The sequence below is a fragment of the Chryseobacterium sp. genome, assembly GCF_008831505.1.
Lineage (GTDB): Bacteria > Bacteroidota > Bacteroidia > Flavobacteriales > Weeksellaceae > Marnyiella.
Window position 1 is genome coordinate 2075211 of sequence record NZ_CP044507.1, and the last position, 114052, is coordinate 2189262.

General features: G+C 43.7%; 123 protein-coding genes and 3 tRNA genes (1 of these 126 running past the window's edge). 53 read left to right on the forward strand and 73 right to left on the reverse strand.

What is annotated here, in order from left to right; all coding sequences use genetic code 11:
* Positions 1-26: 26 nt before the first annotated feature.
* The 14 genes from F7R58_RS09705 to F7R58_RS09770 all read right to left on the reverse strand — a co-directional run bounded on the left by F7R58_RS09705 (position 27) and on the right by F7R58_RS09770 (position 16294).
* A complete protein-coding gene (locus tag F7R58_RS09705) occupies positions 27-1364 on the reverse strand; it encodes a trigger factor (RefSeq protein WP_158064725.1) in 1338 nt (445 codons plus the stop codon).
* Positions 1365-1449: 85 nt separating this feature from the next.
* The gene (locus tag F7R58_RS09710; protein WP_158064726.1) at positions 1450-1995 is read right to left on the reverse strand and encodes a hypothetical protein; all 546 of its coding nucleotides are present in this window, start codon (positions 1993-1995) and stop codon (positions 1450-1452) included.
* An 11-nt stretch (positions 1996-2006) separates the two neighbouring features.
* Positions 2007-4394: a TonB-dependent receptor gene (locus F7R58_RS09715; protein ID WP_158064727.1), complete on the reverse strand. Its 2388-nt coding sequence runs from the start codon at positions 4392-4394 to the stop codon at positions 2007-2009.
* Between the two features lie 76 nt (positions 4395-4470).
* The gene (locus F7R58_RS09720) at positions 4471-4827 is read right to left on the reverse strand and encodes a hypothetical protein (RefSeq protein WP_158064728.1); all 357 of its coding nucleotides are present in this window, start codon (positions 4825-4827) and stop codon (positions 4471-4473) included.
* A gap of 18 nt (positions 4828-4845) precedes the next feature.
* Positions 4846-6783 (reverse strand): ABC-F family ATP-binding cassette domain-containing protein, encoded by a 1938-nt coding sequence (locus F7R58_RS09725; protein WP_158064729.1) that lies wholly within the window; start codon positions 6781-6783, stop codon positions 4846-4848.
* Positions 6784-7482: 699 nt separating this feature from the next.
* Positions 7483-9363 carry a T9SS type A sorting domain-containing protein gene (locus tag F7R58_RS09730; protein ID WP_158064730.1) on the reverse strand — a complete coding sequence of 627 codons (1881 nt, stop codon included), beginning with the start codon at positions 9361-9363 and terminating at the stop codon, positions 7483-7485.
* Between the two features lie 91 nt (positions 9364-9454).
* Positions 9455-9901, reverse strand: coding sequence for a T9SS type A sorting domain-containing protein (locus F7R58_RS09735; protein ID WP_158064731.1), 447 nt, complete (start codon positions 9899-9901; stop codon positions 9455-9457).
* A 150-nt stretch (positions 9902-10051) separates the two neighbouring features.
* A complete protein-coding gene (locus F7R58_RS09740; RefSeq protein ID WP_158064732.1) occupies positions 10052-11335 on the reverse strand; it encodes a PQQ-binding-like beta-propeller repeat protein in 1284 nt (427 codons plus the stop codon).
* Between the two features lie 441 nt (positions 11336-11776).
* Positions 11777-12511: a DUF4230 domain-containing protein gene (locus F7R58_RS09745; protein ID WP_158064733.1), complete on the reverse strand. Its 735-nt coding sequence runs from the start codon at positions 12509-12511 to the stop codon at positions 11777-11779.
* An 80-nt stretch (positions 12512-12591) separates the two neighbouring features.
* On the reverse strand, positions 12592-13131 hold the full coding sequence (locus F7R58_RS09750) for a hypothetical protein (RefSeq protein ID WP_187695229.1): 540 nt from the start codon (positions 13129-13131) through the stop codon (positions 12592-12594).
* 14 nt (positions 13132-13145) lie between these two features.
* Positions 13146-14189 carry an acyl transferase gene (locus F7R58_RS09755; RefSeq protein ID WP_158064735.1) on the reverse strand — a complete coding sequence of 348 codons (1044 nt, stop codon included), beginning with the start codon at positions 14187-14189 and terminating at the stop codon, positions 13146-13148.
* A 364-nt stretch (positions 14190-14553) separates the two neighbouring features.
* Positions 14554-14934: a GxxExxY protein gene (locus tag F7R58_RS09760; RefSeq protein ID WP_158064736.1), complete on the reverse strand. Its 381-nt coding sequence runs from the start codon at positions 14932-14934 to the stop codon at positions 14554-14556.
* A 19-nt stretch (positions 14935-14953) separates the two neighbouring features.
* Positions 14954-15745 (reverse strand): UDP-2,3-diacylglucosamine diphosphatase, encoded by a 792-nt coding sequence (locus F7R58_RS09765; RefSeq protein WP_158064737.1) that lies wholly within the window; start codon positions 15743-15745, stop codon positions 14954-14956.
* Between the two features lie 102 nt (positions 15746-15847).
* Positions 15848-16294, reverse strand: coding sequence for a 6-pyruvoyl trahydropterin synthase family protein (locus F7R58_RS09770; protein WP_158064738.1), 447 nt, complete (start codon positions 16292-16294; stop codon positions 15848-15850).
* 100 nt (positions 16295-16394) lie between these two features.
* Here F7R58_RS09770 and F7R58_RS09775 point away from each other — a divergent pair, with 100 nt between their 5' ends.
* The gene (locus F7R58_RS09775; protein WP_158064739.1) at positions 16395-17048 is read left to right on the forward strand and encodes a ComF family protein; all 654 of its coding nucleotides are present in this window, start codon (positions 16395-16397) and stop codon (positions 17046-17048) included.
* Between the two features lie 16 nt (positions 17049-17064).
* Here the strand turns inward: F7R58_RS09775 and upp are convergent, their stop codons facing one another.
* The 3 genes from upp to der form a co-directional block, all read right to left on the reverse strand.
* Positions 17065-17715, reverse strand: coding sequence for a uracil phosphoribosyltransferase (gene upp / locus F7R58_RS09780; RefSeq protein ID WP_158064740.1), 651 nt, complete (start codon positions 17713-17715; stop codon positions 17065-17067).
* A 67-nt stretch (positions 17716-17782) separates the two neighbouring features.
* Complete coding sequence (locus F7R58_RS09785) at positions 17783-18130, reverse strand: four helix bundle protein (RefSeq protein WP_158064741.1); 348 nt, start codon at positions 18128-18130, stop codon at positions 17783-17785.
* A gap of 53 nt (positions 18131-18183) precedes the next feature.
* Positions 18184-19494: a ribosome biogenesis GTPase Der gene (der, locus tag F7R58_RS09790; protein WP_158064742.1), complete on the reverse strand. Its 1311-nt coding sequence runs from the start codon at positions 19492-19494 to the stop codon at positions 18184-18186.
* A 138-nt stretch (positions 19495-19632) separates the two neighbouring features.
* On the opposite strand from der, the gene F7R58_RS09795 reads away from it, so the two are divergent.
* Genes F7R58_RS09795 through F7R58_RS09830 form a run of 8 tightly spaced genes read left to right on the forward strand, consistent with a single transcriptional unit; the run spans position 19633 to position 25887 of the window.
* Positions 19633-20112, forward strand: coding sequence for a heme-binding domain-containing protein (locus tag F7R58_RS09795; protein ID WP_158064743.1), 480 nt, complete (start codon positions 19633-19635; stop codon positions 20110-20112).
* 3 nt (positions 20113-20115) lie between these two features.
* Positions 20116-20526: a thiol-disulfide oxidoreductase DCC family protein gene (locus F7R58_RS09800; RefSeq protein WP_158064744.1), complete on the forward strand. Its 411-nt coding sequence runs from the start codon at positions 20116-20118 to the stop codon at positions 20524-20526.
* Positions 20527-20573: 47 nt separating this feature from the next.
* Positions 20574-21224, forward strand: coding sequence for a DUF4290 domain-containing protein (locus tag F7R58_RS09805; RefSeq protein ID WP_158064745.1), 651 nt, complete (start codon positions 20574-20576; stop codon positions 21222-21224).
* On the forward strand, positions 21224-22531 hold the full coding sequence (gene murA, locus F7R58_RS09810; RefSeq protein WP_158064746.1) for a UDP-N-acetylglucosamine 1-carboxyvinyltransferase: 1308 nt from the start codon (positions 21224-21226) through the stop codon (positions 22529-22531). The genes F7R58_RS09805 and murA overlap by 1 nt, the downstream gene beginning before the upstream one ends.
* Before the next feature lie 35 nt (positions 22532-22566).
* Positions 22567-23568, forward strand: coding sequence for a hypothetical protein (locus F7R58_RS09815; RefSeq protein WP_158064747.1), 1002 nt, complete (start codon positions 22567-22569; stop codon positions 23566-23568).
* A 20-nt stretch (positions 23569-23588) separates the two neighbouring features.
* Complete coding sequence (locus tag F7R58_RS09820) at positions 23589-24662, forward strand: NTP transferase domain-containing protein (protein ID WP_158064748.1); 1074 nt, start codon at positions 23589-23591, stop codon at positions 24660-24662.
* Between the two features lie 15 nt (positions 24663-24677).
* Positions 24678-25499 (forward strand): formate dehydrogenase accessory sulfurtransferase FdhD, encoded by an 822-nt coding sequence (fdhD, locus tag F7R58_RS09825; RefSeq protein WP_158064749.1) that lies wholly within the window; start codon positions 24678-24680, stop codon positions 25497-25499.
* A gap of 16 nt (positions 25500-25515) precedes the next feature.
* Positions 25516-25887 (forward strand): DUF7009 family protein, encoded by a 372-nt coding sequence (locus F7R58_RS09830; RefSeq protein ID WP_158064750.1) that lies wholly within the window; start codon positions 25516-25518, stop codon positions 25885-25887.
* Between the two features lie 4 nt (positions 25888-25891).
* Here the strand turns inward: F7R58_RS09830 and F7R58_RS09835 are convergent, their stop codons facing one another.
* The 12 genes from F7R58_RS09835 to F7R58_RS09890 form a co-directional block, all read right to left on the reverse strand.
* Entirely contained in the window at positions 25892-26347 is a 456-nt protein-coding gene (locus F7R58_RS09835) for a DUF1801 domain-containing protein (protein ID WP_158064751.1), read from the reverse strand.
* A gap of 120 nt (positions 26348-26467) precedes the next feature.
* Positions 26468-26809 (reverse strand): YkvA family protein, encoded by a 342-nt coding sequence (locus tag F7R58_RS09840; RefSeq protein ID WP_158064752.1) that lies wholly within the window; start codon positions 26807-26809, stop codon positions 26468-26470.
* Positions 26810-26892: 83 nt separating this feature from the next.
* On the reverse strand, positions 26893-27453 hold the full coding sequence (locus F7R58_RS09845) for a TlpA family protein disulfide reductase (RefSeq protein WP_158064753.1): 561 nt from the start codon (positions 27451-27453) through the stop codon (positions 26893-26895).
* 2 nt (positions 27454-27455) lie between these two features.
* On the reverse strand, positions 27456-28016 hold the full coding sequence (locus tag F7R58_RS09850) for a thioredoxin family protein (RefSeq protein ID WP_187695230.1): 561 nt from the start codon (positions 28014-28016) through the stop codon (positions 27456-27458).
* Between the two features lie 32 nt (positions 28017-28048).
* Positions 28049-29110, reverse strand: coding sequence for a chorismate synthase (gene aroC, locus F7R58_RS09855; RefSeq protein WP_158064755.1), 1062 nt, complete (start codon positions 29108-29110; stop codon positions 28049-28051).
* 111 nt (positions 29111-29221) lie between these two features.
* A complete protein-coding gene (locus F7R58_RS09860; RefSeq protein ID WP_158064756.1) occupies positions 29222-29761 on the reverse strand; it encodes a glycine zipper domain-containing protein in 540 nt (179 codons plus the stop codon).
* A gap of 136 nt (positions 29762-29897) precedes the next feature.
* Positions 29898-29968, reverse strand: a tRNA-Cys gene (locus F7R58_RS09865).
* Positions 29969-30074: 106 nt separating this feature from the next.
* Positions 30075-30437: a dihydroneopterin aldolase gene (gene folB, locus F7R58_RS09870; protein ID WP_158064757.1), complete on the reverse strand. Its 363-nt coding sequence runs from the start codon at positions 30435-30437 to the stop codon at positions 30075-30077.
* A gap of 108 nt (positions 30438-30545) precedes the next feature.
* Positions 30546-31565, reverse strand: a complete 1020-nt coding sequence (nadA, locus tag F7R58_RS09875; protein ID WP_158064758.1) for a quinolinate synthase NadA — start codon at positions 31563-31565, stop codon at positions 30546-30548.
* 1 nt (position 31566) lies between these two features.
* A complete protein-coding gene (locus F7R58_RS09880; protein WP_158064759.1) occupies positions 31567-32298 on the reverse strand; it encodes a hypothetical protein in 732 nt (243 codons plus the stop codon).
* Positions 32295-32858, reverse strand: a complete 564-nt coding sequence (gene gmk / locus F7R58_RS09885; protein WP_158064760.1) for a guanylate kinase — start codon at positions 32856-32858, stop codon at positions 32295-32297. The genes F7R58_RS09880 and gmk overlap by 4 nt, the downstream gene beginning before the upstream one ends.
* An 18-nt stretch (positions 32859-32876) precedes the next feature.
* Positions 32877-33734, reverse strand: coding sequence for a YicC/YloC family endoribonuclease (locus F7R58_RS09890; RefSeq protein WP_158064761.1), 858 nt, complete (start codon positions 33732-33734; stop codon positions 32877-32879).
* A 107-nt stretch (positions 33735-33841) separates the two neighbouring features.
* Between F7R58_RS09890 and miaA the strand changes: the two genes are divergently transcribed.
* Both miaA and F7R58_RS09900 read left to right on the forward strand, forming a co-directional pair.
* Positions 33842-34756 (forward strand): tRNA (adenosine(37)-N6)-dimethylallyltransferase MiaA, encoded by a 915-nt coding sequence (miaA, locus tag F7R58_RS09895; RefSeq protein ID WP_158064762.1) that lies wholly within the window; start codon positions 33842-33844, stop codon positions 34754-34756.
* Between the two features lie 5 nt (positions 34757-34761).
* Positions 34762-35319 carry a thioredoxin family protein gene (locus F7R58_RS09900; protein ID WP_158064763.1) on the forward strand — a complete coding sequence of 186 codons (558 nt, stop codon included), beginning with the start codon at positions 34762-34764 and terminating at the stop codon, positions 35317-35319.
* Between the two features lie 31 nt (positions 35320-35350).
* Here the strand turns inward: F7R58_RS09900 and F7R58_RS09905 are convergent, their stop codons facing one another.
* The gene (locus tag F7R58_RS09905; RefSeq protein WP_158064764.1) at positions 35351-35989 is read right to left on the reverse strand and encodes an MBL fold metallo-hydrolase; all 639 of its coding nucleotides are present in this window, start codon (positions 35987-35989) and stop codon (positions 35351-35353) included.
* Between the two features lie 93 nt (positions 35990-36082).
* On the opposite strand from F7R58_RS09905, the gene F7R58_RS09910 reads away from it, so the two are divergent.
* Positions 36083-37288, forward strand: coding sequence for a type IX secretion system plug protein domain-containing protein (locus F7R58_RS09910; protein ID WP_158064765.1), 1206 nt, complete (start codon positions 36083-36085; stop codon positions 37286-37288).
* Between the two features lies 1 nt (position 37289).
* Here the strand turns inward: F7R58_RS09910 and hemH are convergent, their stop codons facing one another.
* Together hemH and F7R58_RS09920 are read right to left on the reverse strand one after the other, a co-directional pair.
* The gene (gene hemH / locus F7R58_RS09915; RefSeq protein ID WP_158065463.1) at positions 37290-38321 is read right to left on the reverse strand and encodes a ferrochelatase; all 1032 of its coding nucleotides are present in this window, start codon (positions 38319-38321) and stop codon (positions 37290-37292) included.
* A 127-nt stretch (positions 38322-38448) separates the two neighbouring features.
* Positions 38449-39327 carry a NifU family protein gene (locus F7R58_RS09920; protein WP_158064766.1) on the reverse strand — a complete coding sequence of 293 codons (879 nt, stop codon included), beginning with the start codon at positions 39325-39327 and terminating at the stop codon, positions 38449-38451.
* Positions 39328-39441: 114 nt separating this feature from the next.
* Here F7R58_RS09920 and F7R58_RS09925 point away from each other — a divergent pair, with 114 nt between their 5' ends.
* The 3 genes from F7R58_RS09925 to F7R58_RS09935 are packed head-to-tail and all read left to right on the forward strand — an operon-like array spanning position 39442 to position 41595.
* Positions 39442-39966: a gamma carbonic anhydrase family protein gene (locus tag F7R58_RS09925; protein WP_158064767.1), complete on the forward strand. Its 525-nt coding sequence runs from the start codon at positions 39442-39444 to the stop codon at positions 39964-39966.
* A gap of 42 nt (positions 39967-40008) precedes the next feature.
* Positions 40009-40566 (forward strand): GNAT family N-acetyltransferase, encoded by a 558-nt coding sequence (locus tag F7R58_RS09930; RefSeq protein ID WP_158064768.1) that lies wholly within the window; start codon positions 40009-40011, stop codon positions 40564-40566.
* 54 nt (positions 40567-40620) lie between these two features.
* A complete protein-coding gene (locus F7R58_RS09935) occupies positions 40621-41595 on the forward strand; it encodes a YihY/virulence factor BrkB family protein (protein ID WP_158064769.1) in 975 nt (324 codons plus the stop codon).
* Here F7R58_RS09935 and F7R58_RS09940 read toward each other — a convergent pair.
* A complete protein-coding gene (locus F7R58_RS09940) occupies positions 41592-42068 on the reverse strand; it encodes a hypothetical protein (protein WP_158064770.1) in 477 nt (158 codons plus the stop codon). The genes F7R58_RS09935 and F7R58_RS09940 overlap by 4 nt on opposite strands.
* A gap of 96 nt (positions 42069-42164) precedes the next feature.
* Here F7R58_RS09940 and F7R58_RS09945 point away from each other — a divergent pair, with 96 nt between their 5' ends.
* A complete protein-coding gene (locus F7R58_RS09945) occupies positions 42165-44300 on the forward strand; it encodes a helix-turn-helix domain-containing protein (RefSeq protein ID WP_158064771.1) in 2136 nt (711 codons plus the stop codon).
* Positions 44301-44323: 23 nt separating this feature from the next.
* On the opposite strand, the gene F7R58_RS09950 is transcribed toward F7R58_RS09945, so the two are convergent.
* Positions 44324-44878, reverse strand: a complete 555-nt coding sequence (locus tag F7R58_RS09950; RefSeq protein ID WP_158064772.1) for a hypothetical protein — start codon at positions 44876-44878, stop codon at positions 44324-44326.
* 71 nt (positions 44879-44949) lie between these two features.
* Positions 44950-45282: a zinc ribbon domain-containing protein YjdM gene (locus F7R58_RS09955; protein WP_158064773.1), complete on the reverse strand. Its 333-nt coding sequence runs from the start codon at positions 45280-45282 to the stop codon at positions 44950-44952.
* A 130-nt stretch (positions 45283-45412) separates the two neighbouring features.
* Between F7R58_RS09955 and lnt the strand changes: the two genes are divergently transcribed.
* The 6 genes from lnt to F7R58_RS09985 all read left to right on the forward strand — a co-directional run bounded on the left by lnt (position 45413) and on the right by F7R58_RS09985 (position 49256).
* The gene (gene lnt, locus F7R58_RS09960) at positions 45413-47062 is read left to right on the forward strand and encodes an apolipoprotein N-acyltransferase (protein ID WP_158065465.1); all 1650 of its coding nucleotides are present in this window, start codon (positions 45413-45415) and stop codon (positions 47060-47062) included.
* A 95-nt stretch (positions 47063-47157) separates the two neighbouring features.
* Entirely contained in the window at positions 47158-47394 is a 237-nt protein-coding gene (gene rpmB / locus F7R58_RS09965; protein WP_158064774.1) for a 50S ribosomal protein L28, read from the forward strand.
* Between the two features lie 9 nt (positions 47395-47403).
* The gene (rpmG, locus tag F7R58_RS09970; protein ID WP_039341297.1) at positions 47404-47586 is read left to right on the forward strand and encodes a 50S ribosomal protein L33; all 183 of its coding nucleotides are present in this window, start codon (positions 47404-47406) and stop codon (positions 47584-47586) included.
* Between the two features lie 21 nt (positions 47587-47607).
* Complete coding sequence (locus F7R58_RS09975; protein WP_158064775.1) at positions 47608-47760, forward strand: DUF4295 domain-containing protein; 153 nt, start codon at positions 47608-47610, stop codon at positions 47758-47760.
* A gap of 161 nt (positions 47761-47921) precedes the next feature.
* Positions 47922-48875, forward strand: a complete 954-nt coding sequence (ftsY, locus tag F7R58_RS09980) for a signal recognition particle-docking protein FtsY (RefSeq protein ID WP_158064776.1) — start codon at positions 47922-47924, stop codon at positions 48873-48875.
* Positions 48876-49001: 126 nt separating this feature from the next.
* On the forward strand, positions 49002-49256 hold the full coding sequence (locus tag F7R58_RS09985) for a GlsB/YeaQ/YmgE family stress response membrane protein (protein ID WP_158064777.1): 255 nt from the start codon (positions 49002-49004) through the stop codon (positions 49254-49256).
* Between the two features lie 70 nt (positions 49257-49326).
* Here F7R58_RS09985 and sppA read toward each other — a convergent pair whose 3' ends face one another.
* Positions 49327-51084 carry a signal peptide peptidase SppA gene (gene sppA, locus F7R58_RS09990; RefSeq protein ID WP_158064778.1) on the reverse strand — a complete coding sequence of 586 codons (1758 nt, stop codon included), beginning with the start codon at positions 51082-51084 and terminating at the stop codon, positions 49327-49329.
* Between the two features lie 22 nt (positions 51085-51106).
* Between sppA and folK the strand changes: the two genes are divergently transcribed.
* The 4 genes from folK (at position 51107) to fmt (ending at position 56029) form a co-directional block, all read left to right on the forward strand.
* Positions 51107-51550, forward strand: a complete 444-nt coding sequence (folK, locus tag F7R58_RS09995; RefSeq protein WP_158064779.1) for a 2-amino-4-hydroxy-6-hydroxymethyldihydropteridine diphosphokinase — start codon at positions 51107-51109, stop codon at positions 51548-51550.
* 86 nt (positions 51551-51636) lie between these two features.
* Positions 51637-53067 carry an OmpA family protein gene (locus F7R58_RS10000; protein ID WP_158064780.1) on the forward strand — a complete coding sequence of 477 codons (1431 nt, stop codon included), beginning with the start codon at positions 51637-51639 and terminating at the stop codon, positions 53065-53067.
* An 80-nt stretch (positions 53068-53147) separates the two neighbouring features.
* Positions 53148-55052: an ATP-dependent DNA helicase RecQ gene (locus F7R58_RS10005; protein ID WP_158064781.1), complete on the forward strand. Its 1905-nt coding sequence runs from the start codon at positions 53148-53150 to the stop codon at positions 55050-55052.
* A 26-nt stretch (positions 55053-55078) separates the two neighbouring features.
* Positions 55079-56029: a methionyl-tRNA formyltransferase gene (gene fmt / locus F7R58_RS10010; RefSeq protein WP_158064782.1), complete on the forward strand. Its 951-nt coding sequence runs from the start codon at positions 55079-55081 to the stop codon at positions 56027-56029.
* A gap of 53 nt (positions 56030-56082) precedes the next feature.
* Here the strand turns inward: fmt and F7R58_RS10015 are convergent, their stop codons facing one another.
* The 3 genes from F7R58_RS10015 to ruvX all read right to left on the reverse strand — a co-directional run bounded on the left by F7R58_RS10015 (position 56083) and on the right by ruvX (position 57705).
* The gene (locus F7R58_RS10015) at positions 56083-56643 is read right to left on the reverse strand and encodes a DUF5606 domain-containing protein (RefSeq protein ID WP_158064783.1); all 561 of its coding nucleotides are present in this window, start codon (positions 56641-56643) and stop codon (positions 56083-56085) included.
* A gap of 76 nt (positions 56644-56719) precedes the next feature.
* Entirely contained in the window at positions 56720-57292 is a 573-nt protein-coding gene (gene def, locus F7R58_RS10020; RefSeq protein ID WP_158064784.1) for a peptide deformylase, read from the reverse strand.
* Positions 57289-57705, reverse strand: coding sequence for a Holliday junction resolvase RuvX (gene ruvX / locus F7R58_RS10025; protein ID WP_158064785.1), 417 nt, complete (start codon positions 57703-57705; stop codon positions 57289-57291). Before ruvX ends, def begins: the two co-directional genes overlap by 4 nt.
* A gap of 108 nt (positions 57706-57813) precedes the next feature.
* Between ruvX and F7R58_RS10030 the strand changes: the two genes are divergently transcribed.
* Entirely contained in the window at positions 57814-58290 is a 477-nt protein-coding gene (locus tag F7R58_RS10030) for a SixA phosphatase family protein (RefSeq protein WP_158064786.1), read from the forward strand.
* On the opposite strand, the gene rsmD is transcribed toward F7R58_RS10030, so the two are convergent.
* Positions 58269-58853 carry a 16S rRNA (guanine(966)-N(2))-methyltransferase RsmD gene (rsmD, locus tag F7R58_RS10035; RefSeq protein WP_158064787.1) on the reverse strand — a complete coding sequence of 195 codons (585 nt, stop codon included), beginning with the start codon at positions 58851-58853 and terminating at the stop codon, positions 58269-58271. The genes F7R58_RS10030 and rsmD overlap by 22 nt on opposite strands.
* 27 nt (positions 58854-58880) lie before the next feature.
* Positions 58881-59597 (reverse strand): DUF3822 family protein, encoded by a 717-nt coding sequence (locus tag F7R58_RS10040; RefSeq protein ID WP_158064788.1) that lies wholly within the window; start codon positions 59595-59597, stop codon positions 58881-58883.
* Positions 59598-59701: 104 nt separating this feature from the next.
* On the opposite strand from F7R58_RS10040, the gene F7R58_RS10045 reads away from it, so the two are divergent.
* The gene (locus tag F7R58_RS10045) at positions 59702-60013 is read left to right on the forward strand and encodes a DUF6370 family protein (RefSeq protein WP_158064789.1); all 312 of its coding nucleotides are present in this window, start codon (positions 59702-59704) and stop codon (positions 60011-60013) included.
* A gap of 1 nt (position 60014) precedes the next feature.
* On the opposite strand, the gene F7R58_RS10050 is transcribed toward F7R58_RS10045, so the two are convergent.
* Together F7R58_RS10050 and F7R58_RS10055 are read right to left on the reverse strand one after the other, a co-directional pair.
* Positions 60015-60509, reverse strand: a complete 495-nt coding sequence (locus F7R58_RS10050; protein WP_158064790.1) for a Smr/MutS family protein — start codon at positions 60507-60509, stop codon at positions 60015-60017.
* Positions 60506-61000, reverse strand: a complete 495-nt coding sequence (locus F7R58_RS10055) for a metallophosphoesterase family protein (protein ID WP_158064791.1) — start codon at positions 60998-61000, stop codon at positions 60506-60508. The genes F7R58_RS10050 and F7R58_RS10055 overlap by 4 nt, the downstream gene beginning before the upstream one ends.
* Before the next feature lie 113 nt (positions 61001-61113).
* Between F7R58_RS10055 and F7R58_RS10060 the strand changes: the two genes are divergently transcribed.
* The 15 genes from F7R58_RS10060 (at position 61114) to F7R58_RS10130 (ending at position 78720) form a co-directional block, all read left to right on the forward strand.
* Positions 61114-62319 (forward strand): pyridoxal phosphate-dependent aminotransferase, encoded by a 1206-nt coding sequence (locus F7R58_RS10060; protein WP_158064792.1) that lies wholly within the window; start codon positions 61114-61116, stop codon positions 62317-62319.
* Positions 62320-62345: 26 nt separating this feature from the next.
* On the forward strand, positions 62346-63365 hold the full coding sequence (murB, locus tag F7R58_RS10065; protein ID WP_158064793.1) for a UDP-N-acetylmuramate dehydrogenase: 1020 nt from the start codon (positions 62346-62348) through the stop codon (positions 63363-63365).
* Between the two features lie 200 nt (positions 63366-63565).
* Positions 63566-64771 (forward strand): RsmB/NOP family class I SAM-dependent RNA methyltransferase, encoded by a 1206-nt coding sequence (locus F7R58_RS10070; protein WP_158064794.1) that lies wholly within the window; start codon positions 63566-63568, stop codon positions 64769-64771.
* Positions 64772-64988: 217 nt separating this feature from the next.
* Positions 64989-66656, forward strand: coding sequence for an asparagine synthase B (gene asnB / locus F7R58_RS10075; protein WP_158064795.1), 1668 nt, complete (start codon positions 64989-64991; stop codon positions 66654-66656).
* A 172-nt stretch (positions 66657-66828) separates the two neighbouring features.
* Positions 66829-67644 carry a hypothetical protein gene (locus F7R58_RS10080; protein WP_158064796.1) on the forward strand — a complete coding sequence of 272 codons (816 nt, stop codon included), beginning with the start codon at positions 66829-66831 and terminating at the stop codon, positions 67642-67644.
* A gap of 100 nt (positions 67645-67744) precedes the next feature.
* Positions 67745-69151 carry an MFS transporter gene (locus tag F7R58_RS10085; RefSeq protein WP_158064797.1) on the forward strand — a complete coding sequence of 469 codons (1407 nt, stop codon included), beginning with the start codon at positions 67745-67747 and terminating at the stop codon, positions 69149-69151.
* A gap of 103 nt (positions 69152-69254) precedes the next feature.
* Complete coding sequence (locus F7R58_RS10090; RefSeq protein WP_158064798.1) at positions 69255-70304, forward strand: LLM class flavin-dependent oxidoreductase; 1050 nt, start codon at positions 69255-69257, stop codon at positions 70302-70304.
* A gap of 85 nt (positions 70305-70389) precedes the next feature.
* The gene (locus tag F7R58_RS10095) at positions 70390-71298 is read left to right on the forward strand and encodes a pirin family protein (protein ID WP_158064799.1); all 909 of its coding nucleotides are present in this window, start codon (positions 70390-70392) and stop codon (positions 71296-71298) included.
* Positions 71299-71335: 37 nt separating this feature from the next.
* The gene (locus F7R58_RS10100) at positions 71336-71620 is read left to right on the forward strand and encodes a GNAT family N-acetyltransferase (protein ID WP_158064800.1); all 285 of its coding nucleotides are present in this window, start codon (positions 71336-71338) and stop codon (positions 71618-71620) included.
* 245 nt (positions 71621-71865) lie between these two features.
* Positions 71866-73449, forward strand: a complete 1584-nt coding sequence (locus F7R58_RS10105) for a sodium:solute symporter (RefSeq protein ID WP_158064801.1) — start codon at positions 71866-71868, stop codon at positions 73447-73449.
* 90 nt (positions 73450-73539) lie between these two features.
* On the forward strand, positions 73540-74391 hold the full coding sequence (locus tag F7R58_RS10110; RefSeq protein WP_158064802.1) for a transketolase: 852 nt from the start codon (positions 73540-73542) through the stop codon (positions 74389-74391).
* 108 nt (positions 74392-74499) lie between these two features.
* A complete protein-coding gene (locus tag F7R58_RS10115; protein ID WP_158064803.1) occupies positions 74500-75447 on the forward strand; it encodes a transketolase family protein in 948 nt (315 codons plus the stop codon).
* 539 nt (positions 75448-75986) lie between these two features.
* A complete protein-coding gene (locus F7R58_RS10120; RefSeq protein ID WP_158064804.1) occupies positions 75987-76208 on the forward strand; it encodes a hypothetical protein in 222 nt (73 codons plus the stop codon).
* A 107-nt stretch (positions 76209-76315) separates the two neighbouring features.
* Positions 76316-76582, forward strand: coding sequence for a hypothetical protein (locus F7R58_RS10125; RefSeq protein WP_158064805.1), 267 nt, complete (start codon positions 76316-76318; stop codon positions 76580-76582).
* Between the two features lie 869 nt (positions 76583-77451).
* Positions 77452-78720 (forward strand): chloride channel protein, encoded by a 1269-nt coding sequence (locus tag F7R58_RS10130; protein ID WP_158064806.1) that lies wholly within the window; start codon positions 77452-77454, stop codon positions 78718-78720.
* A 101-nt stretch (positions 78721-78821) separates the two neighbouring features.
* Here the strand turns inward: F7R58_RS10130 and ric are convergent, their stop codons facing one another.
* From ric to F7R58_RS10155, 5 genes are all read right to left on the reverse strand, one after another.
* Positions 78822-79535 carry an iron-sulfur cluster repair di-iron protein gene (gene ric / locus F7R58_RS10135; protein ID WP_158064807.1) on the reverse strand — a complete coding sequence of 238 codons (714 nt, stop codon included), beginning with the start codon at positions 79533-79535 and terminating at the stop codon, positions 78822-78824.
* Positions 79536-79618: 83 nt separating this feature from the next.
* A complete protein-coding gene (locus tag F7R58_RS10140; RefSeq protein ID WP_158064808.1) occupies positions 79619-80050 on the reverse strand; it encodes an RrF2 family transcriptional regulator in 432 nt (143 codons plus the stop codon).
* Between the two features lie 8 nt (positions 80051-80058).
* The gene (locus F7R58_RS10145; RefSeq protein ID WP_158064809.1) at positions 80059-80436 is read right to left on the reverse strand and encodes a hypothetical protein; all 378 of its coding nucleotides are present in this window, start codon (positions 80434-80436) and stop codon (positions 80059-80061) included.
* A gap of 61 nt (positions 80437-80497) precedes the next feature.
* The gene (locus F7R58_RS10150; RefSeq protein ID WP_158064810.1) at positions 80498-80968 is read right to left on the reverse strand and encodes an Lrp/AsnC family transcriptional regulator; all 471 of its coding nucleotides are present in this window, start codon (positions 80966-80968) and stop codon (positions 80498-80500) included.
* 127 nt (positions 80969-81095) lie between these two features.
* Positions 81096-85850, reverse strand: a complete 4755-nt coding sequence (locus F7R58_RS10155) for a translocation/assembly module TamB domain-containing protein (RefSeq protein ID WP_158064811.1) — start codon at positions 85848-85850, stop codon at positions 81096-81098.
* A gap of 4 nt (positions 85851-85854) precedes the next feature.
* On the opposite strand from F7R58_RS10155, the gene tsaD reads away from it, so the two are divergent.
* Both tsaD and F7R58_RS10165 read left to right on the forward strand, forming a co-directional pair.
* Positions 85855-86895: a tRNA (adenosine(37)-N6)-threonylcarbamoyltransferase complex transferase subunit TsaD gene (gene tsaD, locus F7R58_RS10160; protein ID WP_158064812.1), complete on the forward strand. Its 1041-nt coding sequence runs from the start codon at positions 85855-85857 to the stop codon at positions 86893-86895.
* An 11-nt stretch (positions 86896-86906) separates the two neighbouring features.
* Positions 86907-87608, forward strand: a complete 702-nt coding sequence (locus F7R58_RS10165) for an RsmE family RNA methyltransferase (RefSeq protein WP_158064813.1) — start codon at positions 86907-86909, stop codon at positions 87606-87608.
* Between the two features lie 201 nt (positions 87609-87809).
* On the opposite strand, the gene F7R58_RS13155 is transcribed toward F7R58_RS10165, so the two are convergent.
* The 22 genes from F7R58_RS13155 to F7R58_RS10275 all read right to left on the reverse strand — a co-directional run bounded on the left by F7R58_RS13155 (position 87810) and on the right by F7R58_RS10275 (position 104606).
* Positions 87810-88040, reverse strand: coding sequence for a GIY-YIG nuclease family protein (locus tag F7R58_RS13155; protein ID WP_158064814.1), 231 nt, complete (start codon positions 88038-88040; stop codon positions 87810-87812).
* Positions 88041-88194: 154 nt separating this feature from the next.
* The gene (locus F7R58_RS13160; protein WP_158064815.1) at positions 88195-88434 is read right to left on the reverse strand and encodes a GIY-YIG nuclease family protein; all 240 of its coding nucleotides are present in this window, start codon (positions 88432-88434) and stop codon (positions 88195-88197) included.
* A 151-nt stretch (positions 88435-88585) separates the two neighbouring features.
* Positions 88586-88816: a GIY-YIG nuclease family protein gene (locus F7R58_RS13165; RefSeq protein WP_158064816.1), complete on the reverse strand. Its 231-nt coding sequence runs from the start codon at positions 88814-88816 to the stop codon at positions 88586-88588.
* Between the two features lie 154 nt (positions 88817-88970).
* Positions 88971-89210, reverse strand: coding sequence for a GIY-YIG nuclease family protein (locus F7R58_RS13170; RefSeq protein WP_158064815.1), 240 nt, complete (start codon positions 89208-89210; stop codon positions 88971-88973).
* A 92-nt stretch (positions 89211-89302) separates the two neighbouring features.
* Positions 89303-89376: transfer RNA gene (locus F7R58_RS10190), tRNA-Asp, on the reverse strand.
* A gap of 96 nt (positions 89377-89472) precedes the next feature.
* A tRNA-Asp gene (locus F7R58_RS10195) sits at positions 89473-89546 on the reverse strand.
* A 327-nt stretch (positions 89547-89873) separates the two neighbouring features.
* Entirely contained in the window at positions 89874-90191 is a 318-nt protein-coding gene (trxA, locus tag F7R58_RS10200) for a thioredoxin (protein ID WP_158064817.1), read from the reverse strand.
* Positions 90192-90274: 83 nt separating this feature from the next.
* On the reverse strand, positions 90275-91435 hold the full coding sequence (locus F7R58_RS10205; protein WP_158064818.1) for a cysteine desulfurase family protein: 1161 nt from the start codon (positions 91433-91435) through the stop codon (positions 90275-90277).
* Between the two features lie 27 nt (positions 91436-91462).
* Positions 91463-92050 carry an HAD family hydrolase gene (locus tag F7R58_RS10210; protein ID WP_158064819.1) on the reverse strand — a complete coding sequence of 196 codons (588 nt, stop codon included), beginning with the start codon at positions 92048-92050 and terminating at the stop codon, positions 91463-91465.
* 10 nt (positions 92051-92060) lie between these two features.
* Positions 92061-92786, reverse strand: a complete 726-nt coding sequence (locus tag F7R58_RS10215) for an SDR family NAD(P)-dependent oxidoreductase (protein WP_158064820.1) — start codon at positions 92784-92786, stop codon at positions 92061-92063.
* Positions 92783-94147, reverse strand: a complete 1365-nt coding sequence (locus tag F7R58_RS10220) for an FAD-dependent oxidoreductase (protein ID WP_158064821.1) — start codon at positions 94145-94147, stop codon at positions 92783-92785. The genes F7R58_RS10215 and F7R58_RS10220 overlap by 4 nt, the downstream gene beginning before the upstream one ends.
* Before the next feature lie 5 nt (positions 94148-94152).
* On the reverse strand, positions 94153-95043 hold the full coding sequence (locus F7R58_RS10225) for a decaprenyl-phosphate phosphoribosyltransferase (protein WP_158064822.1): 891 nt from the start codon (positions 95041-95043) through the stop codon (positions 94153-94155).
* 116 nt (positions 95044-95159) lie between these two features.
* Entirely contained in the window at positions 95160-95843 is a 684-nt protein-coding gene (locus tag F7R58_RS10230; RefSeq protein WP_158064823.1) for an OmpA family protein, read from the reverse strand.
* A gap of 18 nt (positions 95844-95861) precedes the next feature.
* Entirely contained in the window at positions 95862-96338 is a 477-nt protein-coding gene (locus tag F7R58_RS10235) for a lipocalin family protein (RefSeq protein WP_158064824.1), read from the reverse strand.
* Positions 96339-96457: 119 nt separating this feature from the next.
* A complete protein-coding gene (locus tag F7R58_RS10240) occupies positions 96458-98164 on the reverse strand; it encodes a S8 family serine peptidase (protein WP_158064825.1) in 1707 nt (568 codons plus the stop codon).
* 4 nt (positions 98165-98168) lie between these two features.
* Entirely contained in the window at positions 98169-98786 is a 618-nt protein-coding gene (locus tag F7R58_RS10245; protein WP_158064826.1) for a WbqC family protein, read from the reverse strand.
* A gap of 56 nt (positions 98787-98842) precedes the next feature.
* Positions 98843-100513: a signal peptidase I gene (gene lepB, locus F7R58_RS10250; protein WP_158064827.1), complete on the reverse strand. Its 1671-nt coding sequence runs from the start codon at positions 100511-100513 to the stop codon at positions 98843-98845.
* 67 nt (positions 100514-100580) lie between these two features.
* The gene (dapB, locus tag F7R58_RS10255; RefSeq protein ID WP_158064828.1) at positions 100581-101282 is read right to left on the reverse strand and encodes a 4-hydroxy-tetrahydrodipicolinate reductase; all 702 of its coding nucleotides are present in this window, start codon (positions 101280-101282) and stop codon (positions 100581-100583) included.
* An 11-nt stretch (positions 101283-101293) separates the two neighbouring features.
* Positions 101294-101926, reverse strand: a complete 633-nt coding sequence (locus F7R58_RS10260) for a DUF5683 domain-containing protein (RefSeq protein ID WP_158064829.1) — start codon at positions 101924-101926, stop codon at positions 101294-101296.
* Positions 101923-102816: a ParB/RepB/Spo0J family partition protein gene (locus tag F7R58_RS10265; protein ID WP_158064830.1), complete on the reverse strand. Its 894-nt coding sequence runs from the start codon at positions 102814-102816 to the stop codon at positions 101923-101925. The genes F7R58_RS10260 and F7R58_RS10265 overlap by 4 nt, the downstream gene beginning before the upstream one ends.
* 35 nt (positions 102817-102851) lie before the next feature.
* Positions 102852-103625, reverse strand: coding sequence for a ParA family protein (locus tag F7R58_RS10270; RefSeq protein ID WP_158064831.1), 774 nt, complete (start codon positions 103623-103625; stop codon positions 102852-102854).
* A 159-nt stretch (positions 103626-103784) separates the two neighbouring features.
* Positions 103785-104606: an energy transducer TonB gene (locus F7R58_RS10275; protein WP_158064832.1), complete on the reverse strand. Its 822-nt coding sequence runs from the start codon at positions 104604-104606 to the stop codon at positions 103785-103787.
* 315 nt (positions 104607-104921) lie between these two features.
* Between F7R58_RS10275 and F7R58_RS10280 the strand changes: the two genes are divergently transcribed.
* A complete protein-coding gene (locus F7R58_RS10280; protein WP_158064833.1) occupies positions 104922-105314 on the forward strand; it encodes a hypothetical protein in 393 nt (130 codons plus the stop codon).
* Positions 105315-105441: 127 nt separating this feature from the next.
* On the opposite strand, the gene F7R58_RS10285 is transcribed toward F7R58_RS10280, so the two are convergent.
* A complete protein-coding gene (locus F7R58_RS10285) occupies positions 105442-106728 on the reverse strand; it encodes an adenylosuccinate synthase (RefSeq protein WP_158064834.1) in 1287 nt (428 codons plus the stop codon).
* A 159-nt stretch (positions 106729-106887) separates the two neighbouring features.
* Between F7R58_RS10285 and F7R58_RS10290 the strand changes: the two genes are divergently transcribed.
* The 4 genes from F7R58_RS10290 to F7R58_RS10305 all read left to right on the forward strand — a co-directional run bounded on the left by F7R58_RS10290 (position 106888) and on the right by F7R58_RS10305 (position 109936).
* Positions 106888-107442, forward strand: a complete 555-nt coding sequence (locus F7R58_RS10290; RefSeq protein WP_158064835.1) for a phosphoribosyltransferase — start codon at positions 106888-106890, stop codon at positions 107440-107442.
* A 42-nt stretch (positions 107443-107484) separates the two neighbouring features.
* Positions 107485-108063, forward strand: a complete 579-nt coding sequence (locus F7R58_RS10295) for an adenylate kinase (protein WP_158064836.1) — start codon at positions 107485-107487, stop codon at positions 108061-108063.
* 93 nt (positions 108064-108156) lie between these two features.
* Complete coding sequence (gene obgE, locus F7R58_RS10300; RefSeq protein ID WP_158064837.1) at positions 108157-109140, forward strand: GTPase ObgE; 984 nt, start codon at positions 108157-108159, stop codon at positions 109138-109140.
* A gap of 214 nt (positions 109141-109354) precedes the next feature.
* Entirely contained in the window at positions 109355-109936 is a 582-nt protein-coding gene (locus F7R58_RS10305; protein ID WP_158064838.1) for a hypothetical protein, read from the forward strand.
* A 48-nt stretch (positions 109937-109984) separates the two neighbouring features.
* Here the strand turns inward: F7R58_RS10305 and F7R58_RS10310 are convergent, their stop codons facing one another.
* A complete protein-coding gene (locus F7R58_RS10310) occupies positions 109985-110242 on the reverse strand; it encodes a hypothetical protein (protein ID WP_158064839.1) in 258 nt (85 codons plus the stop codon).
* 298 nt (positions 110243-110540) lie between these two features.
* Here F7R58_RS10310 and F7R58_RS10315 point away from each other — a divergent pair, with 298 nt between their 5' ends.
* The 3 genes from F7R58_RS10315 (at position 110541) to F7R58_RS10325 (ending at position 113870) form a co-directional block, all read left to right on the forward strand.
* The gene (locus F7R58_RS10315) at positions 110541-111821 is read left to right on the forward strand and encodes a DUF389 domain-containing protein (protein ID WP_158064840.1); all 1281 of its coding nucleotides are present in this window, start codon (positions 110541-110543) and stop codon (positions 111819-111821) included.
* A 137-nt stretch (positions 111822-111958) separates the two neighbouring features.
* Complete coding sequence (locus F7R58_RS10320; protein WP_158064841.1) at positions 111959-112447, forward strand: DUF6438 domain-containing protein; 489 nt, start codon at positions 111959-111961, stop codon at positions 112445-112447.
* Between the two features lie 169 nt (positions 112448-112616).
* Positions 112617-113870, forward strand: a complete 1254-nt coding sequence (locus F7R58_RS10325; RefSeq protein WP_158065467.1) for a DEAD/DEAH box helicase — start codon at positions 112617-112619, stop codon at positions 113868-113870.
* 68 nt (positions 113871-113938) lie between these two features.
* On the opposite strand, the gene F7R58_RS10330 is transcribed toward F7R58_RS10325, so the two are convergent.
* Positions 113939-114052: the 3' portion of a TatD family hydrolase gene (locus F7R58_RS10330; RefSeq protein WP_158064842.1), read on the reverse strand. It continues 654 nt past the right edge of the window; the window shows 114 of its 768 coding nt (coding positions 655-768); its start codon lies off the right edge, out of view; it ends in the stop codon at positions 113939-113941.

Genomic DNA, 114052 nt, shown 5'->3' on the forward strand with positions numbered 1-114052 from the left:
ATTTTTATCTTAAGCTCAGAAGGATATTATCCCTGCTTTACCAATTCCATAAACTCGTCATGAGAAATAGGCGTTTCAGTCTTAGTCGCTTTTTCAAGGATTACATCCTTAAGTTTTGCCATGGCAACTTCTGAAGAGATCTGTCTTACCTGCTCCTGGTCTTTCAGCATTTCTACAGCATATTTCTGTACCTCTTCATCCGGAAGGTGGTGAATTCCGTAGATGGCCAACTGGTTTCTTACCAACTGTTCAGCCTGAGCCAACACATCTTCGTAATCCAGTTTAATTTCGTTGTCATTCATCAGTTTACCTTCGATGATCTGGTGCTTGATTGCAGCTCTTTCATTTTCCAGTACTCCTTTTGCCTGCTCTTCAGTCTTGATGTTCTCATTGCTGAATACCAACCACTTGGCAAGGAAAGCTTCAGGTAGCTGAACCTCTTCTTTCTCTGTGATCTGCTCCAGGATATTGTTTACGAAATGGATATCCGCGTTCTGCTGGAAATACTCGTCAAGTTCAGACTTTACTTTTTCCTTAAGTTCTTCTTCAGACTTAATGTTTCCCTCGCCATACACTTTATCAAAAAGCTCCTGGTTCAGTTCGTGATTGTTCAGTCCGTAAAAATCTTTCACTTTCACTTCTACCTCATCGTGGTGCAAATGCTCGATTTCAGCTTTGCTGAAGCCCAACTGCTTGGCCAGTTCTTCCTTTTCAGTAAGATCAGCTTTAGATACCTTTACAGAACCATCCATTTTAAGGGATTTAACCAGTTCAAATGCCTCCTTGCTTTCCGCATTGATGGTAACATTCTTTGGTGGGTGATTATGCGCACCTTCAGCATCTTCTTCAACTACCTGGGTGATTTCAAGTGCGATAAAGCTGTCTTCAGTGATATCATCCTGAGGAACCTGCTCGGCGAAACGCTTCTGCATGTTTTCGATGGACTTAGTAATTTCCTTGTCAGACGCCTCTACTTTGTAGTGAGGGGCTTCATATTTGGAAAGGTCAATGGTCATTTCCGGCTCGTAACCTACTTCAAAGGCAACTGAAAGCTGCTCCGCAGTATGGTCAAAATCATTTACCGGAAGCGGAACCGGCTGGCCCACCATTTTTAAATTATTTTCGTTGATGTAATTGTTCAGACTGTCGTTAACCAACTTATTGATCTCTTCAAAGGCGATAGGAGCTTCATATTGTCTCTTCACCAGGCTCATAGGCACCTTACCTTTTCTGAAACCGGGTACCTGTGCATTTTTCGCGTAGTTGTGAAGTTGTTTTTCTACCTTGTCTTTATAATCTGCTCTGTCTACCGTTACGGTAAGTAAAGCACTAACCTCATCGTGGTTTTTTGCTGTTACATTCATTGTTATATCGAAATTTTTAGAGTTGCAAAAGTATGAATTTTATTTGATAAAGATTTGGCATTTCCATGCTAAAAAATGCTAAAAATCAGTCGGTAATACCAAAAATGGTGAGGGCATCTGTCTCGCCTCCCGTTACGCTGCCCCAGGCAGTGCCGTTCTGAGCTTCAGAAACTTCCGCAGCATCATGTATCAATGCCAGATTCAGTTTGGGGTTACCGCCGTTCACCGCGCTGTTCACCAGCCATCTGCTCTTTACACCTAGCCTCTTACCGTCTGTCCTCAAATCATCATCCAACCTTGTAAGTGTGATATCTGTATCAGTAAATCCAAAGATCAGGAAATGCTCATCCCTTTCGTCTATGATTTCATCAGTAATGTCTTCGGCTCCGTTCCGGAAGGCCACAGAAACCAGGTAGCTTCTGCCATCCTGCAGTAAGATTTCAGGCTGGAAGGCAGAGTTGGCGATATAAGTGTAAGTACTGGAAGCCCCACTCAGTTCATCCACTACCGTAAGCTCAATGGCCGAGATTTCCTCCTGCGTGAAGACGTCATCATTCTCATCAGCCCGGCTGCACGACTGTAAAAACAAAAATAAAACAACAGGTAAAATATATTTGAGTAAACTTTTCATTGGTACAGTTTTTAAAAATTAAGTTTAAGATTAAGGATGATGTTGCGGCCCATTTCCGGCGAAAAATATCGCATACGGTTAAGGTAATCCCTGTACGTCACATCAAATAGATTGGTAACCGAAAGACCTGCCGAAAGATTTTTGTGCAGGCTGATGCCCGCCTGCATACCCCAGAGCGAATATGCCGGCGGCGCTGTGGAAAGGTCCAGTTCGCGTGTGACTTCAATACCGTTTTCCTGAAGGGTGATTTCGGGGTTGTATAAAGGGAATCTTTTCTGCTCCAGAACCGTCTGGTTGGATACGCTGAGGTAAAAGTTCTGCCATTCCTTTTTCCGGAATTCCAGACTGTTTGAAAAGTTGGCGGGCTGCATCAGGATCAGCGGCTGAGCATTGCTTTTATCATCACCATATACATAGGCAAAACTTCCTCTGTACAGAAGATCTTTGGTAATACCCAACTCCACGTCCAGGTCTAAACCATACATTACGGCTTTTATCTGTTCATAGGTCCAAACCGGGAAAATACCGCGGATGGTATTCTGCAGTCCTGTGGGAACCTGATTGATGAAGTTGTTAGAGGTGAACAAATAAGGATTGACAGAAAACTTCAGACCATTTAAAAGATCAAGTTCCGAACTGATATTCAGATTCACCTGATGGCCGGTCTCATTTTCGAGACTCATGTCGCCTACTTCAATTACCGCGGCTGAATGGTGCAGTCCGCTGGAAAAAAGTTCCGCAATATTTGGAGTACGGGCTACTTTAGCATAATTCAGTTTAATATTCAGCATTTTGCTTTTGCCATATTCAAAACCGGCGTTGTAAGAGAAGTTTTGGAAATCCAAAACCGGTATCGTGAACACCCGTCCGCTTTCACTTTCATACTGAAAAAAGTGGGGATAAAGATCTTCAAAACGGTCCTCCCACTCGTGATGGTCGTACCACATCTTCACTTTATAGCGGTTATAATCGTAACGCAAACCGGCTTCAAGCCTCAGTGTGGGCGCCGCTTTATACTTCATTACGGAATAGACCCCGGCTGAGTATCGGTGGTAATTAGGCACCAGTCTTTTTGCCATGGTCTCCGCACTGGAATAATTGTACTGGTACATGATATCAATTCCGTTTTCCAGGCTCCACTTTTCCCTCTCCAGCAACTGATTAAGATTGAACTGGTTGGTAAAAAGTTCCAGGTCCAGCGAAGGCAGATCCGAAAAAGCTTCACGGCGGATGTCAAATTCCTTTCTTCGGTTATACTGAAAACTGTAATCTGCGGAAAGTTTACCTAAATGTTCAAACCTTTTGTAAGCTGACAGTTTAGCCAGATGGTGCTGGATTTCCTGTTTGGGATGGTCTATATCATAACTGAAATCACGCTGATAAATGGGTGTCCCGGTACTGACTGCACGATAAAAGTCTTCAAGATTACCGATATGAGACCCCCTGTAAATACCTACTTCCTGATCGGTAAGAACATAGTTGAGACTGAAGCCCTTCATAAATTCTTCCTTTCCTGCCCGGAAATTAAAAGAGCTCGCGGCTATACCGGTATTCCATAACGGATACTCCGGACTTTCCAGGTCGCCCAACTTTTTATAACCGCCATTGGCCGCAGCAAACCAACCGTTTTCCCACGTCTTTACAAGCGCAGCATCAAACGCAGCACCGCGCCCGTTTGAGATACCGGAGATGTTCAGATGTCCGCGGAGTGTGTCAGCCGGCTTAAAGTTTTCGGGTTGAAGTACGATGACTCCGCCAATGGCATCGCTCCCATATTTAAGTGCCGATGCTCCTTTCACCACATCAATATGATCAAAACCGTTAATGTCCACATTAGGTGCATGCTCTACGCCCCACTCCTGCTCGGCCATCTTCACGCCATTGTTCAGGATGGAAATGCGGCTGCCGTAAAGTCCGTGAATGATGGGTTTACTTACGTTGTTTCCCGTCTTCAGTGCACCCACGCCGGAGATGCGGCTCAACACATTGCCCAGATTTTCACTGGAATTGCGGGTAATATCCTCTTTTTCCAGGGTGCGCACGATAAGTGAACCTGTGGAACGGTGCCCGCCCTGAAGAACAATCTCTTCAATGACTTCGGCGTGATGCTCCAGACTGATGGTCAGGTCCAGGTCTTTGTTTACCGTAATCTGCTCCGAAAAGGGGTTACATTCAGGATGTGAAACATTGAGGCTGTAGGCTCCGCCCGGAACCGATTCAAATATAAATTTGCCCTGAACATCAGTTTGCGCTGTCTGTTTGCCCAAGGTTATTTTTGCGTTTGCCAGTGGAGTTTTGTCATGGAAATCAAACACAGTTCCCTGTACACGGAAACCTGTCTGTGCGGTATAGAGTGTTAATCCAAAGAAGATTAACAACAGATTGATTGTCGTTTTCATTGTAAGATTTTAAAGTAAGTGAAGGATAGGTGCATGCCCAGATTCCCATGGGAATCCGGTCATACTTTTACTTTGGCTAAATGAAAACAGACGGTGGACCACGCAGCGTAATCACTGCAGCGCTTCGGGTAGGAATTATGTAAACAGCCTGCCGGGAAAGCTCCTGAAAGGCTTCAATACTGTAAAAAGTGTATTGGAACTCCTGCGGCACCAGGTTACTGCCGTCATGCAGAAGATGGCAGGCCAGGCAGTCCGCGTATTCCAGCGGTGTATGAGCATCCGAGACGGAGTCCTGCGCCTTCTGAAACTTAAACGCCCGGAACTCCAGACCACTTTTATGGCGGTGCATATGAACCGCGAAAAAGGCCACAAAAACATAGACACTTACGAGAAGTGCAGCCAGAATACGTTTTTTGTTGCCTGATACGTTCACACGGTAAAAATAATCAATTTATTGCTCAATCTGAAGTGCCAGCTCCCCCCAAAGGTCCAGATTCTCCTGAAGCTCTGCCTTCAGGGCTTCATACTTGGCAAGTTCCTGTTCATTGGGATTGCTTTTGCCGAAGATCTCCTCCAGCATTTTTATTTCCTTTTCGTAATCGGCTATTTTTTCCTCGGTCTTTTTAAGCTTGTTCTGAAGCTGCTTCTGCTCCTTACTAACAAACAAGTTAGAAGGCTGCGGAACAGCCACTGCTTCAGGTTCTGCGGATGGTTTGGACTTCATTTCCTGATTCTTCACCTCCAGCTTGGCTTTCTCCATGGAAATCTCGCGCAGGCTTTCCTTCTCGCGATAGCTCAGGTACTCATCCACAGAACCCAAAAACTCCTTCATGCGGCCGTCGCGGAATTCAAAAATCTTATCGGCCAGACCCTGCAGGAACTCACGGTCGTGGGAAATAACGATCAGCGTACCTTCAAACTTCTGCAAAGCAATCTTGATAATCTCTTTGGACTGGATATCCAGGTGGTTGGTAGGCTCATCCATAATGAGTGTGTTGAAGGGCTTCAGCAGAAGTTTACACAGTGCAAGACGGTTACGCTCGCCACCGGACAGCACCTGCGTTTTCTTGTCAACATCTTCGCCGGAAAAAAGGAAACTTCCCAATAGGTCACGAACCCGTGGCCGGGTTTCTTCGGTGGCCGCATCTTCAGCTTCCTGAAGTACGGTTTTATTGGGCGTAAGAACCTCTTCCTGATTCTGGGCAAAGTAGCCTATGTTCACATTATGACCCAGTTTCCAGGAGCCGGTATAATCTTTAATATCGCCGGAAAGTATTTTGGCAAGCGTGGTTTTACCCTGTCCGTTCTGTCCGAGCAGCGCTATACGGTCGCCACGTTCCACAAAGAAATCAACCTTATCAAAAATCTGCTTCTGGCCATAGGCTTTTCCCAGATTTTCTGCCTCAAAAACCACTTTTCCCGGAATGACAGACTGCACAAAACGAATATTGAATTTGGAAACATCTTCATTATCCAGCTCAATTCGCTCAATTTTATCGAGTTTCTTGATGAGTGACTGGGCAAATGATGCTTTGGTAGCAGAAGCACGGAATTTGTTGATGTTGTCTTCCATCTGTTTAATCTCGGCATCCTGATTTTTCTTGGCCTGCTCCAGCTTTTCACGTCTTTCCTTACGGAGTTCCAGATACTTGGAATAATTGGCTTTATAATCATCCACTTTTCTGTTGTTCACATCGAAGGTACGGTTACACACGGACGTCATGAACTGCTTGTCATGACTCACCAGCACAATGGCGCCGCTGTAATCTTTCAGGAAGTTCTCCAGCCAGATTATGGATTCCATATCCAGGTGGTTGGTAGGCTCATCCAGCAGCAGCAGGTCGTTGTTCTGCAGCAGCAGTTTGGCCAGTTCAATCCTCATTCGCCAGCCGCCGGAAAAATGATCGGTCAGGCGGTGAAAATCATCAGCGCGGAAACCTAATCCCAAAAGGACCTTTTCCATATCACCCTCCAGGTTATAGGCATCATGATGGTGCAGGATATCGTTAAGGTCGGTCATACGGTTAATCAGGTCATGGTAAGCATCGCTTTCATAGTCAGTACGTGTGGCCAACTGATCGTTCACCTCCTCCAGCTCATTTTTCCATTTATTAATCTGCTCGAAAGCCTGTTTGGTCTCTTCCCAAACGGTTCGGCCCTTTACAAATTCCAGGTCCTGCTTCAGGAAGCCCATGGTAATATTGCCATCGGGTACCACATTACCTTCAAAGAAATTAATCTCGCCCGAAAGGATTTTCAGCAGCGTCGATTTACCGGCGCCGTTCTTTCCTACAAGCCCAATTTTATCGGCTTTCTTAATGGTAAAGTTAACGTCGCGGAAGAGATAATTTCCTGAATGGTGAAGGCCAAGGCCCTGAACTGACAGCATAACTGATGGTGGATTTTAGGGTGATGTTTACAGGCTGCAAAAGTAGTGATTTTGAAGCAGTTTTCGGGCAAAATAAAAGCCACCCGCATTTGGGTGGCTTTCATACCTGTTTATTTTTTAATGTTTATTTGAGTGAGCAATGATGGCCAAGCGGGTTAACCTTCATTACCTGTGTACAAATTTAGAAGGTTTATGCAATGTTCACTTTATAGATTTCACTGCAAAAATTATAAGAATTACATCTACCAAAATCCTGACGCTCCGGCGGCCGCTTTGGCCGCCATGTGCAAGGCCGTTATGAAGAAACTTTATTTTTTAATCACGCATCATATTTATCCGGTTGCTGCGTTTGCCAGAAGGGCAGCCAGTGAAAATTAAATTGTTGCATCTCCTATCAACAAACTAATTCCCCAAAATGACCTAGGAGATTTTTGCGTTAAGAAAAAATAACGGAGTGCCGTTAAGAAAATTCTTCTGTTCGAAGCGCGACTACAGCCGAACTTATTCACCTTATGGTGGATTCGCGCAAGTTTACGAAACCCGCCTCCGGCGAGGTTAGCCGAATCCATTAAAAATAAATTATTGAGGCAATTTTTAGGCACGTAGTTACTTTTTTAGCAAAAAGGTCCAAGTCTTGATTTTTTTGGTTACTTTTTCATCAAGGAAAAAAGTGACGAAACAATTTAATATATAAAAACATTATTTTTTAATCACTTTGCCGGTGGTGGCAAAGCCTTCGCCCTGTACTTTCACATAGTACACTCCCGTGGTCATACCGGTCATATCAACGGTGTAGGTGCGGGCAAATTTACCCTGGGTAATCAGTCTGCCATCTGCGGTAATGACTTCATAAGAAAGGAGTTTTTCTTTAGTTTTAATATTTAAAACATCCTGCACAGGGTTTGGGTAGAAAGCTACATCCGTTTGCTGTACCGGAGTTTCGGCGGTAGCCATAGCGCTGCAGGCCGATTTTGCCAGCTTGCTCACAAAGAACTGTGATTTGCCGCTGCCCGTAAGCCCGTTCATGCTGGGAATCCCGTCATTGGGATCCTCGAAAAGAATACCGTGCATGAATCCTCCTAAAATATAATTACCGTCATTATCTACCGCTACTGAGGTAAACTCATCTTTAGAACCGTACGAACTTAAGATTTCATGTGCTCCAATTACGGCACCCGTTTCCTTATTTAGGCGTACCAACAGAGGATCGGCATCATCATTCGCGGGACGGTTCATGGTGTAGGTTCCCCACTGATCTCCCTGCGAGCCCTTTACAAAAGCAACTTCGTTACCGTTTAATACTAAAGGTCCTTTGCTGTAATTATAGCCATCATCAACCACCGTATTAGCATAGCCGTCCACGGTTTTACTCCAAAGAACATTACCGTTGGGCTGAAGTTTCATGACAAAAGGTGTGAGTCCGTTGGAGCTTGGGAAAGTGTAGTTGCCAAAGGTCGCATTTACTGTATTAATTGGATTGAACACAAAATAGCTTCCGGTGATGTAAATATCCGAATTAGCATCTTTAACCATCCCGAAAATTTGATCATAAGGTTGTGCCTGTTGAGTATTGATTTCTTTTCTCCACACCTCAGCTCCGGTGGTGCCGTTAAAGGCCAGCAGATAGCCATCTTCTGTAAAAGGAGTGCCTCCGTAGGAGAAATCGGAATAAGTGAAATTTCCATACTGCATTCTTTTGCCGGCCAGATAGTACTGGTTTACTCCTGCCGTTCCGTCATATAATAGACTTACTTTTCCTTCGCTGTACCCCTGAACTATAAAACCGGTAATTGGCAACAGTAAAGGATTTGGGTCAGGGGTCATATTGCCGTTGTTATAACTGAATTTTATCAGATAGTATTGATAACTGCCTGTAAAACTTGCCGGGACCGTTATAGCTCCGTTAAGATGGGTACCGGCAGCAAATCCAACAATAGCGTGGATGTTTTTGGACGAATCCATATAAAATATTCCACAGTCTGAAGAGCGTAAGGCGGAGGTAACATTACCCTGTAACGGTTTTTGCCACTCCAGATTCCCGTTAGCCGTACTGTATTTTAACAGGTATGCGGTCTTCAGGCCGGGGTCGGGAGTCGCGGTATCAGTTTGAGCGATTTGTATTACCGGTATGTGATTAGTAGTATCGAAGTGTAAAGGCACATAGGTAGGGGAGCTTGCATAGGCTCTGTTTTGAAATGTTCCCATTATGTAAAGCCCGCCATTATTATCCAGTTCGATATTCCAGCTTTGCTGCACGGCCGTTGTACCACCAATATTCCGTGTCCAGCGAACATTCCCCTGGCAATCAGTAGAAAACAGAAACAGATCCTGCCGGTCATAGTTATTTACCGCAGTTCCGTTCAAGGTAGGATTTGTTGGGTTCATCGTAGCCAGGTAGTAATAGTTGTTCTGGTTGTCCACCGCGATATCCCGTATGCTTTCGTCTTGAGTATAATTAAATCCCAAACTAGGTGAGCCGGTGTTTCCACCGCCGTATTTGGCCCACTGCCAACTGTAGGTTTGGGCAGAAGCAAGGGTGGCTAGGGAACCCAGGAGTAATAAGTAAAGTTGTTTTTTCATATTGTTAATTTTTTTTTAATGCATTCTTCAATATCTCCCCGCAGTCCGGCGGCCGCTTTGGCCGCCATGTGCAAGGCCTTATGAAGAAACTTTATTTTTTAATTATTTTTCCGGTAGTGGCAAAAGCCTCGCCCTGTACTTTCACATAGTACACTCCCGTGGTCAGACCGGTCATATCAATGGTGTAGGTGCGGGCAAATTTACCCTGGGTAATCAGCCTGCCGTCAGCAGTGATGACTTCATAAGAAAGGAGTTTTTCTTTGGTTTTAATATTTAAAACATCCTGCACCGGGTTCGGGTAGAAGCTTACATCTGTTTGCTGTAGCGGTGTTTCGGTGGTAGCCATAGCGCTGCAGGCCGATTTTGCCAGCTTGGCTACGTAAAACTGTGACTTTCCGTTTGCGTTATAGGAGATCGTGGGAATATTATCATTTGGATCCGTAAAGATCTCCGAATGAAAATAACCACCTACAACATAGTTTCCGTCATTATCCACCGCCACGGAGGTAAGTTCATCAGCGGTACCGTAAGCACTCAATATCGGATGTAGGCCTATGGCGTTACCCGTGTCTTTGTTCAGTCTTACCAGCAGTGAGTTTGGTTGGTCGTTTTGCGGACTCGTTACTGAAAAACTGTCCCAAATTTCGTTTAGGGTGGTACCTTTTACAAATGCAATTTCATTACCGTTTCAGGCAAGGCGTGCTCTCATGGATCGCGTAAAACTAGAGTCCATATTGTTACTTGCAGGTATTTTAGTCCACAGTATGTTTCCGGATGGATCCATTTTCATTACAAAATTCTGTTGACCGGGTTGTACATAGGGAAGAGGGGCGTTTCCAAATGTCGCGGCTGGTGTACCAATATGAAAATATCGGCCAGACAGATAGATGTTGGAATTACTGTCCTTTATAAGCGAATAAATTTTTTCGTCTGGAGACGTGTTTACGCTTCCGTTTGCCGATGTGGTAAATTCCTTTCGCCAAACTTCAGTACCTGTGGCACCATCAATTGCCAGCACATAACCGTCATTGGAAACAGGTGTGCCATTATAACTTAGAGGAAGATAATCCTGAAAGGATACGCTGGTACTACCTGCCAGATAGTAGCGGTCTAAACTTTCGTCATAAAGAAACTGAACCTTACCACCACCCCACCCGGCGCCCAAATTTCCCTGTATGGGGAGGAGCAGTGGGTTGGGCTGAGCCACCATATCACCCGTAGCATTGTTATAATTAAATTTGACCAAATAATACTGGTAAGAAGTAGTGAAACTAGCCGGCACTGTAATAAGTCCGTTTAAATGAGAACCGGCCTCAAAACCTAAGACAGCATGTATATTCTTGTTGCTGTCCATCGTCCACACACCATTATCCCCATCTCTGGTAACCCGGTTTACAGCACCCTGTAGAGGTTTTGCCCAGTCCAAATTACCGTTACTGGTATTGTATTTAAGCATAAAAATCCTGTTTAGTCCCGGATCAGTAGTAGCATTATCAGAGAAATCTACTGTCGTAACAGGCATTGTATCGGAATCACCCCAACGGATGGGTAATCGCGTGGGCGATAATACGTGGGCTGAATTAAATACATTAACCATCATATACAAGCCCCCGTTATCATCCACCTTTAAGTTCCAAGCGAACTCACCGTCATTATATCCCCCTATGGTTCGGCTCCACCTCAGATTGCCCTGGCAGTCCAGAGAAAAAAGTAGTAAATCACTGTCCTGATAGGACGTGACCGGCGTGCCGTTTACATTAGGGTTCTGAGGGTAAATCTTGGTCAGATAATAGGAGTTGTTGTTATTATCCACCACCACATCACGGATCATTTCATCAGCTGTTTCGTAAAACCCGGCGCCACCTCCAGATCCCGTATCGCCGCCTCCGGCTTTGGCCCACTGCCAACTGTAGGTTTGGGCAGTGACTGAAATCGCGGAAATTAGAGTAATTAATAAGTAAAGTTTTTTCATATCGTTTAGTTCTAATTGGCTATTGTCAAAATACTTGCATTACTATAATTCGCTGATTATTTGCGTAGAATTGTCTTTTAAATATTTCTTAAAACTAATAACTTTTGCATTACCCACCAAATCACTTCCTCACAATAAACTCTGTTTTTATAAAAATTATCGGTAAAATCATAAATATTTTCAATAAATCATTAAAACAACACCTCCCTTCACAAAAGGAAATAAGTTAAAGAATTACCGCATATCCTGCAGTTAAAATTGGTTCGTGATCCGTCGGGGCTTTGGCCGGTACGTCCGCCTCGCAAGGACAGCAAAGTCCTGGAAAAGCGCGTCCCGGCACTGTTCGGATTACTATTTTACGGGGAAAAAATAAGGGTACAAGTATTCAGTAACGGATCTGGCAGGCCTTTTACTATATGAGTTTAAATTAAGAGATCTTAATTAAGCCCGTCCGACACCCGACCCGTCTTTTAATGCCAACTGGTCCTTCTTTTCGGTAATGCTGCCGGGATTCTCCAGCAGGAAATTTTTGGAGCTTAAAAGTTCGGTCATCAGCGTGCGCATTTGTTCCGCAGCCACTTGCGGCAGGTGCGATTTTTTTGCAGCCTCTATGACCTGCTGCTTGCTGTTCTGCTGAATTTTCGCCAAATCTTCCTTGCTGAAGAGGTTGAAAAACTGCTCCTCCATATTATAATACTTATAGTCGGTTTCGGTAGAAAGGATTTCAGGTGCGGGAAAATCAACCAGCCTGACCTTACGGGTACCCTCATCAACTTCCCACTTCAGCTTTTCAAAATCATACCCAACCAGAATCTTTGCCTGAACAATCACCAGCGCCTTCTTTTTGGAAGGGATGAAATTGAGCAGCTTGGTGGTTTCTTCATAATTGTAGATTTCCTGAAACTGACCCTCCGCAGATACAATCTTAAAGACCTTGCGCATACTTTCGGCAATGGTGTGCGAACTTTCCGTAATTACGGGTGGCTGGGAAGTCAGTTTTTTTGAAGCCAGAAAAGCGATGGCTCCGCCCAGAATGAGTCCCAGCAACAACATCAGCAGCGTCATTATGGAGTTTATGGATTCACTTTGGGTAAGCTGGTAAAGAAATATTAGGAGAAAAACTGCAGCCAGAATACCAAGGGACCAAAGGATGATCTTAAACTTTTTAGACGTCATTTTTAGTTGTTTAGAAGTAAAGGTAGGATTTTACTCCTGCTTTACATCAAAACCAATGCTACATTTTCGGGATCTGCTGACTATTTCTTTTGCAGGAAGCCCGGTGGCAGGATAAGTTCCTCCAGCTTACCTTTCACCTCCAGCTTTTTATAGTAGAGGTTGCGCGCCATCATCTTCAGCATAAGGTCTTTATCTACAAGGTTCCAGAATTTTTCCTGATGTACCTGCCGCGGTTTCCGGACCTCATTAAATGTTGTTTCCCACTTGTCGGGATTGTGGTAAAACTCGATGATGCCGCAATGTTCGGGCACCTGACCGGGGTCAATGAGTCCCATAGGCAGCAGGAAGCTGAACTGGTTGCAGATATAATCGCCGCAGGAAATCTTGTCGTGTTTCAGGAACTTTTCCTTTGTTTTGGAGTTCTGATAGTTTTTTTTGAAATCATTCTTAAAATCACTTTTCGAATATTTGATCTCAAATTCGTGGCTGAAGCCTTCGGAATTTACAACAAGTATGTCCGCTTCCCAATCGGAGTGAAAATGATTGGTCAGAACCAGGTCCTTCTCAAAGTCATAAAACTGTGAGATAAAATTATAGGTAAGCTCTTCTATTTTAAGCATGCTCAAATTTAAAATTATGTGATCAATAAGCTGCAGCCGCGGATGTCCGAATGGTCTATGCGCCCCAATACCTGAAACTTGTCATTGCGAAGAAACGAAGTTGATGAAGCCATCTCAAAACTGTTAACGGTTTTGCCCAGATCCTGCGTAGCGATAAAGCTGCAGGAATGCCGGTTGGCGAGGTCAATGATGTTGAGGGCACCGGTCCTGCCCGCCTCCACATAGGAAAAAGGATCTTCAGTATTCCGCACTAAAATCCGCATCCAGGAAGGTGTTTCGTAAATATTTTCACCCGTTGAATAGGCCTGGGAAAGAAGTTCGGTCATGGAATATTCGGAAAATATCCTGTCGGTCCTGAATCCGTTCTGAAGGATTCTGAGCAACTCGTCTTTGGTCATTTCTTCCTTTCGGCCTTTCATCCCGCCGGTTTCTACTACGGTGAGTGTATTTGAGTTTTTGAGTATTTGAGTATTTGAGTGGTTTTGTGATTGGGTTTTACAGAAATCCAGGAAATCCAACAATGCGAAGGAGACCCCAAAAAGGATTACTTTTTTGTTTTGACTGGAAAGTTGTTGCAAGAGATCATATAACTCCGCGTGATTGTAAAGGAAGTAGCCGTTTTCGGGTTTGCCGGATTTCTTCATCAGGAAATCGACCATATAAATCAGGGACGAGTGCGGATTTTCTGAGTAATTGGGAAGCAGACCCAGGAAAACATAATCTTCCGGCGCGCCTATGAATGTGCTGAAACTGCGGTAAATGCTCTCTTCGTAAAGACTAAAATCGGCAATATAATGTTTGGAGCGGTTCAGCTGGGTGGTACCTGAACTTTGGAAATATTTTTCTGCAGGCAAGCTCCTGTCCGCGACCACATGATTTTTAAACATTTCAATGGGCAGGAAGGGAATTTTTTCGACAGCGTCAACGGTTTGCGGATCAATGTTTAAGTAACCGACAAACTTCCTGTAAATCTCCACATGATCATACTGATAGCGGAAAGTTTCCAGGCAGGCCTGCCGGAATTCGGATTCTGTTTTTATGTTGAAGATGTTTTGCATTATTTAACCACAAGGTTCACAAAGATTTAACACAAAGAGCACAAGAAATATTACTGCTATTTTTTAAATTCATTTTATTAAAAACTAACTGCTAAACTATTTTTAACCACAAGGGGCACAAAGACATTACACAAAGAACACAAGAATATTGCTGTTGTTTTATAAGTTCATTTTATTAAAACTATCTGCTAAACTATTTTTCACCACAAGGAGCACAAAGATATTGCACAAAGAGCACAGGGAATACTGTTATTTTTTAAGTTAATTTTATTAAATAACATAATGATAAACTATTTTTACTACAAGGTTCACAAATATTTTTTTTACTTTAACCACAAGGATTTCAGACAGAGGTCACAAAGGATTATAAGTAGCCATTGATCACTCTCTTGACTCCATTTTTGAGTAAAAGTGTATTGAAATTGATGAGCAATCCCAATTTGCAGTTACTTAATTTAAGATAGGTTAGGATCTGAGCTAAATGAACTTCGTTTAAAGCATCTACTGATTTCACTTCAATAACTACCTTGCCTTCAACCAACAGGTCAATACGGTATCCGACTTCCAGTTTTACTTCTTCATAAATGAGTGGCATCGGTTTCTGCTTTTCCACGAATAGACCGGTTTTTAACAATTCGTAATACAAACATTCTTCATACGCAGACTCAAGCAAACCGGGACCTAAGGCTTTGTGAACCTTAAGCCCTGCATCAAAAATTAGTTTTGATATGTCATTTTCGTTCATCGTGCCCATTGTGTAATCCTTAGTGCACTTTGTGGTTAAGGTGGTTAAACACATTCAACTCAAATTCCTTTTCGAAAGCGCCATACGTATAATAGGAAATCCAGTCGCCCAAGTTGATGTATTTTGCACTGTAGTCATTCACTTTTAAGTCCAAAACCATGGGCAGATGCCTGTGCCCGTACACAAAGTAATCAATCTTTTCCGTCTTTAGCTTCTCCTTCGAATAGATGATCAGGAACTCTTTATCCTCACCCAGGAATTCCTTGTCCTCCTCGCCGGAGATCATTTTGTTTTTTGTGGAGAAATAGATGGCTACCTTCATCGCAATGTCGGGATGCAGCCATTTGAAGGCCCACTGAGCCAAAGGATTGGTGAAAAGCTTTTTCATCCTCTTATAGCCTTTATCACCCGGGCCGAGGCCATCGCCATGTGCGAGGAGAAAATTCTGACCGTTAATTTCGAAATATTGCTTATCAAAGAAAACCCTGCAGCCTATTTCCTCTTCAAAATAATTCTTCATCCACAGATCATGGTTGCCCACAAACATATAGAGTTCAATGCCTGAATCTTTAAGTTCGGCCAACTTTCCCAGGACCCGCACATAACCTTTAGGGATCACGTGGTTCCATTCGTGCCAGAAATCGAACAGGTCGCCCATGAGGAAGAGCGCCTGGGCGTCCGCTTTTATGGAATCGAGCCAGCGGATAAACTTTTCCTCGCGCGGCTTGCTTTCCCTGGCAGTGGGAGCACCAAAATGCTGGTCGGAGGCAAAGTATACTTTTTTGCCGGGAAGAAGATCTATTTTATTCACAAATACACATTTATTATATTTTTAACCACAGAGAGACAGAGGCATTCACGGTGTTCACGGAGAATTCGCCGTGTTCGCCGTGCAGTCGCAGTGTCGCTGTGGTTAAATTTGATCCTCGGCAAACCATTCACCATAGGAATTTTCGGTTTCATGGAGCTTAAGATAAGCAAGGTTTACACCGTGCGGCAGACGGGCCTGTACCTTAGCAGCGATTTCGTACAGCATATTTTCGCAGGTGGGCTGATAGTCGCAGAAAATCACTTTATGACCTTTATGTTCCAGATCCTGGCCCAAAGCTTTATGAGGAGAGGTAGCATTCACCAAAACTGCGTGGTCCCAAAGATCCACTATTTCAGACTTGACAACCTGCTTGATATCGCCAAAGTCTACCACCATACCGTTTTTAGGATGCTCCAGATCATTGATCAGGTTTCCCTTCACCGTCACAAAAAGTTTGTAGGAATGACCATGCATATTCCTGCATTTTCCGTCGTAGTTATAGAGCACATGTGCAGTTTCAAACGTAAATATCTTGGTGATTCTAATCATGCGGCAAAGATAATGAAAGTTACAGGACATGGCTTTACTGAACGCATTCCTGCCTCAGGACCTTAATATTTTGTAATTTTAATGGTGAAATCATCTGATAATGCTTCTGGACCTGCTTTTTCCGAACCGCTGCCTGCACTGCAACCGAATCATCGATGCCAGAGAAATGGTGTGCGGGATCTGCATGGATCAGATAAAGTTCACGCACCATGACTTTATAACTCCCAATTTCCTTACCGAAAGATGCAGTCTCCTATTTCCCGTGAGGCATGCCTGCGCACTGATGCAGTTTGAAGAAGACAGCCTGAGCCGGAAAATCGTGCATCAGCTGAAATACGGCCAGCGCGAAATGGCAGGTAAAGTACTTGCCGGCTGGGCTTGTGAAAGGCTTGATTTTGCTGAAGAGGTACCGGATCTGATGATTAGCGTGCCGCTGCATCCCAGAAAACTTCGTGAGCGCGGCTATAACCAGCTTCATCTCTTCACCGAAACCGTGGCAGCACACTTCAGCATTGCCTTTGATCATCAACTTGTAAAACGCAACCATTACCGTAAAGCTCAGGCCAAAAAAGACAAGTCGCACCGCACGGAAACAGAGGGTTTATTTTCGGTCGCGAAAAGGTTTGAGAACAGACATGTACTGATTATTGACGATGTTTTTACAACCGGCAACACCATAAGCTCGGTAGCCTGGGAAATCCTGAAAGCCGGCAATAACACGGTCTCTGTTCTGGTAATGGCTGTTGATGAGTAACGTAAGAACAGAGTACTCAGCGCTGCAGTTTTTCACCATAGGAAAGGTCACCGGCATCGCCCAGACCAGGGCTTATATATCCTTTCGAGGTCAGACTTTCATCAACGACACCCACCCAGATATAAGCGTCGGGATATGCCGCACGGATGGTTTCCAGGCCCTGTTCTGAGGCAATGGCTGCCACAATATGCAGCTGGGTAGGCCGGCCATGATTCAGCAGATCCTTGATGGCTTCAATAAGACTTGCACCGGTTGCCAGCATAGGGTCCGCCACAATAAGCGGGCGGCCGTCTATATTCGGGCAGGTTAGATAATCCTGTTTGATGGAAAAATAATCATTGGCGTCATGCTTCCTGTAAGCCGCTACAAAACCACAGTCCGCTTTGTCCAGATAGTTCAGGATTCCCTGAAACAGAGGTACCCCAGCCCTTAAAATGGTTGTAAGCACCGGCTGAACGGCTATTTCCTTCACCCGGATTTTATCCAGAGGCGTGGTAATTTCAATTTCCTTTTGCTCCAGATGTTTGCTGATCTCAAAAGCAGCAATCTCGCCGATACGCTCCATATTCCTGCGGAACCTCAGTCGGTCATTCTGAACTTCGATGTTGCGGAGCTCATTGATCCAGGTATTGACGAGGGAAAATTGGTTGGATAAAACTGTGGTCATAATGATGTGATGATTTGATAATTGGATGATTTGATCATGCGATACAGGTGACTTCCACTCTAAACACTTATATATCCTTTTTTGAAGTTGATATTATTTTTGATAAGAGCTTCTGAATGCTGAGTAAGTTTATTTGCAAATTTTCAGCAGAAGGTAAACCCGTTGATCTTTGACAAAGCAACAGCCAATAGCCGGTCTCCTTTGCCTCCTTATCAGCCACTTTCATCTTATGAACAAAATCTGCCCGGCTTTCTGCACTTTGTGCCTCATGAACGTTTGCTCCGATTGAAGTGCCGGACTTCAGCAATTGATTGGCAATTACATACTTCCTTTTGGTTTCAAGAACGTCAGTGAATGCCATGATGTCTAAAGCGAATTGAACACTCAATTCTAATATTTCATTCCTGGCTTCCATTTGCTATCCGTTTTAACACCACATTACCCAATTAACACATCATCAGATCAAACCTATTTTTGTCGGAAATATACTTCGATTGGAACACCTGTAAAACCAAAGTGCTTACGAAGCTGATTTTCAGCAAAACGTTTATAGGGCTCCTTTACATATTGCGGCAGGTTGCAGAAAAATACAAACTGCGGACTTGGCGTGGGTAGCTGTACACAATATTTAATCTTTACAAACTTACCTTTTGTTGCGGGTGGCGGTGTATGTTCAAAAACAGGAAGCATTACCTCATTCAGTTTTGAAGTCTTGATTTTCTTGGCTCTGTTTTCATACACTTCCATAGCGACTTCTACAGTTTTCAGGATTCTCTGCTTCGTAAGTGCCGATACGAATAGAATCGGGATATCGGTAAACTGGCCGATGCGCTCTTTGATCTGATTTTCGAAATCGCGCGTGGTATTGGTACTTTTGTCTTCTACCAAATCCCATTTGTTCACCACGATCACAATCCCTTTACGGTTCTTCTGTGCCAGACCGAAAATGTTCATATCCTGTGATTCCCAACCTAACGTGGCATCCACCATGATGATTACAACGTCTGAATATTCAATGGAACGTACGGAACGCATTACGGAGTAAAATTCCAGGTCTTCCTTCACCTTTGCTTTACGTCTCATACCTGCCGTATCCACCAGTACGAATTCGTAGCCGAATTTATTGTAAAGCGTCTGGATTGAATCCCGGGTGGTACCCGCGATATCGGTAACGATATTGCGCTCTACATCCAGCAGTGCATTGGTAAGTGTAGATTTTCCAACATTAGGCCGCCCCGCGATCGTGATCTTGGGCAGACCTTCAAAGGGGTCTTTATATTCGGTTGTAGGAAACTCCGAAACAATGGCATCCAACAGCTCACCTGTTCCGGAACCGGACGCGGATGACATTGTGAAGTACCTGTCAATACCCAACTGATAAAATTCGGTAGCCGCCAGTTCTTCTTTGGCAGAATCAACCTTGTTAACCGTAATATATACTGGCTTTTTGGAGCGGCGCAGCATTTCGTAGATTTCCTGGTCGGTATCGGTAAGCCCTTCATCCACATTAAGCATGAAAATGATGGACGTAGCTTCGTCAATTGCCAGCTGTACCTGCTTTGATATTTCCTCCTGAAAGATATCTTCTGTGTTTACCTCGTAACCACCTGTATCGATAACCGTAAATTCTACACCGTTCCAGTCCGACTTTCCGTAATGACGGTCACGCGTAACTCCTGAAGTGGCATCAACTATCGCCTCCCTTCTTTCAAGCAAACGGTTAAACAGTGTGGATTTTCCTACGTTGGGCCTCCCAACGATTGCAACTATATTGCTCATGAAATTTTGTTTAATAATATAATTATTAATGGGTTACTTCAACTTTTGAAGCCCAAAAATTTTTGCAAAGATAGGTTTAAATCGCGAAATCCGGTTTTTTACGTTAATATTCGTAATTTCACCTGAGAATATCTTCCCATGAAAAAAGTACTTGTTGTCCTGCTGATGGCTTTCATCATTATTCAGTTTTTCCCCATCGACCGTGAAAACCCGCCTACCAACGAAGGCATGGACTTTCTGACCATCAAGAATACTCCGGAAAGTACCGCCACGCTGATCCGGAACGGTTGTTACGACTGCCACAGCAACGAAACAAAATACCCCTGGTACACAAATATTCAACCTGTCGCATGGTTTTTGAAGGACCATATTGACGAAGGCCGCAAAGAGCTGAACTTTTCCACATTCGCCACCTATGAACCGAAACGCCAGGCACACAAGCTTTTCGAAGCGGCCGAAATGGTTCAGACGGGTGAAATGCCGCTGGATTCCTACGAACTGGGACATCCCGAAGCGCAGTTCACTAAGGCCCAGCGTAATGAAATCATTAAATATTTCAAAAAGGTGGAAGGAGACATCCGTTTGGAGTACAGTCTGCCGGCCGAAGAAGTGAAATAAACGATGGAAAATATTGATTCTACAAAATACTACGTTCTTTATGACGGCGATTGCGGTTTCTGCAATTTTTGGGTGCAGTGGATCCTCGCCCGTGATACCAGGGACCACTTTATGTTTGCTTCCCTTCAATCCGATTTTGGGCAGAAATTCCTGAAAGAAAGGGGACTGGAAACGAAGAATTTCAATACACTCTATCTCTGGAAACCTCAGGGTTTTTATCTCATTAAATCCAAAGCGGTACTGGAAATCGCTAAAATACTCGGCGGCACATATGGTATGCTGGCCAGGTTAAATTTTCTTCCGGCAGGAGTAACGGATATCATCTACGACCGAATAGCTGCCAACAGACAGCGTCTGGCCACCGAAAGCTGCCTGCTGCCCACTCCCGAGCAGCGCAGGAAATTTATCTCTTAACTTTTCCTTGGGATTTAGACATCCAACAAAACATTATATTTGCAGCTATGGAATACAACACCGACCGAACACAACTTCATATGCCGGAATACGGCCGTATTATACAGCAGCTGGTGGAGCGCTGCAAGGAACTTGAGAATAAAGAAGAGCGGGACGAAATGGCGGTGGCCATCGTAGATTTTATGGGTCAGAGAAACCCACAGCTTCGCGATGAGGAGAATTATAAGCACAAACTTTGGGATCACCTCTTCATACTTGCAGATTATGACCTGGATGTTACCTCGCCCTACCCGATACCTACGCGTGAGCAGCTGGCAGAGAAACCCAAGAGAATGGAATATCCAAAACTTCAGGGCGATTTCAAATTTTACGGCAAAAGCATTCTACAGCTTATCGACAAAGCCATTGAACTGGAAGAAGGTGAGGAAAAGGAAGCTTTGATTGAAGTGATTGCCAACAATATGAAAAAGTCCTACAACATCTACAATAAGGAACATGTTACGGACGATGTAATCTTCAGGCACCTAAAGGAACTTTCGGATGACCGTCTGGATCTTACAAATCTGGAATCGCTGGAAAAAAGCAAGATTTACCACAATACCAGCCGCAATAAAAACCAAAAAGGCCAGGGGCAAACTCAAAACTCTAAAAATCCAAACCGTCACCGAAACCAACAAAACCAAAACAGAAGGAAATAATGAGCGGAACATTTCAGATTCGGGGAGGAAAACAGTTGCAGGGCGAAATCACTCCGCAGGGCGCAAAAAATGAGGCACTACAGATTCTGTGTGCCGTTTTGCTTACAGAGGACGAAGTCAGAATTAAAAATATTCCGGACATTCACGATGTAAACAGGCTGATTGAAATCCTTGCCGACTTCGGTGTAAAGATTACCAAGCACGCGCACGGCGATTACTCATTTAAGGCCGACAGCGTCAATTTTGACTATATAAAATCTGCTGAATTTAAGAAAGACGGTGCCAAACTGCGCGGTTCCATTATGCTTTTGGGGCCCATGCTGGCCAGGTTTGGCGAAGGTTATATGCCTACCCCCGGAGGCGATAAGATCGGACGCCGCCGTCTGGACACCCATTTCCAGGGATTTGTGGAACTGGGAGCTGAATTCCGTTATGATGAGGCCGAAGCCTGGTATTGCCTGAAAGCAAAACAGCTTACCGGAAAATTCATCCTGCTTGAAGAAGCCTCCGTAACCGGTACTGCAAACATCATTATGGCCGCTGTGCTTGCTAAAGGGCTTACCAGAATTTACAACGCTGCCTGCGAACCTTACCTTCAGCAGCTTTGCCATATGCTTAACAGAATGGGTGCCAAAATTTCCGGAATAGGCTCCAATTTGCTCACCATTGAAGGGGTTTCTCATCTGAACGGTACCGAACATACCATGCTTCCGGATATGGTGGAAATAGGTTCATGGATCGGACTGGCCGCCATGACCAAGTCTGAAATCACCATTAAGAATGTGGAATGGGATCACCTGGGCGTCATCCCGAACACCTTCAGAAAACTGGGAATCCAGCTGGAAAGGTCAGGTGAAGATATTTACATACCCGCTCAGGAGCAGTATAAAATCCAGAAATTTATAGACGGTTCCATACTCACAGTTTCAGACGCACCCTGGCCCGGCTTTACACCTGACTTATTATCGATTGTTCTGGTAGTTGCCACCCAGGCGCACGGCACGGTGCTGGTACACCAGAAAATGTTTGAATCCCGCCTGTTCTTTGTTGATAAGCTGATTGATATGGGTGCGCAGATTATCCTTTGCGATCCACACCGTGCTACCGTGGTAGGTCTGAACCATGAATCACCACTACGCGGTACTACCATGATTTCCCCGGATATCAGGGCTGGTAATGCACTTTTGATCGCAGCCCTGTCTGCAACCGGGCAGTCCATCATTCAGAATATTGAGCAGATAGACCGCGGATACGAAAATATAGACGGCCGCCTCAGGGCAATCGGTGCCGATATTATCAGAATATAATTCATCAGTGCAGCATCAGGCTGCATTTTTTGTACATGGCAATAACAGCGAAACATCAAGCTTCAAACCTTATTACGCGACTTACGGCACTATGGGCGGTAAGCGAAAGCGGTTTGGGCGGCCTGTTTCATGCGATGAAACTTCCCTTCAGCGGATTGATTCTGGGCAGTTTTGCCGTGATGATTGTCACTTTTTTGGCTTCGCATTCCGACCGGAAGTTCCGGACCATTGTGCAGGCTACGCTTACCGTTGTACTTATAAAAGCCATTGCCAGTCCGCATTCACCTCTTACAGCCTATGTAGCAGTGCTCTTTCAGGGTTTGGCAGGCGCCCTGATCTATTCGCTTTTCCGGGTGAATTGTCTGTCATCTGTTTTCTACGGTATTATTGCGTTAATGGAAAGCGCCCTGCAGAAACTTCTGATGCTGATTTTAATTTTCGGTAAAAATCTTTGGGAGGCCTTTCAGGAATTTTTGACTTCACTGGCAAAGCAGTTTGGGCTTCAGGGCCTGGAACATCTACCGCTATTTATTGTGGGCGGATATTGTCTGATCTATTTTTGTGGCGGAATCTTAGCAGGCGTCTATTCAATAGCATTACCGGTAGCCATCAGGAAAAGAGCGGAAGAATTAAGATACCAAACAGTGAAGGTAACAGCGCCGGAAATTCCAAAAAGGAAGAAAAAAAATAAGATGAAACTTTTGGGGATCATGTCCATACTTTTATTTATTGTTACGGTATTTGCATTTTCAGGCTCGGTGAATAAGGCAGTCTATTCTCTGCTGCGCACATTTGCCGCGCTGGCACTTATCTACCTGATTATAAATCCACTTTTCACTTATTTTCTCACCCGGTGGAAGGACCGCACAAGAAACAGTAATCCCGGAAATCTTCAGGCTGTACTTGCTTTTGTGCCCGCATTCAGGAACCACGCCAGGACCGCATATCTTTACGCAGAAGGTGAAAATTCTTACCTTAAAAAGGTGAAAATTTTCCTGCTTACATGGATGGCACTCGCACTGTTCTGTGAGGAGTGAAAATTCACTACATTTAGCTGATGGCTTTCTGTAAGAATATTTATATACTTTCCGGCCATACAGGCTCAGGAAAAACTACAATGCTGACCGAATGGGCGGCAGACCACCCTAATGCCGGTGGAATTTTATCACCCGTGATTAACGGCAGACGCCATTTCCTGGATATTTCTACAGGTGAAAAGCAACTACAGGAAACGCCGCAGGGTTCACTTAGAGTAGGCCGCTTCAGGTTTTCGCAAACGGCATTCAACTGGGCCTATGAAGTTTTACAAAAGCAGCTTCAAAAGGGTTATGAATGGCTTATCGTTGATGAAGTTGGTCCTTTGGAACTGTCGCAGGGAAAAGGTTTTCATAGATTTGTCACGGAAATTATAAATTCTGAACCTCATCCCGCCAAACTGCTTTTTGTAGTACGACCCACTCTCGTTAACGAATTCATCCGAACGTACAGTCTAGAAAAAGTAAAAATTTTTCCCAAGAACTGTTTAAAAGGACAGCTCCTGCCTGAACTTAAAGGAATTGTCCTTTGCGGCGGTAGGAGTACAAGGATGGGAATGGATAAAGCTTTGCTGCAGTATGCAGACCTGCCTCAGTGGAAAATGGTGCACCGGATGCTGGGGAGTTTTTGTGAGAAAGTAATGATTTCCGTAAATCAGCACCAGGGTGACAAGTGGTGTTGCAAAGACACTTTTCTCTGGTGTGCAGACCATCCGCAATACAATGACAAAGGACCCCTCACCGGCATTCTTAGCTGTCTGGAAGGTTCTGATCAGGGCTGCTTTATTGTAGCTGTTGATTATCCACTGCTTAAAACGGAGCATCTGATAGAACTTTGGAATGCCCGTAACGGTCACTCGGAAGCGGTCTGTTTCAGCGTGAAGGGTCAAAAGGAGCCGCTGGTTTCCATTCTGGAGCCCGCAGCCGTGGCAAAACTTAAAAAGTTCGCCGCAGCCGGCGGAAACTCATTAAATAAATTTCTCGGGGAGATTAAAACAGTAAAAGTGGAACTTGCGGATATGGGATTTATGCTGAACATCAACACGGAGCAGGAATACCTGCAACTAAAATCGGATCCTGATTTCAGAAATGCGTAACAAACAGAAAAAAACATGACAAAAGAAGTGACCATCTATAAAATCAGTGATTTTGGGACCTCGGTAGACGCAAAAAAAGATATTCTTGCAGTAGAGGAACCGCTTGAGATTTCGGTAACCGCCGGCGGGAAAACCACTCCCCTGTCGGTAACGATGAGAACCCCCGGCAATGACGGCGAACTGGCCATAGGCTTCCTGTTTACCGAGGGCATTATTTCTTCTGCCAACGACCTGGCCGACCCACCTTATAAAAACACCGGTGACAATCAGACCACTGTTTACCTGAAGCCGGGCCTGGAACATAATCTTCAGAAGGTGAAAAGAAATTTTTATACGACCAGCAGCTGCGGTGTATGCGGTAAAGAAAGTATTGAGGCCATTATGCAGGTTTGCAGAACACCTGCGCAGATCGATGACAGAAAATTATACATCCGGCATTTATTTGAACTAAACGGAAAACTGCGGACGGCTCAGGAAATGTTCAATTCAACAGGTGGCATCCATGCTTCCGCGCTTTTTGATTTTCAGGGAGAATTAATTACGCTTCGCGAAGATGTAGGCCGGCATAATGCTTTAGATAAACTTATAGGCGCAGAACTGCTGAAATGGAATGAGAAAGAGTTTTTTTTGCAGCAGCATATCCTGCTTCTGAGCGGACGGGCAAGTTTTGAACTCGTGCAAAAGGCTGCTATGGTCGGAATTCAGGTTATTTGCGCCATTGGCGCACCCAGTTCACTGGCGGTGGAAACTTCAGAAAAATTTGGCATTACCCTGATCGGATTCCTGAAAAACGGAAACGCAAATATCTACTGCGGTGCTGACCGCCTAAATTACTAATCGTTATATTTATCTCATGAAAATTAGAATTAAAGGCAACAGCGTTCGTTTACGCCTCACAAAAAGCGACGTGCAGGCACTTAGAGAAACAGGTAACGTTTCAGAATCGACAGTAATTTCACCCGGGAATATCTTTACCTACATACTACAGAAGAATACCGAAGCACCCAGGATGTACTGCAGCTTTTCTGAGGGTAAAATGACTGTACATTTGCCGCACGACAAACTTTGTACCCTGATCTATACAGAGGAAATAGGGGTACAGGACTATGCCGAAAACGGACAGGAAGGCGGCCTGTTTCTTCTTGTTGAAAAAGACCTGAAATGTCTGGACACCACCTCTGAAGACCAGTCCGATATGTTTGATAATCCGAAAACTTCCTGCTAACCTGTTATTTCTTCAGATTACCTTCATATAAACTGATCCACTCCTGCGCAGTCATCTTCTGGACCAGCTGCCCCATAAGTTCAAAAGGAATTTCTTCCGGCTTCTTGAAGCGGATGCACGATTTCCCCATGTCCAACTTTCGTTTGCAGTGTTTTGGATACTCGGCAACAAACCAGTCGTGCAGTTCGGGACTGGCATAGATTCCCATATGATAAAATGCAATGAAATTTTTTTGCGAGGCCATACCCAGAAATGGAAGCGGCTCACCGGGTGTACAGTGATAACCGTTCGGATAAACCGACAGCGGGACATTCCAGCCCATCATACCATAACTTACAGCCTCCTCAAAATCCGGCGGAAGATTTTCTTTCACTGTTTCATAAAGTTTCTGCATTGCTGGCTTACGCTCGTCCGGCACCTTGCTCAGGTAATCTTCTACACTCACAGACTCAATTCTCATGGTAATTTTTTATAAAAATAAATAATTTATCGGACTATCCATTAATATATAATCCTACCGAAGAACTTAACAGGTCGGAAAATCTTTAAATGCAACAGCCCGCTGTGGCGGGCTGTGATATTAGTCTATTATTTCAGCATCAGAAATGTTCCTGGTATTTCCAATCTTCTCAGCTTCCCAAAGGAGGAATTTATCTACTTCCTTCAGTAATTTGGGTAAGGCCAGCGACAAAACCGCCAGGTCGTCAGCCACACCCAAAACAGGAATGGCGATTTCCGGCAGCAGATCAATTGGCGAAATAACATACAGTAGGCCCAATAGCGGCAGAATGATATCTACTGCATTTACGGGATACATACCTTTTCTCCAGTAATTGACCATCCGGATAATGTCCGGAATCTTTTTTATGAAACCTTTGTGCTTAATGGCCTGTTTAGCCAGTTCAATTTTAGAATATTTCATTATTGGTGTTATATTTTTCTAAGAAAAGAAATAAACAATTAGCCTGCCAACGCTGATCGCATACCTGTTAACAAAGTATAAAATTACTTCTCTGCCTTTGTAAACTTATCAAGAAATGAATGTACTTCCGCGGCGTTCCAATCCTTAGTGGCGGTTTCCTTCTGAAGAATTCGCCCGTTTGCGTCCAGAACAAAAGTGGTAGGAAAAACTTTAGGCAGGATCTTGCCGTCAATGGGACTTTCGGCAATGTAAACAGGAACCGTATAATTATTGTCCTTCATAAATTTTCTCACATCCTCTTCCTTATCCATCATTGCGATAAGCACAAAATCCATGTTGTGCTTGCGGCTGTCATACAGTTTCTGAATAGAAGGCCACTCCTCGCGGCATGGCTTACACCAGGTACCCCAAAAATTGAGGAAGAGCAATCTTTTTCCTTTAAAATTCTTAAGATTTGTGCTTGTTGTATTAATACCTTTCAGGACCACATCATAATCCGCGTCATCTACCGTTACAGCCTCCTGCACCGTAGCCACCGGAACAAACTGTTCCTGCAGGTACTGTCGTACTCCGGGAACGGCTACTGCGATTCCCGCGGCTAAAAGGAGGACTATAAAAATTAAATTCTTACGTAAAAACCTCATTTTCAAATTAGTTTAAGTATTTCCTCAATAGCGTCTTTACCCCTGTTTTTGGCATAATATACCTGCAGGTCATTATAAAACTGCTCACGCGGATAAGCTGCTTCGTCCGCCTTGAATTTAGCCAGCAACTGGTTGCCGTATTGTGGCCGTGGGCCCCAGACTGCAGTTACATTGAACTCTTCATCCAGGACGAGAACCTTAGGAATGGACTGTGTTCCATTTGTTAAATACTGATTGATCAGTGTAGTGTCGGAATCCCTCAGAAAAATCCTGACCTGCACGCCGGCTGCATCAAAAAATTCAGCAACTGCCGGAACCGTAGCACTTGCGTCACCACACCAGGGTTCAGAAATAATTAAAATCCGGCCTTTGAACTGCTTAGCCTTAAAGTTCTCAAGCAATTCCGCATCAGGCTTAAAGGTCTTGAGTGTGCGCTCCATGCGGTGCAGCCCCAGTTCATAATATTCAAAATAATCATCTTTTTCTGATGTCTCGGTAGCACGGCGCTGGGCCTCGTCCATATATTCTTCAAAAGACAGTGCGGTTTGCCAGTATTTTTCCATTTTAATTCCTGTTTATCAATTAATTGCTAAAATTAAATCTTCCTGAGTTTATTGATGAGATAAAGGTCTGCCAGCACAAAGGCGGCAAGGTTTTCCACGATAGGCACGGCGCGCGGTAAGATACAGGCATCATGACGTCCCCTTCCCTCTACGGTTACAGTATTCCCGTGTCGGTCTACACTTTGCTGGTTCCGCAACAGGGTAGCCACTGGCTTGAAAGCCACACGGAAATAGATGTCCATCCCATTTGAGATACCACCCTGTATTCCACCGGAAAGATTGGTCTTAGTACTGAAATCTTCATTAAAAAGATCATTATGCTCTTTACCTGTCATTCGGGCGCCGCAAAATCCGCTTCCATATTCAAAACCTTTTGCGGCATTGATGTTCAGCATGGCCTTAGCAAGTTCAGCCTGTAGTTTCCCAAACACAGGTTCGCCTATGCCGGCAGGCATATTACGGATAACACAGGTAATGGTTCCGCCAATCGTATTGCCTTCTTTTTTTATTTCCTTTATCCGGCTGATCATTTTTTCAGCTGTAACGGGATCAGGACAGCGTACATCACTTTCATCTGTTTTTGACAGGTCCAGGTCCTGATAGGGTTTTTCGCAAAAAATGTCACCAACTGAAGAAACATAAGCCTCAATTGTAACTTCAGCAGGCAGAATTTGGCGTGCTAAACTTCCAGCCACGACCCAGTTTACTGTTTCACGTGCTGAGGATTTGCCGCCACCGCGGTGATCCCGGATCCCGAACTTGCGGTCATAAGTGAAATCGGCATGGCTGGGCCTGTAAGAATGTGCCAGATGCTCGTAATCCCCGCTTTTCTGATTTTCGTTTTGAATGATAAATCCAATGGGTGTGCCAGTAGTTTGGCCATCAAAAATCCCGGAAAGAAACTGTACCCTATCACTTTCCTTTCTTTGGGTGACAATATTAGACTGCCCGGGTTTCCGTCGGTCCAACTGATGCTGCACCATTTCAAGATTAGCGGACACACCCGCCGGAAAGTTGGTGATGATGCCGCCATATGCCGGTCCGTGACTTTCACCGAAGGTGCAAAGCGTTAAAAAATTCCCCAGATTGAACATAGTACAAAGTTAAGGAAAAGTTGGATGCGGACTGCATGAGTACAGGGCAGTCCGGAGGAAGGGATAAAAAAAGGACCGCTGCATGCGGCCCCTGTATTTAAAATGTTCTTATTATTGTGGGATACGTCCCTGCTTCTTATCAACCTGTCGTCCGATTACATAACCACTGGCACCACCAATGATACCACCAACTACGGCGCCACCACCTCTGTTTTTCTTGTTAAGCAAAGCACCAGCTGCGGCACCTGTTACAGCACCTACGACCGTACCTTTGGCTGTGTGACTCATTCCCTGTCTTTGGGGAGCCTGCTGAACGGTACCTGCATTACCGGAAGATGATCCGCTATTGCTGGAGTAACGAGGAGTATTATCCACGTAAACAGTTCTGGTTTCACGCACCACATTGGTTCTGGCTGATGCTGCGGAGGCCTGTCTTGCCTGTTGCACCTGGGCAACACTGTCAGCTTTTTTCTGTGTCTCGTACGCCATTCTTTCTTTCTCAATAGCCAGTTTTTGCTTTTCAATCTCTAACTGACGCTGCTGGAATTCTATTTTCTGCTGCTCCAGAGATTTCTCGGCTACTTTATCCTCTTTTTGACAGGCTGTAAGCATCATGATTGATACTGCACCTGCTGCTATTATATTTTTCATAACTTTAATTTTAAATGCAACTTTCTATTTTCAGATAAAAGTATGCCAAATGTGAAACCAAAGCGGTGTTAACAAAATGTTAAATAAATTAAATGTTCATAAAAATGAAAACCAGCAGTAAAAACTGCTGGTTTAGAGGTTCCTAGCGGATTCGAACCGCTGTACGTGGTGTTGCAGACCACTGCCTAGCCACTCGGCCAAAGAACCATTTTGGTGTGCAAATATAGGGTTTTATTTAAATTTAAAAAAATTATTTCAGAAAATATAGGGTAAGCCCCCTGCATCACTAAGTTTTGCAGTCTTAAATGGCTTGTTACCTGAAACTTTTTGCCAGCTCCACACTCACCCCGTCCATTTCACCCTGCATTGGTGGATTAGTCTTGGTGAGTTTTATGCGGATATATGTTAGCTGGTTAAATTCGTCCTGAAGTCTGTTGATAATCCTTGCAGTTACATGCTCCAGCAATTTTGAGGGGATTTTCATCTCCTTATGAATTACGGAATTTATTTCCGCATAATTAACGGTGTCAGCCAGATCGTCGGTTGCCGATGCCTTCCAGAGATCCGCATGCAACTCCACATCCAGCAAATAATAGGTGCCGGTAAGCGTTTCCTCCGGAAGCACACCATGGTAAGCGTAGATCTTCAGGTTTTCCAGCAGTATTTTTGAGGTCATATGCTCTTTCTTCTGTTTTATAAATAGTTATCCTATAATTCACGGAGATCAGCTGTGAACAGACGAACTCATCACTGAATCATCAAATCATTGAATCATTGAATCAGATCACTTTATCGTCTTGCTCATTTCAAGCATGGCCTCAATAGGTTTTAATGCCTTAAGGCGCAACTCTTCATCAATCAGAATTTCAGGTAACTCATACTTCATACACAGATAAAGTTTTTCCATTGTATTCCGTTTCATATAAAAACATTCGGAGCAGTTGCAGCTTTCATCAAAAACCAATGCAGGAATAAGCTCTTTGTGCGGGGCACGCTTTCTCATCTCATACAGAATTCCTTCTTCAGTAGCTACGATAAATTTCTGACTGTCATCTTTTTCCACATAATTAAGCAGTGCCGAAGTTGAACCGATAAAATGTGCCAGATCAAGAACGGCAGATTCACTTTCGGGGTGGGCAATAAGTTTTGCATCTGGGTTCTGAGCAAGTTGTGAGGCAATCCTTTCCATGGAGAAAGCTTCATGAACGATACAGCTGCCGTCCCAGAGAATCATATCGCGACCGGTCTTCTTGGTTAACCACGCACCCAGATTCTTATCCGGAGCAAAGATGATAGGCCTGTCCTGCGGAAGGGACCGGATAATGGTTTCGGCATTTGAGCTTGTTACAATTATGTCGGATTCTGCTTTGGTCTCCGCGTTACAGTTGATGTAGGTAGCAATAAGCGCATCAGGATATTTGGCACGCATAGCCCGCAGACCTTCACCACTACAACCGTCTGCCAGTGAACAGCCTGCCTGGGTATCCGGCAACACCACTTTCTTGGTGGGATTCAGGATTTTGGCAGCTTCAGCCATAAAATGCACGCCACAGAAGGCGATCATATCTGCATCGGTATCCTTTGCCTGTCTGGCCAGTTGCAGTGAATCACCCAAAAAATCAGCAATGTCCTGGATGGCGGGTGGCTGATAATAATGCGCCAGGATGACGGCATTCTTTTCTTTTTTAAGGTCCAGAATGGCCTGCACCAACGCTTCACCTTGCGGAATGACCACATTTTCTATGTTGAGAAATCCCCTGACCGGGAGATTTGCCTTTGCTTTATCTAAAAATTCGGTACTCATGCTAAAAATATTTAGGATTAGGATGTTTAAATGTATAATTAAAATCGTCAATGAACTTCTGAGAGCTGATGATGCGGCCATTTACTCCATCGGCTGAGTCATCGCTTCTATGAACTTCCAGGTCCAGAATCTCCCCGACTGTTGGGTGTACCGGAGCCACCAGATTGTATGTTTCACCGGCAGGTGGACTGTTCAAAACAGCTTCAACAGCAAGAATAATGTCCGTAAAATGGATGTGATTTGCCAACTTTTCCGGATCAGGCGGTGATTTGCTGCGGTAAAAGTTTTGCAGCGACCGTCCATCACCCATAATTCCGCCCAAACGAAGAACAATCGTTTGAGGATATTTTGCGGACACTGTTCTTTCAGCGCTTACAAGATCTGCTCTCAGACCTTCCTTATTCTCCTCTGTGAAAACACCATTCTGCTGCGGATAAATTCCTGTAGAACTGAAAAAAACGGAATGATTTGTTTCCAGCTCCAGTTTCTTAAAGCCGGCATGCCAATTAGGGCTCGCTGCCGGCATACTGAAAATCACCGCATCCAGAGTCTCACACGCCGGAATTTCCTCAGTATTTGTAAAGTCAAACAAATAAACCTGGGAAGCGACAGTCTTCAGTTGCTGTACTTTTTCGGGACTGGTTGTAGTAGCAATTAAATGATGCCCCTTCTGCTTCAGATAAGCAGAAAGCCTTACACCAACCCAACCACAACCCACGATGGCAATTTTCATGAAGCCAGGAAATTTTCAATTACCTTAACTACGGCATCCTTGGCCACCTGGAGATCATCATTAACCAAAATCTCATCAAACTGATCTTTATAGCTCATTTCTTCACTGGCTTTCGCCACACGGTTTACAATTGTTTCAGCATCGTCCGTAGCGCGAAGGTGCAACCGTCTCTCCAATTCTTCAATGGACGGAGGCATAATGAAAATGGAGATGGCTTTATCATCAAAATACTTTTTCAGGGCAATTCCGCCTTTAACATCCACATCAAAAATGACCGTCTTATTCTCTTCCCAAATGCGCTCCACTTCAAATTTTAGGGTACCGTAATATTTGTCATTGTACACTTCCTCATACTCCACAAAAGCATTCTCAGCGATCCGTGTACGGAATTCGTCTGGGCTGATGAAATGATAATCTATACCATTTTTCTCCTCCCCTCGCGGACTGCGTGTAGTGCAGGAGACAGAAAACGACAGTTGCGGGAAAGTTTCCAGACAGTGTTTCACCAGGGTGGTTTTACCACTACCGGAGGGTGCCGAGAAAATAATCACTTTTTGCATCTTTGGGGATAAGTATTTTTATAAAACGTTCAGGGTTTGCTCTTTAATCTTCTCCAGATCATCCTTCATCATTACCACAAGCTTCTGGATCTCTGCATGGTTTGCCTTGGAACCCAGCGTGTTGATCTCGCGCCCTATTTCCTGAGAGATGAAACCTAATTTTTTACCGTTAAGGTTTTCGTTCTTCATAACTTCGGTATAGTACTTCAGATGCTGTATCAGGCGCACTTTTTCTTCTGAAATATCCAGTTTCTCGGTATAATAGGCCAGTTCCTGATAAAATCTTGTCTCATCAATATTTCCGAACTCTTTCAGCGTGTTTTGATAGCGCTCTTTCACTGCTTCCAGTCGGATTCCTTCATACGGAACCACCATGGAAAGATAGGTTTCTATATTATGGATATTCCGCTTAAGCTCTTCGTGCAGGATATCGCCTTCAGTCTTGCGGAATTCTTCAAATTTCGTTAATGCCTCGTCCACAAGTTCACTGATCAGGAGCCATTCCCTTTCGGTGACCTCCTCATTCTTTGCTGTTGTAGCGTCCGGCATCCTGATGGCCATTTTAAGGTACTCAAAGTCGGGACCGTCTGCGGCTACCGCTTTTAGCTGAGCCATATATGATTTTACAAGTTCCGAATTAATGCTGGTATCACCGGTCACAGCGGTAGTCTCCAGGTTGATGTAACAGTCCACTTTACCACGCATAATGCGGTCGTTCAACACCTTACGGATTTCAAACTCCTTTTCTTTGTATCGCTGCGGCATCTTGATATTAAGGTCAAAAGCTTTACTGTTCAGCGATTTGATGTCAACTGTAATTTTTCTGCCTTCTAAGCCCCCTTCGCTTCTGCCGAAGCCGGTCATGGATAAAATCATAGAATGTAATTAGGTAACAAAGATAAAGATTATTGAGGGAAACTGCGGACCCGGCGCGGCTAATTCGGGAATGTGCATTTCTGAAAAAAATTAAGGAAATTTGCAGCGTGAAAAAGTTAATCTCCATCGTTGGGACTACAGGAATTGGGAAAACCACGCTTGCCATCAATATTGCAAAATATTTAGGCACCGAAATCATCTCCTGCGACTCGCGGCAGTTTTTTCGTGAAATGCCCATTGGAACGGCCGCCCCCTCGTCTGAAGAGTTGGCTGCTGTACCTCATCATTTCATCGGAAACCTCTCGGTAAAGGATTATTATTCCATTGGTCAGTATGAGCGGGACGCCCTTCAACGGATTTCTGAACTTTTCGGAAAGCACGATGTTGCGGTGTTGGTGGGTGGCAGCATGATGTACGAAAAAGCCGTCATTAACGGACTGAACAGTCTGCCGGAGGCTGATGAAACGAATCAGAAAAAACTGGAAGCCCTGTTTAAAGAAGGTGGAATTGCTGCATTACAGGCCTTACTTCAAAAAGAAGACCCTGCTTACTTTGAAATTGTGGACAGAGATAATCACCGCCGGCTGCTGCGCGCGCTGGATGTGATTTGGCAGACGGGGAAAACGTACACTGAAAATATTGCGGAGCCAACGGATCCGCGCGATTTTGAAGTGATCCGTATCGGAATCGAGGCTCCGCGTGAAAACATTTATGAGCGCATCAACCAACGCGTGACGCAGATGATGGAGAAAGGGCTGCTGGCAGAGGTTCAGTCACTTCTTCCGTACCGCGACCTCACCGCACTGCAAACCGTGGGATATACAGAGCTTTTCAGATATCTTGATGGTGAATGGACACTTGATTTTGCACTTGATGAGGTCAGGAAAAATTCGCGCAGGTTTGCCAAAAGACAACTGACCTGGTATCGTAAAGAAGAGGATATACATTGGGTAAACTACGAAAATTCACTGCAGGAATCCTTATCTTTGCTGTTGAATCACAACATCAAACCAAAAAACTGAAAGTAATGGCAAACACTCCTTCCAATATGCTTGAATTGGGCACTAAGGCTCCCTTCTTCGAACTTCCTAACCCTTCACACTCCAACGAACTTCAGTCGCTGGATGAACTGAAAGGTGAAAAAGGAACTCTTGTAATTTTTATGTGCAACCACTGTCCCTTCGTATTACATGTAATTGATAAACTGGCGGAACTGTACGAGGATTACAATGATAAAGGAATTGAGTTTATCGCGATCAATGCGAATGATGCTGAAAAGTATCCCGCTGATGCTCCGGAGAAGATGACCGAGTTTCAGGTGGAGAGAAAATTTGACTTTCCATATCTGTACGATGAAAGCCAGGCCATTGCAAAAGCTTATGATGCAGCCTGTACCCCGGATTTTTTCTTTTTTGATGACAAACTGGATCTTGTTTACCGCGGGCAGATGGACGACAGCCGGCCGGGTAACCAAAAGGAAGTTACCGGCGAGGATTTGATCGTTGCTTTTGAAAATCTGCTTGCCGGAGCACCTCAGGAAGAAATGCAGCGGCCCAGTATGGGATGTAACATCAAATGGAAATAAAACTGAACGCACCCGATTGGGTGCGTTTACTTTATCTGAAAAAAGGATTATACTGCTTTTCAAAACCTATGGTGGTAGGATTACCGTGCCCACTGTATACTTTGGTATCGTCGGGAAGGGTAAAGAGCTTTTCGCTGACACTTGCGATCAGCTGTTCATGATTTCCCTTATATAAGTCCGTCCGACCGATGCTGCCTTCAAAGAGTACATCGCCGGAAAGAGTCAGACCGCTTTCTTTACTGTAATAGGCAACACTTCCGGGGGAGTGGCCCGGCACATGAAAAACTTCCAGTTGATCTTCACCCAGGGAAATCATCTCTTTTTCCTTCAGAAATTTAAGTTCGCCGCTGAAAGGTTTGAAAAAGAAACCGAAACGGTTGGCATCCATAGGATTGCGGTCCAAAATCTCCTTTTCAATTTCGTGCAGCTTCACGGGAACTTTATAGGTATCGTGTGCCCACTGCAAACCCAGCACATGGTCGATATGCGCATGGGTCAGCAGAATATTCTGAACGGTTAAGCCATTTTCGCCGATAAAATTCTGAAGTTGCTGTGTTTCCGCATCACTGAAATTGCCGGGATCCACAATAAAAGCCCGCCGTTCGTTATTATAAATGATGTAGGTATTTTCTGAGAAAGGATTAAAGACGAAAGATTTTATATGAAGCATTGCTTTGTTTTATAAAAAGCAAAAATACGAATATCTGTAAGAGTGCAGCACCACCCTTAACCAGTTGGTGTAATTTTCGTTATCTTCGTGGAGATGAAACCATTAACTATAACCTTACTGTTTCTGTCGGTTTATATTTTCGGACAGGACATCCGCAGTATACAGCTTTTCAACCCCCAAACCAACGATGAAACACCTGTAATTGGCTTTAATGAAAGACTCATTCTGAAGTTTGACGATTTTTCCAATTCCAGCACCGCGTACAGATACACAATCCGGCATCTGGACCGGAACTGGAAGGACGACGGCCTTTTTTTCACGGAATATGCACAGGGCAGCCTGAACGCGCTGATCGATGATTTCAGATACTCATTCAACACTTTACAGAAATATACCAATTACACGCTTACCATTCCAAACGAAAAAATAAAACCAAAGATCTCAGGTAATTACGAGCTGGTGGTTTATACCGACAGTGCCAGCAGGCCGGTGTTCACAAAGAGATTCTCGGTCACTGAATCTGCGGCCGAAGTAGGTGTATTGGTAGGCCGAACCACCGACGCCCGGAACCCGCAGATCAACCAGAGGGTTGAAGTGCAGGCCAGCGGTCCGGCTCTGCTTCAGAATTTGAATTCCGTAAGTCTTTCGGTGGTGCAGAACAACAATATAAATATGGCTCTTAATAATCTGAGACCTACGACAACTTTGGGTAACCGCATAATGTTCCAGCAGATGAACCTTGCATTCCCCGGAAACATGGAATTTTATTATTTCGACAATAAAATAATTGATCAGGCAATAGACATGGTATCGGGCACGGAGCAGATTGACGGAACCAACTATACTTATCTTCATCCCGTATGGGCCTATCCGGAGAACTATCAGTATCAACCTGATGTAAACGGCGCTTTCTATTTCCGTAGAAATGATTTGGGTATTGAGCGGAATGCCGACAATGAGGCCGATTATTCTTGGGTACATTTCACCCTGGAATCGCACAAAATGGATAAAGACATCTTTGTCCTGGGTGCTTTTAACGATTTTAAACCGGGGAAAGAAAACCAGATGACATATGATGAAGGAAGAGGAATGTACGTTGGCAGGATATATTTGAAACAGGGTTTCTACAATTACATCCTGGCCACAAGGCCTCCCGGCGGACAGTTAAACTTCGGCGAAATCAACGGTAATTTCTGGCAAACCGAAAACTTGTACCAGGCGTATCTTTACTACACTCCTTTTGGCCGAAACTATGACGGTCTTATGGGTTACGGCGAATTCAGAACGCCGGTTCGCTAGCTCAGACCAGAAAAAAATCTTCCAGCCGCTCTTCGCAAAGGGTCTTCACTACTTCAATCCAGCGGTCTTCATCGTTAAGACACGGAATATAGTGGAAATTTTCGCCTCCGGCATGCATGAATTCCTCTTTGCCTTCCACGGAAATTTCTTCCAGCGTCTCCAGACAGTCCGAAACAAAGGCGGGACAAACGATCGCGAGATTTTTAATCCCTTTCTTCGGTAAGTTTTCCAGAGTTTCGTCGGTGTAAGGCTCAATCCATTTATCGTTGCCCAATCTGGACTGAAAGGTAACAATAGTTTTCTCCTTTGGGATATTTAGCCTTTCAATGACTGACTCCGTAGTTTTGAAGCACTGATGCCTGTAGCAAAACTGATGACTGGGATTGGTATCGCGTGAACAGCAGTCGTTCAGGTTGCAGGTTTTGGTAGGATCCGTTTTATAGATATGCCTTTCCGGAACACCGTGGTAGGAAAACTGCAGCGCATCATAATTTTCAGGCAGCTTTTCGCGGATGCTTTCAGCCAGACAGTCAATATAAATATCACGGTTATAGAAAGGCTGCACATAATTGATTCTGACTCCCGGGAAGAACTTTTTCCGGACCTCTTCGGCTTTTTCTACAACTGTTTCCGTAGTACTCATGGCATACTGTGGGTAAAGCGGGAACAGCACAATATCGGTAACGCCCTGCTCAGTAAGGCTGCGGATACCGTTTTCAATGCTGGGTTCGGCATATCTCATACCTATTTCCACCGGCACATCCACAAGCTTCTGTAATTTTGTCTGAATCTGTTTGGTTATAACAATCAGCGGCGATCCTTCCGGTGTCCAGACCGTTTTATAGGCTTCAGCAGACTTTGGCGGCCGCGTGCGCAGGATGATTCCCTGCACGAGCAAACTCCGGAAAAACCATCTGTAATCAATCACTCTTTCGTCCATCAGAAATTCATCCAGATACTCTTTTACATCCTGGACATCTGTAGATTTCGGAGAACCCAGATTAACAAGTAAAATACCTTTGCGTGTAGGCATTCCTGACGCCTGACTGTTGATATCTTGCAATTTTTTATTTTTAATGTTTTGGAAACTTAATTTGCTGATGGTTCTGAAAATATTTTCATCAGGAGGTATAGAAAAATAGGACTTGGACAAGTGGCTGTTAACCGTTCACAGCCTCCACCTGCTCCACAAGTTCCGGAACAAACTGTTTCAGCAGGTTTTCAATTCCGCCTTTCAGTGTGGCCGTAGAGCTTGGACATCCTGAGCATGCGCCCTGAAGCAACATCTTAGCTGTTTTGGTAGAGGCGTCGTACTCTAACAGGGAGATTTTACCGCCGTCATTTTCAACTGCCGGCGCTACATATTCATTCAGAATGTCAGAAATTTTCTGCTCCTGGTCCGTATATTCCCTTTTGATGATATTTTCAACGGGACTTTCATGTTTCTGTGCTGTAATATTGGAAATGGAGCCGCCATTCTGAAGGTACTCGGCAATAAAAGCGCGAACGGCGACCATTACTTCATGCCACTGCACCGATTCATCCCTTGTTACTGCCACAAAATTATCAGAGATGAAGACTTCCCTGGCAAAATCAAATTCCTCAAACACGGCTTTAGCCAGTGGAACGTCTAAATCCTGGTCCCTGCTTTTCACTTCCACAAACCCATCCAGCAGCAGTCGGTTCGAAACAAATTTCATTACATTTGGATTGGGAGTCATTTCAGCATAAATCTGGTACATCTCCTTTCTCTTTTGAAGATAGATGCGTGGATTGGCCAGTAATTCATCCTCGATGACATTCTTAAGACTTTCGGCCACCATATCCCACTCTACACTGTCCTGTTTGGCCACAGCGATAAAATTGGCTGTAATAAACATCCTGTCTACAAAAGGATAGTTGAAAAGTTCCTGTGCCAGCGGAATTTCTGATATATCTGAAGACCTGTCCAGTTCCAGAGAACCCGGAATAAGGTTGTAGTCGGCTACAAACTTCATCACTTTCGGGTTTTCGGTAGGCTCTATAATTATTTGTCTCATTTTATTCTTTAAATTTGAATGTACAAAAATACAGATTATTAAGCGGCTTACAGAATCCGGCATTTAGATATTTTCAATTCCGCTTTAACCATCTTTCAATTAAGAAAATTCATAATGGCTTTAGTAAAAGAACTTTTGGGCAAGAGTCCACAAATAGGCGATAACACCTTTCTGGCAGAAACTGCAACCATCATTGGTGACGTGACAATGGGTAAAGACTGCAGCATTTGGTATAATGCCGTAATCCGTGGCGATGTTCATTATATAAAAATGGGCGATAAAGTAAATGTACAGGACAATGCCATGCTGCACTGCACTTACGAGAAATATCCGCTGATTATCGGTAACAATGTTTCCATTGGCCACAACGCAATCGTTCACGGCTGCCACATTAAGGATAATGTACTGATCGGTATGGGAGCCATTGTTATGGACGACTGCACCGTAGAAAGTAATTCCATAGTAGGAGCAGGTTCCCTGGTGACCCAGGGAACCCACATTAAATCCGGTGAAGTTTGGGGCGGAATCCCGGCCAGGAAAATAAAGGACATTTCTTCTGATCTGCTGGAAGGCGAAGTAAACCGCATTGCCAACAATTATGTAAAATACTCCGGCTGGTACAAGGAAAATGAATTATAGATTCCCCTCTAGCTCCGGGTCAAGATATATAAGCCTCTATAAATGAGCCAAACCATCGAACTTATAACCGACCGGCTGCGGCTGGTTCCACCAGAAATTACTGATGGGCAGGATATTACTGCGCAGATCAATTCAACCGAAGATATTGCGCGGAATATCTTCAATATCCCTTGGCCTTATACCGTAGCCGATGCGGAGAACTGGCTTTCTGTTTGCCACGAGGGATGGGAAAATCGCACTTCTTTCCGTTTTGCAGTTAAAGATAAGGATACAGGTCAGTTTATGGGGATGATTGGCCTGCATCCGGACACAGCACATCAAAAGGCTGAGGTAGGCTATTGGCTGGGTAAAGATTTCCACGGCTTCGGTTATGCCACCGAGGCTCTCAAAACCGTTATTCAGTTTGGCTTTGAAAATCTCACTCTCAATAAGATTTTTGCTACCCATTTCGCACACAATCCAGCCTCAGGAAAGGTATTGCAGAAGGGGGGCATGAAGCATGAAGGATTCCTGAAACAGGAATACCGTCATCGGGAAATCTTCCAGGATGTTCACAGGTATGGTATCCTGAGAAATGAATGGAAGGACATAATGCACTAAAGCCTGCGGTTCTGAAAGGCATTAAAATTGAATTCGGTTTCGGCAAATTCAACTATGAAAAAGCTAAAGGAACTGTGGAGTATTATTGTGGCCACATTTAAGGACTGGAGTGCCAGGGATTTAGGAACAGACGCCGCGAGTTTGGCATACAGCGCGATTTTCTCGGTACCGGGTCTGCTCATCATCATTATCTGGGTGGCAGGCATCTTTTTTGGCGCAGAAGCCGTACGTGGCGAGATCACCCAGTTCATAGGGAGTATGATGGGGAAAAATGTCGGCAAGCAGGTAGAAGAAATGGTGGTGAGCGGAATGATAGACAAAGAAAACATCTGGATGAAAGCTTTTGGTGTAGCCACCCTCGTATTTGGTGCTACATCACTCTTCTTTCAGCTTCAGAAATCACTGAATAAATTATGGGATGTGGAGGCGGCTCCCAAAAAAGCGTGGCAAAAATTCATACTGGACCGCGCCAATTCTCTGGGACTAATCCTTGTAATCGCATTTCTGCTACTCATCACCCTGCTCCTTTCATCATTCATTGGTATGGCCAATGACTGGATAGTGGCCCATTTCAGCGTGGAGACCTATCTCCTGGTTCAGCTGTTAAACATTGGCGTAGGCTTTATGATTACTATGGTGCTCTTCGGATTTATGTTTAAAGTATTGCCGGATGTGGAATTACCCTGGAAATCCGTTTGGACAGGAGCCTTTTCCACTACCCTTCTGTTCACGGTGGGTAAATATCTGATCACTTTCTATTTCGAAAACTTCAATCCCACCTCAGCCTTTGGTGCAGCCGGTACGGTGATCCTGCTGATGCTTTGGGTAAATTATACCTGCCAGCTCATTTTCCTGGGGGCTGAGTTCACCAAAGTTTATTCGCAGAAAAAAGGCCTGGCGGTGAAACCGTCACGTCATGCGAAATGGAACCCGCAAATGATTGCCGAGGACAAAAAAACTCAAATCGTATGCATGGTTGATGCTGAGACCGATGAGTACAGGAAGACTCCGGACGATTCTATGATTTAATTTACAGCAGCATCACCGGACTGCGCACCATACACCAGAACCGCCTTACCCAATTCGCAACGGACTCCCACCGGCTGTGGCTCCACCCTGCAATCTGAGAAAAGATTCCTGCGGCGGTTATATGCAGCCTGACGCCTAGTAAACTCCTGTATTTTAGGCAGGATTTCCGTCTCAACATCCTTATGATAGGCAATATAGGCTGCCGGTCCTCCACAGGGCTTGGAACCTACCGGAGAAACGCGCCAGTCCGCAGAACCACTGCAAGTGCGGGCAACGCTCAGCGAATCTATGGAGGCTTTCATCACCCGAATATTTTCCCTTTCCTGTACCAGCACTTCTTCACTTTCTTCCGGCTGGCGCTCGGGCTTTAATGCTACATCCTTAGGTAAAGTTTCCGGGTCGGCCACATTTTTTTTAACAGAACAGGAAGCAGCGGTTAAAACAAGGGCAAAAATCACAAATCTTATCTTCATTGCTATGGTGTATGAAGGCCAAATTTAGCCAAAAAAACCGGGTAATGTAAAATTTACCGCCACATGTTTTGACCTTATTTTTGCTAATTTTGCCTGATGAACCAGCAGCTTTTTGACCTCGCAGAACATACCAGCCGAAGCATTTTCCTTACCGGAAAGGCCGGCACCGGTAAGACAACATTCTTAAGCGGGTTCGTAAAGAAGACCTCCAAGAAACATATTGTTCTGGCTCCCACGGGAATTGCCGCCATCAATGCCGGCGGAGTTACCATACACTCCATGTTTGGGCTGCCGCCACGCACCTTCCTACCTACGCATGAACGTATAGATGGAAACATAGCCCTGAACATCGCAGATCTCATGCACCACTTCAAATACAGGAAGGAAAAACTGAAACTGCTGAGGGAAATCGAGCTCATTATTATTGATGAGGTATCCATGCTGCGTGCCGATGTACTGGACATGATGGATCATTCGCTGCGTTTTGTACGGCGGAATGACAGCCGGTTTGGTGGCGTACAGATGCTCTTCATCGGCGACCTTTATCAGTTGCCGCCCGTGGTCCGTGACGAACATATCTTAAAGCAATATTACAGTTCTCCTTTCTTCTTTGAAAGTCATGCCCTGAAAGAAGTTCCGCTGATCACCATTGAACTCACCACTGTTTACCGGCAGACAGATGAGGCATTTCTGGACATTCTGAACGATATCCGCGAAGGTGTTACCGGTGATATTGATTTTGACCTTCTGAATGAAAGGTATTTGCCCGATTTTGATCCTGGCGCTGACCCCTACGTTTACTTGACTTCGCATAACCGTATGGCCGACGAAATCAACCGTAAGAGGCTTGCCGAACTTCCGGGCAAGTCCCGATTGTATGCCGCAGACATTGAGGGCACCTTTAACGAAAATCAGTATCCAAATGATGAGGTACTTGAACTGAAACCCGGCTGTCAGGTGATGTTTATACGTAATGATGCCAGCGGCGAACGGAAATATTTCAATGGTAAACTGGCAGAAGTCCTGGAAGTCGGGGAAAAGGAAATAGTGGTTCAGATTGATGGCAGCGAAGATACCTATACACTGAAAAAGGAAACCTGGGAACAGAAAAAATATTTCCTGGCACCGGATAAAACCATTAAGGAAGAGGTACTGGGCAGTTTCAACCAGTATCCCATCCGCCTGGCATGGGCCGTAACCATACATAAATCGCAGGGTCTCACGTTTGACCGGTTAATTATTGATGCGGGACAGTCTTTCGCCTCGGGACAGGTTTACGTGGCACTCTCCAGGTGCCGTACCCTGGAAGGAATTGTACTTAAATCAAAGATTACCCCGGATGTGATTATTACAGACCGCCGGGTGGCGCAGTTTCAGGACGAGACGCAGGCAAATGACCGTCTGGCTGACATCCTGAATTCCGAGAAATATGATTACAGCATCAACAAAATCACCAGCCGACTGGACTGCACCTGGATAAGCGCAGCACTGCAGTCATGGTATCATTCTGCAAAAGCAAGCAAATTCATTGACACCGATAAAGTGAAGTTCCTGTACGAATCCATTAAGCCGGAAAGCGAAAACCTCAGCAGCATCTTCAGGAAGTTTGACAAGGTAATTCACCAGAAAGCACATCATTTCGTCGCCGGAAAAGAGGAATGGAAAGAGGTGGAAACAAAGGCCGCCGGGGCAGTGAATTTTTTCTTTGCACAGGTTAATTCCAAAGTATTTGCACCTCTAAAGGAATTTTACGCCGAGAATAAAGGTACGAAGGGTCTGAAGCAATACAATGATGATTTTCGGGTGTTGCTGGATGACCTGGAAGATTATCTGAACAGCCTTAAGTCGCTTCAGTTACTTGAGGTTTCATTGTTTGACAAGACCAATGATGTTCCGGTTACCTCCAAAATTGCAAAAGTACCATCGCATATACTTACCTTCCAGCTTTTTGAAGACGGCAAAACGATTCCTGAAATTGCCCGCGAGCGCGGACTGGTAACAGAAACAATTTATGGCCACCTTGCCAAATTTGCCGAGCGCGGACTGCTGGACCTACAGCGCGTATTTGCGAAGGAAAAAATCAGTGTTTTTGAGAGAGAATTCCGCGAAAATACTCATGAGACCCTCACCGACTGGAAAAAAGCCTTACCCAATGAATTCGAATTCAATGAAATCCGTATTCTGCTCAATCACTATAATTATTTGAAGTCGAAGGAAGAAGAAAACGGATAAATGATGAGGTAATAAGTGGGTGGTTAATAATAATTTGTATTTCGGAGAATATTTAGGTAATTGGACTCGGATAATTTCCGCTCATTATACCACGTCTCCAAAACATCTTTTTTGTCCCGTAGTTTGTTTGAAGAGGTCTGCTCAAAATTCACTTCCGTAATGCTCCCATCCTTAAATGATATGACCATCTGATTCCTGATTCCGCGCGATATAAATCCCCGGAAGTCACCTTTTATATCATTTCCGATGAGCCTTAACCGCTCAATATCATCCGCCGGAATTACTTGGTCGTCCACAATGATCCGGTCATGCAACAACTCTAATGTACCGTTAGGATGTGCCTTGTTTTTGGCGCTGAACAGAACATAATTTAGTACAGCGAGCAGAAAAATACCAATCAGCACCATGTTCAGGGTGAAGGTACTCTCCAGAAAATAGTCCTTCTTACGGTAAAACTGCGGAAAAAGGCTGAGGATGAGTAAACTCACAATAAGAAGTGCATCGATAACCATCAGGATAACGAGGAATTTGCCGACTGTAAATTTCTTCTTTGCAACTGTGCTGAATGTTCTGAACATAATTTTTTGTTAAGGCAGAATTACCTATACGATTTACATATAAATCAGGATATGGATGGAGCTTGGGGGATTCAGGCTTTCTTTACGAATTCCGATTTTAAAGCCATGGACCCGAAACCATCAATTTTACAGTCAATATTATGATCAGAATCAGGACGTAATCTGATGTTTTTCACTTTTGTCCCGGCTTTCACCGGTTTGGGTGCCCCTTTCACAGGAAGGTCCTTTATGACAACCACGCTGTCGCCGTTCTGCAGTTCATTACCGTTACTGTCCAGCACCTTTGTCTCCGCATCGGTCTCGGCCGGATCCCACTCATGGAAGCATTGCGAACATACCTGGAGATTATCCTGTTCGTAGGTAAATTCGGATTTACATTTAGGGCAAATAATTACATCACTCATGGTATTGTTTTATACGCTCAAAGATACGGCTTTTATCTAAAAACGGCTTTGTCAGCAGGACAGTTGAATCGTTTTAATAGTTTAAATTTGAGGCCTGATAAATCAGAAAGTTTAAACGGGAGTTTTTATGATGAAATATGTAATATTATCACTGATCTCAGCGATGCTGCTCAGTATTTCCTGGCCTACCTACGGCATCCCCTTTTTTATTTTAATCGCTTTGGTACCCTTGCTGCTGATGGAGCACGAAATCACGAAGTTTTCTAAGATAAAACACAAGACGGCCGCCGTCTTTGGGCTATCCTATCTTGCTTTCCTCATTTGGAACATTGTAACCACCGGTTGGCTGTACGGAGCAAAAAATCCGGACGGATCCAATTCGGCTTTCGCAGTGGTAGTTCCTGTTCTGGCCAATTCCCTGCTTTATACAACGGTATTTACGCTCTATCACCGTTATAAAAACATACAGGGAACTTATTGGGGACTGGCTTTCCTGGTGGCACTCTGGATGGCGTTTGAAAAGTTTCATCTGGAGTGGGAACTTACCTGGCCCTGGCTTAATCTGGGCAATGCTTTTGCGGACTATCCCCGGATTATCCAGTGGTACGACACGCTGGGAGCCACAGGCGGCAGTTTCTGGATCCTGCTAGTTAACGTGTATGCGTTCTATACAATCAGAATCTGGGAAGCGGGCCGCAAAAGACAGGCACTCCTCAAAAATATTGCGGTTTTGTCTTTGGGCATATTCCTTCCAATGGGGATATCGCTTATACAGTACAGCACCTTCAGCGAAAAACCTACCGGAGAAGTAAGCGTATTGATGCTGCAGCCCGACCTGGACCCATATACCGAGAAATACAGTAAAGACAGCCTTCAGATCCTGAATGAACTGCTGACTCTGGCGCATGAAGGATCTGGTGGAAAAATTGACTATTATATAGCGCCCGAAACCGCATTACCAGGATATGGCTCGATTTCGGAGCCGGGTCTGGAAAACAGCACTTTGCTGAATTCGCTGAAAAGCTTTACATCCGGAAAACCCGGCTCTGTATTCGCTACCGGAATTTCCTCACACCGTTTTTATTCCGGCAATGATAATGTGCCCAGAAATGCTTATCAAACCCGTCAGGGTGTTTGGGTAGAGAGCTTTAACACAGCAGTGCAGGTAGCACCGGTCGGCACAACCCAAGTCTACCATAAGGGAAAATTGGTTCCCGGAGTAGAAATATTTCCCTATATCGGTGTCCTGAAACCCATATTAGGTGATGCGATGCTCAACCTGGGCGGCACCGTCGCATCTCTTGGGGTGGATGATGAACGCAGGGTGTTCAGCAACAGTTTCAATAATGGCAGGCTGGCACCGATAATCTGTTACGAAAGTATATATGGTGAATTCACTACGGAATATGTAAGGAAGGGTGCAAATTTCCTGGCCATTATGACCAACGACAGCTGGTGGGGCGTGAGCCAGGGACACAAACAGTTGCTGGCTTATGCCAGACTGCGTGCTATAGAAACCAGACGAGAGATTGCGCGTGCCGCAAACAGTGGCATCTCTGCACATATTAATGCGAGAGGAGATATTGAAGCCGACACTTTCTATGGTGACCAAACCACTCTGCACGCCAGTATTAAACTTTATGAAGGCCAAACAATTTATACCAGAACAGGTGATCTTCTGTCTCGAATCTGTATCTTTGCCCTCGGATTTCTTCTTTTTTACCCCATATTGAAGAAACTTCAGTCAGTAAAAGATAACTACGGGAAGAAAAAGTCATGATTTGCAGTTATTTAATTTACAAATATTTGCCTAAGTAATATTTTCTTCATAGTTTTGCAACCTCAAATAATTAAGTCAAAAAAGAACATCGAGATATGTCAAGAATTTGCCAAATAACAGGAAAGCGTGCAATGGTTGGTAACAACGTTTCCCACGCTAACAACAAAACGAAGCGTCGTTTTGAAATTAATTTGTTGGAAAAGAAATTTTACATTCCGGAAACAGAAGAGAACATTACACTGAAGGTTTCTGCTCACGGATTGAGGATCATCAATAAAGTTGGGATCGAGGAAGCAGTTCAGAGAGGAAAAAGAAACGGATTTATTAAATAATTAGTAATCATGGCAAAAAAAGGTAACAGAGTTCAGGTAATCCTGGAATGCACCGAGCATAAAGAAACAGGAGTGGCCGGAATGAGCAGATACATTACGACCAAGAATAAAAAGAATACGACGGAAAGACTGGAACTTAAGAAGTACAATCCTGTTTTGAAGAAGTATACCGTTCACAAAGAAATTAAGTAATCTTTATAAAGATATATTACAATGGCAAAGAAAGTTGTAGCAACCCTGAAAGACGCCAGCTCTAAAAAAATGGCGAAAGTGGTAAAGATGAACAAATCTCCTAAGACAGGAGCGTACATTTTTGAAGAAAAAGTAATGAACGCTGATGATGTTGATGCTTTCCTGAAGAAATAATTGACATTATAACGTAATGATATCAGACTACTCAAAATATTGGGTAGTTTTTTTATTTATCTTTGTATCTGCAGTCTTCGGGGGCATTTAATGCCTTCAGGAGGAAGGTGCAGACATCATTTTAACCAGACAGTTTCTGTCTGTAATCTGAGATCTCATATATGAGTTGGTTTAAAAAAATATTCAATAAACAGGAAAAGGAAACCCTGAACCAGGGACTGGAAAAGTCCAGCCAGGGATTTTTTGAGAAAGTATCCAAAGCAGTAGTTGGCAAAAGTAAAGTAGATGACGATGTACTGGATGATCTGGAAGAAATCCTGATCAGGTCCGACGTTGGTGCTGCTACCACCGTAAAAATTATAGACCGTATAGAAAGCCGTGTGGCACGTGACAAATATGTGGGAACCGAGGAACTGGACAGAATCCTGAGGGAAGAAATTACCGCATTGCTCCTGGAAAATCCGCATGCCGCAACCCAGAATATTGACATCAGCAAAAAACCTTATGTGATTATGGTGGTAGGCGTGAATGGTGTAGGCAAGACTACAACGATTGGGAAACTTGCACACCAGTTTAAATCCGAAGGCAAGAATGTCGTGCTTGGAGCCGCTGATACCTTCCGCGCAGCAGCCGTAGACCAGCTGGTGATCTGGAGCGAACGTGTGGGCGTCCCTATTGTAAAACAGGGCATGGGCGCCGATCCGGCTTCGGTTGCCTTCGACACGGTGCAGAGTGGCGCAGCACAGGGCGCGGATGTGATTATCATTGATACAGCAGGCCGCCTTCACAATAAGGTAAATTTAATGAACGAACTCACCAAGATCAAAAAGGTGATGCAGAAGGTGATACCTGATGCCCCGCACGAAATCCTTCTGGTGTTGGACGGTTCTACAGGCCAGAACGCTTTTGAGCAGGCGCGGCAGTTCACCGCAGCTACAGAGGTAAGTGCCCTGGCCGTAACAAAATTGGACGGTACAGCTAAAGGCGGTGTTGTTATCGGCATTTCCGACCAGTTTCAGATTCCTGTGAAATATATTGGTGTGGGAGAAAAGATGAATGACCTCCAGCTCTTCAACGGCGCTGAGTTTGTAGACTCCTTTTTCAGGCGCTCCTAGACTTTTAAAATTTTAGTGTTTTTTTATATCATTCCAACAATTATTAATTCTTGGTTTAAAAAGGTCTGACTTTAGCTTAGACTAAGTAAATCAAATAATAATTATTAACATTAAAATTTTAAAACTATGGGTATTTTAACTTGGATCATTTTTGGTCTTATCGCAGGTGCAATCGCAAAATTCATTATGCCGGGTAATCAGGGAATGGGTTGGTTAATGACAATCATTCTGGGTATCGTAGGCGCATTTGTAGGAGGCTGGATCGGAACAATGTTTGGTTGGGGAACAGTAGACGATTTTGATTTCGGAAGCATGGTTCTTGCCGTTGTAGGTGCACTCCTTGTTCTCTGGATTTACGGTATGGCAACCAGACGCGGATAATCAATTATTAAAAACAAAAAGAATCCCCCACCAGATTTGGTGCGGGATTTTTTTGTTTGAGTAGTCCGATTTACTGAAGTTTAATTGTATATGGCATTCCCATGATGATCCCGGACTGCAATTTAGGATTAGTAACCTGCTCGAAAAGCTGGTAGTTTTCTTTGCCCATCTTACTTTTAAGGAATTTTGCAGAGATCTCATCCTGGTTTAACCCTTCAAAAAACTGCTCCAGCTGCGAACTCTTCTTAGGAAACGCGGTTACGCTGTATTCTTTAACATTTGCCTTTTTGGCAGCGAATGCCAGCGCATCTTCTAAAGATCCCAGTTCATCCACAAGGCCAATCTGCTTTGCACGGGTGCCGGACCATACACGTCCACCACCTACTTCATCAATCTGGGCAAAGGACTTCTTACGGTTCTGGGTTACAAAGTGTACAAATCTTTTGTAGGTGCCTTCCACACTGCGGGTCATCATCCTGACCGTGCCCGGTGACACACCGTTGATCAGGGAGAAATTATTTGAATTGGCATTGGTAGCAACACCTTGTGCATAAATTCCGTTCCTGTTTGCTAAATCTTTGGCATATGGGATCATTCCAAACACTCCAATCGATCCTGTAATCGTATTTTCCTCGGAGTATATGCGGTCGGCAGCCATGGCTATATAATATCCTCCCGAAGCAGCATAATCGCCAAAGGAAACTACCAATGGTTTCTTCTTTTTCAGTTGCTGAAGTTCAAATAAAATCTCATCGGATGCGTTGGCACTTCCTCCCGGTGAGTTCACCCTAAGTACAACCGCCTTCATATCTTTGTCTTCAGCGATTTTCTTTATTTCCTTTACGAAGTTCTGCGCATAAATATCCTTGGCGCCCTCACCATTATAAATAGCACCCGAGGCATAAAGTACCGCTATCTGTCCTCTATCCGATTTTTCATCATCTTTAAAAGAACGGACATACTTAGCCAGACTGACACGGTTAAGGTCCTCTTTTTCCTTAAGCTTAAGCTTTGACTTTAAAAGATCATCATACTGCGATTTCTGAAGCAGTTTATCAGCCAGTCCGTGCTTCACGGTCAGCTCAGGGATCACACCGTACAGGCTGTCTGTCACCATTGCGAGTTGTGTGGGTGAAATTTTTCTTGAAGCTGCAATTTTAGCAGAGGTGCCACTCCAGATATCATTAAGCAGTGTACTAAGCTGTTCACGGTTTTCCTCAGACATATCATCCCTCATATAAGGCTCTACTGCTGCCTTGTATTTTCCGTGACGAATGATTTCGAGTCCAATGCCATACTTTTCGGCAAAACTTTTCATATACATTACTTCGGTTCCCAGTCCTTTCAGTTCAATTCCACCGGAGGGATTCAGATAATACTGGTCCGCTACGGAACCCAGATAATAGGCAGGTTGTGAGACTGTATTCCCATAGGCCATCACAAATTTTCCGGATTTCCGGAAGTCCTGTAATGCCTCGCGGATTGCATCAAGCTGTGTCATTCCGGCACTTATAAAATCGGTCTCTATACTGATCCCTTTAATTTTCGGATCATCCTTTGCTTTTTTTATGGCATTTACCGCATCGTAAACCAGAACGCTTGACATCGGATTATTAAATTCAAAGATGGATTCCTGATCTTCCGTGGGACTGTCAATAATATTGGTTTTCATATCAAGGGTAAGCACGGTGTTCTTTTTTACCTGCGTCTTCTTGTCTCCCGCAGCCGCACTTACCACCATCATCAGCATAAAAAACAAGGTAAATACGCCACCGATCAATAGGATTGCGACTATATTTGCAAGTACAGTTCTGAAAAAACTTTTCATAATTAATTTAGAATTTAACGATATGTCGCACAATGAAGCCATTTTGTTACTGGGCAGCAACAGGGGAATTCCGGAGGAAAATCTGAAAATGGCATTAGAGTTGCTAGAGAAGAGTAGCTGCGTAATAAAACGTAAGAGTAAAGTTCTTAAAACTGAACCTGTAGAGTTTGAATCTGACCGATTATTTTGTAATATTGCTATAGAGGTCTGTACCGCTCTTTCACCTGTAAAACTGCTTAAGACATTAAAAGGCATTGAACAGGGTATGGGACGTGAAACGGACAGCGGTATTTCCAGGTTGTATACGGACAGAATAATTGACATAGACATCGTTACGTTTAACAGTCTGGTTTTTATTTCAGCTTTGCTTGAAATTCCGCATCGGAGACATTTGTTTGAGAGGGAATTTTCAAAAGAACTTATTGCAGATTTACGCAGTAGTCAGTCCTTGCAGGATCGAAGTTAGATGATTAGGGGATTTCATCTGTACTTCAAAAAAAGTGTAATAGGCTGTTAATTAGAAATCAATTATTAACATTAAAATAATAAATTATGAAAGTAACTACCGCTGTACTTGCACTGTCGCTGGCTTTACCATTTGCCGCCTCTGCGCAGGATTCCATCGCAGTAATGAGCAATGAATACCCAAACACGTATTCATCTGGATCTGCCAATGTCTATCCTTTCACCCAGGATTCAAAAAGATTTAACGATTGGGCTATTTCAGCCGGTGTCGGAGTGCCCTTATTGCAGACTGCAGAGTTGACATCAATTAAATTTGGGGATAACAGCCCAAAAAACACCTGGGGTTATTCTGCTTATTTAAGTATTGATAAAGCAATCACCCACGCATTTGGTCTGAAACTTCATTACGATCGTGGAGAAAGCAGACAGGGCTGGTTTAACACAAAAAATGCTGATGCTACCGCCGCAGCACCAATGGGTGGCCGTACGCAGTTTGATGCACTTTCTCTTTTAGGTGATGTAAACCTTTCTAATCTTCTTAGAAGAGTGGATAACAAGTCGCCATACAGATGGGCGCTGCATGCTTATGCCGGTTTAGGAAGTTTAGCATACAGAGCTTATGTAGAAGACGCAAATGGACAGCGTATGACTGGCGAAATTAAGCCGTTCTCACTAGGGTCATGGATGTTCCAGGGTGGTACCGGTTTAAAATACAGACTGAATAACAGGCTCGATGCCGAAGCCAGATTAATGTATGTTTATACAGGTGATGATGAATTTGATGGTATTGTACAACCTTCGGACAAATCCGATAATTTCTTTAATGCGACTTTAGGTCTTACCTATAATATTGGTAAGCATGAATCGCACCTGATGTGGCATGATCCACTACAGGAAATCTATTACAAGCTTGACGTTCTGTCTGAGAAAAATCAGGATATTGAGGTTTGTAAAGCAGGTGACAATGATAATGATGGTGTTTGTGATGATTGGGACAGACAACTTGATACTCCTGCAGGTGCAAGAGTTGACGGTGCAGGTGTAGCCCTTGATACAGACCTTGACGGTGTAATTGACCTTTACGACAAGTGTGTTACGGTTCCCGGGCCTGTTGAAAACGACGGGTGTCCTACATCAGGACCATCAACGGGAGGTATAATCACTGATGATACAAGAACCCTGGAAGGTATTGAATTTGACCTGAACTCAGATAGAATTCTTCCGTCCAATACACCAATTCTAAACAACGCAATCAACTATATTAATTCCACTCAAGGATCTTACCGAGTAGTGGGTGGTACTGATACAAGAGCCAGTGATGCTTACAACCAAAATCTTTCTCAAAGAAGAGCGAACACGGTTAAAAACTACCTGGTGCAAAACGGTGTGAACAGCGGAAAACTTGAAGCTGTAGGCCGTGGAGAAAAGGATCTTAAATACCCGGAATGTGATCCGGCTACAAAATGTCCGGAATGGAAAAACAGAGCAAACAGACGTGTTTATTTCGAAGCGAAATAACCTGACCTAAGTTTTTTTTGAAGCCACGCAATGCGTGGCTTTTTTTATGATTACGGATCAGAATTCCTTATTTTTACACCATGATATCCACGAGTGACTTTCAGAATCTTAAGCTGGAGACCTTAAAACACTTTTGGGGTCACACTGAATTCCGCGAACAGCAGGAGGAGGTTATAAATGAGGTTCTGTCCGGACACGACGTTGTGGCGCTGCTCCCAACCGGAGGCGGTAAATCAGTCTGCTATCAACTGCCTGCACTTCTTCTGCAGGGTACCTGCCTGGTCATATCTCCGCTGCTGGCACTTATGAGAGACCAGGTAAACCAACTGAAAAGCAACGGAATCGAAGCGGAGTACCTTTCTTCCGAACTCGAAGATTTTCAGAGCGAAATTATTTTCAGCCGCTGCCGGGACAATATCACGAAACTCCTCTACGTTTCACCGGAAAGACTGAACAATCCGGTTTTTCTGGAAAACATCCGCGATATTGAACTGTCCTTCATCGCGGTGGATGAAGCACACTGTATCTCCGAGTGGGGTCAGGATTTCAGACCCAGTTATCAGAACATCCGTTCATTTCGTGCCGCCTACCCGGGACTCGCCTGCCTGGCACTTACCGCAACAGCAACGCCAAAGGTCCTTAAAGAAATCACAGACAGACTGGAGTTGAAAAACGCTTCCATTTACAGGAAAAGCTTCCGTCGGGAAAACATTAAAATCTACACCGATAAGATTGCTGACAAATATCAAAGAATCTACGATCTTCTTCGTTTTACAAAAAATGCAGGCCTTATTTACACCCGCACCCGGCGGGAGGCAGAGGAACTGACCCGCTTCCTGAGAAGTAAGAACATCACGCACGTAGATTACTATCATGCAGGCCTGAGCCTGAAAGAAAAACGCCTCAGGCAGCAGCACTGGCTTCAGTCACGTGATCAGGTCTTGGTGTCCACGAACGCTTTTGGGATGGGAATTGACAAGGACAGTGTGCGCTTCGTTATTCATTACTCCTGTCCCGCAAGCCTGGAAAACTATTTCCAGGAAATTGGAAGAGCCGGCCGGGACGGCTTGGAAAGTTATGCTTTCCTTTTATGGAACGAGCAGGAATTTGATGCGTTCGACCAGCTTATTAAGTATCAGACTCCGGACAAAAGGGAGTTTCAGGTAATTGTTACTTATTTGTATTCCCTTTTCCAAATTGCGGATAATGACCTTCCTGAGAAAACATTTCAGCTTCATATCGATACCTTACGCAGATTAACCAAATCATCTACGGGGAAAATCAGGAACATCCTTAATTTTATGCATAATCAGGAACTTATCTATGTAAACAGTCATAAAAGTCTGTCCTCGCTGGAACTGAAACTGTTGCCGGACGAAATAGACCAGCTTCCAAAAAAAGATGCCTATTTCCTGGAATTACTGCTGCGTAATCTGGCGGGAATCTCTGCCCGAAAAGTGATGTTCAGTGAAGCTAATTTAAGTTCGAAGATGGGGGTTGATACCCTGCTTCTCAAAGAGCGCATACGCGAACTGCAGGCCGGCGGTCATCTGGAATATATAGACGGGGCACTAGCCAGCATCAAATTCCTTCAGCACCGGAATGACCGGCTTCTTGCCTCAAAATACTGGCAGCTGTTTTATCAGATTCAAAAAAACAAACTTCAGAAATGGGAGGAGATGAAGTTTTATGTGCGGAACAGAGAACATTGCAAAATGCGTATGATCCTTTCCTATTTCGGTGAAAAAAAACCTGTAAACTGCGGAAAATGTGTAGTGTGCGAATCCCGTAAAGGACATTCACCAAAATCTGTAACCGACGAAATTTTAACGGTGCTCGGCCGTCAGGCATGTACAGCAGATGAGATCGCCATTCAGCTTAATTTCTATGAAAAGGAAAAAATCCTGGAACAACTGATTCTTCTGCTTGATGCCGGAAAGGTAAAGATGCTTAATTTCCGTACCTATGCATTGGCCCAACATTAATTTTTAATTATACTTTGTACTAAATCATGAAATCATTAAGAGCCGTCTTTTTCGGGACACCTGAATTCGCAGCTGCCAGCCTTAAGGCCATCCATGAATCTTCGCACAAGATCGTGGGCGTTGTTACCGTGCCTGATAAAGCTAGTGGACGCGGACAGAAAATAACCGAATCAGCCGTAAAAAAATATGCTGCTCAACAGCAGTTTCCTGTCTTTCAACCCGAAAAACTGCGGGACAGTGAGTTTCTGGATCAGATGAGAAAACTGGACGCCGATGTTTTCGTAGTGGTGGCATTCCGGATGATGCCAAAGGTCCTTTTTGAACTGCCCAGACTGGGCACTTTCAATCTGCATGCCTCATTATTGCCGGATTACCGGGGTGCAGCTCCCATCAATTATGCCATTATCAACGGTGAAACAAAAACCGGCATTACAACATTTTTCATCAACGAAAAGATAGACGAGGGCAACATATTGCTGCAACATGAGGTGGAAATAAACCCGGAGGACAATGCCGGTTCGCTGCATGACCGTTTGATGGAAGAAGGAGCTCAATTAGTGGTGCAGACTATGGACCGACTAGCTGAAGGAAACCTGACAGAGCAACCTCAGCAGGAAAAAAAAGAAGTTAAAAATGCGTTCAAAATTTTCAAAGAAGATACACGTATCAACTGGCAACAGGACGCGCAGACCGTACATAATTTTATCCGTGGACTTTCTCCCTACCCCTGCGCATTTACGAAACTGAAGATTGGCGGAGAAGAAAAGACCTTTAAGATTTTTTCCGGCAGCACAGAAAGCACCGACAGCCAGGAACCAGCGGCTAATCTGTATGTGGACCGAAAGAACTTTAAGATTATGACCGGTAAAGGTTGGTATTTGCCTGCGGAAGTACAGTTGGAAGGTAAAAAAAGAATGGGGATTAAAGATTTCCTGAATGGCCTGGGATCTTACGATAATATTTTACTTATTCAATAAAAAAACCGTTGCTGAATTTCGGCAACGGTTTTTATATGCAGACGGAAATTGAATTATCCCTGTTTTCTGTGTGTACTTTTAGGGGCAGATTTAGCTGCTGACGTAGAGGCCTTTACCTTTGGAGCACTTGGCTTTTCGGCCTTTGCTGTTGCAGCTTTCTTTTCAGCAGGTTTCAGCTCTACTTTTTCTTCATTAGCCTCAGTTCCGGTTTCTTCGGACCTTTTGAAGCTGTCCTGATGGATAAAGCCTGCTTTATGAAGAATGTTGTACCACTGTGCCAGCTTCTTGATATCGGAAACGTAGACTCTGTCCTTATCATAATCCGGAAGGGCTGTTTGCATAAACGTTCTGAGTTCAGCTTCACCGGACTTATGTGAAAGGGTTTCAGTATATCCGTTGGATGTGGCAATATTTTCAAAAACCTCAAAAAGCGGAACTTCCCTGTCCGTGGTAAACATAGCAATATTGTCCAGCAGACTTACCTGGCTGGAGTTACCAATGCTTACTTTCTTCTTGGTACTTACATCCTCAATTATAAAGCCGTTCTTCAGTTGTGAAACCAGCTTAAAAAGTCCCGGTTTTCCGGAAATTGAAATAATTTTCTCTAACTCCATAGTCTTTATTTAAAATTTAGTTACGTGCGGTTACGCAACCTATTGACATTAATACTTTACTAAATAGGTGGGTGCCCTATTTAGGAAACCTCATCTTATAGTCTACATTTACATCTCCCTGCATGATCCTGGACAACTTGCCCTTTACCAGTTTTTTCTTGAGTGAAGAAAGATGGTCCGTGAAGAGAATACCCTCAATATGATCATATTCGTGCTGGATAACCCGGGCACGAATATCGGAAAAAGTTTCGGTATGCTTTACAAAATTCTCGTCAAAATATTCGATAAGGATGGTTTCCTGCCGCTTCACATCTTCGCGTACATCCGGGATGGAAAGGCATCCTTCATTGAACTTCCATTCTGGTCCGCTTTCTTCCAGAATTCTGGCATTGATGAATACTTTTCTGAAGTTCTTCAGTTCCTCAGCAATATCTGCATAATCCTCATCTTCCGCCAGTGGACGTACATCTACGCAGAAAAGACGGATATCCAACCCGATCTGCGGAGCAGCCAGACCAATACCGTGTGCACTGTACATGGTCTCATACATATTCTCAATCAATTCCTTAAGATTGGGGTAATCTTTATCAATATCCTGCCCTTTTTTTCTTAGGACCGGATCTCCAAATGAACGGATGGGTAATATCATTTCTGTATCTGTTGTAAATAATTCTGTAAAATAATGGTGGCACTCACTTTGTCGATCAAGGCCTTATCCTCTCTTTTTTTCTTGCTTTTACCACTTTGTGAAATATAAAGCGAGGCAAGTTTAGAGGTAAAGCGCTCATCCATGCGATTAACAGGAATTCCGGGAAATTTCGCTTCAAAGACTTTAATGAAAGCCAGGATATCTTTTTCCACCTCGGAAGGTTCTCCCTGCAGATTGGTAGGAAGTCCCACTACAATCGCATCCACCTTGTAGGTCTGGAAATAATTATTCAGGAAGTCAAAAAGCTTGGCATTTTCCACAGTCTCCAGACCGCTTGCAATAATCTGCATATCATCAGTTACAGCAACGCCTACTCTTTTCTTTCCGTAATCAATTCCCATGATCTGTCCCATGGGCGCAAATTTACTAATTTTATGTGGTTCAGGGCGGTCCAATTTAAGTATACAAAATGTATTATGAAAAATTATTTATAATTTTAGTACTCCAAATCAACACATTAAATGAAAAAACTGATACTTGTTCGGCATGCAAAAAGCGACTGGCCTGAAAACACCGACGATTTTAACCGTCCGCTGGCTACCCGCGGTCATACAGATGCCCAAAAGATGGCCCATTACCTTAAAAGTAAGGCTATTGATATTGAGCAGTTAATTACAAGTCCGGCCTTGCGGGCAAAAAGTACCTGCGAAATTTTTGGCGAAACCTACTGTAAAGAATTCCTGACAGACGAAAAACTGTACCAGCCCTCGGAGAGGAATATTATGTCCGTACTCTACGATCTGGACAATGAGGTGGGCTCTGTGGCTTTATTTTCACATAACAATGGCATCTCCAACTTTGCCAATACCATGACGGAAGATGTATTTCTCTTTCCTACATGTGGCGTAGCCGGTTTTGAGGTGAACTGCAGTTCCTGGCTGGATTTTGAGGCTGCCGATAAAAAACTGATCTTCTTCTACGAACCCGAATCCATCTGACCGGATACCGGCGGGTTGGGTGCAATAAAGGAAAAACTTAAATTTCCGTACTTTCTGGTGTCTGTGATATTCTCATGAACGGGAACATTCTTTGCGGGATGCTCCAGCACGAAGACGCCGTTTTCCTTCAGATAATTGTTGTTCAGCACCAGGGAAATTAATTCCGAATACTTCCTCTCGTCCATATTGAATGGCGGGTCCGCAAAGATCAGGTCATACTGCTTCCGGTTGCGGTTTTTTTTCAGCCAGTCGAAGGAATCTCCCCGCTGTACATTAATCTGGAGCTGCATTTCCAGTTCTGCCGCTGTACTGTTAATAAATCCGGCATGCTTTGCATTCATTTCCACAGCCGTCACATCCTGGCATCCACGTGAGGCCAACTCCAGGGAAATGGAACCTATACCTGCAAAAAGATCGAGTGCGGACACGTAGGACAGGTCAAAACGGTTTTCAAGCATGCTGAAAAGAGCTTCCTTGGCAAAATCCGTGGTGGGCCGGACATCAAAATTTTTGGGTGCCGAGATCCTCTTGGCTTTCCACTTTCCCGCTATGATTCTGAACATATTTCGTTTTTTAGGATCCGCAGCGCATTAGGAATTAACCAGAAATCTGCGTTTTGGAAGGTTATCAAACACGATCTTCAGGTTCCTTACAAATTTCTGAAGTTCGGATATAAAGGTTTCGTTTTCCGATGTTTCCCCGTAAACAAAGAACCGCGTCTCGCCCAGACCGAAACCAATCTTACTTAGGCTGAACATGATAAAGTAAAGAAAATCCACTTCAGAGTTCACATCGAGGTTATTATAAAGAATCACCTTTCGGCTTTCCAGCGCAAAAAATTCACACTGATTGTTGTAAAGGTTGATATGAATTTCCTTGCCGCCCTTCGGGGTGAGCGTGTTCAGGAACTTCTCTCCGGAAAAATTAAACTGTGCCGGTATATGGGTCTGCTTGATCTGCGTGTACAAATCTTTGGGAAAAGTATAGTAGAACTGCACCTTAAACTTTTTGTTTACGCTCAGCATCAACTCCTCCGCCTCCTTCTCTACGGGTGAATTATATGAAATAAGGTCCAGCCCAAGATCATGGCGGTCAAATCCTTCCGGCATCAGCGAAAAGTGATTAAGTGCCGAAAGTACAGTGACAGAAGCGTACTTCCTCTCTAAAATTTCCGCCAGTTTTTCACTGATGGAAGCTTGCGGCATTTCCTCATTCACGAAGAAAGACGATTCAGAAAGGACGCTTTTGTTACGGAGAATCTGGTAGAAAAGCCCGTCGCGGGTGAAAAGTAAATTTAATTTTTCCATCTTGAAGTGGACAAATTTATTAAATAATTCCCGGCTTCGGAAGTGAGGCCTGTTTTATTACAGGATATTTGTTAACTTAGCATCTGATAAATAAACATTTAACGATGAAAAAGGCTGCGTTCATATTACTGTTATTTCTTAGTTCACTTGTATTTGCTCAGAAAAAAATTCAGGACCGCATAGTGCCCGCATCATGCGGAATGTGTCAGTTCAAACAGAAAACCGATAAAGGCTGTGTGCTTTCAGTAAAGATAGACGGCAAGGTATACACAGTTGCCGGTACGGGCATCAATGACCATGGCGATGCTCACGCAGCCGATGGGTTCTGCAATAAAGTCAGGAAAGCCAAAGTTTCGGGAGAAATAACAGGAAGTGTGTTTGTGGCATCAAAATTCAGTTTGATTCCCCTGGAGTAATTCAGTCAAATTTTACCGTCACGGAGCCGGACTCATGATGGAGGATGGCATTATTGTAATATTCCAGTCCTGTCTGTGCGCTCAGCACATCATGCACCATTTGCTGTAGTACGCCGTCACCGATTCCGTGTATTACCTCAAGGTTTTTCAGATGGTTTTTGCGGCAGAAATCCAGTGTTTCAATCAGTTTTTCCCTTTGCATAAACAATCTTTCAAAGCTGCTGTAGCGTGATGTATCTTTCACAATGTTGTCAAAATGCAGATCCAGTATCAGGGGTTTCTTATTATGTTTTTTTGATGATTTCTTTGGCATTTCCTTTTTTACCACTATCTCCAAACCTTCATAGATAGAAGGATTCTGCAGCACTAGTTGATTTTTCTGATATTGGTGGGTAAATCCGTGCGTGTCCCGGAAAACCACAGTTTCGCCATGTACTGAAGTTATTGTGCCTGCCAAATCGTCGTCCAGCACGGAAACATGGTCACCTATTTTCATTTTGGTCCGAGTTCAATGATTTCCAGTTTATCTATAGTTCCGCTGCACACCTCAAATCGCATCATCGTACGCATTTTATGCCAGCCTTGCCTGCCGCATGCGCCCGGGTTAAGATGAAGAAGCTGATTTTCCCTGTCAAACATGGCTTTCAATATATGCGAATGCCCGGAAATAAAAAGTTTGGGAGTCTTAATACTGATTTCTTTTTTCGCCAGCGGCGAATACTTTCCGGGATAACCTCCAATGTGAATCATCATCACTTCCACACCTTCACAGTTGAAGCGGTTGACTTCGGGAACGCATTTGCGGATTGGCTCACCGTCTATATTACCATACACGCCCGTCAGCGGCTTCAGGCTTTCCAGTGCTGTTAGTACATCCAAACTGCCAAAGTCTCCGCAGTGCCATACCTCATCGGCTTCACCGGCATAATCCAGGATACGCTGATCTATATATGAATGGGTATCCGACAGCAGTAAAATTTTCTTCACTTTGCAAAATTATTAAAATTCAAACTTGCACACTTCGGTTTCAACTACATTATGCGGCAACTAACAAATCGGGGGTGCGGAAAATTTCCTACTTTTGTAAAAAATCTGAATCAATGCCTAAGATATCCACCAGAGCTGCGGAAATGCCCGCTTCACCAGTTAGAAAACTCGTTCCTTACGCCCTGCTGGCCAAGCAGAAAGGAATAAAGGTATATCACCTCAATATTGGTCAGCCGGATATTGACACCCCCCAAAGTGCAATAGACGCACTGAAAAATATTGACCTTAAAGTACTGGAATATGCACTGTCCGAAGGCAATCTGGAATACCGCACCGCGCTTAAGGATTATTATCACTCTTTAGGATTTACAGACCTTACCACAGACAATTTTATCGTGACAAACGGTGGCTCCGAGGCGTTGAATTTTGCCCTTTCCACCCTTTGCGACGATGGCGATGAGGTAATTATTCCCGAACCGTATTACGCCAATTATAACGGTTTCACAAGCACTTTCAACATAAAGGTGGTAGCCATCCCGTCCACCATTGATACTGGATTTGCGCTCCCTCCAATTGAGGAATTTGAAAAAAAGATCACTCCAAAGACACGTGCAATCATCATCTGCAACCCCGGCAACCCCACCGGTTACCTGTATACCCGCGAAGAGCTGCAGCAACTGGCAGATATTGCGCTGAAGCATGACATCGTTATTATTTCTGATGAAGTTTATCGCGAATATGTTTATGACGGCAAGCAGCAAATTTCAATGTTCGATTTTCCTGAATTAGCTGAAAACTGTATCATCATCGATTCCGAGTCCAAGCGTTATTCCATGTGTGGCGCCCGGATCGGCTGCATGATCACCCGTTCCAAAACCATCCACGATGCAGCCATGCTGTTTGCTCAGGCCAGGCTTTCGCCTGTTCTTTTGGGTCAGATCGCGGCTACCGCCGCACATAGAGATGATGCGGCCTATATCATGCAGGTCCGCAGTGAATATACCCACAGGAGAAACGTCCTTGTGGATTTATTGAACGGAATCCCGGGTGTAATCTGCCCGAAGCCCAAAGGGGCATTTTACTGTGTGGCCGAACTTCCTGTGGATGATTCAGAAAAATTCGCTCAGTGGTTGCTGGAACATTATTCCAGTAACAACGAAACCGTAATGGTTGCACCCGCAGGTGGTTTCTACAGTGATCCGGAACTGGGCAAAAAACAGGTTCGTATTGCCTACGTACTGAAAGAAGAAGATTTACGCCGCAGTGTAGAGCTCCTGAACGATGCACTTCAAAAATACCGGGAGGAATTCAGCCTTTAGGTACCGCCATTTACTTCCCCAACAGTATGATCTTATTTGAAAATCATTCCCTAAAAGAACACAACACTTTTGGGGTCGATGTTTCCGCACGATACTTCGCAGTGGTTGCTACCCTGCAGGATTTAATAGCTGCATTGGATTTTGCGAAAAGCAACAATCTGCCAACACTGATGCTCGGTGCCGGTTCCAATGTGCTTTTCACAAAAGATTTTGAAGGTATTGCCATACAGATTAACTTTAAGGGTATAGAAGAAATTATTCTAAGTGAAGATAAGGTCCTGGTTAAAGCCCGGGCTGGAGAAAACTGGCATTTTTTTGTGGAATACTGCCTTCAGAAAGATTATGGTGGTTTGGAAAACCTGTCGCTTATTCCCGGCAACGTAGGAACTTCTCCTATGCAGAACATCGGTGCTTACGGCACGGAAATCAAAGATACTTTTGTAAGTTGCCTTGTTTTAGACCTTGAGACCCTGGCAACTGAGGAATTCAACCATGAAAAATGCAGGTTTGGATACCGCGATTCTATATTCAAGCAGGAAGGCAAAGGAAAATACGTTATCCTGGAAGTCACTTTTAAACTAAGCAGAAGAAACCATGTCATCAAGGCAGGATACGGCGCCATTCAGTCGGAACTTGAAAAAATGGGGACACTCAATCCTACTGTTCAGGACATCGCTGCTGCTGTCATCAGTATCCGCAAAAGTAAATTGCCCGATCCTGCAGTACTTGGAAATGCCGGCAGTTTTTTTAAAAATCCGGTTATAACCGCAGAACACTTTGCTAAGGTACAGCAACGCTACCCGGATTTACCGTCTTATCCTGCTGGCGACCTGATAAAAGTGCCGGCCGGCTGGTTGATAGAGCAGTGTGGCTGGAAAGGAAAACAAATTGGCAATGTGGCCTGTCATGATTTGCAGGCCTTGGTGATTGTCAATAAAACCGGCAAGGCATCTGGACAGGAAATTTTCGATTTTTCTGCTATGATCATTGATTCGGTGAAAGAGAAATTTGGTATTGAGCTCGAAAGAGAAGTAAATATAATCTAATTATTCCGCTGCCAACTAACTGAAATTTCCTAAGCATAATGCTAATGCGGATGGAGACATCATCACATCCGCGCATCACACATCATCACATCAGCAAATCATCACACCTCCCTCTACCTCATCACCCCATCTTCTGTACATTCTTCAAATTATCACTATTTTTGCAAAGCCTTATCAACTTCTAAGGCAAATACCACTTTATGGAACTCATACACCGCAACTTACTGATTGGTATCCACGATGCATTACAGGAAACCTTCTTTCAGGAAAGAAAATATGCCGACAAGGTAATTGAAAGACTTCTTAAAGCTCATAAAAAATGGGGCAGTGAAGACCGCAAAGTCGTTTCGCAGATTTTCTATGACATTATCCGCTGGAAAAAACGCCTGGAATACTATATGGGAGAGGGCGTAAAGCCGAACAATGTTTACAAACTGATACTTGCGTACTGTCTTTGGAGCAAGACCCATTATAAAAAATTTGAGGAATTTGACGGTATCAAGACAGCCGATATCCTTACCAAGCTGAAGAAAAACACCGTTCCGAACAAGGCAATTGAACATTCCATCCCGGAATGGCTGGCCGGTACGCTGGAGAAGGAGCTGGGCAGCGGTTGGGAGCGTGAAATGAACGCACTGAATGAACAGGCACCCACCATTTTACGGGCTAACACATTGAAAACGACCGCTAAAGAGCTTGTTTCCGACCTCAAGGATGAAGATGTGGAAAGTTTCCAGATACGCAACTACCCGGACGCCGTTCAGCTGGAGGAAAAGAAAAATGTTTTCCTTACCTCCGCCTTCAAAGACGGACTTTTTGAAGTTCAGGATGCCTCCTCGCAGAAAATTGGTGAACTGCTCGATGTTCAGGAAGGTATGCGCGTTGTTGATGCATGCGCCGGCGCGGGTGGTAAAACACTGCATCTGGCCGCTTTGATGAAAAATAAAGGTCAGATTATCGCTCTGGATATTTATGAATGGAAACTGGCCGAATTAAAACGCCGCGCAAAGCGGGCCGGTGCTCACAATATTGAGACAAGGTTTATTGAAGATAATAAAGTAATCAAGCGCCTGCACGAAAAAGCAGACCGACTTCTTATAGATGCACCCTGTTCCGGGCTGGGCGTACTGAAAAGGAACCCGGACTCCAAATGGAAAATTGACCAGGATTTTATAGACCGCATTAAGCAGGAACAGCAGCAAATCCTTCAGGACTACTCAAAAATGCTGAAGAAAGGCGGAAAGATGCTGTATGCCACCTGTTCCATTTTACCAAGTGAGAACAACGAGCAGGTAGAAATTTTCCTGAAGAACAATCCGGAATTCAAACTTATAAAAGAAGAGAAAGTGATGCCCAGCGATGGTTTCGACGGATTTTACATGGCGCTTATGGCACGTAACCTCTGAAAACCAGACTAATTAAATTATTAAACAGCTTTCGGGCTGTTTTTTTTGTGAAAAATTTTTCGCGGGGACATTATGAAAACCTTATCAAATTAATTTTTTACACATAATTTCGTTTAAACAGTCCCTTTATTTCATAAATAATGATTTTTATTTTGTAATATTAAGTATATTGATAAGTTTGTATTAAATATAACTACTAACCAAATAACTTTTTATTATGTGTGGAATCGTTTGCTTGCTTGATGCAAAACAGAAAACAGAAACATTAAGGCCCCAAATCCTTCAGATGTCCCGAAAAGTTCGCCACCGCGGTCCCGACTGGAGCGGCATTTTCCAGGATGAGCGGGTGATCTTCTCCCACGAAAGGCTGGCCATCGTAGATCCCACCTCCGGAAAACAACCCCTTTTTACCAAAGACGGAAAAGTAGTGCTGGCAGTAAACGGGGAAATATATAATCACCGCGAGCTGCGTGCTGAGTTTCCGGACTATGAATTCCTTACGCAATCGGACTGCGAAGTAATTCTGGCTCTCTACCGCAGGCATGGGAAGGATTTTCTGGAAAAACTGAACGGCATATTTGCCTTCGCCCTTTATGATTCCGAAACAGGAGTTTATCTGGTTGGTCGTGACCATATGGGTATTTGCCCGCTTTATCAGGGTTGGGACCGTAACGGAAATTATTATGTAGCCTCTGAACTGAAAGCCCTGGAAGGAGTCTGCAAATCGATTAAGGTATTTCTGCCGGGCCACTATCTGTTCAGTGCCGAAGGTTTTGAAATGCAAAAATGGTACAGCCGTGGCTGGGAGGACTACGACAGTGTTAAAGAGAATCAAACTGACATCAGTAAAATCCGGCAAGGCTTGGAAGCCGCGGTGCACCGCCAGCTCATGAGTGATGTTCCCTATGGGGTTTTGTTAAGCGGTGGTCTGGACTCGTCTATTATTGCTGCCGTAACAGCCAAGTACGCCCGCAACCGTATTGAAAGCGGTGATCAGGAGGAAGCCTGGTATCCGCGCCTGCACAGTTTTGCTGTAGGTCTGCAAGGCTCGCCCGACCTTGTTGCAGCACAAAAAGCCGCAGATCATATTGGTTCCATACATCATGAAGTCCATTTTACTGTACAGGAAGGTCTGGATGCAATCCGCGATGTTATCTATCATCTGGAAACCTATGACGTTACAACTGTAAGAGCATCTACGCCTATGTACCTTCTGGCCAGGGTAATTAAATCCATGGGAATTAAAATGGTACTTTCCGGTGAAGGCAGCGACGAACTTTTTGGTGGATATCTTTACTTCCATAAAGCACCCAATGCAAAGGAATTCCATGACGAAACCGTAAGAAAATTAAGTAAACTGCACCTTTACGACTGTCTTCGGGCCAACAAAGCGCTTATGAGCTGGGGCATTGAAGGTAGGGTTCCGTTTCTGGACAAAGAGTTTATGGATGTGGCGATGACTGTAAATCCAGCCGACAAGATGATCAGTCTGGCAAATGGCCGGATGGAAAAATACATACTCAGGAAAGCATTTGAAGATTTGTTGCCGGACAGCATTGCGTGGCGGCAGAAAGAGCAGTTCTCAGACGGCGTAGGATATTCCTGGATCGATTCGCTTAAAGAGGCAGCCGAAAAAGAAGTTTCTGATGAGATGATGGTCAATGCAAAATTCAGATTTCCGCTTAATACTCCGCAAAATAAGGAAGAGTACCGCTACAGAACGATTTTTGAGGAACACTTCCCGAGTGAAAATGCTGCCGCTACAGTTCCGTCTGTACCTTCTGTTGCCTGTTCAACGCACATTGCTTTGGAGTGGGATGAAGCCTTTAAAAACTTAAGTGACCCAAGTGGCCGCGCTGTAAATGTGCATGAGGAGTCATATTAACAAATCCATTTTAGTGGCTTAAAAAAATAAGAACATTAAAACACTGATAATGTGGACGTTTCGTTCAGCAAATCTGAATAATGGCAAAATATTAAATTTGAATTTTAACAAATGCGCCCAAAGATTATCCAATAATTAACTATATTTGGAAAATACTTAACAATTCAAAAAAATGAGAAGAAACTTAATTCTACTTTTTACTGCATTGCTGGCTTTTAACTTAAACTTTGCACAAAATAAGTTTGAGTCCGTAATGAATTCAAAAAAACTGGGCGTTTCATACAAAAATGTAAAATCCAAGGATAAAGAAGATTTCTACCAGCAATATTTCTGGCTTACAAAGGTTGAGGAATTGCAGGCTTACCCCCATCTAAAGGAAATTAAGCCTCGGGTACTTTATTCTTTTGTAAAGGAAATTATGCCTCAAATCCCTACAAAAACCCTTACTAAAGAAAACAGGAAGTACAGGGAAGATGCCGAACTTTCACTGGACCAGTATTTCAAGAACAAAGACTGGACTAATCCGGTGATGGCGCTTAACCTGCGTACTTACGTAGATCCTCAAAATGAGAAATATTTCTCAGTCGTTAAGCCTGAAAGTGTGGTTACCATGCTTCCTAAGAAGCTATATTCGTTCACATCTGCCAATCAGAAAACACAGGAGCAGAAAATTTACTATATGTGGATCGATGAAGATGATTATAAGATTGTGGACATTGTACCTGACCCTAAGAAAAATGAAGTGTTTTACACTGAACTGAAGAGCATCCTGCCTAATTATTCATTCCCAAACTTTGTTCCCGAAAGTGCTAAAATGGGCGACAAGAAAGTGAAGAGCGATGCCGACTATTATTACATCACTGCCTTTCAGGTAGGAAATGACAACATTGTTTACAAAACTCTTGATTTTGAGGATTATATTTTTGTGAGATATAAGAAAGATGGCGGTCCGTGGACTGACGTGGAACACAGAGACAAGAAATATTAAAATGAAACCTGCCTGATCCGGCAGGTTTTTTTTTGTATCGCTTTAAAGGATTTTAAACTACCGGCCATTTTTTAGGTTCATTTTTTGATAACACCTGTTGATGCCCAATTCCACAAAGACTTTCGATACCCCAACTAAAAGAATTCTACCCTTCATCCTTGCGACGGCAATTTTCATGCAGATGCTGGACTCCACGATCCTGAACACATCTTTACCTTCCATTGCCGCAGATCTGCGCGAATCGCCGCTGGATATGCAGAACACGATTATCAGCTACGTTCTCACACTGGCACTGTTCATGCCTGTAAGTGGTTTTTTGGCAGATAAATTCGGCACAAAGAAGATATTTATATTTTCCATTATTGTATTCAGCCTGGGATCTCTGTTTTGCGCAGCATCTCAAAACCTCACTCAACTTGTTATTTCGCGGGTTGTACAGGGAATTGGAGGCAGTCTGATGACTCCGGTAGGCCGTCTGGCGCTGATTAAAACTTATGACAGGAACGAACTTTTGCCGGCACTTAATTATGCCATTGTTCCGGCCTTAATCGGTCCGGTGCTGGGTCCTCTTGTAGGTGGATATATGGTAGATTATCTCTCATGGCACTGGATATTCCTCATCAATATACCTATAGGATTAACCGGCATTTTCCTGAGCCTAAAATACATGCCCGACTATAAATCGGCTGAAATCAGTTTTGATCTGAAAGGCTTCCTTATTTTCGCTTCGGCCTCGCTGCTTCTTTCAGTGGCTCTTGAACTTTTCGGAACCAGCACGCGTACCACTCCTGTGCTGCTTATTTTTGTACTTGGATTCCTGATGATCTACTACTATTACCGACATGCAAGCAAGACTACCGATCCGATTTTTCCGTTAAATCTGTTTCAGGTCCGCACCTTCAGAGTAGGCGTTTTGGGAAATCTGGCCACACGCCTGGACATCAGTTCAGTGCCGCTGCTCCTGCCACTCATGATACAGATCGCCTACGGCCAAAGCGCAGTGATATCGGGCTGGATTGTAGCACCCATGGCACTGACAGCCATGTTTGGAAAATCGTCTGTTATTAAGATTCTGAACAGATTCGGCTATAGAAAAACACTGATGATCAATACTTTCATTATCGGATTCCTGATTTGCTGTATGGCTCTACCAAATATTAACACGTCCATCTGGTGGTTTCTGCCTATCATAGCCATCCTCGGCTTTTTCAATTCCATACAGTTCACCTCCATGAATACCATTTCCCTGGCCGACCTGCGAAACAGCCATACAAGCAGCGGAAACTCACTGCTGGCAGTAAACCAACAGCTGGCCATCGGTTTCGGTATTGCTTTCGGGCTTATCGTACTCAAGATTTTTGAAGGTAACGCTGCATTGATGCACGGGAATCCCCATCTGGCTTTCCGATACACCTTTATCGTGGTTGGTATACTGACCATATTTTCAGGTTTTGTCTTCCGCCGGCTTCACTACCGCGATGGCGAAAACATGCGGTCCGCCCAATAATAACAAAAGCTGCTTAAGACACCGGGCTGCAACTTCTTAACTTAAGTCAATGTACAGGCAGTAAAGGAAGGATATATTTGTATAAACATTAAATCCGACATCAATGAGTAAAAAGATAGAATTCGGTCTGATGACCTTCGCCGATGCCGCACCTGAAACAGCTGCAAACACAGGCCTCAATGCGCAGCAGAGAATTAAGGATCTGCTGGAGGAAATAAAACTGGCAGATGAACTTGGAATAGAAATATACGGAGTAGGCGAGCATCACCGCCCAGATTACGCTGTATCGTCACCAACAACAGTGCTGGCTGCAGCGGCTGCCATTACCAAAAATATAAAACTCACCTCTGCAGTTACCGTTCTGAGTTCCGAAGATCCTGTGCGGGTTTACCAGCAGTTTGCCACCGTAGACGCTATCTCAGGCGGCCGGGCTGAAATTATGGCCGGTCGGGGTTCTTTTATTGAATCCTTCCCTCTTTTTGGGTATGACCTGGACCATTATAACGAACTTTTTGAAGAAAAACTGAATCTTCTGTTGGAAATTAACAAATCAGAAATCGTAAACTGGTCCGGACAGCACCGTGCTTCCATAAACAATCTGGGAGTTTATCCACGTGCAGTGGAGGGTGAAATCCCCGTTTGGCTGGCTGCCGGAGGAACACCGGCCTCAGCAATCCGGGCTGCAAAACTGCATTTGCCGCTCATGCTGGCCATCATTGGCGGTATGCCACAACAGTTTACTCCGTTTATAAACCTTTATAAAAAAACTGCTCTGGAAAATGGTGTGAAGTCCGAAGACCTACAAATAGGCATTAACAACCATATGTACATTGGTGAAGACGGTGAAAAAGTCGCTGATGAATACTATCCTTACTATGCGCAGATGATGGACCGTGTAGGCAGAAGCCGTGGGTGGCAGCCGATGACCCGTCAGCAGTTTGAATTCATGCGTTCACCGGAAGGTTCATTGTTGGTTGGCAGCGTGGGGCAGGTGGTGGACAAAATCGTATACGAACATCAACTTTTTGGATTTACACGTTTCCTGGGTCATGCCAGCCTGGGCTTCGTGCCGCATGAGCTTACCATGAAGTCCATTGAACTTTATGCTACTCAGGTGATACCGGAAGTTAAGCGCCGACTGGGGGTTCTTTAAAACATCTGATCTATTTTTGCTAAATTCGTGTCTGAGTCTTCCAGAATTGGTATAACTCAGAGTTCCACTATTAAAACATTTCACCATGTCTAACCTTGGATTAATCATTGAAGAAAAAGCCGCAGATATCGGCAATTTTCTGGTGGGCCGCCTACTGCCTTTCCGCGAGAAAAGAGCGGTCGGACCCTTTGTATTTATAGACCATATGGGTCCCGCGGCACTGAAGGATTACCAGAATCTTGATGTCGCACCGCACCCACATATCGGACTTTCTACGCTTACCTATCTGCTGGAAGGAGCCATACAGCATAAAGACAGTCTCGGAAACGACTTGGAGATACAGCCGGGAGCGGTAAACTGGATGACAGCGGGGAAAGGTGTAGTACATTCTGAAAGAACTCCTGAATACCTGAGAAACACTGAAAAACATCTGCACGGATTCCAGATTTGGGTAGGACTTCCCAAAGATCTTGAACAGAGTGAACCCAGTTTTCATCACACCGAAGCAGCTGATGTTCCCGGCTGGATAGATGACGGCTTGCGCTACAAACTTATTGCAGGTGAACTATCTGGCAAAAAATCACCTGTACCGGTTCACTCGCCACTTTTCTTCCTTGAAATTAACAGTACCGGAAGACAGAAAGTGAATATTGGAGGTGAACTTTTCGGCGAAGTGGCAATGTATGTTCTGGAAGGAACGGTAACAGTGGACGGACAGGTTTTCGGTGGTCAGCAACTGTTAATAGCTAAGGATGCAAAACTCTGCGAATTTGAAATGAGTGACAAGGCGACCGTTTATCTTTTTGGCGGTGAACCCTTTCCTGAAGAGCGGTATATATTCTGGAACTTCGTAAATTCCGATAAAGAGGTTATAGAAAAGGCTACGGAGAACTGGCATCAGCAAAACCATGAGGCATTTCCTTTGGTTCCGGGTGATACAGATGATTACGTGCCTTTGCCGGAGGCAGTTCTCAAGTCGAGACTTTCAAGGTAAATTCTTAAACCAGTTAAACACTAAACAAATAAACGATATGACTGAAATTAAACACGAAAACGATGGCCATAAGGGAGCATTCAACCTGTATGTAGACGGAAAAAAGGCCGGCAGCATGACCTACACCGGCGCGGGGGACGATAAGTTTATCATAGACCATACGGAAGTTGATGAAGCGTACAACGGTCAGGGTCTGCCGAAAAAGCTGGTATTTGTAGGCGCGGAATATGCACGGGAAAACGGAAAGAAAATCATTCCGCTTTGCACGTATGCGAAGTCGGTATTCCAGAGAAATAAAGAAATTCAGGATGTGCTGGCGTAATCCAAAACTATTTTAGCCAATCTAACCTTTCCCTGCCGGAAAGGTTTTTTTTATTTCTACCCCGCGCCCCGGATTGAACGGCCTGTCTGAGCTCTTGCGGTGCAAAAAAAATCTTTTTTTGCACCGCAAAGCGAGTAGTGAAAGCCGGATAAGGCGCCCAAATAATTGCACAACCTTCTTTCCCGACCCGAATTAGCGTCCGAATAGTCACAAAAAACTATATTTGCGACACTAAAATGTAATTAATGAATTCCGCCACAATACTGATTCTGTTTGTATTTGCCTATTTTATCGGGCTGCTTGTCATCGCCTACCTGACCAGCCGTAACGCTGATAACCAGTCGTTTTTTATCGGGAACAAGAAAAGTAAATGGTGGCTTGTGGCTTTCGGAATGATCGGGACGAGCCTAAGCGGCGTCACCTTTATTTCGGTACCCGGAACGGTGGGGAAAATGACAACCGGTGAATATCCTTTTGGCGGTTTCGAGTACTATATGATGGTCATCGGCTTTTTCCTGGGCTATTTTATTGTGGCTTTTGTGCTGCTGCCGCTGTATTACAGAATGAACCTGACCTCCATTTACACTTACCTGGGCCGACGGTTCAACGTGGAGGCGCATAAAATCGGGTCCCTGTTCTTTATCATTTCACGCTCCATTGGCGCCACAGCCCGCCTGTACCTGGTGGTGAACGTGCTCCAGATTTTCCTGCTTCAGGCACTCGGTGTACCGTTTTGGGTTACGGCCGGTGTTATTTTACTCATGGTCCTGCTTTACACTTTTGAAGGCGGTGTGAAGACCATCGTGATTACTGATACGCTGCAGACCTCTTTTATGATCCTGAGTCTTGTGGCGTGCATCATCTTTATCCTTTCGAACCTGAACCTGTCTTACGGTGAAGCCTATACTATACTTGCCGACAAGGATTATACGCATCTCATCAATACGGATATCAACTCCAAAACTTTCTTCCTGAAAACGGTTCTGGGCGGGATGTTTATCACCATCGCTATGACGGGTCTGGACCAGGAAATGATGCAGAAAAACATTTCTGTGGACAACCTTAAGAATTCCAAAAAGAACATGCTCACCTTCGCCGGTACGCTGCTGATCGTAAATCTGGCTTTCCTGTTCCTGGGTGGCTTGCTTTACCTGTTTGCCATGGAAAACGGCGCGGTGTACAGTCAGGTTGTTGATGTTGTAAACGGCAAGCAGAACATCACCAATGTATTCGGCTTCCCGGATGCCGCTACCGGGAACATCACCAATATTATGGGCGATGACCTCTTCCCGGCACTTTCTTTACAGGGGTATTTCCCGCTGTTTATTGCGGTTATATTTATTATCGGATTAATTTCAGCTTTATTTCCTTCCGCCGACGGTGCGCTTACGGCCGTTACCAGTTCTTACTGTGTGGATTTGCTGAACATAAACGAAGACCAGACGAAAACCGAGAAGCAGAAAAAAAGACTCCGGATGAAGATTCATCTCATTTTTACTGTTATTTTCTTTGCGCTCATCATGATTTTTAAAGCCATCAACGATAAGTCGATTGTTTACCTGATTATGGAAGTGGCCGGATACACCTACGGTCCGCTGTTGGGTCTGTTTGCCTTCGGCATCCTGACCAGGTTCAGGATTACTAAAAAATACAGCATCATCGCTGTTACTTTGCTGGCGCCGGTGCTCACATACCTGATTAACTATCTGGTGACACAAAACAGCGATTACAGGATAGGCGTGGAACTGATTATGATAAACGGGCTACTGACCTTCATAGGGTTGTGGCTCATCCGCGACCGCAGCACCCACCTGAAGGTTGTGGAGTAACAATTTGAGATCCTGCTTTTTAAGGCAGGATTTTTTAGTTTCACCAAGCCGTCAATTATTTGTAAATTTGCACGCAAATAAATCGATATAATGAGTAAAAGTATTGAAGAGCTGAAATCTCTTACAACACAAATCAGAAGAGACATTTTGAGGATGGTGCACGCCGTTAATTCCGGCCATCCTGGCGGAAGCCTTGGCTGTACAGAGTACTTCACCGCACTGTACGGTAAGGTGATGAACTACAAACTGCCGTTTACGATGGAAGGTAAAGGTGAGGATCTGTTCTTCCTTTCCAACGGGCACATTTCGCCGGTATTCTACTCTACTCTGGCAAGATTTGGATTTTTCCCGGTTGCAGAACTGGGTACATTCAGAAAACTGAACACCAGATTACAGGGACACCCTACCACTCACGACAATTTACCGGGCGTTAGGATCGCTTCAGGTTCATTGGGTCAGGGACTGTCGGTGGCTGTAGGCGCGGCACTGGCTAAGAAAATGGATGGCGACGATGCGCTGGTGTACACGCTGCACGGCGACGGTGAACTGCAGGAAGGGCAGATTTGGGAAGCTCTGATGTTTGCTGCTCATAATAAAGTAGATAATTTAATTGCAACCATTGACTATAACAACAGGCAGATAGATGGTGATACCGACGATGTTTTAAGTCTGGGAGATCTGCATGCAAAACTGGAAGCTTTTGGCTGGAAAGTGCTGAATGAGAAGAACGGTAACGACCTGGAGACCGTGATTTCAATCCTGGAACGTGCGAAACAGGAAACAGGAAATGGTAAACCAGTAGCTATTATTCTTCATACCGAAATGGGCTTTGGGGTAGATTATATGATGGGAACCCACGCGTGGCACGGAAAAGCGCCAAACGACGAGCAGCTGGACACAGCCTTCAAACAGCTTTACCTGGAAGGTCCTGCTGATTACTAAATCGCTTTTGGCTTTCAGCAACTCGCTTTAGACCGATTTAACACACTCAATTCTAACCACAAACCCGCAAGAAGCCTAATGCAAAAAGCTGATTGCAAAAATTAAGTCATGAAATACCAAGTTTTAGATAATAAAGATACAAGAAGCGGTTTCGGTGCCGGACTGGCCGAACTTGCTGATACTAACCCCAACGTCGTAGCGCTTTGCGCAGACCTCATCGGCTCCCTGAAGATGGAAAAGTTCATCGAAAAAGCACCGGAACGGTTCATACAGGTAGGAATTGCCGAAGCCAATATGATGGGAATTGCCGCCGGACTTACCATTAACGGGAAAATTCCTTTCACAGGAACCTTCGCCAACTTCTCTACCTCACGAGTGTACGACCAGATCCGTCAGTCCATTGCCTACTCCGGCAAGAACGTGAAGATCTGTGCATCCCACGCGGGACTTACTTTAGGTGAAGACGGCGCTACACACCAGGTTCTGGAGGATATAGGAATGATGAAAATGCTTCCCGGAATGACGGTAATCAACACCTGCGATTACAACCAGACCAAAGCGGCCACATTGGCGATAGCCGATTTCGAAGGTCCTGTGTACCTTAGGTTCGGACGTCCTGTTGTGCCGGTTTTTATTCCGGAAGACATGCCGTTTGAAATTGGCAAAGGAATTATGCTGCAGGAAGGAACCGATGTTACCATCGTAGCTACCGGGCACCTGGTTTGGGAGTCTCTGGTTGCGGCTGATCAGCTTGAAAAGGAAGGAATTTCGTGCGAGGTGATCAACATCCACACAATCAAACCTCTGGACGAAGAAATCATCCTGAGATCAGTGGAAAAAACCGGAAGGATTGTTACAGCCGAAGAACACAACTACCTTGGAGGTTTAGGCGAATCTGTAGCCGGAATGCTCGCCAGAAAAAGACCGACCATCCAGGAATTTGTAGCTGTGAATGACACCTTCGGTGAATCTGCAACTCCGGCAGAACTCATGAAGAAATACGAAATTGATGCTGATGCTGTAAAAGCCGCTGTGAAGAGGATTATGTCCAGATAACTTTTTCTGAAATACATTTTAAAACACGTCTTCGGGCGTGTTTTTTTTTATTTTTACAATAGTTATTTCGAAAAAATAAACTTACACTACATATCGATGAAAATTTTCTTTTTCTTTTTAGCGCTAATACTGATTTCCTGTAATATCTCCAAAAAAACTTATAAACCCGTTACTACAGGACCAAATTGTAGATAACAATCAACCTTATCAATATCATAAAAACCGGCTTCAGTTAAGCAATTCTGTTAAAAAACAGTACGAACAAACTGTTATCTTATTAAATGGAAAGGAGATCGGTTATGACAAATTCAGTCAACTACTGAAAAACAAGAAAATAAATTCTATTGAAAGTATTTTTGATAAAGATAAAATAGAGAATTTAGGTTACTATTATAAGCAGGTGAAAAGAGTATTGTTGACTAGCAATTAAATTCACCGCTCTTTGGAAATTTCCAAAAAATCCTACCATTCACCTTAAAAATCCTATAATTCCACTTTCAATTAAGATAATTTGGTCAGTCATAAATTAATCAACTACCATGACTGACCCATTTAAAAAACTTATATACATTTCCTTTACTGCCCTTACTTTGTTGGCAGGAATTAGCCTTGACGCTCAGGAAACGGAAGCGAACCCAATACAAAATCCTCCGGTAAACGTCGAAGAAATGACAGGCAACCGTGGAGTTTCTTTCCAGATGATTCTGGACAAAAAATTAAGGAGCGTTCCTCAAATCGGCTTTTTTGGCGTAACGGATTAATGCGGGTGCGGGATTTCAGAGCACTCCTGGTGGAATCCGGCCTTAAGCAGCTTTAATTTACACTTACGCAACCCCCGAATGGCTTGTAATCGCCATGCCAAGAGTGGATGAGCAGGAATACAAATATCGAAGGGTTGGAAAGTATTGAATACAAACCGGCACTCAGTGATAAATGGAGACTGTATACCAGGCTGCAGGGAACTTATATCCATGCCATGACTGCAGATTTGCATACCAGAAGTTATATTCGCAGCCGCGTGGGCTTTACCTATAAAGAATTTACTTTCGGTGCGGGAGCCAACCTGGAATATTACGGCCCTTTAAAACATAAACAAAGCAATATCGGCGGCTTTCTGCAGGTAGCGTTGTTTTAAAACACAATTCATAAATTCCGAAGCCTCTCTTCCAGGACCCCCGCAGTTACAGCGCTAACCTGTTCCTTAGTAAATGATTGCTTCGTTGTTTCCCATCGTTATCGGAACCGATTACGATCGGTACTTCCGACTCGAAGGACGAAAGTCCACTTGCTCCCATGTCGCGGATTCTCAACCGAGGATCAGTAGTTATACAGAAGACATCCAGACTCTTGAGATTCCTGCGGAATGACAAAGAGGCTGTTTTTTGGATGTTGTGATAAAAAGCGACATTCAATTCAGATTTTAAATTTTGGATTTTAGAATTTTGATATTAGATCTTAGGTTTTAGATTTTAGATTTATTCAACATTAAAATATAGAGCCTCTTCTCCGTGCACATTGTGATAACCTTTGTGCCCTTTGTGGTTAAAAGTATCAAGATTTCAGATATCAGATCTCAGATCTCAGTTGTTAGATTTATGCAAAATTGAAGTATAGAACCTCTTCTCCGTGCACGCTGAGAAAACCTTTGTGTCCTTTGTGGTTAAAAGTATCAGGATTTCAGACATCAGATCTCAGATCTCAGTTGTTAGATTTATGCAAAATTGAAGTACAGAACACCTTCTGCGTGCGCGCTGAGAAAACCTCCGTGAACGCTGTGGTTAACAGCACTCCTATTTTTAGCTCACAAATATCACTGATCAGCACAGAAAAATTTAAGGTTAAAAAGAGCATGGATTATAAATCCGCGACATCGGCTCAACTATTACATTAAGCATCATGCTTCAGGCGCACGTAAAAAATGTTCTGTGAAAGTTTCCTAAATTTGCGCCAGTGATGGACAGTCAACGGTCCGATATCTTCTCAATTTCAGCTTAAAATACTCCTTTGGAAAGACAGAAAATTGTAAAGCAGCATTATTTCAGGCTTATTTTGGCATCAATTGCTGTTGCCCTCGCAAGTGCGATACTCGCTTTTGGCCTCAAGCATCTCACTGAGTACCTGCAGCATCAAATATTTGGCGTCGCAGGCAGTTACGCTGCATTATACATAATCCTGCCCTCGGTCGGAATAACGATGATTTATTTCTCAAGGAAATATGTTTTTCAGAACAGGAAAAATAAAGGCATCACCGAGATTTACAAAACACTGGACCAGCGGAAGGAACATTTACCCTTATTTAAGATTCCGTCGCACTTTATCAATGGTTTCCTAACTGTTATTTTCGGCGGATCCACCGGTATTGAGGTGTCAACCGTGGTAGCGACAGCTACCATTGGAAATTATGGCTATAAAAAGGAGTTCTCCGCCAGAATGTACAAGCGCGAACTTATTTGCGCAGGCGTAGTTGCGGGTGTTGCTGTTTTGTTTGCAAGCCCACTGGCCGGATTTCTGTTTGCCATGGAGGTTATTGCACGTAAAATACGTCTTTCACTCGTTATTTCCTGCACAGTGGCTGCACTGAGCAGTTTTCTTTTCATCCGACTTTTCGACAACCAGACAATATTTAATACGCCTGTAGCCGACTGGAACTATGCTGCAGTACCCTTTTTTATATTGTTAAGTATTTCAGGTGGTCTTCTTTCTGTATATTTCACGCTGTTGGTTACGCGTATGAAAACATTTTTCGGAGGTATCAGCAACAATTTTATTAGGGTAAACCTGGGTGCTATAGCCGTTGGTCTCCTAATTTTCTTTTTTCCGGCTTTATACGGGGACAGTTATCACGGTTTACGAATGATGTTGGAAAGCCCGCCGGAGGGCAGCAGCGCAACTTTGATGCTGATCCTTACGCTGGCCATTCTGAAACCATTGGCTGCAGCACTGACACTTGGCGCCGGCGGTGACGGGGGCGTTTTTGCGCCAAGCATCGTGGCCGGCGCTTTTCTGGGGTTAAGCTTTGCTATAATTGGTAACACCTATTTTGGAATGCAGTTTATTCCGGTAAACTTTGCCCTGATAGGGGCTGCATCTATGCTCTCTGCAGCTTTGTTTGCTCCGCTTACTTCCAGCGTTCTGATCTGCAGCTTACTACCGGGTGGATTTATGCTTTATTTCCCCGTGTTCATTTGCTGTTTCATTGCCACTGCAACCGCAAAGAAGATACTGCCTTATAACGTATATACTTATGACCGGTATGTAAATGCAACTGCTTAGTATATTCGTAAGAGATTCGAATCAGAACTGTTAAAAAAAAGCCGGTTTATGAACTAAAACGGCTTTCTTCTTTCTTCTGTTAGCGGAACCAGATACCTGCTCTATAAAGTTTTCTCAAGTGCGACAGCCTTGGGGAACAGGATATTGTTTTCCAGATGGATGTGCTTGTGAAGGTCGTTTTCAAAATCCTCAAGCATCTTAAATGTTACCTGATAGGTTCCGCAGGCATCATCGGGAAACTGATAACCATTGGTCAGTTCTGAGATTTTCACAAAACGGTCGCCTTCGGCTTCGTGTTCCTCTTTCATCATAGCCACCGGATTTTCTACAGTTCCGAAATGCGGCTTATCAAGAGGCTCTCCACTACGCTGTGCTGTAACCATTTTTTTGATGAAGGGAAAAAGAATAAGTTCTTCTTTTTTCATGTGAGCACCTAAATCTTTCGCACTTTCTACAAAAAGCCTATTGATCTCAAACAGTTCGGGGTGACGGTCACCGTGGACTTTACATAATTTGTCCAGATATGGAATAAGCATGGCCGTTTTTTCCTCTACATAGCGGTGGTGGGTTTTCTCCACATAATCCGCCAGCAGGTCCAGCGGCCAGCTGTTGAAATCAATGTCTGAAGATTTCTGACTAGAAATTTCCTCCAACTCCCGATAGATGTCTTCGGGATTAACTTTTTTTCTGTCGCAGGCTTCCTCTATTGTTCTGCCGCCTTTGCAACAGAAATCTATGTTATACTTTTTAAAAACTTCCGCAGTCCTGAAATTTTCCGCTACGTAATCGCCTATTGTTTTTTCCTGGGTTAGCATATCACTTTTTTTTAAGATTATATGACAAAGGTACACCAAATTTTTAATTCGGACTATTTTATCCTATTTAAAAACAAAAAAAATCAGCGTAGCCAGGCCAACCCACTTTCAGTTCGCACAGCGAGGTCAAAGAAGGAAAATTTCTGAGTCATGATCTGCAGTTTTTCACGTACTATCTTAAAGTCATCATGAACCGGACAGGGATTAAGAGCTGAGCATCTGTGCAGTCCCAGTCCACATTCTGTAAATACTCCGGGACCGTCAAAAAGAATGACGATATCGTAAATGGTAGTGCCTTTCTGTTTTTCCTCATTAAAAACAAAACCGCCCATTTTGCCACGCGACGATTCCAGTATCTTTTCACGGTTCATACGCTGCAGTATCTTAGCAGTGAAGGCCAACGGTGCGTCCACAGATGCTGCTACCTGCTTCACGTTTACGAGTTCATTCCGCAAACTTTGTTTGGCAACATAGATCGCAGCTTTGATCGCGTATTCACATGCTTTCGAAAACATCGGTCCGATTATTTAAAGAACTGCCATTTGGGAATAAAGGCAAGCAGACCTATTCCTGTAAAGAGGAACAGTGATGTAACATCTGTATAGAGAAATGTATCCAGGTAATAGATGTGGGAATAAAAATGTGCACCTACCAGCAATGGAAAAAGGATTACGCCAATTTTCCGGTAAAGATAAATGAGGAGAAGCGAAAGGATAATAAGGAAATCGACAGAGAAAATAATGTAAAAATACCACTCCGGAATTTTAAGTTCACCTTGCTGCAGGTACTGATCCACATCTACACCAATACCCATAATTGTGAAAAGTAAAAGCGCGAGCAGTGACAGTATAAAACCTAAATCTTTTTTAGGGCTTTCATCGGCAAATTCATTCCTTTCCATAGGTGCAAAAATAATGAAACCTGCGAACAATCCGCAGGTTTCAGTAAATGTAATTAATAAATTAGATCCTTACGGCATCAATAAGTCTGTTCTTGTCGCTCAGATACTCTTCCATGGAGATCATACTTTCGGTTCTCATTACATCCTGTATGTCATCAATCATATAAATGATTCTTTTGGCATCCTCGGTATTCTTGGCACGCATCTTACAGAAAATATTATATTTTCCAGAAATTACGCTGGCTTCCACAACATTTGGAATAGCAGCAAGTTCTTTCAGTACTTCCTGAGTACGGTTTGATTTGGTAAGGAGAATCCCGATAAAGGCAGTAAAATGGTAATCAAGTTTGCCATAATCTATGCTAAGTGAAGATCCAAGAATGATTCCGGCATCTTCCATTTTCTTAACCCGAACATGAATTGTGCCGGCAGAAACGTCCATTTGTTTAGCAATTTCGGTAAAGGGCATACGGGTGTTTTTCACCAGGAAATCAAGAATTCTCTTGTCTATCTCATCTAACTGATAATTCATTTTATTTAATTGAGTATTTATTAATAAATTGCTGTATTTTTTGCAAAATTACAAAAAAATATTAAACAACACAATATTTAGAATGTATTAACGATAATTTAACGCAACCTTATGTTCAACCTAATAATTACAAAGCAATTGAATCTTTTGTTTTTGATTCTTTGGAATTTGAGGGGTTTTGTGAAGAGGGTATTTTATCCTTCTGCCTTCTTTTGAAGATGGTATTAAAACTTTTGCTCCATACTACCCCACCTCCATAGGTTTGGTTGGCTGCACCGTTACTTCCTCCACTTCCCATTCCGATATTCATTGGTTTGGAGTAGCCCCGAAGCACCAGTGTGCCGTCATTTTTCTTGCTTACGTCAATTTCTACGGTTCCTTCTCCGGAAAGCAGGTCGGTGTCTGTACCCTCCGGTCCTCTGGACAAAGGTATACCCAGACCTGTTTTCACCTTAACGCGTGGTGAGAGATCGAAACTCACTCCGGCATTGGCACGGTCTCCTGTATTTGAGGCCTCATCGCCGCGCACATAATTCAGGTCAATCTGAAATTCATTGCTGATGGTGTTCAGTACAGATCCGAGCTGTCTGAAAAGCAGGTTATATCCTGTATTTTCGGCAATATTACCCACATCCAGTCCGGTTGCGGTTGTATTAAATCGGTTAAGCAATAATACAGAACCAAACTGTATCACCTTTTCATCCTCCTGATTCATTTTCGATGCCAGTGTTTCCCGAATCTGGCTGGAAACATCAACAGCCGACACACCCAGTTCAATTTTAGGATTATTCAGTGTCTGCGTAATCCTGGTTTGAAGCAGAACATTCACAGGCTGCAGAGCAACTCCCAGATAATCGCCGGTGTTGGAAACAGTACGCATATAGTTGGCAGTGATGTCGAGTGCAGGTGTTAAGGCATCGCCATCCCAGCGGATGCTGCTGCCCTGAACAATCTGGAAGGTACGGTTTAGGACGGCTTTGGAGGTGAAGGTTCCGTTTTCAACGATATAAGAACCGTTCATTTCAATGTTTCCGGTCCGGGCCATCACAAACCGCAGTTCGTCGGATGTTCCGCGCACCGAGATATTTCCTATATCATCTCCTACGAGTACATTCACGGTAGTTCCTTTGTCCACAGCCAGATTGAAGTCAATATTCATATTGGCACCTGACCGTTTTTTATCCTCCAGGGTAATGACTCCTTTGTCATCCTCCTTGAGAAACCGCAGCATCTTAAATTCTTCAACATTGGAGGTGGAATTGGAGTTAAAAGTAAACACACTGTTGTTGAGGGCCCTCATATTAGGCGTTTGTATACTCAGCGATTTCACCGGACCGGAAACATAGAGATCTCCTTGACCGTATATCCTACCCCAGAACAGATCATAATCGCTTTGCGTGGTATTAAGCATCATTAGATTATCTGCCCTCATAATGAGCTCGACCGCCATAGAAGCCAGGGTTTCAAAATAAATCGCCCCGGAAATTGTACCGCTGGAATTGTTACGACCGTCCCGGACTCCAATATTATTAAGTATCGCGCGGCCCCGTGACAATGGAATTACGGTGTCCTCAAAAGAATAATCGACACCTGTAAAATCAAGTTTAAGCCCGAATTTACTCATTGCGATGTCACCACTGTAATCCAGATCCTTCAGCGTACCGTTCACAGACAGCACCCCATTGGCATATCCACGCATATTACTGAAAACCCCTTTAACGAACTGATTGGCAAATTTAAGATCGAAGTCCTTCATATCAGCCTTGATGTCCAGGGTAGGTGAAGGCGTGTTATTGTCAATGGTGCCGGTTACCAGCAAATTGTTATCGCCGATGATTCCGGCGGAAATTACCTGAGCTTCTATGTCGAACACATTTGCAGTAGCTGAATTCTTAGCATTGATAACAATATTACCAAGATCCTCGCCATCCATTGTAATGTTATCAATCCTCAAATCCACGAGTGGTTCCAGGTTATTCCGATTCATTGTAATGTTGATGCTTCCGTTTGCAAGTCCCTGCATATCCAGAGAATTTCCACCAGCCTGCATTTCCAGGATTTTGGCAATCTGCATATTCTTAACTTCAGCCTCGGCATGGAAATCCTTAGCAGATTTGAACGTAGCAGTTTTAACAAGTAACTCGCTGCTGTCCGAGAAAATACGCAGATTCTCTATCAGGAAATCTTTGGTTGCCTTGCGGTAAGTAATGGAATGATTCAGTTGCGGACTGGTATCAATACTCCATGTAACATTATTGAAATTAACCGAAGTAGGGTCAAACCTTACTACATAGTCACCCTGAGTGTTTGTAGACTGGTTTAAGTTAATGCTATAATTCTTGAGTTCTCCGTTAACTTCCTCCTGCGGATTTCCGTGTTGAAAATTGGCGGCAATATGAAGCAACCGGTTGTTTTCGTTTCGGCCCGTTATGCTTACCTCTTTTAGAACATTATTACCATACTGCGCCCGGTCCACCTTTGCGAATATCTGTTCATCAAGATTGGCAGTGTTGATGCGAACCACCAAGTTGTTTACCATGGCACTGTCCCTTTTTACGAGGTCGCTTTGTGTGATCCGGTATTCAGGGTTTACTGCCGCAAGCGCACGGTCCGCATCGGTGATTTCCTGCTTTTTCGTCGTATAATACATCAGTTCGGACGCATCCAGATTCAGGACCAGGTTGTTGGCATCCCCATTATAGGAGCCGTTCACAAAAGCTCCGCGCGGGATCCGCAGGTCCGGCATAAAATAATTCACCAAATTCTGGCGAATATTGAATTCCATATTAAAATTCTGCCCACGGAACATCCGGCGCGGCGGCGGACCCACCAGGATTTTATTGAGGCCGTTTTCTATCATCGCGGGTAGATCGCCCAGATTATAACGGCCCGCAATCCTGCCGCTTACAGCGCCCGGTGCATCTACTGCTACAACGCGGTTGCCGTCCTCAAAAAAGGCCTGTACTTTTGCATTTGGTATATTAAATTTTTGAGTGGATGTAGCGAAATTCAGATTGGTAAGCTCTGCGTCCAGGTTCATATCGTTCAGACTGGTCATTGCTATCTTACCGTTTACCTGGCCACTCATAACCTGGCTGCCGGAAGCCCCGGTAAAATAATTCAGGTTCAGATAGCCAATATCTGCATTTACATCGGCAAGGATCCGGGAGGTCCGGAAATCAATAAGACCCTTCACTGCGCCCCGCGCCTGATCATCATTCACCTTTACAATTCCATTATAGGTTCTGCGGTCCAGCAAACCATCCAGGGTGACATTATTAATTACTTTATCCAATATTTCAATGCTGGCAATCTGGGACTGCGTACGGATGCGCATGGTATTTACATCAAAACTCTGCCCGTCCACATTAAATTTACCTGTAATGAGTCCAACCTGCTTACTTTTGGTGATTATGGAAGTGTTAAGATCAAAAACCTCGGCATATCCGCGGTATTTGGGCATAACCGTGCTGTAATCAGTCAGGTAGAAATTCCGGATATTTGCCCTGCCGATGCCGGTGATGAGATTGCCTCTGGGTACATAAATCTGCTCGGGCATCACCCTTACGCCACCCCGGTATCTGAGCCGGCCGAAATCATCGGCAAAATTCTTCATCTTTTCAGAAACAAATGTGGGTAACATGGCTTTCAGACCCTTATAGGTAAAATCGGTTGACAGATCATTGGTCTCAATTACAAACTTGCCGTTCAGTAAATTACTGAGTTTCATGGTGCCCGTACGCACACTCACATCGCGGTTGCCCAGAACAAAGTTACTGAGATAGAAGTTGTTAAGAGGTCCGGCCATCGATCCGGATATGTTTACCGGCTTGTAATTGTCCCACTGCGTTACAAAATAACTGATATCATAGCCGCTGATCTGACTACCCTGTTTCATTACCATTTCCCAACGTACCCGGTTGGTAAAATCTGACCACGACCCATTATTGAGGTTGAATTTTACATCACCCTGCAGCAGGGTGTGGTCTGTGAGCAGAGTAAGATCCCGAAGTGAAAGAAAATCTTTCGTAAGTGAAATATCTGCTGAAAATGTATCCACAGTATGTTTCTTGCCCCAGCGGCTCGTATTGAAGCTAAGGTTATTAACCTGAGCGAAAACATCGCCACCATTTACACGCACACTTGGTGCGCGCAGGTTTAGATTTTGGGCTACCAACCACCGGCCCTTATCTCCACTGCTGTTCCTGTTGATAATGGAAACCCTGGAGTTCACAAGTTCTACCCGGGAGTTGAGTAGAAAAGGGGGCTTGGTGGGATCCGCTTTCTTTCCTGAATCAAAATTTCCGATATATCTGATGAAGTTTGAAATGCTGTCGCCTTCATAGGTGATTACTTTAATATCGGCCTCAGTCAATGTCAAAGCATCAAAACTTAGCGAGTTACTGCTGCCGCTAATGGCATTGGTGGCCAAGGCAATCCAGTTTGAGTTGGCACGGAATTCACGAACTTTTATAAATTCAAGTCCTTTATAGTCTTTTATGGTGAGGCCGCGAATGGTAACATCGCCAAAGTAATCTACATGGACATCTCGTGTGGACATCTCTGCCTTAAAATCCTGGTTTAGGATCTGCAGCGCCTGATTGGCAGCCCAGCGCTTTGTTACAGGTAAATTTACTGCTACCAGTGCAATTACGAACAGCGAGAGACTGAACCAGAAAATAATGAGCATCAGCTTCACCCACCAGCGAACGTTGGTTACATCCTTTGCGGCCTGCTCTACAATAGCCCCGGCTGAACCTACGGGATCCTGCACTACATCGGAGACCACCTCCTTTACCTGCTCCACTTTTTCACCGATCTTTTCGGGAATAGTATTTGAATGCTGCTCGTTACTGTTTTTATTATTCTCTATATTTGCCATTGTAATGAACGAGTCAATAATTTTAGGGATAGAGTCGTCCTGTGACGATACTTCTGCGGCAGTGATCAGAGGTAATGAGATTCTCTCCAATATTGCAGCAAATCAGGAAATTCACAACTTATACGGCGGGGTTGTCCCCGAACTGGCTTCCCGTGCGCATCAGCAAAACATCATTCCAGTTGTACAGCAGTCCATAACCAGAGCAAATATACAACAAAATGATATTGACGCCGTAGGCTTCACCCGGGGTCCCGGTCTGTTGGGATCACTGCTTGTGGGAACCTCCTTTGCTAAATCACTGGCTATGAGCTTGAATGTACCCTTAATTGAGGTAAATCATCTCCAGGCCCACATTTTAGCGCATTTTATTGCCGATGCAAATCCTGTGCCTCCGAAATTCCCTTTTCTATGCCTTACTGTAAGTGGCGGACATACCATGATTGTGCTGGTTAAGGATTACTTTCACATGCAGATCATCGGTAAAACTACGGACGATGCGGCTGGTGAAGCCTTCGACAAGATTGGAAAGATATTTGGCCTGGATTACCCGGCCGGTCCCATCATTGACAGATTAGCCAAGGACGGAAATCCTACGGCCTACGAATTCAGCAAGCCGAAGATGCAGGACTACGATTACTCCTTTAGCGGCATTAAAACTTCAGTGCTTTATTTTATCCAAAAAGAAATCAGGAAGAATCCGGAATTCATCAGCGAAAACATAAATGACCTTTGTGCCTCTGTTCAGAAAAGTATCGTAGATATCCTGATGCAGAAACTTACAAAGGCAGCTACTGAACTGAAAATTTCCGAAGTTGCGATAGCAGGAGGTGTTTCAGCCAACTCAGCACTGAGAGAAGCAATGCAGGATACAGGACGACGATTAGGTTGGAATATTTATATACCAAAATTTGAGTATACTACAGATAACGCCGCAATGATTGCCATGGTAGCAAAACTCAAATTTGAACGTGGTGAATTTTCGGACCTCTCCGTTTCTGCCGCAGCCAGGTATGATCTGGTGTCTGATTTCACTAATAAGGATTAATTCATACAGTGATGAAATTATTTTTTGGCGAAATTTTCCCCGAAGTTAAGATTGATGAAGATGAACAGCAGCACATCCTTAAGGTTTTGCGTATGCGTGATGGTGATGAAATTACAGTCACTGACGGAAAAGGAAATGCGGCAAACGGCCAGCTGATCCTGGAGGGTAAAAAAGTTATTTTGGATAATGTAAAATACCTTCCGCCGGCTCTACCCTTTTCCCTGAACCTTCATATTGCGATTGCACCAACCAAAAATATAGACCGTATCGAATTTTTCGTGGAAAAAGCCACTGAAATGGGCATCAGCGAGATAACATTCTTACTGACGGAAAAGACGGAACGGCGGAATTTGAACTTCGAAAAATTACAGAAGCAGGTGATCGCCGCATCCAAACAGTCGCTTCGTTTTCACTTTCCAAAGGTGAACAACCTAACCAAGCTTTCAGATTTTATTCAGAAACAGGCCCCCGGGGAAACATTTGTAGCACACTGTGATTCTGCTTTTGAGAGAAGAGAACTCCATCAGATTCCTTCTATGGACAGAATAACCTTTATGATAGGACCTGAGGGCGATTTCAGTCCGGCAGAGATTAAGCTGCTGGCAGACGCTGGCATCACAGCGGTTTCGCTGGGAAATCAAAGGTTACGCACCGAAACGGCAGGTACATTTGTAGCAGCATGGAATTACAACCGGATAAATGGAGGACTATAGTATACGTTGAGCATTTATCTTCTGCAAAAGTGGCTCGTGGAACCTAACTTATCAAACTTTGAGATTTCGAGAGAGGTCACATAAGTAAATTTCATGGCAAGGAGGCAAATGGAACTTCAGAAGATTTCCAATGATCTGTTTGAGAGCCACGCTAACTACAACCTATCCTTATTGCTTCCCGTCATTCTTGACGGGAATATTTTAACCAGCAATTAACTTTAAGATTGAATTTCTATTCAGTCTTTTTATACGTTTCTCCTCTACTAAAGCTTCTTTTTTTGTTTGGTATGGCGCTATATAAACCACTCTCCAGTCACGTACAGAAGAGGTGAATTTATGCAGGCCATTAAGATGATGATTGAGACGCTGTGCTACATCGGTTGAAAACCTTTTGTAGTAAACATCTATTTCGGCCGTATAGAATATAAACATAGTACATAAATAAATTCTAAGTTAAGAATTAAATAGTACTGTTGGATAATTACTTGTGGCCTATATAAAAAAAAGCCCCAAAATGGGGCTTTATGCGATCCGGACGGGACTCGAACCCGTCTCGTCATTCATGACGAGATGACAGGGTAGCATTCTAACCCTTTATTAACTTCTCAATTGATGCTCTATTCAGTCTTTTTATACGTTTCTCCTCTACTAAAGCTTCTTTTTTTGTTTGGTATGGCGCTATATAAACCACTCTCCAGTCACGTACAGAAGAGGTGAATTTATGCAGGCCATTAAGATGATGATTGAGACGCTGTGCTACATCGGTTGAAAACCCTTTGTAGTAAACATCTATTTCAGCCGAATATAGAATATAAACATAGTACATAAATAAATTCTAAGTTAAGAATTAAAATAGTACTGTTGGATAATTACTTGTGGCCTATATAAAACAAAAAAGCCCCAAAATGGGGCTGCATGCGATCCGGACGGGACTCGAACCCGTCTCGTCATGAATGACGAGATGATAGGGCAGCATTCTAACCCTTAATTAACTTCTCAATTGATGCTCTATTCAGTCTTTTTATACGTTTCTCCTCTACTAAAGCTTCTTTTTTTGTTTGGTATGGCGCTATATAAACCACTCTCCAGTCACGTACAGAAGAGGTGAATTTATGCAGGCCATTAAGATGATGATTGAGACGCTGTGCTACATCGGTTGAAAACCTTTTGTAGTAAACATCTATTTCGGCCGTATAGAATATAAACATAGTACATAAATAAATTCTAAGTTAAGAATTAAATAGTACTGTTGGATAATTACTTGTGGCCTATATAAAAAAAAGCCCCAAAATGGGGCTTTATGCGATCCGGACGGGACTCGAACCCGTCTCGTCATTCATGACGAGATGACAGGGTAGCATTCTAACCCTTTATTAACTTCTCAATTGATGCTCTATTCAGTCTTTTTATACGTTTCTCCTCTACTAAAGCTTCTTTTTTTGTTTGGTATGGCGCTATATAAACCACTCTCCAGTCACGTACAGAAGAGGTGAATTTATGCAGGCCATTAAGATGATGATTGAGACGCTGTGCTACATCGGTTGAAAACCCTTTGTAGTAAACATCTATTTCAGCCGAATATAGAATATAAACATAGTACATAAATAAATTCTAAGTTAAGAATTAAAATAGTACTGTTGGATAATTACTTGTGGCCTATATAAAACAAAAAAGCCCCAAAATGGGGCTGCATGCGATCCGGACGGGACTCGAACCCGCGACCTCCGCCGTGACAGGGCGGCATTCTAACCAGCTGAACTACCGGATCAGATTTTAAAAAGTTCTGATAAACTTCAATTTTAACTCCTGCATCTCACTTCTGATAATGCGTACTTCAACATCTGATGACGTGAATAATAAGCTGCGATCCGGACGGGACTCGAACCCGCGACCTCCGCCGTGACAGGGCGGCATTCTAACCAGCTGAACTACCGGATCAGATTTTGAAAAGTTCTGATAAACTTTAGTATCCCAGTGGACTCGAATCCGTCTCGTCACTCTTGACGAGAGCATTCTAACCAGCTGAACTACCGGATCAGATTTTAAAAAGTTCTGATAAACTTTTGTATCCATCTGGACTCGAACCCGTCTCGTCACTCTTGACGAGAGCATTCTAACCAGCTGAACTGTCTTACCAATTAATGTTAAAGAACTTCTTCCTTTTTGGTGAGTGCAAAAGTACACAAATTTCTATACGGCACCAATTTTTTATTAATAAAAATACTTCCCCCGAAGGGAAAGCATTCATTATCAATCTGATTATTTTTATAAATGTGCTGAAAGTTTTTCAGAAATAACTTCTTTTGAAGCTACACCTACAATCTTATCTACCACCTCTCCATTTTTGAAGATGAGCACAGTCGGTATATTTCTGATACCATAATCTACAGAAACCTGCTGATTATTGTCTACATCTACTTTACCCACTACTGCCTTTCCTTCAAAATCGGCGGCAACTTCTTCGATAATGGGTCCAAGCATACGGCATGGTCCGCACCATACTGCCCAAAAATCTACAAGTACCGGTTTATCTGATTTAAGCACTGTTTCCTGAAACGAGCTGTCTGTAATCTCTACTGCCATTTTTTATATTTTTTTATTAATACTGTATGAACTATTGCAAATGTACACTTTTATAGGTCAACCCTATTCATGTGGCACCTATTCTAACTATTTACACTTTCTATATTATAACTTTCCGCAATTTTCTGCAATGCATCAGCCAAAACGTCAATTTCATCTGTCGTTGTAAGATGACTAAAGGATACACGCAGTGGTGTGGTGGTGTTCAGTTCTTCATCATCCAGGAGCATCAGCATCACCATTGAAGGCTTAGAGGCACCAGAAGAACAGGCGCTTCCCTGTGAAACCGCGATACCCTGCATATCGAGCTTCATACCAATCATGGGATCTTTAAAAGGAAGCAAGACACTTAATACCGTATAGAGACTGCTATGTTCACTACTCCTTCCGTTAAACTTGACGCTGGGGACACTTTCTGATATCCTCTTAACGGCATAATCCTTAATTTGTATGATATGCTCAGAATATTCTTTCATATGCTTCATCGCAAGTTCCATTGAGGCGCCAAGCCCTACAATTCCGGCAACATTTTCAGTACCGGCTCTCAAGCTTCTTTCCTGAGGACCTCCGGTGATCAAAGCTTTCAGACCGGAAGACTTTCTTATAAATGCGAAACCACTGCCCTTTGGACCGTGGAATTTATGAGCACTGCAGGACGCAAAATCCACCGGAATGTCTGAGAAATCAAGATCCATATGTGCCATACTCTGTACGGTATCCGAGTGAAACAATGCATTAAACTCTTTACAGATTGTTGCGACCTTCTTTAGGTCTATCATGTTACCAATTTCATTATTGGCATGCATAAGGGAAACCAGTGTCTTAGCGTCTGATTGCTTCAGCACTTCCTCCAGCTGCACCAAATCTATATCACCTTTTTTGTCCGGACGAAGGTAAACCACCTCAACATTCTTACGGCTTTTCATTTCCGCAACCGTTTCGGCAACACATTTATGCTCGATGGGTGATGTAATTATCCTGGTAACGCCCAAATTACGCACACACGATTTAATAATCATGTTATTGCTTTCGGTACCGCAAGAGGTAAAAATAATCTCTGCCGGACTTACACGTAGATAATCCGCAATCTTCCTCCGTACATTTTCAATAAGGATTTTAGCTTCCTGACCAAAACTGTGGGTGGATGATGGATTACCAAAGTTCTTCATGGCCGCAACCATTTCAGTAATTACCTGATCTGCAATAGGTGTAGTTGCAGCGTTATCCAAATAGACTTTCTTCATGAGGAGTACGTGTTATAGCTTTCAAAATTAATGAAAAAAACGGAAATAGCTTTCGTCGGCCCAGTTCAGCATGGGCTTGTCACCCGCCGTATCGCCAAAGGCTATTATCTTGTCAAATTTCCGCCCCTTGATTTCCGCACGAATGCGGTTAAGTTTTTCATTACCGTTACAATTAGGCGTAATAAACCTACCTGTAAACACATCATCCCTAAATTCTGCTTCCGTAGCCAGAAGTTTCATATTGAACTTCTGTGCAAACGGGCGGACCCAAATATCCAGCGAGGCGGTAACCAGCCAACTTTCAGTTTGAGCCGAATCGCGGCTCTTCAGAAAATCAAGCGCATTCTGCCGCATTACAGCGGGGAAATTCTCGTTAAAAAACCTATCCGATTCTTCTTCAATCCGGCTACGTCTTTCACCTTTAAGTACTGAGGATATGAAACTTTTCTTAACCGTCTCAGCATCCATAAGTCTTAATTTCAATAATATAAAAAGAGGAATGTGAAGTACAAATCTGATGTAAAACCTACAGGCATTATAGTGCCTAAGAAACATAAACATAGTGTCCCTATAGGTAAGGGTACCGTCAAAATCAAAGCAATAAAGTTTTCTCATCAGATAAATATCAGAGTTTAAGTTTAACAAAAATAAACTCCGGAATATTCTTTATAACAAACATTATAAGACGCCAAACAGGCAATACATAAATGACATTACGTTTATTTCTGTAAGCTGTATAAATATTTGCAGCTGCCCTGGATGGTGTAACTGTAAGTACAGGATTGAGCGGCAGCCCCTCGGTCATTTTAGTCCTCATAAATCCGGGTTTCACGGTCATTATGTGTACGCGCCGGTGGTGCATATAATTACGCAGACCACTTAAGTATGCGGTCAGTCCTGCTTTGGCACTTCCATAAATAAAATTGCTTTGCCTGCCCCGGTCTCCCGCCACCGACGAAAGCACAATCATGGTACCTCCGCGGCGGCGTTCCATTTTCTCAGCAAAATGCGTCAACAGCGGAATGAGACGGCTAAAATTAATATCCAGCACCCTGGTTGTATTTTTTGTGTCATAAAGACCTTCCTCACTGCCCATACCCAGATATCCAACCGCACAGAACAGGAGCGATGACTCAACCCGCTCAAAACGTGAAAAATTGAGTTCGGAGGTAAGGTCCAGCATTACAATCTCTGACTCCTGCAGATATTTAACCTGAAGATGCTGTGCAAATTTGTGTGCGAGTTCAGGTTCGGAGGTAAACAGATACAGTTTTTCCAAATTTCCGTCCCGCTGCAGGACCTCTTCCACAAAAGCCTGGGCCACTTCCGAATTACTGCCTAATACAATCATTGCCTATTTCTTTTGCTGTTTGTGCCGTGTGTAGTTTGCGACGTAATGGTGCTGTTCAGGATTCTTTTATGCTGAAGTGACACAAATTTGGGATTTTCCACATTCCTTAAATAGTTGGTTAATGAGTTTTTACTCATCGAATCCTTGGTCAGATAAATTCTTCCGCCATATTTCTCAACTATAGTATCCAGCTGTGCTACCAATGTGGGAAGTTGCAGGTTCACCTTAAAATCCAGGGCCAGTGTATACCCTTCCATCGGAAAAGAATTGTAGGCAAATGGATTATTCTTACCAAACAGTTTAAGTACCGCCAAAAACGATCCATTACCACTTTCCGCAATGGCAGAAAGTATTTCCTGCATACCCTGACGGCCGTGCTCTTTCGGAATCACCATCTGATACTGGATAAAGCCCTTCTTCCCATAGATCCGGTTCCAGTTTCCCACTGCATCCAATGGAAAGAAAAACCTTTCATAATCTACAATATTCTCTGTTTTTTTCTGCCTTTGCTGAGCATAATACAGTTTATTAAACAGTTTCACTGTGAATCTGTTCAGCAGGACGGAAGGCAGATATCCCGGCACTGAGGGCAGCAGCCGCTCCTTTATTACGTAAGGGGTTTCGCGCTTCTTTGCATCAATTTCATTTCTGGTGGCATGTTCGCCACGCATCAGAATGGACCGCCCTATCCTGTTGCCCGTTTGCAGGCAGTCTATCCAGGCCACATTGTACGTCCACGAGTCACTCTCCTCGAACAGGGAAAAGATCTGGTCCAGATTTTCAGCTTTTATGCTTTCCTGCCGGATATAAGCAGTTTCTATATTACGGAGTTTGAAAACGGCCGAAAGTATGATACCTGTAAGGCCCATCCCTCCAATGGTGGACCAAAACAGCTGTGCATTTTCGCTTTCCGAGCAGTTATGTACAGAACCGTCTTCAATCATTAGTTTAAATGAAATCAAATAATCTGAAAAACAACCCTCAGAATGATGATTTTTGCCATGCACATCAGAAGCAATGGCACCTCCAACGGTTATGAATTTGGTTCCGGGAGTAACATAGAGGAAATATCCCTGTTTAATTATAAGGTCCAGCACATCCGCCAGCAAAACCCCGGACTCACATTCGATTATCCCATTAATCCGGTCAAAATTTATAAATTTATTCAGTCTTGCAGTGGAGAAAATATTTTCTGCCAGCGCAGCATCGCCATAACATCTTCCGTTGCCCCTCGCAATTACTTCGTTATGTTGCTCAACAAAGGACCTGATTGCGGAGAGCGTGTCTGCGGTGCGGATATTCTTTGTTACCACAGGATAATTGCCCCAATTGGCTATTTTCTGTACAAAATTCTTCTTCATCCTAATTAAAACTGCTTATCATATATCAAGAGCAGGAAGGTAGCAAACCACATGGCAAGAGTTACCTGTATGTAACGGTCTTTGTATATGATTTTTGTCGGAGATTCTGTCTTGTTATGCACAAGAGTTTGCTGAAGGTATCTCATAAATGCAAACACTACAAAAATGAATGTATAGAATATCCGGCTGCCAAACCGATCCTGCACTTCCGGCTGCACGGTGAACATAAGGTAGGAAATTATAGCGAGAGTAACGGATATTGACAGCGCGATATCGGCAAACTGAACATTATAACCATCCAGGGCTTTCCGCGTACGCCCGGAAATCTGGGCATTGATAAGTTCACCCCGCCGTTTGCCAAATGCAAGCACGAGTGCTAACACGAATGTAAGAAGGATGGCCCACTGGGATATAGGGATTCCTGAAATATAACCACCTGCCAGTACACGGAGCACGAAACCTGTTGCAATTATTGACACATCAATGATGGCTACATGTTTCAGATGAAAGGTATAAGCCACATTAAGCAATACATAGAACAGGATGACGGAGGAAAATTTTCCGACACTGATTCCGAGACAGAACTGCGAAACAGCCAATAACAGGAGTGCGGCTGCGAGCACCATAAACATAAAAGCAATCGCGGTACTCTTTGATATGGCACCGCTGGCAATCGGTCTGTTGCATTTTTCGGGATGCCTGCGGTCGGACTCTACATCGGAATAGTCGTTCAGAATATATATAAAGCTGGCGGCCAGAGAGAACACTACAAAAGCTGCTAAACTCTTTAAAACCAAATCAGCATTAGTGATGTTGCCGGAAAAAAACAGCGGAAGAAAAACAAAAAGGTTCTTGACCCACTGCTCCACACGTAGCAGTTTTATATATTTTGTCATAAATAATTTGAGGAATCAAGCGTAAAAATACGTTATTTTAAGACAATGCATTTTACAGGCAACAAAAAAAACTGCCAGGAGGCAGTTCATTATAAATATTGGGCTCAATAAAGTTCTTACTGTTCCTGCTGAGCTTCCTTAATCATATTTTCATTCGCAGTAATTGCAAATTCTACACGACGGTTATCTGCCCGGCCCGCTTCGGTGTCATTAGAGGACTTGGGATCACTTTCACCCATACCCATGGTGTACATGCGGCTGGAAGCCACTCCTTTGCCTACCAGATAGGACTTTACCGCAGCTGCTCTTCTTTCAGACAGAGCCTGGTTGTAACTATCCGTTCCTTTACTGTCAGTGTGACCATAAATATTAATGTTGGTGTCTTCATTATTTTTAAGGATATCCGCAAGTTTATCGAGGTTTGCTCTGGAGGTCGCTGACAGTTCAGACGAATCAAAACCAAAATTAACCATTCTCTCCGGCAGAGTTACCTTAATTCCTTCATTTACCCTTTCAACTTCGGCGCCAGGCAGTGTTTGCTTTATCTCTTTAGCCTGTTGGTCCATTTTGCGACCAATCACATTACCGGCTACACCACCAATGATGCCCCCTAGGACAGCTCCGGCCGGCGCGTTGCCACCTTTACCCACATTGTTACCCAACACACCGCCGATAACAGCCCCTGTAGATGCGCCTACAACGGTACCTCTTTGCTGGTGATTTGAATTCTGAATAGTTTCGCAACTCGTAAGCATAAGAGCCGCTGTAATTCCTGCTATATAAGTATTCCTTAATTTCATGATTTTATTATTTATTGATTATTTTGCAGTTCTCTGGAAATTGTAAATTACATTAACGTTCTGACCTTCAAAAGGAACCGATTGCTGCACTGAAAACTGGTCGGCGGTCTGGTTTAACAAAGTAAGTGCATATCCGGTTTCATTCTCTTTCGGTTTTGTACCGTCAAAGATTTTCTTGAACTGAAAAGTATTACCACTTACTACCTCAAACTTAATTGGCTGCGTTTTTACCGGGCAGGCTCCGCCACCGTTCAATGTGTATGATCCTGTATAATTATTCGGTACCAGTACCCACTGGCTTCCCACGAAACACTGAGCATCGGCCCCTTCATCAAAAGGTCTTATCATATAAGATTTATCGTAATCTACACTTGTAATTTGCCATGTACCTTTCATCTTAAGAAATTCCGCTCTGTTGGCCTGGGCAGTTTTTGCAGTTGAGCAGGAAACAGCCAGCGAAGCTGCCGCAATTCCCGTTAAAAGTATTTTTTTCATTGTTTTAATATTTGATAATGGCAAACAGGCGAAAACCGTGCCAGCAAAAAAGTCTGAAAACAGAAAAAGCCCATAAAAATGGACTTTCTCTCACTAACTTTTTACTGAATGACAACAGCTTATTTTGCTTTTTTCTTTGCTGCCGCCTTTTTGGCTGCGGGCTTAGAAGCTTTGCTTTCAGCTTTGTAGAAATTGGTAAAAGCATATTCTGCCGCCTTATACAGGTCAATAACTCCCCCTGATCTGGAAATCATTTCAAAAGTGCTGTTCTTATCAGAATCAAGCATCGCACTGACTGTGGATTTATTTGACGTTTTAACCAGCGATTCAATTATCTGTTCGGGTTTCAGGTTGGGCATATAAGCCCACAGCACAGCTGCGGCACCCGCCACAACCGGAGAAGCCATGGAAGTCCCCTGTTCGTATTTGTATTTGCCATCGGGTACAGGTGCGTAGATCTCCTGCCCCGGAGCGAATACATCTACCATCTTCTGGTTATAATTGGAAAAGGAAGCTCTTAAAGATCCGGCGTCCTTCGTGCTGGCACCTACAACAATCATATTGTTAATGAAAGGTTTTTCATCGGCAGTACTTTTAAAGTTGCTTGGAAAATAAGTGTGTTCAGCAACGTTGTGGTTGTCATTTCCGGCCGCTTTAACCAAAAGAACCCCTTTGTCCTGCGCATATTTGAACGCATCCCAAACGACTTCCTTACCAGGTGAAACCGGCTTACCAAAGCTCATGTTCAGGATTTTTGCACCGTTATCCACCGCGTATCTGATAGCATTTGCCACGTCCTTGTCACGCTCATCACCGTTTGGCACTGTACGCACAGCCATAATTCGGGCTACCCTGGAGGCTACACCATACTGAACCTCATTCCCATGCGGAAGTCCTGCAATAATTCCGGCCACATGGGTACCATGTCCGGCATCCGGCCCCTCATAGTTATTATTTCCGTAATACCTCTCCGTATAATCCTCATAATTGTCGCCCACTATTTCAGAACGCGGGTCGAAATCAAGGTTATAATGTTTGGTTGCCTGTGCTTCAAAGTGGTCTATAGCCTCCTTCATTTGCTCCTTCAGCATTTTCTCAACCTCTGCAGGTGTCTTTCCTGCAAAATCAGGATCGGCGGCGATACCGGCCAGTACCTGTGCAGACATGGCCTGCTCCTGTGTTGCAGGTTTAATGGCAGCGACCGTTGCCGGCGTAAGCACCTTACCGTTCAGCATAGACACCATGGTAGGAATAAGTGTGTTAATCATACTGTAGGTTTGATAGGCCTGCTTTGCTTCCATTCCCTTTTTCGTATAAAGTTCCTTGGATTTCATATACAGCTCAAACTCCGCGGGTCTTTTTGCCTGATTGGCTTTATTTTCAGCTGAATTGGGACCTTCAAAAATTTGCTGGTATTTCTTAACCATACGGGTTACCTCCAAATTGTCTGCATCTATATCTCCATTCTTGCCTCCTATGAAGTTCCAGCCATGTACATCGTCTATATACCCGTTTCCATCATCGTCCTTACCATTGTTAGGAACCTCGTTTGGATTTTTCCACATATTTTTTACTAGACCGGGATGATCTACCTCCACACCACTGTCCAATACTCCTACAACAACAGTTTTCGGCTTCAAACCTTTTGATTCCAGGAATTCATATGCATTATCGGTGTTTATTCCATAAACTTTGGTCGCAGAGAAATCTTTATGGTACCATGTCATCAGATCTTTATCCTTTGCAGGCTCCACGGCCGTTGCAGACTGTGCGCTGAACAATCCGAATCCAAAAAGGAAGGAAGTTGCTATAAAAAGTCTTTTCATAAAATTAATATTGTATTGTTGAAATATTTCTAAGATAGGTAGTGGATTCCGGACCGATGTTACACAGAAGGTCCAAAACGGATAAATCTTCAATGAAGCCGTGTTTGGCAGAAAAGGACTGGTAATACTCCGGCAAACCTTTTGGCTGCGCATTTTTTGCAGAGAAATGGTCGCGCAAATTATTATGTTCCGGTTCTTTTATGAATTCCTGTGTCATGGCAAAACTCACCTCTGTTTTCAGAAGTGATTGGATAACGTCGAGGACCATAAGGTTAAAGTCGAAAAGGTATTTTTTCTTTTCCGAATAGATGGTCTGCAGTTTATCTTCATAAAATTCAAAGTAAGGTGAACTTTGATAGGCTGTTTTAATTGATTTCCAGTGTATTTTCTGCCAGTCCTCAGCATAGGAGATCACAGTTTCCCTGTAAAACCGGTTACCGTTGTGGCTTACAGGTATCATTAACGCCAATTTCCCGTTAGCACCATAAATGATTGCGCGGTTGCGGTAAGTTTGCTTGGGAAAGTTCTCAAACTGCTCCAGCGTTATGCCGCGGTCAGGCTTTAAAAATTCAGCGTACCACGAAATAGGAGGAAGATAAAACAGAGGTAGTAAAACGTTCATTTGAGTTCTATTAAAATTAAAAAACGCGATCGGAACCGCGTTTTGTATGATTAAGTTTAAGCATCGTTATCTTTTTTCCGGAAGAGTTTTGCAAAATAATCCCACCCGAAAAATAGGACCAGCACAAGCACCGCCAGCCACCAGTAGGAGGTTTTGTGAAGTTCACCGGTATTGGCCGCTTTAAACATCCTGTCCCACCGAACTTTCTTACCCGGTGCCTGATAAGTGGACCCGGCATCAGAGAAAAGGCCTTCAATACTCAACCAGGTGAACATCGGTTTTCCTACAATATGAGTTTCCGGAACATAACCAAAGAAACGTGCATCCAGCGAAGCATCACGGTTATCACCCACCATCATGTAGTAGTCATATTTGACGGTGTATGTATCGGTTTCGTGGCCGTTGATTGTTATTTTGCCGTTCTTTTCAGCCAGCGTGTTACCTTCATGCTGTACAATCAGTTTCCGGTATTCGGGCAGGTTTTCGGGGGTCAGTTTCAGTACATCACCTTTCTTTGGGATCCGCAGCGGACCGTACCAGTCCACATTCCAGTTTTTATTATTCGGGAAGATGGTGGATGAGGTATTGATTTTGTCGCTGAAAACCAACTGCTGCTGCTCAATACTCTTTTGTATATCCGGATAGTAAGAAATATCTTTCTTGCCCTGTGGTTCTACAGCTTCCACCATATTTACAACCTGCGGAAGCGATTTAATTTCCTTAGCTGTTTGGTCAGTCAACCCCTGAAACCGGTAATAGAACCCGGAATCCGTGCGCTGTTCCTGTACCGGCAAAAATCCGTAAACATTGTACAGAGAACTTATGTCCAACTGTGAACTGGTAAGGACTTCATAAGCATGCTGCACCTGAGCATCGCCCATCCTCACTTCCGGCTTACCGTTGATGAAAAGTTTTCCGGCTCTGAATTCCATAAGATCTCCCGGTTGAGCTACCAGCCTCTTTACATAGGGATCCTTTCTGTCTATAGCTACATGAACGGAATCATCCGGGTAGTTAAAGACCACAATGTCATTTCTCTGTGGCTTCTCCCATCCAGGCAGCCGCAGGTAGGGAAGCTTTACAGCTTCCGCATAGGATTTCGGATCATCCTTTGGGTTACCTTTCTCGCCCGTGTCAATGATGGTTCCCTGCAGAAAGGGTATCGCCAGCGGCCGCATAGGCATACGGTAACCGTAATTCAGTTTATTAACAAAGAGGAAATCTCCTACCAGCAGTGTACGCTCCATTGAACCAGTTGGAATTCCGAAAGGCTGCGTAAAGAAAACATGAATTATTGTGGCAAACACTACAGCAAAGGTAACGGAGCCCAGGAAGGAATCCTTTTTGCCGGCATTTTTTTCATCATCTGTCAGATATAAATCCTCTTCTGTCCATCGTTCTGCATCTTTTGAATAATTAACCACTGCCATATAGATGAAAGGCAGAAACACGGTCATCAGTTTTTGCTGAAAGAGGGTCTTCCCGAATTCCTTCATCAGATTGAGATGAAACACCGTCATCATAATGGGTCCAACAATTGGGAGATAGGCAAGCACTACCCACCACCTGGGCTGGCCCGATTCCTTCTGAACAATATAATAGTTATAAAAGGGTACAAATGCCAGCAGAGGGCTGTAACCCAATTTTTGGAAAAGTTTCCAGGTGGATACTCCCATCAGTACGGTGAGTATAATTACATATAAGGTATAGGTCAGAAAATAATCCATATTCAGTTGCTTAACGCTATTAGTTTAAATGATTAAGTAAATGTTACTCTTTATTGTGGAAGAATGATCAGTTAAATAATACATCCTGCATGCTGAAGTTACCCTTTTTCCCGACAATCCATTCGGCGGCGATAACCGCGCCCTGCGCGAAACCGTTCCGGCTGAAGGCGGTATGGCTAACTTCAATCTCATCTACATCCGAACGGTAGTAAACCCTGTGTGTACCGGGTACCTCATCTTCGCGGATGGCAAAAATTCCAAGTTCTGCATCCCGGGTCTCTTCCAGTTTCCAGGCGTTAAAACGTGGATTATGGGAAATAATGCCCTCAGCAAGGGAAATAGCAGTACCGCTGGGCGCATCCTTTTTATGGGTATGGTGTGTTTCTTCCAGCTGTACATTATATTGCTGGAATGGCCGCATAAGATCAGCCAGCTTTTCATTGAGCGCAAAAAAGAGATTTACCCCCAAACTGAAGTTGGATCCGTAAAGGAATGCAGTGTCATTATCGAGCGCAATCTGCTCTGCTTCAGTCTTTCGGGCCAGCCAACCGGTTGTTCCGCAAACTACCGGGATCTGAAGTTCCAGACAGTTTTTTATGTTGATGAATGCCACTTCGGGCTGGGAAAATTCAATTACTACATCCGGGTTATTCAGATTCTGGGCAGTGGGCGTTTCCGTGAGGCGAGCCACAATCTCGTGACCTTTCGCCGAGGCAAGCTCATCAATGATCTTACCCATTTTCCCATATCCTACCAATGCTATTTTCATCAGGGATTCATTTAAAATTTATAATTGAGGGCTACTCCCACAGTGGACGGTCTATCCGTAAATTCATCATGTATCAGTGTGGGTCGGACAGCCAAATCCGGATCATTACGGCCCTCGTACAGATGAGCGTCTACTACGGCGTCCACAATATTAAGAATATAAATAAGGCCGGTCGCGGCTATGGCATAGTCCCGGTTCCTTTTCCATAGATCCTGCTGTCGGCCCAGGGCCTCTTTCAGATTAGAAATATTATAGTTGGAAAATTCGTGGGGCACGCCATTAATTTCCGATACGAATGCATTCCTGTATCTGCGGTACCGTTTGTCGTTGTAGATCGTTACGCCAATTCCGGCTCCAAGGGCGCCCCAGACTACCGGTATTTTCCAGTATTTCTTATTATAATACTGACCTAAACCAGGCAATACCGCCGAATAGAGACCCGCTTTGGTGGGACTGAAAACAGGTTTTGAATAGGGCGCATTCAGATCCTCGATATTGCTTACTACTTCCAGTTCACTTTTTGGCGTTTTTGCTGAAAGGGTGTCGCGCGGATGATTTTCCGTCCGTATGGTATCATTACGGTTTACCTGAGCCAGGCAGAACACAGACGTCAGCAGGAATAAGACGGTCACGAAGCTCCTCATAACCTAAAATGCGAGAGAATATTATCGAGGTCATCCTGGTTTTTAAAGTCCAGTACAATCTTTCCTTTGTCACCCTTGCCAGAAGCTTTGATTTCAACATTCACATCCAGCGCATCGGCCAGTGATTTCTGCACCCTTTTCAGGCTGTTGGGCAATGCGGTTTTGGCTTTGGGTTCAGCCTTTTTTTCCGGATTCTTAATCTCGGTAGAAGCGAGTTCTGCCTGTCTCACATTGAGTCCTTCACGGATTATTTTCCTGAAGAGGTAATTTTGAGCTTCCGGATCTTCCAGACTGATGATTGCACGGCCGTGACCGGCAGAAATCTCTCCGCTGCGTATGGCATTCTGCACCTCAGGAGTTAAACGCAGAAGTCTTATGGAGTTGGTGATCGTGCTCCTTTCCTTCCCCACCCGCTGACTCAGACTTTCCTGAGTAAGACCAATCTCGTCCAGAAGGCGCTGATAAGTGAGCGCAACTTCAATGGCGTCCAGATCTTCACGCTGGATATTCTCCACCAGGGCCATCTCCAGCAGTTCCTGGTCATTTACGAGGCGTATGTAGGCCGGAATCGTCTCAAGACCTGCAATTTTTGACGCACGGTAACGCCTTTCACCGGAAATGATTTCAAACTTATCACCTTCCTTGCGGACGGTAATAGGCTGTATAACCCCCAAATTCCGGATGGACTGTGCGAGGTCATTAAGAGCCCGCTGATCGAAATAGGTTCTGGGTTGAGAGGCATTTGGATAAATGTCCTCAATCTGAACCTCCACAATATTTCCTACAAACTTATCTGCACCCTCGTCGGTCGCCGAGTTCACTGTCGCTTTGGATTCTGCACTCAGGATAGCACCTAAGCCGCGGCCCATGGCTCTTTTTTTATCTTTCATTTATGTGTTATCGCTTATTTAACCTTCTGCCAAGGTTAATTATTCACCAGATTTTCGTTTTTCAGCAATACCTCTTCAGCCAGCTGAAGGTACTGAATGGCGCCTTTACTTTCAGCATCGTAATTAAGGATACTCTCTCCAAAGCTGGGCGCCTCACTTAAACGCACATTACGGCTTATAATTGTATCAAATACCATCTCGGGGAAATGGCTGTTCACCTCTTCAACTACCTGATTCGAAAGCCGCAGGCGGGAATCATACATCGTGAGCAGTAAGCCTTCAATGTCTAAATCTTTATTGTGGATTTTCTGCACATTTTTAATTGTGTTAAGCAGTTTACCCAACCCTTCCAGCGCGAAATACTCACACTGAATAGGGATAATTACTGAATCCGCGGCTGTTAAAGCATTCACCGTAATTAATCCGAGTGAAGGCGCACAGTCAATAACAATAAAATCATAATCTGCCTGAATCTGGGTCAGCGCATCCTTCAGCATATACTCTCTCTGATCGCGGTCCACCAGTTCAATTTCGGCTGCCACAAGGTCGATATGAGACGGAATGATATCCAGATTGGGTGACGAAGTGCGCTGTATGCATTTTTTGGCGTCCGAACTGTGATCCAGCAGGTTGTAGGTGGAATACTTCACTTCCTCTACACCCAAACCGGAGGTAGCATTGGCCTGCGGGTCTGCATCAATCAGAAGCACTTTCTTTTCCAATACCCCCAATGCTGCAGCCAGGTTCACGGCGGTCGTGGTTTTGCCTACTCCCCCTTTCTGATTCGCTATACCGATGATCTTACCCATTTCTTATCTTTAAAAGACAAAAATACATATTTTTTAATGTCAGGGTAAGCGCATAATGCCGGATAAAATTAAAATACTGACCTTTAACCTCTTAGTATATAAAAATTTATCCACAACCGATAAATCAATTGTGGATAAAAACACTCGTCAAGAACAGGGTTATTCGAACTGCATTGAAATTGGTATACGGAAGTAAGAGCGAACTTTATGGCCGTCCAGCACTGCAGGGTTCCACTTGCCACGGGCTGCAGCAACCGCTTTTTCGGCCTCACGGTTAAAATCTGCATCTTTACCTGTGGCTTTAACCGCGGAAATACTTCCATCGCGTTCTACCACAAAAGTAACCACAGCCGAGATTTTTTCTGCGGAACCCTCGTACGCAGAACCATCAAAATTCTGAAGAACCTTCTTACGGAAAGCCTGGATACCGCCCTGGAAATCAGCCATAACATCCACCCTGGCAGGTATAGAGTTGGGATCCGGTATTACAGCCGGCGCCTGATGAGTGGTGGCTTCCGGTCCCTGAACCGTTGCCGGCGGGTTATATGTATAGACCGGAGCCTCGCCGGGGGTATCCTGTAATCCCGGTACAGCCGTTTCCGGATTTATGGTGGAGACCGGTCGCTCTACAGCATTTTGAGTCGGAACCGGCACGGAAGTGTCATACGTCTGCACTGAAGTGGAAACAGGTTTCACTGCAAGTGGCTCAACCGTCCGATCCGGCAGAACCCAGTCCTCTACAGGGACCCAATGCGGCGGAGTACCCGGGTCGGGAACTGCACCCGGCGACCTGTCTAAATTGGAGAGCAAAAGTGGCGCTATACCAAGAATCACAAAAATGCTGATACCGAAAAACATAGCCTTTCCCAAAAAAGCACCTTCTTCTTTCCTGAGTGCGTAAGCACCATAGTTCTTATTTTTGTGCTGGAATACGATTTCATCTAAAGTCTGCAAACTCTGGGAATCGAATAACTTTTTCATAATGCGGTATTTTACGTGTCGGAAATAATTTACATTTAAACAATGCAACCCTAATATCCTTAAATCAATTTCAATTATATGGCAGCACGGTTTACGGTCTTACAACGAATTTTTTCATGCAATAGATATACCGCAATATTAAATTTGATAAAAAAAATGGGTAGAAACCGGAACTCCTGTAGATTAAACGAAAATCAAGTAACAAACAGCTGTAAAATAGCTGATTTCATCCACTGAAAAAGGGTGATTCACCTTTTGTCACTGCTATCATACAGACATACATTTGTACTTCTGCTAACCGCAAAAACACAGGAAATGGAAACCATTTTAGTCCTTATATATACCACAGGCAGCCTGCCTCAGACCAAAGCCTATAGTTATACCATCAATTTTTACAAAGACTCTACGGCATCCTTAAAAGTTTTCAGGGGCTATGAGGATTCACCTGCATATACGGATACCACTACTTATGACAGGACTGCTTTGGACCAAATAATACAAGACCTCTCACGCCTCCCGGAGTCACAATCATGGGCGGCAGTCGCAGGCACGGAAAGGAGAGAAATTATCTATATGGACGGCGACCGGACGCTTAGGAGAGTAATCACACCGCAGACCATTGAAGACCTTAGAATATTTGAACAGCTGCTTCTTCTTTATGATGAAGATTTCCATTTCCTGCTGAGTAATCAAACCCAAAAACCGTAGATTTCACCTAAGGTGTATGCATCACCGGGGCTAGTTGCACGAACTAAAGCAGCACGATAAAATCCGGATTCTTTACAAAAAAAAGACACCGGCTGCGCGGTGTCATAACTCTAAGAATATTCTTGCATTAAAAAAGTTCCTTTCGTATAATGTTCTGGCTTCTTTCCGGCCCTACGGAAACGAGATAAACGTTGATACCAAGGTACTCCTCAATAAACTCTATATATTTTTTTGCATTTACAGGCAGTTCATCGTAGGACCTGGCATGCGTAATATCTTCGGTCCAACCCTCCAGTTCTTTATAGATCGGTTCGTAGTTGTACAACTTAGTGGTGGATGAAGTAAAGTAATCAATAATCTTTCCGTCCTCTGTTTTGTACTGCGTAGCCACTTTAAGAGTCGGGATTCCGGACAATACATCCAGTTTAGTGATAACCAGGTTATTGATACCGTTAATCATTGTCGCATGTTTGAGCGATACAAGGTCCAGCCAACCCGTCCTTCTTGGCCTTCCCGTAGTAGCACCGAATTCATGACCTACTTTACGGATCTCTTCACCCAGCTCGTTGTCCAACTCGGTTGGAAACGGCCCATGACCCACACGGGTTGTGTATGCTTTGGCCACACCGATAAGATTCTGCAGACTTGTAGGGGGCACACCGGCACCCGTACAAACTCCACCGGTTGATGGTGATGAAGATGTCACATACGGATAGGTCCCAAAATCAATATCGAGCATCAATGCCTGAGCGCCTTCAAAAAGTATATTTTTTCCGTCTCTGATCGCCTGATTCAGTTCCACTTCCGTATCTACGATCCGGTCTTTCAGTTTTTCACCTATCTCCAGGAACTCATTATAGATTTCATCCACATCAAGAGTAGGCTTGTTGAAATACTTTTCAAAAAGGCTGTTTTTGCTTTTCAGGTTTTTCTCAATCTTCTCACGCAGGACTTCGGGGTTCAGTAGGTCTACCATGCGGATTCCCGCCCTGGCAATCTTGTCCTCATAGCAGGGGCCGATGCCCTTCTTGGTGGTGCCAATCTGTGTTCCATCCTCATCTTCCTCACGGTAAGTATCCAGTAATATATGATAAGGCATAATAACATGTGCCCGGCGGCTGATGAAAACATGATCTGTTCTCATTCCTTTGGCTTCCAGCTGGCCAACCTCTTTCATAAAGGCTTTGGGGTTTACCACCACTCCATTGGCGATGATGCATTTCCCACGGCACTGTAAAACTCCGGAGGGCAAAAGGTGAAGTACAAATTTCTCCTCTCCGGCATATACCGTATGCCCCGCATTGTCGCCACCCTGAAAACGTACGACATAATCTGATTTTGCGGAAAGCACATCCGTTATTTTTCCTTTGCCTTCATCTCCGTACTGAAGACCAACAACCACGTAAGTTGACATATTTTACTGTTTTTAGATTCGCGCAAAGTTACTTTTAATATAAGTTTCAGACAAAGTTTGCCGGAAAAATCTTGGCTATTGGGTCATATTTTGGCGGCTGAATGACAGTAAAAACTTTTCCGATAAAAATGCTTAAATTTGCGGTCTTCAAAACAGTGTATGGAATCCATTGAAATTCACGACAAGACCTTCGTTCCTTATTTAAAGGATGCTGAAATACAGGAAATTGTAAAAGCGACCGCTTTAAAGATCTATGAAGATTACAGGGATGAAGTTCCGGTTTTCATCGGCGTACTGAACGGTGTGGTTATGTTTTTTTCCGATTTGCTGAAACACTATCCGGGACCCTGCGAAATCGCGTTTATACAGATGAGTTCTTATGTCGGAACACAGTCCACAGGAATTGTGTACCAGAAAATGGAACTTACCAAGGAGATAAAAGACAGGCATATTATTCTGGTGGAAGACATTGTAGATACCGGCAACACGGTTGAAAGTCTATTCCAGTATTTTAACGAGACACAAAGACCAAAGTCAGTGAAACTTGCATCCTTCCTGCTTAAGCCGGAAGTGTATAAGAAGGATTTCAAACTGGATTATATAGGCAAAGAAATTCCGAACAAGTTTGTCCTTGGCTACGGTCTGGATTATGATGAACTCGGCAGGAACCTGAAAGACCTTTACCAACTTGAAGAAGGCCAGATCAACCACTAATCATCCGCCAGGGCGGAACTCTTCCATAACAAACAATTATTCATGATCAATATCGTATTATTTGGTCCTCCGGGCAGCGGAAAAGGCACACAGGCGCAGAACCTGATAGAGAAATTTAACCTGAAGCAGATTTCTACGGGCGACCTGTTCCGTTATAACATAAAGAATGAAACCGAACTGGGCAAACTGGCAAAATCTTATATAGATAAAGGAGAACTCGTACCTGACCAGGTAACCACAGATATGCTCACGGAGGAAGTTAAAAAACCAACCGACACCAACGGCTTTATCTTTGATGGTTACCCAAGAACGGTAAACCAGACCGAAGCACTGGAGGAAATTGTAAAAAAAGAGCTCAACTCAGAAATTTCTGTTTGTCTTTCTTTGGTGGTTGAAGATGAGATCCTTGTAGACCGCTTACTGAAAAGAGGCGAAACCAGCGGCCGTTCCGATGACTCAAATGAGGAAATTATCCGCACCAGGATTCAGGAATACTACAGTAAAACTGCTGAGGTAGCCGAACTGTACAAGAAGCAGAATAAATATGTAGAAATAAACGGTGTAGGCGAAATAGAAGAGATTTCGGAAATGCTGTACGCTGAAGTAGAAAAAATAAAATAGGATGCAGGTGCGGAGATTTAGGACACAGAATGCATTTCCTTACAAATCCAGATCCGTAAACTAAACCTTAACCTAAACCCTAAAAAGTATAATATGTCAAACTTTGTAGATTACGTAAAAATTCACTGTAAATCCGGACACGGAGGTGCAGGATCGGCGCACCTTCGCCGTGAAAAATATATTCCCAAAGGCGGTCCCGACGGTGGCGACGGCGGTCGCGGGGGACACGTGATCATGAAAGGTGACGCACATGAGTGGACGCTACTGCCGCTGCGGTTTACACGCCACATAAAGGCGGAACGCGGACATAACGGTGCAAAAAACCAGCTTACCGGCGCTTATGGCGAAGATGTATATATTAAAGTGCCGTTGGGAACTATTGCCAAAAATGAGGACGGCGAAGTAATTGCCGAAATCATGGAGGATGGCCAGGAAATTATCCTGATGCATGGCGGTAAGGGTGGTTTGGGTAATGAGCATTTCAAATCTTCCACCAACCAGACTCCGCGTTATGCCCAACCCGGAATGCCCGGTGAGGAAGGTTATATTACCTTCGAACTAAAAATCCTTGCTGATGTAGGCCTGGTAGGCTTCCCCAATGCAGGGAAATCCACCCTGCTGGCCGCAGTTTCGGCCGCCAAGCCAAAGATTGCCGACTATGCCTTCACTACCCTGACTCCAAACCTGGGTATCGTGGATTACAGGAATTACAAATCATTTGTAATGGCCGATATACCCGGGATCATTGAAGGTGCCGCGGAAGGCAAGGGATTAGGTCACCGATTCCTGCGACATATAGAAAGGAATTCTATCCTGTTGTTTTTAATTCCGGCAGATTCTGAAAGCCATTATAAGGAATTTGAGATTTTAGAAAACGAACTGAAAAAATACAATCCGGAACTGCTGGATAAGGACTACATTATTTCCATCTCCAAAGCCGATTTGCTGGATGATGAACTTAAGGATGAAATCTCAAAGGAGTTTCCGGAAAACCGCAAGCCGGTATTTTTCTCAAGTGTCACACAGGAAGGCCTTACGGAACTGAAGGATGTAATCTGGAAGAAACTGCACGGGTAATACGACTTACAAATAATAAAAAACAGATTTGGTTTCCGGGTCTGTTTTTTTTTGGCACAATGATGTGCTTCTTAAAACATTAATCATAATCAGTTTTGGTTTATTTAGCCTGCCTTACACGTAAACTGATTACCATGCGAGGCAAAGGCGCAGTGGTTTCGAGCGTTGGCTTCCAATGCCTGCGTATTTTGTACCGATAATGAAAGTAAAATTTATGAAAAACACAGCACTCCAATTCATTATGCGTAACCGCTTATCCCACCGCAAAATAGGAGTTACAAAGGCATTTTTAAAATTTTGGAAAACACTTTGGCAGAAAGAGGACTTGCGTATATTTGAGAGATGCGCAAAAGCGTTTTCGCTGCCGAAAAAACCTTCAACACATCTACGGATTAGCAAAATTCCCTCAGGAAAGCAAGCTTTCAGAGGAAACTTCGCCAATCCGCGCTCGGTTAGCTGTAATTGTTACCAAACTCACGCTCAAAGCAAAATGACAGAAAGAAAGCAATCATTTTTTAATAATACAAAAAGTAATTCATTATTAATAATTTTGATTTTTATCTTTGCTTTCATTTCAGCAAAATCAACCGAAAGTTTTAGAATTAGTGATTATCGCTGGGTTTACCAAACTGGCATTTATTTATGCTACATTTTTCATTATATAGCATTAATTAGTTGTGTTATTAACTTATATTTAGTAATAGTATCAAAGACGAATGAAAGCGATAAATTATTATTTTCAATAATCAATTCGATTCCGTTACTATTTTGGATTTATATTTTTCTTCAAAATTAATATTGAAAACCAAATTCTTAATATACCAAATGTCGATATTAATGAAAATTAAATCTTACTTAGTAAATAACCGAGAAAAGCTCCTACAAAAACTAAAATAATATCAGTTTTTTTATCACGATCGTATGTGTTCCAAAACATCTTTAAATCAGAAATAATTTTATACTCTTTATTCTCAATCTCCCATCCATCTTCTACATACTTTTTGAGTTCTCTTTTTGAGACAGTTTTAAATTCATAATCTGCGAAAAACCAACTTTCCAAAACTGGAAATTTCTTAATAGTATATTTAATTTCAAACATCATAATCTCTAATATAATGAAAAATCAATTTAAAATACAACTACAGCTAATAACTAAGCTTTCGTCTTGTCCGCAGGACACGAGATGAAAGCACGTTGAACGGAACCTTCGGGAGCTTTTTGGCAGTCTATGGAATTTTCTATTTTTAAATTTACTATCGCAGACAGTTTTTCGAAGGACTGCTCTTTGTACGATCTAATGAGTTTTTTGAAACTGTCATTTTATTTTGAAAATAACTGCACGGATTAAATAACCGCACTCTCAGCCTTTTCAGTAAATTTGCCGACAATTCTTTTGCTCAATGAACAATATTTTTAACCTGCAAAACGGCGAAGAGGACAAGCAAAAAGTCCTTGCTAATGTTAAAAAAAACATTTCTTTCAGTGGTTCCAATCTTTGGATTTTAGCCTGCGCCATTATGGTGGCTTCTGTAGGTCTTAATGTGAATTCTACCGCTGTAGTTATCGGCGCAATGCTTATTTCGCCTTTGATGGGTCCAATCATCGGGGCAGGTTTCGCTTTGGGAATGTTTGATTTTCAATTGCTGCGCAGGTCCCTTAAAAATCTTTTACTTTCGACAGTAGTAGGACTTGTGGTTTCTTTTCTCTACTTTCTCTTAAGCCCTTATAAAGAAGCACAGTCCGAAATCATTTCACGTACGGCACCCAATATTTATGATGTGCTCATCGCCTTTTCAGGTGGCTTAGTGGGTGTAATTGCAGTGACCCGTGTAGAAAAAGGCAATCCGATTCCAGGCGTAGCGATCGCAACTGCTTTGATGCCACCGCTCTGTACAGCAGGATATGGCTTGGCGACAGGAAATTTCGTCTATTTTGGCGGCGCCATGTTTCTTTACTCAATCAATTGCGTTTTCATCTGTATCGCGACGTATTCAATTGTAAAATTTCTAAAATATCCCGCCGTTGAAGTTGTTGATAAAAAGAAATCAGACAGAATAAGGATTTGGATCTCAGTGATCGTTGCTTTAATGATCATCCCAAGTATATTTTTCGCCTACCGTTTCGTAACGAAACAGAATTACGAAGTAAAAGTTGACCAATTCCTCACACGTGAGTTCGAAGAAAAAGGGAATACGATAGTTTACAAGAAAACTTCATATTATACCATACCAAAAACGATTGAGCTGGCTTTTTTGACCCGAAAATTTTCTACTCAGCAGATCGCGGAAATCAATAAGAAACTAAAAGACTATAAAATTGAGGGAACAAAGGTGATTATTCGCCAGGACAGCGCATTTCTCGCAAATGCTACACTCACAAAATCTGACATAAATGAAGTTGAGGATAAATCGACCGCCATTATTGCCGAACTTAAAAACAAGGTGAGTAAATATTCCTTCGATACACAAAATATTTATCCTGAGGCCAGGTCAATTTTACCTGCAATCAAGTCGATTTCTGTGGCAAAACAGGAAATTTTCAACAATACAGATTCCACCAAAATAATTCCAGTTGCATTGTACCAATCCTCAGAAGCCCTGACCGAACCGCAGGTGAAAACCCTGCGTCAATGGCTAAAAGTCAAACTTAAAGTTGACACTTTAGAGATTTACAGAAGGTAGAGCCGATTTTCAGCAGCTTTACCCAACGGTCCATCAACACACTGCTCAAAACTTCACTGTGACGGTGGGATAAATGTGCTACACCAGTCTCCCTTCCTTTTTGGAACACTTGTTGCGCACTACACAAAAAATTCGACATGAAATACATGTTCCTACTCTTGGGTGCTGCACTGTTAATGGCATGTACCGCACGGAATAAATCAGAATATACCACGATAGAATACGAGGCCGGCGCCTGCTTTGGCTTCTGCCCTATCTTTAAGATGACCATCAATCCGGACCGCACCGCTGTGCTGGAAGCAGAACATTTTAACTTTTCTGACGGACGGTCCAAAGACGAATTCTCCCTGCCGCGGGAAGGTACATTTAAAGGCACCATTAAAGAAGAAGACTATCGTAAGCTCATTGAAATGCTGAACGCACTGAAACCAAATACACTTAAAGATAAATACGGCAGCCGTACTGTAACTGACCTTCCTAATTCGTATCTGCGCCTGAACTTTAAGGACGGAAGCTCAAAAGTGGTGGAAGATTACGGCAAGCACGGCACACCGGATTTGGAGAAACTTTACCGTTATTTTGAGGACCTGAGATACAACCAAAACTGGCAAAAAGTTTCTGAATAGGGATTTGCAGCATTGCAGCAAATAAAAACGTATCTTTGCAGCCTATTTCGCGGCATTCTAAGCCATTTCGTAATTCGTTTTACAAAAGATTCTGTTTTATTTATTGAGGACAGGATGAATGAAGAAGCATAACGCTTCGTCCGCACTAATTTTAATACAGGACAAAATTTTGTTATTTACAGACTTAAATTTAATTAAGCCCATACTCGATGCGCTTAAGCAGGAAGGTTATGAAAAACCAACTCCAATTCAAGAACAGGCCATTCCCGAAATCCTGAAAGGCCGTGACCTGCTGGGTACCGCGCAAACCGGAACCGGGAAAACCGCAGCCTTTGCCATCCCGCTACTGCAGAACCTTACGGAAAAAAACATCCGTAACAACCAGATCAAGGCTCTGATCCTCACACCTACACGTGAACTGGCCATTCAGATTGAAGAAAGCTTCAATGCCTACGGCCGTAATTTGAAACTCAGAAACCTGGTGGTTTTTGGTGGCGTTAAGCAGGGTGCGCAGGAGCAGTCCCTGAAAAGAGGTGTGGACATATTGGTGGCTACGCCCGGGAGATTGCTGGATTTCATCTCACAGGGTATTATTTCACTGAAGCAACTGGAAATCTTCGTTCTGGACGAAGCCGACAGAATGCTGGATATGGGATTTGTACACGACGTAAAGAAAATAGTGAAGATGCTCCCGGAGAAAAGACAGACCCTGTTTTTCTCGGCAACTTTCCCGGATGAGATCAAGAATTTGGCTAATTCCATACTGAACAACCCGGTGAAGGTAGCTGTGGCTCCGGTATCTGCCACGGCAGACACCATACAGCAGAAGGTTTATTTCGTTGAGAAGGAAGACAAGCTGGAACTGCTGACACACATCCTGAAAAACGACATCAGAGAATCTGTACTTGTATTCGCACGAACCAAGCACGGAGCAGATAAAATCGCCAGAAAACTGCAGTCTCATAAGATTTCAGCCGAAGCCATTCACGGAAACAAATCGCAGAACGCCAGGCAGAACGCCCTTACCAACTTTAAATCGGGAAAGACAAGGATTTTGGTGGCTACAGACATTGCTGCCAGAGGAATTGATATTGATGAGCTGAAGTATGTTGTTAATTTTGAACTTTCTGATGTTTCCGAAACCTACGTACACCGTATCGGCAGAACGGGCCGGGCCGGCGCTGAGGGACAGTCCATTTCTTTTGTGGACGGTCTGGACCTGCTGAACCTGAAGAATACTGAAAAACTCATCGGCAAAAAAATTCCGGTAGAGCGTGACCACCCTTTCCACACGGACAGTTTGGTGCCGCAAAAAAGGGATTCCAACAACAAACCTTTTACTCCAAGGCCAAAACTACAGGCCAAAGAAAACATCGGCTACAAGAAACCTCACAATAAAAGTAATTTTTCCAGAAACAAATAAGATGTCCGCTGAAAGTCAAAGCCTCTCCGAATTGAAGAGGCTTTTTTTTGCTACATGCGGGAGTCAGTTTACTCCTTACCAAAGAGCCTAAGGGCATTTTCGGTAGTTATCCTGTCAATTTCAGAATAGTCTTTACCGTAAACATCAACCAGTTTACCTACAACAAGATCCAGGTAGGAACT

Bases quoted from the DNA above. Each gene is read 5' to 3' on its own strand.
- F7R58_RS10100 (WP_158064800.1), top strand. From the start codon at position 71,336: ATGACTGAAATTAAACACGAAAACGATGGCCATAAGGGAGCATTCAAC.
- F7R58_RS13160 (WP_158064815.1), bottom strand. From the start codon at position 88,434: ATGTACTATGTTTATATTCTATATTCGGCTGAAATAGATGTTTACTAC.
- F7R58_RS10040 (WP_158064788.1), bottom strand. From the start codon at position 59,597: ATGGAAAAATTAAATTTACTTTTCACCCGCGACGGGCTTTTCTACCAG.
- folK (WP_158064779.1), top strand. From the start codon at position 51,107: ATGTCGCACAATGAAGCCATTTTGTTACTGGGCAGCAACAGGGGAATT.
- F7R58_RS10270 (WP_158064831.1), bottom strand. From the start codon at position 103,625: ATGGGTAAGATCATCGGTATAGCGAATCAGAAAGGGGGAGTAGGCAAA.
- F7R58_RS10285 (WP_158064834.1), bottom strand. From the start codon at position 106,728: ATGTCAACTTACGTGGTTGTTGGTCTTCAGTACGGAGATGAAGGCAAA.
- F7R58_RS09730 (WP_158064730.1), bottom strand. From the start codon at position 9,363: ATGAAAAAACAACTTTACTTATTACTCCTGGGTTCCCTAGCCACCCTT.
- F7R58_RS09920 (WP_158064766.1), bottom strand. From the start codon at position 39,327: ATGAGACAAATAATTATAGAGCCTACCGAAAACCCGAAAGTGATGAAG.
- F7R58_RS13155 (WP_158064814.1), bottom strand. From the start codon at position 88,040: ATGTTTATATTCTATACGGCCGAAATAGATGTTTACTACAAAAGGTTT.
- F7R58_RS10110 (WP_158064802.1), top strand. From the start codon at position 73,540: ATGAGTAAAAGTATTGAAGAGCTGAAATCTCTTACAACACAAATCAGA.
- murA (WP_158064746.1), top strand. From the start codon at position 21,224: ATGAGCGGAACATTTCAGATTCGGGGAGGAAAACAGTTGCAGGGCGAA.
- def (WP_158064784.1), bottom strand. From the start codon at position 57,292: ATGATATTACCCATCCGTTCATTTGGAGATCCGGTCCTAAGAAAAAAA.
- F7R58_RS10225 (WP_158064822.1), bottom strand. From the start codon at position 95,043: ATGACAAAATATATAAAACTGCTACGTGTGGAGCAGTGGGTCAAGAAC.
- F7R58_RS10140 (WP_158064808.1), bottom strand. From the start codon at position 80,050: ATGTTTTCGAAAGCATGTGAATACGCGATCAAAGCTGCGATCTATGTT.
- F7R58_RS09950 (WP_158064772.1), bottom strand. From the start codon at position 44,878: ATGTTCAGAACATTCAGCACAGTTGCAAAGAAGAAATTTACAGTCGGC.
- F7R58_RS10215 (WP_158064820.1), bottom strand. From the start codon at position 92,786: ATGATTGTATTAGGCAGTAATTCGGAAGTGGCCCAGGCTTTTGTGGAA.
- F7R58_RS10265 (WP_158064830.1), bottom strand. From the start codon at position 102,816: ATGAAAGATAAAAAAAGAGCCATGGGCCGCGGCTTAGGTGCTATCCTG.
- F7R58_RS09900 (WP_158064763.1), top strand. From the start codon at position 34,762: ATGGCAAACACTCCTTCCAATATGCTTGAATTGGGCACTAAGGCTCCC.
- F7R58_RS10235 (WP_158064824.1), bottom strand. From the start codon at position 96,338: ATGAAAAAAATACTTTTAACGGGAATTGCGGCAGCTTCGCTGGCTGTT.
- lepB (WP_158064827.1), bottom strand. From the start codon at position 100,513: ATGGATTATTTTCTGACCTATACCTTATATGTAATTATACTCACCGTA.
- F7R58_RS10105 (WP_158064801.1), top strand. From the start codon at position 71,866: ATGAATTCCGCCACAATACTGATTCTGTTTGTATTTGCCTATTTTATC.
- trxA (WP_158064817.1), bottom strand. From the start codon at position 90,191: ATGGCAGTAGAGATTACAGACAGCTCGTTTCAGGAAACAGTGCTTAAA.
- F7R58_RS09705 (WP_158064725.1), bottom strand. From the start codon at position 1,364: ATGAATGTAACAGCAAAAAACCACGATGAGGTTAGTGCTTTACTTACC.
- F7R58_RS10165 (WP_158064813.1), top strand. From the start codon at position 86,907: ATGAAATTATTTTTTGGCGAAATTTTCCCCGAAGTTAAGATTGATGAA.
- F7R58_RS10315 (WP_158064840.1), top strand. From the start codon at position 110,541: ATGAACAATATTTTTAACCTGCAAAACGGCGAAGAGGACAAGCAAAAA.
- F7R58_RS13170 (WP_158064815.1), bottom strand. From the start codon at position 89,210: ATGTACTATGTTTATATTCTATATTCGGCTGAAATAGATGTTTACTAC.
- obgE (WP_158064837.1), top strand. From the start codon at position 108,157: ATGTCAAACTTTGTAGATTACGTAAAAATTCACTGTAAATCCGGACAC.
- rpmG (WP_039341297.1), top strand. From the start codon at position 47,404: ATGGCAAAAAAAGGTAACAGAGTTCAGGTAATCCTGGAATGCACCGAG.
- F7R58_RS10155 (WP_158064811.1), bottom strand. From the start codon at position 85,850: ATGGCAAATATAGAGAATAATAAAAACAGTAACGAGCAGCATTCAAAT.
- aroC (WP_158064755.1), bottom strand. From the start codon at position 29,110: ATGTTCAATCTGGGGAATTTTTTAACGCTTTGCACCTTCGGTGAAAGT.
- F7R58_RS10000 (WP_158064780.1), top strand. From the start codon at position 51,637: ATGAAAGTAACTACCGCTGTACTTGCACTGTCGCTGGCTTTACCATTT.
- F7R58_RS10295 (WP_158064836.1), top strand. From the start codon at position 107,485: ATGATCAATATCGTATTATTTGGTCCTCCGGGCAGCGGAAAAGGCACA.
- F7R58_RS10280 (WP_158064833.1), top strand. From the start codon at position 104,922: ATGGAAACCATTTTAGTCCTTATATATACCACAGGCAGCCTGCCTCAG.
- F7R58_RS09925 (WP_158064767.1), top strand. From the start codon at position 39,442: ATGGCTTTAGTAAAAGAACTTTTGGGCAAGAGTCCACAAATAGGCGAT.
- F7R58_RS09710 (WP_158064726.1), bottom strand. From the start codon at position 1,995: ATGAAAAGTTTACTCAAATATATTTTACCTGTTGTTTTATTTTTGTTT.
- F7R58_RS09880 (WP_158064759.1), bottom strand. From the start codon at position 32,298: ATGAAAATTGCCATCGTGGGTTGTGGTTGGGTTGGTGTAAGGCTTTCT.
- fmt (WP_158064782.1), top strand. From the start codon at position 55,079: ATGAAATCATTAAGAGCCGTCTTTTTCGGGACACCTGAATTCGCAGCT.
- gmk (WP_158064760.1), bottom strand. From the start codon at position 32,858: ATGCAAAAAGTGATTATTTTCTCGGCACCCTCCGGTAGTGGTAAAACC.
- fdhD (WP_158064749.1), top strand. From the start codon at position 24,678: ATGACAAAAGAAGTGACCATCTATAAAATCAGTGATTTTGGGACCTCG.
- F7R58_RS09795 (WP_158064743.1), top strand. From the start codon at position 19,633: ATGAAAAAAGTACTTGTTGTCCTGCTGATGGCTTTCATCATTATTCAG.
- nadA (WP_158064758.1), bottom strand. From the start codon at position 31,565: ATGAGTACCGAATTTTTAGATAAAGCAAAGGCAAATCTCCCGGTCAGG.
- F7R58_RS09910 (WP_158064765.1), top strand. From the start codon at position 36,083: ATGAAACCATTAACTATAACCTTACTGTTTCTGTCGGTTTATATTTTC.
- murB (WP_158064793.1), top strand. From the start codon at position 62,346: ATGATCTTATTTGAAAATCATTCCCTAAAAGAACACAACACTTTTGGG.
- F7R58_RS10275 (WP_158064832.1), bottom strand. From the start codon at position 104,606: ATGAAAAAGTTATTCGATTCCCAGAGTTTGCAGACTTTAGATGAAATC.
- F7R58_RS10145 (WP_158064809.1), bottom strand. From the start codon at position 80,436: ATGGAAAGGAATGAATTTGCCGATGAAAGCCCTAAAAAAGATTTAGGT.
- ric (WP_158064807.1), bottom strand. From the start codon at position 79,535: ATGCTAACCCAGGAAAAAACAATAGGCGATTACGTAGCGGAAAATTTC.
- rsmD (WP_158064787.1), bottom strand. From the start codon at position 58,853: ATGTTCAGAATCATAGCGGGAAAGTGGAAAGCCAAGAGGATCTCGGCA.
- folB (WP_158064757.1), bottom strand. From the start codon at position 30,437: ATGACCTCAAAAATACTGCTGGAAAACCTGAAGATCTACGCTTACCAT.
- dapB (WP_158064828.1), bottom strand. From the start codon at position 101,282: ATGAAAATAGCATTGGTAGGATATGGGAAAATGGGTAAGATCATTGAT.
- F7R58_RS10060 (WP_158064792.1), top strand. From the start codon at position 61,114: ATGCCTAAGATATCCACCAGAGCTGCGGAAATGCCCGCTTCACCAGTT.
- F7R58_RS10085 (WP_158064797.1), top strand. From the start codon at position 67,745: ATGCCCAATTCCACAAAGACTTTCGATACCCCAACTAAAAGAATTCTA.
- F7R58_RS10005 (WP_158064781.1), top strand. From the start codon at position 53,148: ATGATATCCACGAGTGACTTTCAGAATCTTAAGCTGGAGACCTTAAAA.
- F7R58_RS10030 (WP_158064786.1), top strand. From the start codon at position 57,814: ATGAAAAAACTGATACTTGTTCGGCATGCAAAAAGCGACTGGCCTGAA.
- F7R58_RS10125 (WP_158064805.1), top strand. From the start codon at position 76,316: ATGAGCAGGAATACAAATATCGAAGGGTTGGAAAGTATTGAATACAAA.
- F7R58_RS09850 (WP_187695230.1), bottom strand. From the start codon at position 28,016: ATGGAAAAATACTGGCAAACCGCACTGTCTTTTGAAGAATATATGGAC.
- rpmB (WP_158064774.1), top strand. From the start codon at position 47,158: ATGTCAAGAATTTGCCAAATAACAGGAAAGCGTGCAATGGTTGGTAAC.
- F7R58_RS13165 (WP_158064816.1), bottom strand. From the start codon at position 88,816: ATGTTTATATTCTATACGGCCGAAATAGATGTTTACTACAAAAGGTTT.
- F7R58_RS09715 (WP_158064727.1), bottom strand. From the start codon at position 4,394: ATGAAAACGACAATCAATCTGTTGTTAATCTTCTTTGGATTAACACTC.
- F7R58_RS09750 (WP_187695229.1), bottom strand. From the start codon at position 13,131: ATGCTTAAAATAGAAGAGCTTACCTATAATTTTATCTCACAGTTTTAT.
- F7R58_RS09975 (WP_158064775.1), top strand. From the start codon at position 47,608: ATGGCAAAGAAAGTTGTAGCAACCCTGAAAGACGCCAGCTCTAAAAAA.
- F7R58_RS09835 (WP_158064751.1), bottom strand. From the start codon at position 26,347: ATGAGAATTGAGTCTGTGAGTGTAGAAGATTACCTGAGCAAGGTGCCG.
- upp (WP_158064740.1), bottom strand. From the start codon at position 17,715: ATGACCACAGTTTTATCCAACCAATTTTCCCTCGTCAATACCTGGATC.
- F7R58_RS10305 (WP_158064838.1), top strand. From the start codon at position 109,355: ATGAAAAACACAGCACTCCAATTCATTATGCGTAACCGCTTATCCCAC.
- asnB (WP_158064795.1), top strand. From the start codon at position 64,989: ATGTGTGGAATCGTTTGCTTGCTTGATGCAAAACAGAAAACAGAAACA.
- F7R58_RS09745 (WP_158064733.1), bottom strand. From the start codon at position 12,511: ATGACGTCTAAAAAGTTTAAGATCATCCTTTGGTCCCTTGGTATTCTG.
- F7R58_RS09760 (WP_158064736.1), bottom strand. From the start codon at position 14,934: ATGAACGAAAATGACATATCAAAACTAATTTTTGATGCAGGGCTTAAG.
- F7R58_RS09905 (WP_158064764.1), bottom strand. From the start codon at position 35,989: ATGCTTCATATAAAATCTTTCGTCTTTAATCCTTTCTCAGAAAATACC.
- F7R58_RS10210 (WP_158064819.1), bottom strand. From the start codon at position 92,050: ATGAGAAAACTTTATTGCTTTGATTTTGACGGTACCCTTACCTATAGG.
- F7R58_RS10230 (WP_158064823.1), bottom strand. From the start codon at position 95,843: ATGAAATTAAGGAATACTTATATAGCAGGAATTACAGCGGCTCTTATG.
- F7R58_RS09945 (WP_158064771.1), top strand. From the start codon at position 42,165: ATGAACCAGCAGCTTTTTGACCTCGCAGAACATACCAGCCGAAGCATT.
- F7R58_RS09755 (WP_158064735.1), bottom strand. From the start codon at position 14,189: ATGCAAAACATCTTCAACATAAAAACAGAATCCGAATTCCGGCAGGCC.
- F7R58_RS10090 (WP_158064798.1), top strand. From the start codon at position 69,255: ATGAGTAAAAAGATAGAATTCGGTCTGATGACCTTCGCCGATGCCGCA.
- F7R58_RS09815 (WP_158064747.1), top strand. From the start codon at position 22,567: ATGGCAATAACAGCGAAACATCAAGCTTCAAACCTTATTACGCGACTT.
- F7R58_RS09820 (WP_158064748.1), top strand. From the start codon at position 23,589: ATGGCTTTCTGTAAGAATATTTATATACTTTCCGGCCATACAGGCTCA.
- ftsY (WP_158064776.1), top strand. From the start codon at position 47,922: ATGAGTTGGTTTAAAAAAATATTCAATAAACAGGAAAAGGAAACCCTG.
- tsaD (WP_158064812.1), top strand. From the start codon at position 85,855: ATGAACGAGTCAATAATTTTAGGGATAGAGTCGTCCTGTGACGATACT.
- F7R58_RS10220 (WP_158064821.1), bottom strand. From the start codon at position 94,147: ATGAAGAAGAATTTTGTACAGAAAATAGCCAATTGGGGCAATTATCCT.
- F7R58_RS09775 (WP_158064739.1), top strand. From the start codon at position 16,395: ATGCTTCTGGACCTGCTTTTTCCGAACCGCTGCCTGCACTGCAACCGA.
- F7R58_RS10240 (WP_158064825.1), bottom strand. From the start codon at position 98,164: ATGAAAAGACTTTTTATAGCAACTTCCTTCCTTTTTGGATTCGGATTG.
- F7R58_RS09805 (WP_158064745.1), top strand. From the start codon at position 20,574: ATGGAATACAACACCGACCGAACACAACTTCATATGCCGGAATACGGC.
- F7R58_RS09940 (WP_158064770.1), bottom strand. From the start codon at position 42,068: ATGAAGATAAGATTTGTGATTTTTGCCCTTGTTTTAACCGCTGCTTCC.
- F7R58_RS09800 (WP_158064744.1), top strand. From the start codon at position 20,116: ATGGAAAATATTGATTCTACAAAATACTACGTTCTTTATGACGGCGAT.
- F7R58_RS10080 (WP_158064796.1), top strand. From the start codon at position 66,829: ATGAGAAGAAACTTAATTCTACTTTTTACTGCATTGCTGGCTTTTAAC.
- F7R58_RS10045 (WP_158064789.1), top strand. From the start codon at position 59,702: ATGAAAAAGGCTGCGTTCATATTACTGTTATTTCTTAGTTCACTTGTA.
- F7R58_RS10050 (WP_158064790.1), bottom strand. From the start codon at position 60,509: ATGAAAATAGGTGACCATGTTTCCGTGCTGGACGACGATTTGGCAGGC.
- F7R58_RS09930 (WP_158064768.1), top strand. From the start codon at position 40,009: ATGAGCCAAACCATCGAACTTATAACCGACCGGCTGCGGCTGGTTCCA.
- F7R58_RS10150 (WP_158064810.1), bottom strand. From the start codon at position 80,968: ATGAATTATCAGTTAGATGAGATAGACAAGAGAATTCTTGATTTCCTG.
- F7R58_RS09955 (WP_158064773.1), bottom strand. From the start codon at position 45,282: ATGAGTGATGTAATTATTTGCCCTAAATGTAAATCCGAATTTACCTAC.
- F7R58_RS09890 (WP_158064761.1), bottom strand. From the start codon at position 33,734: ATGATTTTATCCATGACCGGCTTCGGCAGAAGCGAAGGGGGCTTAGAA.
- F7R58_RS10070 (WP_158064794.1), top strand. From the start codon at position 63,566: ATGGAACTCATACACCGCAACTTACTGATTGGTATCCACGATGCATTA.
- sppA (WP_158064778.1), bottom strand. From the start codon at position 51,084: ATGAAAAGTTTTTTCAGAACTGTACTTGCAAATATAGTCGCAATCCTA.
- F7R58_RS10120 (WP_158064804.1), top strand. From the start codon at position 75,987: ATGACTGACCCATTTAAAAAACTTATATACATTTCCTTTACTGCCCTT.
- F7R58_RS09725 (WP_158064729.1), bottom strand. From the start codon at position 6,783: ATGCTGTCAGTTCAGGGCCTTGGCCTTCACCATTCAGGAAATTATCTC.
- F7R58_RS09785 (WP_158064741.1), bottom strand. From the start codon at position 18,130: ATGGAAGCCAGGAATGAAATATTAGAATTGAGTGTTCAATTCGCTTTA.
- F7R58_RS10015 (WP_158064783.1), bottom strand. From the start codon at position 56,643: ATGGAGTTAGAGAAAATTATTTCAATTTCCGGAAAACCGGGACTTTTT.
- F7R58_RS10205 (WP_158064818.1), bottom strand. From the start codon at position 91,435: ATGAAGAAAGTCTATTTGGATAACGCTGCAACTACACCTATTGCAGAT.
- F7R58_RS09830 (WP_158064750.1), top strand. From the start codon at position 25,516: ATGAAAATTAGAATTAAAGGCAACAGCGTTCGTTTACGCCTCACAAAA.
- lnt (WP_158065465.1), top strand. From the start codon at position 45,413: ATGAAATATGTAATATTATCACTGATCTCAGCGATGCTGCTCAGTATT.
- der (WP_158064742.1), bottom strand. From the start codon at position 19,494: ATGAGCAATATAGTTGCAATCGTTGGGAGGCCCAACGTAGGAAAATCC.
- F7R58_RS09770 (WP_158064738.1), bottom strand. From the start codon at position 16,294: ATGATTAGAATCACCAAGATATTTACGTTTGAAACTGCACATGTGCTC.
- F7R58_RS10290 (WP_158064835.1), top strand. From the start codon at position 106,888: ATGGAATCCATTGAAATTCACGACAAGACCTTCGTTCCTTATTTAAAG.
- F7R58_RS10245 (WP_158064826.1), bottom strand. From the start codon at position 98,786: ATGAACGTTTTACTACCTCTGTTTTATCTTCCTCCTATTTCGTGGTAC.
- F7R58_RS09845 (WP_158064753.1), bottom strand. From the start codon at position 27,453: ATGAGGTTTTTACGTAAGAATTTAATTTTTATAGTCCTCCTTTTAGCC.
- F7R58_RS09740 (WP_158064732.1), bottom strand. From the start codon at position 11,335: ATGAAAAAACTTTACTTATTAATTACTCTAATTTCCGCGATTTCAGTC.
- F7R58_RS10310 (WP_158064839.1), bottom strand. From the start codon at position 110,242: ATGATGTTTGAAATTAAATATACTATTAAGAAATTTCCAGTTTTGGAA.
- hemH (WP_158065463.1), bottom strand. From the start codon at position 38,321: ATGCCTACACGCAAAGGTATTTTACTTGTTAATCTGGGTTCTCCGAAA.
- F7R58_RS10095 (WP_158064799.1), top strand. From the start codon at position 70,390: ATGTCTAACCTTGGATTAATCATTGAAGAAAAAGCCGCAGATATCGGC.
- F7R58_RS09840 (WP_158064752.1), bottom strand. From the start codon at position 26,809: ATGAAATATTCTAAAATTGAACTGGCTAAACAGGCCATTAAGCACAAA.
- F7R58_RS09935 (WP_158064769.1), top strand. From the start codon at position 40,621: ATGAAAAAGCTAAAGGAACTGTGGAGTATTATTGTGGCCACATTTAAG.
- F7R58_RS09985 (WP_158064777.1), top strand. From the start codon at position 49,002: ATGGGTATTTTAACTTGGATCATTTTTGGTCTTATCGCAGGTGCAATC.
- F7R58_RS10115 (WP_158064803.1), top strand. From the start codon at position 74,500: ATGAAATACCAAGTTTTAGATAATAAAGATACAAGAAGCGGTTTCGGT.
- F7R58_RS09860 (WP_158064756.1), bottom strand. From the start codon at position 29,761: ATGAAAAATATAATAGCAGCAGGTGCAGTATCAATCATGATGCTTACA.
- ruvX (WP_158064785.1), bottom strand. From the start codon at position 57,705: ATGGGACAGATCATGGGAATTGATTACGGAAAGAAAAGAGTAGGCGTT.
- F7R58_RS10260 (WP_158064829.1), bottom strand. From the start codon at position 101,926: ATGAGGAGCTTCGTGACCGTCTTATTCCTGCTGACGTCTGTGTTCTGC.
- F7R58_RS10320 (WP_158064841.1), top strand. From the start codon at position 111,959: ATGAAATACATGTTCCTACTCTTGGGTGCTGCACTGTTAATGGCATGT.